Origin of the sequence: Coraliomargarita parva (assembly GCF_027257905.1) — a bacterium.
GTDB classification, from domain to species: domain Bacteria; phylum Verrucomicrobiota; class Verrucomicrobiia; order Opitutales; family Coraliomargaritaceae; genus Coraliomargarita_A; species Coraliomargarita_A parva.
Window position 1 is genome coordinate 57672 of record NZ_JAPZEI010000005.1, and the last position, 115343, is coordinate 173014.

Genomic DNA, 115343 nt, shown 5'->3' on the forward strand with positions numbered 1-115343 from the left:
CCGAAGCCTGCGGCCTACGGCCCATTGCTGAAATGAACCCAATCTTACTGAAGCCCAGTAGTGATACCGCCTCGCAAATCGTTTTTCGCGGCGTGCCCGGCCTGCACATCGAAGCCGGCAACTACTATAAGACGCTCGGCAATCTCTGGGAGAAAGTCGCCGAAATCATCGACTGGTGGCGCCCCCGCTGTGATGTCCTGCTAATGGAAGGCGCCGGCAGCCCGGTCGAGCTTAACCTGATGGACCGCGATCTCGCCAACTTGCTCCCGATCGAATACACCGACGGTCGTTGGCTCCTCGCCTGCGACATCGAGCGCGGGGGCGTCTTCGCCCAAGGCATCGGGACGGTGCAGCTGATGCCAGAAGCCAGCCGCAAACGCGGGCTGGGGCTGGTCATCAACAAATTCCGCGGCGACCCGAAGCTCTTTGCCGGAGCCGAGGCACATTTTGCAAAACACATCGAAGTGCCCATGCTCGGCACCTTACCGATGCGCTACGATCTCCAGCCCGAAATGGAAGACGGATTTTCGAAACCACCCGAATTCGGTCATCCTGAAGACCCCCTGCTCTGCTGGATCGCGCTGCCCCGGGTATCCAACACCAGCGACGCCCAGCCCTGGACCCTTGACCGGGGCATCCGCATGCAATGGACCCGTAGTGCCGAAGACTTGCGTAAAGCCCGCATCATCGTGCTCCCCGGCTCCAAAAACACGATCGCCGACCTCGTGTGGCTCCGACAGGAAGGCCTCGATCAGGTCATTCTGGAACGCGCCGCAGCCGGCGTACCCGTGATCGGCCTTTGCGGCGGCTATCAAATGCTCGGACAAAGCATCAGCGACCCAGACGGAATCGCCGGCAATGCCGGCAGCATTGAGGGACTCGGGCTACTTCCGCTGCACACCCACTACAATACCGAAAAACGCGTCCAACAGGTTCAGGCCCGTTGGAAGGAAAATGAATGGCAGGCCTACGAGATCCACATGGGTCACACGGAACTGCCGGAGCACTACAGCCCGCTCCTTAGAGCGGACAACCAACCGGAAGGCATCCGGCAGGACAAAATCTGGGGCAGCTACCTGCACGGCCTCTTTGAAGCGCCCGAGGTCCGACGCGCCCTCGCCCGGGCAGCGGGGATTGACCGCCACCAAGCACCCGAGCGCAACTGGCATTCCCACAAAGCCGAGCTCTACGACCAAATGGCGGATTGCCTCGAACACTACCTGCGACTGGAAAACATCTACCGCTACCTCGACAGCTAGGGATGGTTTCGCTGCCAGACAATGGTTACACCTCAGCCACTTCCGGGTTCTTGCGGATCTCGGATAAGGCCTCCCCGACAATTTGCGGGCGCACGGCCTGTGCTTTACCGAGCCTCCGCGAGGCTTCCTTCTCCGCGTTGGAACGTATTATGGCAACGCGGTTCTCACCATCCTGGCACATCGACGCCGTGACCTGCCGGAGGCGGTTCACGACTTTGCGCTCGATTTCCTTGATCATCCCCTGGTCACGAAAAGCCACCTTACGAATGTAAGTCGAACCGAGCGTAAAGCCCCACTGTTGAGAGGTCGGCGAGACCTCCTCGCGCACTTTTCGCGACAAGGCGTCGCGGTCCTCCCAAAGCACATCCAACTCTAGATTTGACAACTGCTTGATCACGGAGGTCGACACATTGGCCGACAGCGAGCGAACAGGCTCAGAATTTTCAAACAGATAAGCCGTCGGATTGCTCACGTAGCACTCATACCAAATACCAACTCCCATGGGCGCACCCTCTTCGGAATTCACAAATTGGTTCCGAAGATAGTACTGATGAATGCTGTTCGATACGGTATACACCTTTCCGAAATAAGGGACGAGCAAGCTGCGCGGGCCAAACTTGGTGAAAGAGGAATTCAAGATACTCAGCCAGTATTATCCTCAACAGCCAACACGAACCGCCCTTAAGAGAGCGAAAACATACAACAGACCAGTCTGCTAATCTCCATTACGGTGATCCCTCAGCCAGGCAATCGTCGCGCCCCAGCTCCCCTCGCCCGGCCCGGCGAGATGAAATTCGCGCACCCGGGCGTCGCGTCGTAAAAGCACATGGACGGTTTCCCGCAGGGTGCCGGTCCCTTTGCCGTGGACGATGCGGATACGGGTAATCCCCTGCTCCAGGCAAAGCCCGATGTAGTCGGGGATCAGTTCTCCCAAATCGGATGGCCTGAAGGTGTGCAGGTCGAGTTCCCCGTTAATCTCAAACTCGACCGGGTCGTTCGGATCGGGATCAGTCATGCTCATGCTCGTGCTCATCATGCTCCGAGCCCTCAGGATAAAAATAAGCCTTCAGCACGGCCAGTTGGGCCTCCGAGAGCTTGGCCCCCGGATGCATCCGCAGGTAGCTGCCGATCGGCATGTGCCCCTCCTTGGTTTCTTCGTAGATCTCCTCCATCAGGTGGGCGTCACCTCGAAAACTCGCCCAATCCGAGAAATTCAACTCTTCGCGGGCTTCGCGCACATGCTCCGCCACCGACCAGGAGACCGGAGCGACATAACTGTACCAAGGCCAGACGGTTTCATTGGAATGGCAGTCATAACAACTGGTACGGAGGATCTCCTTCACCGCATCCGGCCCGTCGAAATCGGCCAACACCGGAGGATTCGAGCGCTCCGCCGGCACCAGCTGGATGGCAATCAAAGCGAGAGCGACTGCAGCAGAGACGAGGAGGAGTATTTTCTTCATAGGTTAGGGAGCACAGATATGGGTCAGTTCGTTTCCAGCAAATGAGCTAGGCCGAATCATCCGTCTGTGGCAGCACAGGCGCCTTTTCGATGGACTTCGTTTCGGGCAACTCATCCATGGACGCACTGTCCAGCTCCTGAAACTTTCGAGCCGTCACCAGCAGGCGACTTTCTACCGAACGAATGGCGTTATTATAATGGCCCACCGACTGGTCGAGGCTCTTGCCCAGCTTGGCAAAATGCCCGGCGACGACTGCGATCCGTTCATAGAGCTCCTTGCCGAGCTCGGCGATCTGCTTGGCCTCACGTGCGATGGCTTCCTGCTGCCAACCGTAGGCAATGGCTTTGAGCAGTGCGATCAGGGTCGTCGGCGTCGCGAGGATCACCTTATTGAGCACACCGAGTTCGATGAGCTGCGGATCCTGCTCGAGCGCGGCGCTGAAAATCGCCTCGTTGGGGATGAAGAGGACGACAAACTCGGGGGCGTTGTCGAACTGGTTCCAGTAGGCCTTTTGCGAGAGGCCTTTGATATGGTCTCGGATATGCCGGGCGTGGGCCTGCATCCGGTTGGTCTGCACCTCGGGATCTTCCGCCTCCAGGGCATCGAGGTAGGCGGCCAGAGGTACCTTCGAATCGACCACCACCTGCCGCTCGTTGGGCAAACGGATCAGCATGTCGGGACGTTGACGCTGCCCCTCGGCCGTTTCGTGCGAGGCCTGTTCGACAAAATCGCAGTAGTTAACCATGCCGGCCATTTCGACGGTGCGCCGCAGCTGCATTTCGCCCCATTGCCCGCGGACCTGAGGCGCACGCAGCGCCTGGACCAGGCTGCCGGTCGTCTTGCTCAGTTGGGTCTGGGACTCGGCCAGCTGCTGGAGTTGCTGCTTCAGGGTCGCATCGGTCTGGGTGCGGCGCTCCTCGATCTGGTTCACCCGCTCGTTGAAGGTCTTGAGCGCGATGCCGATCGGTTCGACCGTCTTATTGATGGCCTGCTGGCGCTTCTCCAAATCCCCTTTCGCGCCTTCCTGGTACTTCTCAAGGGTTGATTTAGCGAGATTCAGGAAATCGGCGTTGTTCTTTGAGAGTGCTTCAGAAGACAGTGCCTTGAAGGCATCCATCAGCTTGGTTTTGGCCTCTTCGAGCAGGGCCAGCTTCTCATTCGCAGCCTGCAACTCGGCCTCACGTCTGGCTTCGATCCGGGCCAAGGCCTCCTTGGTTTCGGTATATGAGGCCTGTAGGCGATCGCGCTCAACCGTGGCTTCATCGAGTGCCGCGCTTGTCCGCTTCAACGAGCCCGCTTGGACCACATAAACCAAAACAGCGCCGAGAAACACACCTACGATCAAGCCAATCAGGATCTCCATATGTGTGTGATTGAGGCATCTTTCCAACAACTGGCAACGGTGAAAGCGGCCTCAGAGCTTGACCTGGCAAGCAGCCTGCTTAATGCAAGTGACTTGCATGAGAAGCATCGAGCCAAAATCGACCCTCAAAGCCCTCGTCTGTGGCTGGTTGTCACTTTGGCTTCTCCTACTGAGTTTTGCCAGTGTCAGTCCGGACCTACATAACTGGCTGCATGGTTCGCCAGGCACGGACTGCAGTAGATGTCATGACACAGCAAGCAATGCCCCCGATGGCACGCCGTCGCACATGTGTGCCGTCACCTTGCTTCAAGCCGGCCTGGAAGTCGTCTTCGAGCCGATCACACTGGAGCCACTCGCGGCAACATTCCTAGCACTTCCCGAGGAAATACAGCTTTCGTTCCTCGACCTCAGAGCGCACGACCAACAAGCCCGTGCACCCCCGATGAAAAGCCTTGTTTAGCTCCTAAAGGAAGCCGGTTCGCCGGCAAACAAGCAACTTTTCATCAAACATGTATTTACACAGAATTTCTCTGGGCGTGTTCGCGTGCGCCCTCACATCCATTCACGCGGAAACCACAGATTCCGAAGCCACCGGACCGATCTACGTACTCGACGAATACGTCGTCTCAGCGGGACCGCTCCTACGCCCGATCGAGGACTTTGCGAGTCCCTTCAGCTCACTCGACAGCGAGGAACTGTCGGAGCGAAACGGCAGCAGTCTCGGCGCCCTTCTCGACGGAGAGCCAGGGGTCAGCGCCAGCGCCTTCGCGGCCGGTGCCAGCCGCCCGATCATCCGAGGGTTTGACGGACCGCGCGTGCGGATTCTCGACTCCGGGGTCGAGTCGGTCGACGTCTCCTCGACCAGCCCGGATCACGGCGTTGCGGCCGAGCCCTTGCTCACGGAGCGGGTGGAAATCATCCGTGGCCCCGCGACACTGCTCTATGGCAGCTCGGCCATTGGCGGCGTGGTCAATGTCGTCGGCCGGGAAATCCCGCGCGAACCGGTCGATGGAGCCAAGGGCGCAGCCGAGTTTCGCTACGACAGCGTATCCGACGGCAGGATCTGGCTCGGCTACACCACCGTGGGTGGTGATAACTGGGCGGTCAGCGTGACCGGCCTGACCCGAGAGGCGGACAACTACGAGATCCCCGGCGATGCCGAAAGTAAGCATGCTCACGAGCATGAAGCGGAGGAAGAAGAACACGAAGCACAAAGCGGCCTGCTCGAAAACAGCTTCGTGGAAACCGACACCTACTCGATCGGCGGCAGCTGGTTCTTCAACAAGGACAACCATTTTGGCATCGCCTACTCCCAATATGACTCCCTCTACGGCGTCCCCGGTCATGAACACCATCACGAGGAGGACAATGATGAGGGCCATGAAGAAGAGGAGCATGGCGTGTCCATCGACCTAAAGCGGAAGCGTTTCGACGCCGAACTGGAGGCACATGAGCCCGGGTTCGGGCTGCAAGCCCTGCGCCTGCGCTTCGCCTATACCGACTACGAACACACCGAACTGGAAGGTGACAAAATCGGCACCGTGTTCCGCAAGGAAGGCTGGGAATTCCGCGCCGAAGGAGCCCACCAAGCCTTCGCCTTTTTCGAGGAAGGCGTTGTCGGCCTGCAGGTCAGCGACAGCGACTTCTCCGCCACCGGCGAGGAAGGCGGTGCCTTCGGTCCCCCTTCGACCACCCGGAACCAGGCGATCTTCATCAGCGAGCATATCCATGGAGATCCCCTGCACTTCGAGTTTGGCGGGCGTTTGGAAAACCAGACCATAAACGCCGACGGCGCGGCCGACGATTACTCCGACGTCGCGCTGAGTTTGGCCGCCAGCACGATCTGGCATTTCAACGAACGTCACTCACTGGCGTTTTCGCTGCAACGCTCACAGCGCCATCCGACGGCAATCGAGCTCTATGCCGACGGGGCCCACTTAGCGACCTCACAATACGAGCTCGGCGACGAAGACCTCGAATTGGAAACCGCCTATGGCGCCGATCTGCGTTACCGCTATAGCTATGAAGACTGGTCCGGCTCGGTGTCGGCGTTCTACACTTACTTCGAGGACTACATCTACGCGGAAAACCTCGGCATCGAGACCGATAGCTTGGACAGCTATCAATTCACTGCGGTCGACGCCAGCTTCTACGGATTCGAAGGCAACTTGGATTACACCTTGTTTTCCAGCGAGCAAAGCCAAGTGGTTCTCGGTATCATGGGTGACTACGTGCGGGCGAGGAACGAAGACGACGACAACAACCTGCCGCGTATACCGCCGCTGCGCCTGGGCACCCGCCTGCGTATCGACTGCGGTCAATGGTCTGGTGGCGTACTCCTTCGCTACAGCTTCAAGCAAGACGACACCGCCCCGGAAGAGGAAGTAAGCGATGGCTACACCGAACTCAGCCTGAACCTGTCGCGGCAGTTCGAGCTGGAGCAAGGCGTTCGGCTGACTTTCTTCGCCCAAGCGGAGAACCTCCTCGACGAAACCATCCGCCCGCACACCTCCTTCCTGAAGGAAAAGGCCCCACTGCCAGGTCGCAACTTCGTACTCGGCGCACGCGTTGAGTTCTAGGACATGCCGTAGGCGGCCTGCTTATAGTGACTCCCGTCAGTGCAGGCGTTTCTGTTCAACGGAAGCGTGTCGCACGGCTAAAGCGGCGCGACTACGATATAAACCCATCACCATATGAGCTTGATCGGACTCCACATCCGATCAGGCTCTGATGGAAACATCGCATGAGCATGAAACAAACCGAGCTGCTGGACATCATCCTCGAACGCCTGAAGGCGAGTGGCGGCCGCATGACCAAGAAGCGCGAATGCGTGCTCGGTGCCCTACTCAGCATGGATCGCCCGGCCAGCGCGGAAGAGATCCGTGAACGCGCCGAGCTGCCCGCCTCGGATCTGGTGACGGTGTATCGCAATCTGGAAACCTTCGAACATCTTGGCGTGCTGCAACGCGTGCCACTGGAAAACGGAACGCAGCTTTTCGAATTAACAGCCCCCGACGAACACTACCATCACCTGATTTGCCGGAAATGCCATAAGACGGAACGCCTCGACATCTGCGTCGGCCACGAAGTCGTCAAGCGGGCCAAAGCCCATGGCTATTCAAAGATCGCCCACGTCATGGAAGTGTACGGCCTCTGCGAGGATTGCGAGAAGAGTTGATAGTTGGTGGTTGAAAGTTGCTCGTTTCCGAACCTTCCGATCCACAAACAACACTCAACGAACACGACCTAGTCGTGCTGGCAGTCGGTTTTACGGCAGAGACGGTAATTGCGCACGTGAGCGCTGGCGAGAAAGAGACCGCCGAACGTATTGATCCACGGAAGCACGCTACCGATACTGTGAACGTGATCCCCGTGCGGGACTTCACCATGGCTGAGGCGTTCAAAAGCCAAAGCCCCGACAAGCAAAGACAACCCGAAGGCACTCAGAGTCACCACCCATTTATCTTTGTGCTTCCGGCAGCCCATGAAGACAGCGAAGCTGGTAGTCGGAATGACACCTGCCAGCATCCAGATATGGAAATCCTCATGCACAAAGAAAGTCGTCGCGATGATCGGCAGGGCGATGATCAGGATCGGCGTCAGCAGACAATGCACCGCACAAATGGCAGCCATACTGATTGCCAGTTGATCGAGCCAGCCGTGGCTTTGGTGATGTGTGTGTGCGTGTTCTTCCATTCGTTTAGTGAAAGTCAGTGTAAATAAATCGGCTTATTTGCAAGTCCCTTTCATTAAATAATCAGAACCGAGCACAAAAAAGCCCTGTCGCAAAGGGATCGCGCCAAGGCTCTTTTGTTACTGATTACGTATGGTTACTGAGACGAAACTGAGTATGCGTCCATCCTAGCAAAAAGCTCCGATGGATTTCCGCCCCGTGCGGGAGAAAAAATACCCCTAGAAGGCAAATTCGCTATTTTCTGGAGCGTCGCCACCAGATGAAAGCGCCGCTGAGAGCCAACAGGCCAGGCGTAAAACCCAGCACGCACCAGAAGCTACGCGAGAGCCACCCGCCGAAAGTGCCGAAGTGCAAGGGCCGGAAGCTATCGTAGACCTGCATCCACATGGATGCCTCACGGATATCCCAGTGCCCGAGGTATTGACCGGATTTCGATTCGAAGGTCACCCGGCTGTTATAGGGACTCCGCAGAAAGCCCTGCCCCGCATATGCACCGTAAAACGTAAGTTGACCCTCTCCCTCCTGCGGGAAGCGAACGTAGTTCAACTCATAGCCCTCGATGTAATCCTGCGACTTCACAAGAAGGGCATCAAAGGAGGCATCAATCCGCACAGACTCCGGCGTGTCCACCGGTTCGTGGACTTCCTCGTGTTTATGGTCATGGGTCAACTCATGGACGACCCCCTGGATGTTCCAAACGGCACCGGTCAGTCCGAGGATAAAGAAGACCGGAGAGGAGAGGATGCCAAAGCGCTTGTGGAGATTCCCCGCCAACATCCGCCAGCTGCTGCGCCACTTGAAAGAAAAGAAATGCTTCCAGAACTTCCGGTAGATCCAGATGCCCGTGACTCCAAGCAAGCAAAGCAGCAGGGCCACCACGCCACAAATCGCCGCCCCCGGAACACCGGCCAGCAAGGCATAATGGAGTTCGAGCATCCAACCCATGAGGTCGGAAGTCGTGGCAGCCGGTTCACTGAGGACTTCACCGGTATAGGGATCCTGATAGACATGCAGCCATTCGTCCGTCCCCCAAGGCACGACATAAACAAAATCGGAACGGTCCGGCTGCTCATAAAAGGCCCATCCGGTAATCTGGTAATCCTGCTCGAACTGCTCGCGGAGCATGGCATAGCGTGCATCCAGACCAAGCTTGGCCGCCTGCGGCTCGACCCGGACGACTTCCGGCATGAGAAGCCCGTTGATCTCGTCTTTAAAGACCAGGATGCTACCGGAAAAAGCGATGATCACCAAGGGCAAGCCGGCCAGCAGGCCTAATACGGAATGAATACGCCAGATGGTCTTAATTTTCATAAAATGGAAGCTCCCCGATGTGGCCACAAAAGCCTTGGTGCAGCTACCAACTACACCAAGGCACCTTTGTTACTGATTACCTTTGATACTGAGTTGAGATTTAAAAGGACCAGTCCAAGCCCACGACCAGGCTGCGCGGGGCTCCATAGAAGGCCTGCGTCCAGTAAAGACTGCTGTAGTATTTCTCGTCGGTGAGGTTATACAGGTTCACCGACGCAGTCAGGTTTTCGGTGATCCGGTATTTGGCCAAGAGGTCGAACACGATGTAGTCCTCCTGCGTCACCTGGAATCCACCTACCTCCGTGGAGGTTTGACTTTGCCAGCGTGCACCGGCGCCCAGGGTCAACTTCGTATTTGGCACCTCATACGTTGCCGCAACACGGACCAGTTGCTTCGGCGTATAGAGATTGGTACGGTCGCCGGCATCATCCTCGATCCGCACATAACTGTAGCTCCCGCTGAGGGTAAGCGCATCGAAAAAGCGGCCGACCAGCTCGAACTCCAGGCCTTCGCTGGTCAATCCGGGAACCGCCTCGTAGTAGGTATCCGTTCCGTTCATACCCGCAGCCTCCGCCACGTTTTCCTGCTCTGTGTGGAAAACGGACAAGGCCGCATAGCCGTCGCCTTCGAGAAAGGTCGACTTCAGGCCCAGTTCATAACTGTTCCCCTCGATCGGATCGAGCAGCTTGTAGTTGATATCCAACTCCGACTGCGGGGTAAAGATCTCCGTGTAACTGGCATAGGCAGTGAAGGACTCTGTCAGATCAAAGAGGACACCCGCATAGGGAATGAGCTCGTTCTCGTATTCAGCACTCTGCGACACCCCGTAGGACTGGCCGTCACGCTCGAAGGTGACCAGCCGGGCCCCCAGGATCAGCTTCAGGCGATCCATCGGATTGAGCCGGGCGGCGGCATAGTAGCCATACTCTTTCTCCTCCCATTCGGCTCCGTTCACCGCAGCCGTGAAGGCAGGCTCGGCGTAATCCCCTCCCCAATCTTCCAACGGAACCGGGATGGGAGTGCCGATGCCCATGCCGTAGTCGGAACGCGCCCAGATGTCGGACTTGGCATAGCTGAATCCGGCCACCAGATCGTGATCACGCTCGAACAGCTCGACGGTGCCGTTGAGCGCCAGGTTGGCGAGGAACTGCTCGTTCTCGAAGGTATAGAAACTCGGATATGCATAAAGGCCCAAGCCCGTACTTGGGTCCGGCGTACCGTACATGTAAAAGAGAGCCGAATCGGACTCCACATCCATATAGGACAGTTCCGCCTTGGCCGACCAGTTCTCACCCAACTGCTGGTCCAACTGCAGGAAGGTCGTGTGGATGGTATTGTCCCAATACGCCCATTCCGCCGAAGTCGTGGTGGAAACATCATAATCCGTCTTGCTGCCATCCGTGTAGATCAGGGGCAAGGCACCCCATAGCGGGCTGTCCACACTGCTATCCTCATAACTATGCCCGAAGCTCAGCAGGGTCCGATCGGTCAGGTCGACTTCAACAATGCCGTATAGGATCAGATTGTCCTCTGCATAGAGATCGAGATAGGAATCCCCCTCCTCCTTGACCGCGACCAGACGACTGCGCACACGGCCATCTTCCGTAATCGGCACACTGATATCCGCCTGCGCGCGCATTTGGTCCCATGATCCGTAACTGAGGCTGAAGGAGCCGGACAATTCAGACTCCGGACGTTTGCGAATCAAATTGATTGTCGCGGAAGGGTTGCCCGTACCGGCCGTCAAGCCGTTGGCCCCGCGCAAGACTTCGACCCGCTCGTAGATCGCGGTGTCGAGACTACCAACGATGTTGCCATAGGCCAGCGGCAACCCAAGCCCGTCAATCTGGAAGTTCGTGATATCAAAGCCCCGCGCGGTGTAATAGGTCCGGTCGGTCTCGACCGATTCCACATTCACCCCCGGCGCATAAAGGAGCGCATCGTTCAGGTCCGTCAGACCAAAGTCCTCCAACTGCTGGCCGGTGAGCACCGAAATCGACTGCGGGGTTTCCTCCGGCGCCAAACCAAGTCGTGTGGCACTGCGACTGGTCCCCTCCAGCTTGTAGGTACTGGCAGCTGCCTCCTCCGCTTCAGCACCGACCAATGTGGTCTCGCTCAAGCTATCGACAGGCTGTGATTCGTCCGCGACCTCTGCACTGAGACCGTGCAGGCAAGAGGCAGCCAAGAGCCCGAGACCCGCCCGGAATAGGGCCGGTCGACCAAAGATAAATGTAAGTGCGTGGTTGTTCATGGCCGCCTAAAATAGCAAAACGGCTGCATTGATTTCTGCCCCATGAAGGAGAAAAAATGCCCCCATCGGACGGCCACACCTCATTCTAGGCCTCCAAACAAGCGGACAAAATAGCACACATAAGTGCCCGTAATCATTCCAGGTGTGGTTTGATCCATGCTTCAAAGCAGCGCAGGGGTAGAACAGTTTCCTCCACGCGCCATGGATGCCTTCGTACTTTCCAGGCTGCAGTTTGCAGCCAATATCACCTTCCACATCCTCTTCCCGACGATCACGATTTCGCTGGGCTGGTTGCTGCTGTTCTTCAAGCTGCGCTACCAGAAGACAAAAGACGGGAAATGGATGGAGCTCTATTTCTTCTTCACGAAGGTCTTCGCCCTGAGTTTCAGCCTCGGGGTGGTGAGCGGGGTGACCATGTCCTTCCAATTCGGAACCAATTGGCCGGGCTACATGAACACAGTGGGCAACATCGCGGGTCCGCTGCTCGCCTATGAGGTGCTGACCGCCTTCTTCCTCGAAGCCACCTTCCTCGGAATCATGCTCTTTGCCTTCCGCAAAGTACCCTCCTGGTTTCACACCCTGGCCACCTTCCTGGTGGCGGGGGGGACGACCCTTTCGGCTTTTTGGATTCTGGCGCTGAACAGCTGGATGCATACGCCCGCCGGATATGAAATGATCGACGGCGTGGCCCACGCGACCAACTGGTGGCAGGTAGTCTGGAATCCGTCGATGCCCTACCGGTTCACCCATACGATTCTCGGCTCGGGCGTGACGGTCGCCTTTCTCTGTGCCGGCTTGCTGGCCTTCCGCTATTTTAAAGGCGACCGGCGACCGGCCGTGATTACCGGCCTAAAGGTCACACTCCTCGCCGCCGCCGTACTCGGGCCGCTGCAGGCGATCATCGGCGACCAACACGGCCTCAATACCCGCGAATACCAGCCTCAAAAGTTGGCCGCAATGGAAGCCCTCTGGGAAACCAGTGGCGATGTGCCCCTCGTATTATTCGCACTTCCAGACGAAGAAGCCCGCGAAAACCACTTTGAGATCGCCGTGCCGAATCTCGGCAGCCTGATCATCACGCACAGCCTCGACGGCGAAGTCCAAGGGCTGAACGACTTTGAGAAACACCCGCCGGTTTCGCCGGTTTTCTGGAGTTTCCGCATCATGGTCGGACTCGGCACCCTGATGATCGCCGTCGCCTTCGTCGGCGCCTTTTTCGTAATCAAGAAGCGCGGGTACCCCGGCTGGTACGTCATGATACTCATCGCCATGACCTTTTCCGGATGGGTGGCCACCATTGCCGGCTGGTATGTCACGGAGATCGGGCGCCAACCCTGGCTGGTGCAAGGCATCCTTCTGGCGAACGACGCAGTCGCCAACCTGCCGCCTTCACATGTCGGACTCACACTGACCGCATACTGCGCGACTTATGTATTCCTCATGTTCGCCTACCTCGGCTCACTTTTCTACCTCTCCAAAATCGAGATGAATACACCACCGAATGAGCCGCGTCCGCAGGAACCAATCGAAGATGACTGGAACAAAGTCGAAGGGGTCGAGGAGTCCCCGGCATCATGAGTGGGGAAATTTTCAGCAACGGGGACTGGCTCCCCTTCGTTTTCGCCTTTCTCATCGGGCTCTCGATGCTGCTCTATGCGGTGCTTGACGGCTACGATCTGGGAGTCGGCTTACTCTCTCGCTTTGTAGAGAGGGATGAGCGCGAAAAGATGATCGCCTCCATCGGGCCCTTCTGGGATGCGAACGAAACCTGGCTGGTGCTGGGGGTCGGGCTCCTTCTGGTGGCCTTTCCCGCCGCCCACGGCGTGATCCTGACTCACCTCTATCTGCCGGCCGCCCTCATGATCATCAGTCTGGTCTATCGCGGGGTCTCCTTCGACTTCCGCAAAAAAGTGGCCCCCGAGAAACAAGGCTTTTGGAACAAGAGTTTCTTTCTCGGCTCGCTCATGATGGCCCTGAGCCAAGGCTACATGCTCGGACGCTACATGATCGGATTCCAGGAAGGCGTGAGCAGCCAACTCTTTGCCATGTCCTTCGGGGTGCTGGTCGTTGCCGGCTACGTGCTGATGGGCGCCTGCTGGCTGATCATGAAGTGCGAGAACGCACTCCAGAAGAAAGCGATCCGCTGGGCCCGGTACGCCATCTGGGTGATGGTACTGGGAGCGATCCTCAGTAGCCTGAGCGCACCCTTCGTCGATACGCGGATCTACGACCGCATGTTCGCCTTCCCGGAAATCACGCTGTTAATCGTCATGCCGCTGATTTCCGTGGTGCTCACACTGCTCATGCACTTCATCCTGGGCATTCTGCCGCTGGAAAAAGACCGTCTGGCCTGGATGCCATTCGCGATTGCGATCTGTATCTTCGTGCTCGGCTTTATCGGTCTGGTTTACAGCTTCTATCCCTACATCATCCCGGGGCACCTGAAGATCGTCGACGCCTCCGCGGCCCCGGAATCCTTGATGGTGATGCTCATCGGAACCGGCATCGTCCTGCCGTTCCTGCTCCTCTACACCGCACTGGCCTATTGGATTTTCAGGGGAAAAGCCTCACATCTGAGCTACGACTAAGACGTAGAACCTCTCAAAAGTCGTCAAAAGACCCTTCGCCGGGTACTAAAACTTTGCACCCGAGTCGCTTCCCCCTTTGATCATGGCTCAATGAGTGATCCCGATCTCGGACCCACCGGCGAAATCTGTTTTGACCTGCCGTCTCCCTACGAGCCGCATCCCTGCGGCTTGCTCCATTTGCCGCGCTTCATTGCCAAGTGCCGCAAGCATCTGGCCGGCGAACTGCCCAAATCCTACCAGAAGAACTTCTGCCGCGGGTTCGACCGCTTCCTTTGCATGCACCTCGGCATTGAGCCGCAGCAAGTCGTGGAGGCAGTGAAGCAGGCGGGCGAGGATGAGATCGAGCTGGACCGCCTCCTCGGTGAATTTTTCCCGGAAGATCTTGGAATCGTGGAGTGGAATCGCGAAGTGACCCACAAGGGACAGACCGAGGCCGGACGTGAATTCCTGGCCGAGTCCCTGACCAATATGGGGCACCCCGAAATGATCGGCAAAGTCGACTCGGTGATGGACATGATCGATTTCGATGAAGGACGCATCCCCGGGTTTTCCGACGAAAGGCGGAAGGCATGGGAAGTCAGCTGCGGAAGCAGCGCTTAATCCGCTGGAGCAGACCTAAAATGGATCCCGCACCAGAAAGAAAACTGACAATCGAGGGCGAGGACTATCAATACGACGGCGTACTCAAGTCCGACTATTTCTCGGTCAACTACCTCTACCGTCGAGGCGAACGAATCTGCGTACTCAAGGTCTCGCGCTTCAATTTCATGGGAGCGTTCCTCTTTCAATGGTTTGCCCGCTGCCTGCACCGGTGGGAATGGGTCGTCTACGAGCGCCTGGAAGGGATTCCCTACATACCGCGCCTGATGGGCCGGCATGGCAACAACGGGCTGATCCATGAATTCATTCCCGGCAGTTCCATGAAGCAATTCATAAACCGCCTGAAACTCGAATACCGCTTCGATCCCCGGCGTGACTTCAAGGACAGCTTCTTCCCACGCCTGCAAGGGATCCTCAAACAGGTCCATGAACGCGATGTGGCCTACATCGACATGGCCAAGCTGGACAATATCATCGTTGATGAGAACGGGGACCCCTGGCTGATCGACTTCCAGATCTCCCTTGCCGTCGCCCGACAAGGCTGGCTCCGCAAGCTTTTCTATCCGGCTTACCGCCACTTCACACGCGAGGACTGTTATCACCTGCTCAAATACAAGCGGCGTTACCGGCCCGACCAGATGACAGAGGCAGAAACCAGACTTGTCACCGACCGCCCCGGGCTTAACAACTTGCATAAGAATTTACTTCGCAGGCCCTATCTCCGCCTGAAGCGCTGCATCTACCCGAAGGGTGCGGCGGGAGTCGCCCGTTGGAGAAAGCCCGCCGCCTAACTACTGATGCCAAACACCGCCCCCGCCGAAAGCTCCAGCCCCGTCCGCAACCCCTGGGCCTGGGTGCCCACCGGCTACTTTGCGGAAGGGATTCCCTACGTGATGATCACCTGGGTGGCGGCCACGATGTTCAAGAACCTGAGCGATAGCGGTACGGTCGATATCTCGCTGACGGAAATCACCTTTTGGATCGGAAACGTGACCCTGGCCTGGTCGCTCAAGCCACTGTGGGCCGCTTTCCTGGAGATGTTCAAATCCAAGAAGTGGATCGCCATCGCGATGGAATTCGTCCTCGTCGGTCTTTTTGCGACCCTCGCATTCTGCCTGCCCCTGCCCGGCGCGTTCACCATTTCGGTCGGGATCCTATGGTTGATGGCCTTCGCCTCGGCGACCCATGACATCTGCATGGACGGCGTGTACATCACCTCGCTCGACAAAAGCTCACAGGCAAAATTTGTGGGTATCCAGGGAATGTTTTGGAATGTCGGGCGTTTCTTTTCATCCACCGCCATCCTGATGGTGGCCGGCATTCTGGGGGACGGAGAGATTTCCTCCTGGTCGATCGCCTGGTGTGTGGCCGCCGCGGTTCTGGCGCTGCTGGCCGGCTACCACCTGATCTTCTTACCCAAAGGTTCGGCCTCGAAGCGCCCCGAAAGTGTCAAAGCGGTCTACACGACCTTTTTTGACGCGTGGGTCGATTTCTTCCGAAAGCCACAAATCTGGGGCATGCTGGCCTTCGTTTTCCTGTTTCGCAGTGGAGAAGGCCTACTTCTCGGCGTCGGCCACCTCTTTCTGCAGGCACCCATTGAAGAAGGGGGCATCGGCCTGACCCTGGTCGAGAAAAGCGTCATCGACGGAGGCTTGAGTATCATCATGGGACTCGCGGGCGGCTTGCTGGGCGGGCTCTTCATTTCCAAATTCGGCCTGAAAAAGACGCTGTTCACCATGGCCATTTGCCTGAATGTGCCGGACCTGACCTATGTGTATATGAGCCAGGTCGCTTCGCCCGAGGCTCCACTCTCGCTCGTCACCATTGCGAGCCTCGTCACCATTGAGAAATTTTTCTACAGCTTCGGGTTCGTCGCCAACATGCTGTACATGATGCAGCAGATCAGCCCGGGCAAGTACCACATGACCCACTACGCCTTCTGCACCGCGATCATGAACCTGGTGCTCTGGCCCACCACCGCAGTCAGCGGCTTCCTCGCCGACCAATTCGGCTACCAGACCTTTTTCATCCTTGTGATGATCGCCACCATACCCTCCTTCCTCGCGGCCTGGTTTGCACCGTTTCCGCAGAGTGTGGAGGACAAAATGATCTCGTAAGCCGTTTAGCTGGAGGGCAATGCTCCGTCATTGCCGCGAACCGGAAGAGTGTGTTCCGAACTACAATTTTGCGAACGCGACACCGCAAGGAGACATAACTGCGCTGCCTTGCCCGGCTGTGACGGAGCACAGCCCTCCAGAAACCTGCCAGTGCGACTACTGGATCCGGCCCAGCTGAGCCCGCACCAAACCGGCAATCTTCTGCATGGCGCCAACCGGGGCCAAGCTTTCGAAAGGCTTCACCGCTTCGGTCGCAGCCACGAGTTGCCCCTCGAAGGTTAGCACCACTTCCTCGAAGATCGGGAAGTCATGCAGGCGCTTCGTAAAGTCGTCCGCCACGGACTTGTCGCCCGCCTTGAACCGGGCCAGCAGGCTTTCACGTTCCTCCGCCGGCAATTTCTCCAGCAAAATGAGCAACGGCAGGGTGAACTTCCCCTTGTCGAGATCGGTGCCGAGCGTCTTGCCGATCATGGATTCCTCGGCATAGAGGTCTACGAGGTCGTCGAAGATCTGGTAAGCGATCCCGAGGTGACGTCCGAAAATACCGGCAGCTTGACTGAATTCCTTGCTGTACCCGGCCACCTGGGCACCGAGCCGGCAGGACACCTCGAAGAGTTCCGCCGTCTTGAGCTGGATCACCCGGTAGTAGAAATCACGGTCGTAGTTCACATCGCCCCGCTGGTAGGTCTGGGCGATCTCGCCCGCGCAGACCCTGGCCGTCGCCTGCGCCACGGAACGGCAGACCTCGTTGGTATCAAACTCCGCGGCGAGCTTGAGCGCATGCGAGAAAAGCACATCGCCGATCAGCACGGCGGCAGCCGGACCATATTTCTTGGCTGCGGTCTCCTGACGGTGGCGTGTGTCCGCCTCGTCGAGAATGTCATCATGCACCAAGGTGGCCAGGTGCACCAATTCGATCACAGCGCCGAGCCGGACCAGTTCGCCTTCCAAATTGGCGGAAGGCCCTGCCCAACCACTGTAAGCCACCAGCATGGGACGCAGGCGTTTGCCGCTGTGACCGAAGACATAACGCACATGGTCCTGGATCTCCGGTTCCAGATCGTGCACCTGCGATTGAAGGAAGAGATCCAGATCGTCCAGATAGGGCTTCACCGGCTCATAGACTTCGGCAAAACCGGCGGCGGCGACCTTGTCGGCCTCGGACTGGGAATGGGTAGGCATGAACTAGTATGAAAGTGGGAAGGAGGGAAAGTGGGAAGGTTAATCGATGAAAGGATTCACGACAAGGATCCCATCGAAATCTTGCCCATGATTCAAATCCTCGGACAACAGCTGCTCGCAGCCCAGCATACGCGCCGCTTCGATAATGGCGGCGTCCCAATACGAAAGCTGCCAGCGGTCCTTTGCGGCAAGCGCGGCTTCCACCAGCTCGATGTTGGTGGCTTGAACCGGATATCGTTTCCAACTCCGGATCAAGGCCACAGCTTCCTCGTGTAATAATGCATCCGGACGCGAGGGGCGCATCGCCTGAACATAAAACTCCTGAAAGACCTGAACCGATAGACCCAGATCATCCGCGGCAAGCAATGCCGTCGATACCGCTTGCTTTTTCGCTTCTGTAGGGTCGGTGCTAATCCGATAGAGCAGAATATTTGTATCAACGAAGCGCATTGCGGTCATGGACTTCGTCACGTGTCAATCGATTCGAGGCCGAAAACTGTCCACGCCGGGCAGCTATCCGCCCCAAGGTTTCCCGCTCTAAACGCTGGAGTCGCTCGGTCTCGGTCTCTTTAGCCGCCACGGTCTCCAACAGATCACGCACCACCGCAGAAACGGAAGTCCCTTGTTCGGCCGCGTAGATCCGCGCCTTGTGATAGACCTCATCCTTCACAGAAACTGTGATGTTTTTCATTTTCACAGAATCGCCGCAAAATGCCCGACTGTCAACGCGCAACCAACAACTTACAACCACTCACTTTTCCCGCAACCACTCTGATAAAACCTCCAGAAAGCCCGCACGGTTCTCCACATGCACATTGTGCCCGGCGCTCGGCACAATCTCCTCCTGGAGATGCGGGAACCAGTGCAGCATCTCATCGGCGTCACTGTCGTCAATAAAGTCCGAGTTGGCGCCACGGATGAGCAGTACCGGCCCGTTGTAGCGATCGGTCGCCAGCAGCGAATTCTGCCGGATATGCGGCAGGCTGGCGTGCAGGGCCTCGACATTGGCCTGCCAGCGAAAGGCACCGGTGGCCTCATCCCGCACCAGATTGGTGAGGAGAAACTGGCGCATTGCCCACTCCGGCACCATCGGTTCCAACAGCTCCTCGGCTTCCTTCCGATTACTCAACTCGCCCACCGGAATCCGTTTCATCGCCCGGAACTCATTATCGTGGTAGGGCGGATAGGGCTTCGCCGCGATATCGACAATGATCAGTTTGGTCACGCGATCCGGATACTCGCAGGCAAAACGCATCACCACCTTGCCCCCGAGGCTGTGGCCCATGAGCACACAGCTTTCGATGTCATTGGCGTCCAGATAGCGCTCCAGATCATCCATCATCTCCGACCAGCGCATGGATTCCGCCTGCGGCGAACTGCCATGGTTTCGCAGGTCCACGGCATGCACATCGTAGCCCTCCTTCAAGGCACGCCCGATCGTGGTCCAATTTCGGGAGGCCCCCAGCAAACCGTGGAGGATCACCAAGACCGGCGCACCGGGATTTTCAAAGCGGAGGGAATGTAAATTTAAAGCCATATGCGATCGATTCGTCTGCAGATCTTCGTGAATTCATCCCAAACTGTAGGCGACTTCTAAAATTTCTCTTTTGATTCGTGTGTATTCGTGTTCATTCGTGGTTTCAAATCTCTAAACCTACCTATGGCCGAAAAGAAACTCACCCCCATGATGCAGCAATGGCACGAAATCCGTGCCAAACTCTCGGACGACACGCTGCTCATGTTCCGGCTGGGGGATTTCTACGAGATTTTCCTGCAGGATGCGGAATGGGGGGCCAAACTTCTCGGCATCACCCTGACCCACCGTCACGGCATGCCGATGGCCGGCATCCCCTACCACGCAGCCGACACCTACATGCAAAAGCTGCTGGACCAGGGGGTAAAGATCGCCATCTGCGACCAGATGGAAACACCCAAGCCGGGCAAGCTGGTGAAGCGCGAACTCACACGTATCATCACCCCCGGCACCCGTCTGGCCGACACCCAGATTGACGCCAACCGCAACCATTACCTGCTGGCTCTGGAGCTCGATAAGAAAGGCCTCAACGCCGCTTGGCTCGACCTGACCACCGGCGAATTCGTCCTCGCCCGGGAAGCGCGTCCGGAAAACCTCTTTGCCGCTTTCGAGGGCATCGACCCGCGCGAAATCATCGTACCGGAAGCCGCCGCCACAGAGTGGAGCAAGAAGACCCATGAGCACGGCTTTAACGAGCTCTACCAACACATCTGTGCCGGACGGGCAGTCACCTCGATCCCGGACTACCATTTCGACCTGAGCTCCGGAGCCCAAAGCGTGATGGACGCACTCGGGGTGCTGAACCTCGAGGGCTTCGGTCTCGACCGCAAGCACCCCGCCCTCGGCGCAGCCGGTGCACTGGTCCACTACGCCACCGAGACACTCTGCGCGAAACCGGAAAACCTGCGCCGTCTCAAGGAATATAGCTCGGAAAAGACCCTCCTGCTCGACCCCGCCACCCTGCGCAACTTGGAAATTTTCAAATCCGCGGCCAACACTCGGCAGGGATCGCTGATCGCGGCGATGGACGAAACCGTCACCGCCGCCGGTGCCCGCCTGCTGGAGCGCTGGCTCTGTGCCCCCGAGCTGGACGTCGAAGAAATCCAGCGCCGGCAGAACTGCGTCGGCGAGTTTGTCACCGCCCCGGGACTTTCCACCGAACTACAGACGCTCCTCAAAGGAATCCGGGACATTGAACGCATCCTCGGTCGTCTGCAGAACCGCATGCGCAACCCGCGCGAGCTTGGCGGGGTGCGCGACACGCTGAATGCGCTGCCCGCCATCGCGGCCACCCTGTTGGAGTTTCCCGACACCCCCGTCGCCGCCATCGCCGAGCGCATCTACGACTTCGGGCCGCTCTGCGATACCCTCGACCGCGGTTTGGCCGACGAGTTGCCGGGCAAGATCGACGATGGTGGCACCATCCGCGACGGATTTGACGAAGAGCTGGACCACTTTCGCAGCCTGACCCGCGACAGCCAGAAATGGCTCAGCGAGTTCGAACTGGCCGAGCAGGAACGCACCGGCATCAAGAACCTGCGCATCCGATACAATGGAGCGTTTGGATACTTCATCGAAGTGACCAAGAGCAATCTGGCACTAGTCCCGGAGGACTATATCCGAAAACAAACGATGAAGAACGCTGAACGCTTTACCACAGAAGTGCTTAAGGAACGCGAACGCGAGATCCTGCACGCGGAGGAAAACGCGATCGGCCGCGAAGAGACCCTCTTCAACCGTTTGATTTCCGAGATCCTCGAATACGCCGATAATTTGAAGATCACGGCCGAGGCTTTGGCCGAAATCGACGTCTTCATCGGCTGGGCCGTGCTCGCCCGCGAATGGGACTATTGCAAGCCCGAGCTCGACCATTCCGACCAGCTGCTGATCGATCAGGGCCGTCACCCGGTCGTCGAGCAAATGATGCGGAACGAACGGCTCGGCCTCGCCGGCACCCACGCCTTTGTGCCCAACGACTGTCGGCTCTCCAGTTCCGGCAAGGGTGAAGCCGCCCCGCAGATCGCACTCATCACCGGTCCCAACATGGCGGGTAAGTCGACTTATATCCGGCAGGTCGCACTCATCGTCCTAATGGCCCAGTCCGGTGCCTGGGTACCCGCGCGCAGCTGCCGGCTCGGGTTGGTGGACCGTATTTTCTCGCGCGTCGGCGCGTCCGACGAGCTCGCCCGCGGCAATTCGACCTTCATGGTCGAGATGAACGAGACCGCCAACATCCTCAACAACGCCACCCCTCGCAGCCTTGTCATCCTCGATGAAATCGGCCGCGGCACCAGCACCTATGACGGGCTCTCCATCGCTTGGGCCGTGATCGAGCACCTGCACCCGAAGGACGCTTCCGGCGCCCGCACCCTCTTCGCCACCCACTACCACGAGCTCACCCAACTGGCCAAGACACTCAACCGCCTCGAAAACTACTCTGTCGCGGTCAAGGAGTGGAACGACGAGATCATCTTTGTCCGCCAAGTGATCAAGGGCGCCGCCGACCGCTCCTACGGGATCCAGGTCGCCCGCCTCGCCGGCCTGCCGAGCACCGTCATCGACCGCGCCAAGACCATCCTCGAACGCCTTGAAGCCGACGACTCTTCCCACAATCTCCTGCGCAAGCGCATGAAAAAGGAAAAGTCCGGTGATGACACCCGCGATGAGGACGAACAGCTGGCACTTTTCTAGTTCAGACCTGCGGCACGCCCCCCATAGGCCTAATTTGTTTCCCTCGCTTGCCCTTCGGTTTCACTTCTACAAGTATTGATTCACTCACAAGCCGCCTAATGTCAGGCATTCTTGTTGCTTATCAGCAAGCCCACCTGATCCAACTCTATATAACCGATACCTATCGTGTCCGAAACACCTGCTGCACTGAAATCCGAAGCGAAATCCGCAACCGAGCTGAACCGCGGCTTTGAGAAAATCGATGCCGATGTCAGCTACCTCATGAACGAGCTCAAACGCGTGATGGAGGACTCGGGCCACGCAGACATGACCGATTATTTGCCATGGACCGGCACCAAGCTCGCCCAACGGGAGCAATTCAATAGCCGCATGGTGCAGGCCTACTCGATCGCCTTCCAATTGTTGAGCATGGTGGAGGAAAACACCGCCAACCAGATTCGCCGTATTCATGAGCACGAAGGCGACCTCCACAAATGGCGCGGCCTGTGGGGAAGCCACCTGAAGGAGCTCAAGGATGAGGGTCTGACAGAAGAGGAAATCGCCAACGCGTTGAACGAGGTGTATGTGGAGCCAGTCTTAACTGCGCACCCGACAGAATCGAAGCGCATCACGGTGCTGGAACTGCACCGCGAGCTCTATGTGAAACTCGTGATGCGGGAAAACTCGATGTGGACTCCCAGCGAGATCGAGGACATCCGCCGCAGTATCCGCACCATACTCGACCGCTTGTGGCGCACCGGGGAAATCTACCTGACCAAACCCAGCATTGAAATGGAGCGACAGGGGATTGAACACTACCTGACCTCGATTTTCCCCACCGCAATCCAATCACTGGATCGCAACCTGATCCACGCATGGGAAAGCCTCGGCTTTAACCCCGCCTCTCTGGAAAAGCGCCGTCCGCATATCCGCTTTGGGAGCTGGGTCGGTGGCGACCGTGACGGCCACCCCTTTGTCACTCCCCAAGTCACCGAGGAATCGCTGCTCTCTTACCGCATCAAGGCGCTGAAGCTGCACAAAAAGACATTGATCGAGCTACGCTCCAAGCTAAGCCTCTCGTCCACCCTGCAAACGCCCCCCGAAGAACTCCTGGACGGCATCGCCAAGCAATGGGAAATCATCGGCAGCCGGGCCGCGAAGATCTGTACGCGCAATGAGAACGAACCCTGGCGCCAGTTTGTCAGCTTCATGATCGCGCGGATCCCTGTGACCGAAGGGGTGGATTCCGAAGTCGACCAGCTTTCTACCGATCACTTCATCAGCTACAAGCGCTCCACCGAGTTGCGCCAGGACCTGGAGTTGCTCCGTCGCAGCCTGCTCAAAGTAAACGCGGTTTCCATCGTGGAGGAGGACATCGATCCGGCCATCAACCAAGTGCGCACCTTCGGGTTTCACCTTGCCAGTGTGGATATCCGTCAGAATAGCGCCGTGCATGAGCGAGCGGTCAGCCAGATTTTGGAGTGCCTCTCATTTCCCGAAACCGATTACCACAACTGGGACGAGACAAAGCGCGTGGACTTCCTCAAGTCCCAACTCAACAGCCCGGAACGCCGTCTCCGCCAGAATGCGAAGCTCGGCGAGGACGCACAAAAAGTGATCGGCGCGCTGGCGGTGGTGGCCCGTCACGTGAAACGCTACGGCACCACCGCTCTGGGCGCACTGATTGTCAGCATGACGCGCACGGTCTCCGACCTCATGGCGGTTTACTTACTCTCCCGCGAAGCCGGTCTCCTGCAGGTGGACAAGGATGACAATGTGATCTGCCCCCTACCGGTCGTGCCACTCTTGGAAACGGTGCAGGACCTGGAGAACGGCCCCGGGATACTGGATGAGTTTCTACAGCTCCCGATCACGCGGAATTCGCAACGCTGGATTTCGGACTATTGCAAGCGGCGCGACCTGGTCCAACAAGTGATGATCGGCTACAGCGACAGCAACAAGGACAAGGGGATACTGGCCAGCCAATGGGCCTTGCACAAAGGTCAGGAGAATATTGTCGCAATGGGCCAGCAGCATGGCTTCCGCATCCGCTTTTTCCACGGTCGCGGCGGCACGATTAGCCGTGGGGCCGGTCCAACAGACCGCTTTCTCGAAGCGCTGCCCGAAGGTGCCCTCTCCTACGACCTACGCACCACCGAACAGGGTGAGGTCATCGCCCAGAAATTCGCCAACCTCAGAACCGCGACCTACAACCTCGAGTTGCTGGCAGCCGGCACGCTGCTCTTTTCCCAGCCGCACAAGCAGACAAAATACGACGAAGCAACCGCCACCACTTTGCAGGCACTTTCCGATTACAGCGCAGAGACCTATCAGGCGCTCCAACGCGGCGAGGACTTCATGACCTTCTTCCGTCAAGCCACGCCCATTGATGTACTGGAGGTCAGTCGCATCGGTTCGCGCCCTTCACGTCGGACCGGCGCGCATACGTTGGACGACCTCCGCGCGATTCCCTGGGTCTTCAGTTGGTCCCTCAGCCGCTACTTCCTTCCGGGTTGGTATGGTGTTGGCAGCTCACTGGACAAACTGTGCAAGACCGACGCGGATGCGTATCAGAATCTCAAGGACGGGATTCATAACAATGCCTTCCTGCGCTATGTCTTCACAAACGTGGAAGCCAGCCTGATCAGTGTCGACCGGAAGGTGATGTCCGCCTTCTCCAACTTGGTCGAAGACGATACACTACGCAGCCGTTTCATGGAGCCCATCAATCAGGACATGGAACTCGCCCACAAGCATCTGCAGCATCTGTTCGTGGCCCCAATCGAAGAGCGCCGTCCCAACTTGGTAAATACCACACAACGTCGCAACAAGGCACTGGAGGGACTACATTTCTACCAAATCGAACTGATCAAGGAATGGCGTTCCAATGGAAGCGTCAAGGAGGATGAAACGACACTCAACCGCCTGCTACTGACGGTCAATGCCATCGCCAGCGGGCTGAAGATGACGGGCTGACCCGCGCCACATTTTCAACCGGATATCAATCGCAACAAGCAAACGAAAAAGAGCGCTCTGAAGAGCGCTCTTTCGTGCGAGTAAATCTAAAAAAACTTACTTCATTGCGTCCTTCATTGCTCCGGCTGCGTCTTCAACTGCATCAGCCGCTTTCTCTTCGTCGGACTTGCCGCAGCCTGTGGTAAGGCCGGCGAAAACTACGAAGGAGAGCATAAGGAGTGTGAGTTTTACAAACTTCATAATATGCGGGTTATTCGTGTATGTTGATCCAAGAGATGAATCGTTCGTAATCATAGAAATAACCGCTTAATATACAAGTATTATCGAGCCTGCGCGCACTTCCACACAAAGCGCGAAAACTCCCCCAGATGCGTAAGCACTCACACTTCGAACAGGCAATCGACAAGCTTCGAATTTAAATCGAGCGTTTCAACCTTGAGTAGTTTCATCCCGGGAAGCGGGCATTTGATAAATGCATCCACGTTGCGCAGATCGGTGACAACACGGGTTTGTCGTTGCCCGTGCTCGGTCCAAGTAAAACGGTAAGCGCACTCGTCCTCCTTCAAGCGACGAAGTTTCAGCTCCGCTGACTTATCTTTGGCCGGTGCTTTTCTCTTCACCGTCTTTCGCCTCACCAAGGAAGGCGGAATCGCTTCCGGCACATCGAAGGGATAATCGGCACCGAGCAAGTCATTGATCGCCCGCTCAATTCCGCCCACACGCGCATACGCGGCTTCCCGTTGTATCAGGAGGCCGTTAATGGCGATGAGTTCTTCTCTTGAGACCGACATGTAGGCGTGGGGAACTTCGAACATTGAACTTCGAATAGACATTCGAGGTTCAAGATTGGACGTTCACTGCTCTATGTTCCTAGTCGTCTTTACTTTCGTCTGCGGATTCGGCGGCCGGTACATCGGCTTCGGGTGCCGCCTCTTCTGCGCTCGCTTCAGCCGGAGCCGGACTTTCCGACGCGACGACCTTCTTTTCCGACGGCTTCGGCGCGGGCTTCTTCTTCGGAGCTGCCTTTACGTCAAATTGCGCGACCGGAACGGGAGGCTCGGGAAAAGGGAACACACCCTCTTCACCGACGATGCCTTCAACTTGCTCTTCGAGCTCACTGATGCGGCGGTAGGCCGCCTCGCGCTCTTCGAGAAGCGTGTCAATCTGGACGCGAGCTTCCAGTGCCTGACGGATAGTCTCGGCATCGCCGCGCAGGATGATATCCTGTAGGGTGAGTGGTACGAGTTTCTGGGTTTTCTTAGCCATTTTTCTTAAGTGGGAAGGTATGAAGTTGAGAAAGTCGATTATTGTTTAGTCGGTAAAGAAGTGGACGATCTTCTTGAAGAAGGGACTGGGTTCCGTCTGCACCACTTGATCCGTATATTCTCCGGCCTCTTCGCCGGCATCATTTGATTCGTCGCGTTGTGCACGCAAACGCCTAGCCATATTGTCTTCTGCAGCAAAGACGACATCGCGGTTGATGTCATCGAAAAGCGATTTGACGATATGCTCAGGCGTCGCGGGATTCCGGGCGACACTATAACGCACACCGTCCGCAGGATCTTGACTCAGCCCCAGGTACGCACCGCCGTCGAGTTTGGTGGATTGCGAAGCAAAAGCGCGCAAGCTGGGAGCGTCGCTGTGCGCCAGGGATTCGACAGTCTGATAGCCCAGGCATTCGTATCCAATTCCCAGATACGCAAGATGCTCCGAGACGACAGAATTGGTCCGGCCATTAAAGAGCAGGTCGCGGTGTTCCGCGTTCAAATCGTCACGGTAGGCAACCAGCAAAGCGATATTGTCATCTGGATGGGTACAAAGTTGCGTGATGCAATCGTCCTGTATCGCATCGTTCTTTGCGAGCTCCCGGCAGGCCGGCGAATCGTCGGAGCTGGCGATGTGCCTTGCGATCGTCGGATCAATACATGTGTTGGCCGCGAGTCGCCGCCGAACCTTCGACGCACTGTCCTGCGCAAGCATGCGCTGAATACTGGCGGGAAGATCGGCCTGGCCCGCGAGGAAAACGCGATCACGCGTGTCATCCGACTCGGCAAGCCACAACATTTGCGGCCCGGTCAACTCACGCCCGGCGAGTGCCAGTTTGCGAATCTCACTATCCGGCGCCAGACAGAGCGTTTCGAGCAATGCGGACTCCAAAGCCTTATTCCGGCGGAACAACAGTTGCTGGTTTTGAACTTGATCGCGTTCGGCCCAGAGATGCAGTAGCTCGTCATCCTGCGACCACGAGCAGATGATCGCGGCACGTACCATCGGATCCTCATCCCGCCCCAGCTGTACGGCAATATCGAGGTCGAGTGTCTTACGGGCCGCCAAGGCGCAACGCACGCAGACCTGATCATCGGCGGACAGGACAAACTGCAGCGGTATCGGCAAGGACGGGTTAGCGGCCAATTCGGCCCTCACGTAGTCATTTTCGTCCTCCACCAGAATTTGGCACTCCTTGGGCGTCAGGTTCGGATTACCGGCCAAAGCCAAACGCACAGAGGCATCAAGATGCTTTGCGAGGCGATTCAGGGTCTGCTGCGAAGCACGCGGATTGGTCGCAAGCCCCCGAGCGATGTTGATGTGCGACGGATCCGCTTCCTGGGCAATACGCTCGGCGAGATCGGACGGGATCAGTGGATAGCAGACAAGAAACTCGACGTACTTCGGTTGATCCAGGTAAAGGTCGTAGAGGTCCCTTAGGATACGCGTATGCAAGGGCGGTTTGCGGTTCGCCTTAACCGTGGCCTGCACACCGTCGCGGTCGATCGCATCCACCAGGTCCTGGTAATTGCTTATCTGGCCCATTCAATCTCCTCCGGTGTAATGAAGACTTCACGTGGGGTGGAGCCGTTTTGCGGCCCGATGTGCATACGATCCTCAAGTTCCTCGATGAGCAGAGCCGCCCGATTGTAGCCGATCCGCAGGCGACGCTGCAGGAAGCTCGTGCTGGCCTTTTGTGTTTCAGCGACAATCACGAGTGCTTTCCGGAGCAGCATTTCATCATCGTCTCCTTCGAAGTCGCCGAGATTGATCTGTGTGCCGCTTCGGTCACCCTCCATTGCATCGACACCGTTCAGGTTGACACGGTGCTCAGCCTTACGCTGACCGGCCACAAATTCGACCACATCGATAATTTCCTGGTCCTGCACAAACGGGCTCTGAATACGCATAAGACGCGCAATTCCCGGAGGATTGAACAGGAAGTCGCCGGCCCCGAGCAGGCTCTCCGCACCCTTGCAGTCCAAAATGGTCCGGGAGTCAATCTGCGACGAAACTTGGAATGCGATCCGAGTCGGATAATTGGCCTTAATGATTCCGGTGATCACATTCACACTCGGACGCTGCGTCGCGATAATGGTATGAATACCAACCGCCCTGGAAAGCTGGGCGATCCGGGCCAAAGCCGCTTCCGCCTCGCCCTTGGAGGTCATCATGAGGTCAGCCAACTCATCGATGATCACGACTTGGAAAGGCATTTTCTTAAAGCCTTCCGCTTCGGCCTTCTTGTTGTACCCCGCGATGTTCCGGACCTGCTTGTCAGCCAGCACCTGATAGCGCCGCTCCATTTCGGCCACCACCCATTTCAACACACTGACCGCCGGCTTGGGCTCGGTCACGACGGAGTGGATCAAGTGCGGAATCTCCTTGAAGAGGCCGAATTCGACCCGCTTCGGATCGATCAACACCAGCTCGAGTTCATCCGGACGGAATTTGTAGAGCAGGCTCAGGATCAAGGTGCTCATACAGACCGACTTGCCGCTGCCCGTCGCACCGGCGATCAACAGGTGTGGGGCCTTGGCGAGATCGGCAACGATGATCTTACCTTGGATGTCCATGCCCATAATGAGCGGGATCTCGTGCTCGGTCTCATGCCAGGCGCGGGATTCCAGCATGGCCCGGATCAGGACCGGGACGGAATTCGTATTGCCCACTTCGATACCGACGAATGGTTCACCCGGGATCGGCGCCTGAATGCGGATGTTCGTGTTGGCCATGGCCAACGCGATGTTCTTCTGAAGCGCGGCAATCGCTTCGACCCGCACCCCCATGCCTGGCTGCACGCGGAACTGCGTCACCCGCGGCCCGACAACCGCATCATACACGTAGGCATCGACAGCAAAGCTATCGAGCGTCTCCTGGAGCGCGTTCTTCTGCGCTTCAAGCGCCTCCGGAGTCATGAGGACCGCCTTTGAACGGTCGACCGGATTCAAAAGCGTGATCGACGGACGCTGGTAAAGCTCGATGTCCGGGTTATCGACCGGTTCCGGCTCCGGTTCGACGATCTCGGCCGGCGCATTGAGGTCTTCTTCAAAGGCAACAGCGCTTTCATCAGCTTCAACAGCAACACCGTTGAGTTGCGCGCGGGCGCTGCTGAGCATGCGATGGTAGCGTTGCTGGCTCTCGTCCTCGTATTGCTTGAAGTAGGCAACGCGCTCTTCGCGGTTCTGGAGCATTTTCTCAAGCTGCGCCCTCCATTCAGCGAGTTGCTCCTGCTCCAGAGCGAGGGCTTCCTCTTCCCGACGCGCATCCTCCACAAAGGCGTCGGGCAGGCTCTCCTCGAAATCCTCTTCTTCTGCGAGGTCTTCGACTACCACCTCCTCATCATACTCTTCATCCTCGTCCTGAGTCGCCCCCAAAGTCTCCTCAACCGTATTCAGAAAACGCTTGAGTCCGGCCTTCATACGGCCGAGGGAGTTCTTCTTCTTCAATGAATCGAGTGACATGCAGGGTCTTTAGCCAAGTCTTTAAGCAGCAAAAACCCGCAACGCTGAATAAGCTGGGCGAAGGGGCAAGGCTGTATTCGCGGGATTTTTTAATACCCGGACGACAACCAGTGTCAGGGACCCGCGACCACGGTGAGTAAACACGTTGTCCCGGTATCTGCAGAAGATAAAATTCAGGGGTGAACCACTCCCAGCCCGAAGCCTGACTCATAAGCTCACGCCCGCTTCCGGACCGGAGCCGGATCCAAAAAGCCGGAGGGCTCGAAGTCGCGGGGATCGTTCTCGGCCAGCCATTCCTCGATCACCTGGATAAACTGTCCGCCGAATTGACGCAGCTTCTGCTGCCCCACCCCCGGGATCGCGAGAAATTCGGAGTCCGTGCGCGGGTAGCGGCGGGCCATTTGACGCAACGCGACATCGCCGAAGATAACGTAGGGCGGCACACCACGGCCATCGGCCAGTTCCTTGCGCATCCCGCGCAGCACCTCGAAGAGCCCCTCGTCGCACTCGATTCCGGTGGCCTTGCTTCTGGAGCGCGCGGCCGGTGAAGCCACCGCAGCCGTTTCAATCCGCTTCATCCGGATGGCAGTCCGTTCTTTCAGCGCCTTGAGGGCTTGAGTCGTCAGTTCCACCGTCTGGTAGCCGTCGTCGGAGAGCGAGAGGTAACCCGCCTGGATGAGTTGCTTGCCGAGCACCCGCCAGTAATCCGCCGGATGCTCCATTCCGATGCCGTGCGTGGTCAGCTTGTCGTGCCCCTTATCCAGCACCTTGGCGTTCTCAGAGCCACGCAACACATCGACCGCGTGGTTCAGGCCCATCGGGTAGCCCGCCTTGTTGATCCTGAAGATGCAACTCAGCAGCTTTTGACACTCGATGGTGACATCTGCCTCTTCGGAGTCATCCAGACAGTTATCGCAGCTACCGCAGTTCGCTTCGGCCGAGCGCTCCCCGAAATAGCGGAGCAAGGCGCTGCGCCGGCAATTGGCGAATTCGGCAAAATCGGCCATCTGACGGAGCTGCTGGCGGGCGATTCGCGCGGCCTGCTCGTCTTCCATCTGGTCGATAAAGTGTTGATATTTAACGATATCTCCGGCGGAGAAGAGCAGCAGACATTCCGAAGGGAGCCCATCACGTCCGGCCCGGCCGGTTTCCTGGTAATAGCTCTCAATGTTCTTGGGCAGGTCAGCGTGGAGCACGTAGCGCACGTTCGGCTTGTTGATCCCCATCCCAAAGGCGATGGTCGCGCAGATCACCTGCACATCGTCCCGGATGAAGGCCTCCTGATTATAGGCCCGGTCCGCCTGCGAGAGACCGGCATGGTAGGGTAAGGCCTTGTGTCCCGCTTCCTGCAAAGCGGCCGCGTAGTCCTCCACCGCCTTCCGGGACTGGCAATAGACAATGCCCGATACATTCCGGTTGCGGCTTACATAGTCGAGCACTTGGCGTCTTGGTCGTTGCTTGGGCAGCACCCGGTAGGTCAGGTTCGGCCGGTTGAAACTGGCCACGTAGCGGGCCGGCTCCTTCAAGTGGAGCTGCTCCATGATGTCCTTTTGGACGCGGTCGGTCGCCGTCGCGGTCAGGGCGATGACCGGAATCTCCGGCAAATGCTCACGGATGGTCGCCAGTTGACGGTATTCCGGACGAAAATCGTGCCCCCACTCGCTGATGCAGTGCGCCTCGTCGATGGCCAGGGCGGCAACCTTCCAGCGCTTCACCTTCTCCATAAAATCCGGAAGGAACAGGCGCTCCGGAGCCAGATAAAGCAGCTTGTATTCACCCCGTTCCAGCCCTTCGAGGCGGGCACGTGCCTCCCCCGCCCGCACCGAGGAATTCAAAAAAGTCGCCGCCACGCCGGAGGCCTGCAACTGGTCGACCTGATCCTTCATCAAGGCAATCAGGGGCGAGACCACAAGAGTCAGCCCCTCCCGCTGGAGTGCCGGCAGCTGGTAGCAGAGACTCTTCCCGCCCCCCGTCGGCAGTATCGCCAGCACATCCTGTCCGTCCAGCGACGACTCAATGATTTCCGACTGCAGGGGACGGAAAACATCGTAGCCGAAAACGGCTTTGAGGGACTGAAGTAACTGGGTCTGCGGCACCATTTCGTGGACCTTGCAAAATAATGAACGTTTGAGCAATAACGAATCGACAAAACTTATTCACCATGGCAAAAACTTGCCATCTCAGCTCAGGCTTCCACCCTTTTCTTTCCATGGCTTGGCGTATCGACGAATATGTAGAATACGGCGAAATCGACAACCGCACGCGTGGGCGCGTGACCGGACAGATTTGGTTCCGCGGGCTCGACGGCCCGGTGCGGCTGGAGCTCGAGGGGAACCCCTGGCGGGATCTGGCCGGCCAACGCCTGCGTTTCCGGAACCCAAAGCCGAAGCCCATGCCCGAAGACAAGCGGTCTTTTGCGCGCGAACAGATCGGCGTGGTCGGCGATATCACCGCTTCGCGCAAGGTCAAGGTCCTCGAATTTCCGCTCGAAGAACTCGGCCAGTATTACAAGACCGGCAAGCCAATGCCCTATCACTGGGGCAATAGCCTCTATCTGGAATGGCACAGCGAGCGCAACGGCCGCGTCGTCATCGAAAGCGCCGAATACGAGCTTGAGGTCGAACCGGAAGCAACTTGGCAAATGTCCGAAGCCGAGGAAATCACGCAGCACGAAGCCAATGCGCAGGCCATGACCGGTTTCATGGACCGCCTCCTTGAAGCTGCCGGGCAAGCGGAAGCCGATGCCGACGAAGATGCCCCGCAAAGCCGGGCCGAAGCGGAGGCCGATGCCGAAGCCGCCCGCATGGACCTATTGAACGAACGGATCTGCGCACGCCTCGAACGGGAACCGGAGGCCGACGCCGAGCGTTACGAGGCAATCATGGAAGAAGAGCGTGAGCGCCTGCGCAAGGAGCGCGGCGAACCGGAGCCCGAACCACTCTCTCCAGAGGAAGAGGCCGAGCGCGAGCAATGGATCGACGCAATGAACGCCGCCGCGGCCGAAGCGTTCGAAGCCGACGACTGCCCGGTCACGGATGACCGGCACCCGCTGGTCGAGCACTGCCACGATTTCAGCCTGCAGCTCCGCAGCGATATTGAATTTGCCGGTTGGCTCCCGGAACACGCACAGGAGGAACACCCGCTCCACGAATTGACCTACGGTATCTCGTTCGCTGCCGCCAAACTGGCCGGGGCGCTCGACATCCATGATGAGTGGCCGCCGGATCCGCTTTTTGCCGGGAACTCGCTGGTTCGCCTGAAAAAGGCCCGCAACTGCCTGAACGATGCCCACGCCGGCCTCGAAGCGGCTGAAGCCGAAGGCATCTGCGATCCCGTTTGGCTACGCCGCACCCGGCAAGAGCTTGAGAGATTACAGGCCTCGGTCGGGAAGTTGATCGATGAAATTCGCGAAGTGTTGCGGGATGCGGAATCGGAATGATTCAGCGATAGCCCCACACTTCGAGATTCGGCACGCGCCCGAAATGCTCCTGATTCGCGGTGACCACCGGACATCCATGCGCCAGTGCGGTCGCGGCAATCCAGAGATCGTTGCCGCCAATCAAAAGTCCATTGGCCTGTAGAAAGCGATAGGCCTGTCCGTATTCCCAATCCACCCTCTCGTCCCAAGAGAGAATTTGAAAGGGTTGGATAAACTGCCGCCAGTTCTCCCGATTCGACAGCGACATCCCCGAAGCCAATTCCCCCGCAATGGTATGTGTCAGGTAAAGTTTCCAATCTCGATGCGCCCGCAGAAAAGTCATCGCCGGCCCGGGCTCTCGATGACGCTCCCGCTCAAAGTCGATGAGAAAACTGGTCTCTAGAATTACCGATTGCTCCATTTGTCTTCAGGAATGCGATCTTCGGCGACAGCCCGTTCAATCCGCTCGAGTTCTTCCTCTGTAAAATAGCGCGGAGTCTGGCTTTGTTCCAAAAGCTCGCCCGCCGTGATTGTCTCTTCATCCCAACGAGCTCGCAGAATCACCCGGCTGAAAGAATCACCACTCCCCCTCCGATGCGCCTTAAGTCGATTATAGGCACTGACACTGACCGAGATCGTTTTCGAAGCCATAATACACAGACCATACACAGACTGTGTATAAAATCAAGCAAAGGGGTCCCTCGCAGCTTGAATGGTGAACATATTTACACTTAACCAAGTCTTTCTTTTTGAACTCACACTTCCATGGCCCTCCGCTATCTCTTCATCGACTTCGACAGCTTCTTCGCCTCGGTGGAACAACAGTTCCATCCCGAGTTGCGCGGCCGTCCCATTGGCATCGTGCCCTCCCTCAACGTGGACAGCACCTGCTGCATAGCTGCAAGCTACGAAGCCAAGCAGTACGGGGTCAAAACCGGAACCGGGGTCCGCGAGGCCCGCTACCTCTGTCCCGGCATCACTTTCATCCAGGCCGGGCACAGCGACTACGTCCGGACGCATGAAAAGATCCACGAGTTGATCCATGAAATCATTTATGTCGATGCGGTGCTTTCGATCGACGAAATGTACGGGCGACTTCCACCACAGTGGCAGGCCCCGGACAAAGCGCGGGCCAAGGCGCTGGAGATCAAGGCCGCCCTCGCCCACCGGATCGGGCCCTACGTCCGGGCCTCCATCGGTCTGGCCCCCAACCGCTTTCTCGCCAAGCTGGCCAGTAAGATGGAAAAGCCCAACGGCTTGGTGTTGCTCGATTTCGAAGACCTGCCCGAAGCCCTCTACAGCCTGCGCCTGGAGGACATCACCGGGATCGGCCGCAATATCGAACGCCGTCTGCGGACTGCCCGCATCACGGATCTGCCCAGCCTCTGTGCGGCCAGCCGGCGCAAACTGCACAAGATCTGGGGTTCGGTCGAAGGCGACCGCATGTGGTACGCGCTCCACGGATTCGACTTGCCGGCAATCGAAACTCAGACCCGCACCATCGGTCACTCCCATGTGCTGCCTCCCCGCCTCCGAACTGTCCACGGCGCCCATGCCACCCTCCACCGCATGCTGCAAAAGGCCTGCCGGCGGCTGCGTGCGGGCAACTACTTCGCGGGACATCTCCTGATCCAGGTAAAATTCGGTTTCGAACTGCGCTGGAAACAGGGCGTCCACTGTTTTCCGACGCAGGACAATGTCACTCTCGGGAGACTTTTGAACCGGCTCTGGCTGAAACATCCCACTGAGGCCGAGGCGCCGACCAAAGTCGCCATCACCCTCTCCGATCTGGAGCCAGCCAGTTGCCACACCCCTTCCCTATTCGACGCAGAGAACCAGACGCGGCGCATCCAATTGCAAAAAGCGATGGACCAAGTGAACAAGCGATTCGGCAGCCGGATGATCTACTACGCCGACGCCCATGAAGCGCAGCGCTGTGCGGAAGCGGCTCCCATGCGTATCTCCTTCACCCATATACCCGACCTTGAGCTGGAAGATGACGGGGAATAATCCCCGGCAAGATCTCAGTGTCCATGCCCGTGCTCGCCGATGCCGTAGGCCCAGCGGGTCCCGGACCAGAGAACGTCGCCTTCCAAGGTTTCAATCCGGAGATCGAGACGATGGTGCTTGTAGGGATTCATAGAAACTGAGCCGGGGCCGAACACTTCATGCTGCGGGTCCCATTCCAGCAAATCGTCCCCCGCGTCTCCCTCGACCCGAAAGCGGAGTGACCGGTCCAGCGGATCGAGCCAACGGAACGCCAAGCGGTCGCCCGCCCAGCCCAATTCCAAGCGGTGCAGGGAACCTGCCAGCGGGATGGCATACACCGCCCCTTGCAGTTCGCCACGCTCCACTTCATGCGCGAGATGCTCGCGCCAATGATACTGGGCAAAAGGATACAGCGCGGCCGCGATCACCAGCAATACGCCCAGCACAATCAAGACCATGCGGCGCTTGGGGTGCGCCGCTTCAATCAGGACAGGTTCATCCGAAAAACCGCTCATAAAAGACCAAAAACAGAATCCCAAAGATTTGCCGAATCCGAGTCCTTGGCAATGCTAGGCCGGTATAAAAATCAGCACCAGCTTCAGTGAAGAAAGGTAATACTCAGGCAGGCAGCGTATTCCCCCTTGATCCTCACTGAGGGCCTGCGCCAAGTTAAAGCGGCTTCATCATGGAACTACACAGCATACAAACCGGCTACTTCAAACTCGACGGAGGCGCGATGTTCGGCGTCGTGCCCAAAAGCATCTGGAGCCGCAGCAACCCGGCCGACGCCAATAACCTCATTCGACTCTGCATGCGCAGCCTGTTGATCCGGAACGGAGCGAAATTGATTCTGGTGGATACCGGCATCGGTACCAAGCAGGACGCCAAGTTCCTCAGCTACTACCATCTACACGGGGAAGACAGTCTCGACCGCAGCCTCTCCAAAGCCGGATACCAACGGAATGAGATCACCGATGTTTTCCAGACCCACCTCCACCTCGATCATTGCGGCGGCACCACCGAATGGTCGGATTCCGGGGGGACGCGGGCCCGACCGAGCTTTCCCAATGCACGGATCTGGAGCAATCAAGCGCACTGGGAATGGGCCACCCAACCGAACGCACGCGAGCGCGCCTCTTTCCGCAAGGAAAACCTGCAGCCCATTGAAGCCAGCGGACAGCTCAGCTTCGTCGAGCGCAAGGGCGACATCAGCCGGGATGTGTTCGGGCAAATCGATGTCCTTTTCGTGGACGGCCACACCGAAAGTCAGATGCTCCCCCTGCTCCACTACAAGGGACACAAGATACTCTTCGCCGCCGACCTGTTACCCACCGTCGGCCACATCGCCCTCCCCTACGTCATGGGCTACGACACGCGACCACTCCTGACCATGGAAGAACGCGAGCGGATCTTCAGGCAATGCGCGGACGAGGGCATCATTCTTTTCCTGGAGCACGACCCCCTGCACGAATGCTGCACCTTGCAGCACACCGAAAAGGGTGTCCGGGTGAAAGACTGTTTCCGCCTCTGCGAGCTTTAGTATCCGGGCCTTCCATACAGGGTCTTCACCGAAGACCGGGAAAGCACCATCAGCGTAAAGACGCCCAGCACGGTTCCAAACGGGGCAAAGGCGCAAGCCACACAGGCGAGGACGAAGGAGAACATGTATTTGCGCCGGTGCCGGATAAATCGACCGGAAAGTATCAAAGAGATGGATACCGCTTGCCCCGCAAGGAAGAAAGCCAGCCCCATCAGGAAAAAGAACCACCCGAACAATTCCGGCGGAGCGGACGGATCGCCGCCCATCGCCTGGTTCGCCTCAATCACACCGGTCAGGATCATGAGCCCGACGGACATATGGATCAGCGGGAAGCAGGCGAAGAACACCCCGATCCCGCCCATGATATAATGCGCGATGGACAGGGCATTGAGATGGGAGTCGTCTTCACTCATCGACACTACATCGCATCCAGGTCGACGAGAATCTCACGCGGGCTGGACCCGTTTTCCGGGCCGACAATACCACGGTCTTCCAGTTCCTCCATCAGGCGGGCGGCCCGGTTGTAACCGATGCGCAGGCGGCGCTGCAGCATAGAGGTGGAAGCGCGTTTCGTCGAACGCAGCACATCGATGGCCTCCGGCAGAAGCTCGTCGCCGTCGTCCTCCCCGGTGCCCGCGGTCGGGCCATCGTCCCCCCCCGCATCGATTTGCTTCTGCACCTCTTCGGCGAAGACCGGCGGTTCGTTCTTTTCCTGAAGGAACTCCACGATCCCGTTGATTTCCTCATCCGAAACAAAGGCGCCCTGGGCACGCACCAAATTGGAGGTTCCCGGCGGAATGAAGAGCATGTCCCCCTTCCCGATCAGGGCTTCGGCGCCACCACCATCGAGAATGGTACGACTGTCCACCTTGGACGCGACCTTGAAGGAGATACGGCTGGGCAGGTTGGCCTTGATCACACCGGTGATGACGTTGACCGACGGACGCTGCGTCGCGAGAATCAAATGGATGCCGGCGGCACGGGCCAACTGGGCGAGACGCGCGATGCCGGTTTCAATATCAGCCGGCGCCACCATCATCAAGTCAGCCAACTCGTCGATGATACAGACAATATAAGGCAGCTTTTTCTTGGGAATTTCAAAAGCGTCGTCATCGCGCGGCACCTCGATCGATTGGGCCGCGGCGCGTTCTTCGGGGCTCATTTCGGCATCCATGGCCTCGGCCTTGGCCTGCTCTTCCTTGTCCTTGCTGATCTTGGCGTTGAAGCCGGCAATATTGCGAACATTGGCCTTGGCGAAGATCTGGTAGCGCTGCTCCATTTCGGCCAGCAACCACTTCAAAGCACCGGGGACCTTCTTCGGTTCAGTCACAACCGGGATCAACATGTGCGGCAGCGCATTATACATCTGCATTTCCACCACCTTCGGGTCGACCATGATAAAGCGTAGGTCTTCGGGTCCCGAATGGTAGAGCAAGGAGGCAATAATGGCATTGATACAGACGGTCTTACCGGAACCGGTAGAACCCGCGATCAGGACGTGCGGCATCTTGGTCAGATCCGTCACCATCGGCTTCCCTGTTACATCCTTACCAAGGACAATGGGGATCTCGGCCTTCGCTTCCGCCCAGGCACGGGATTCCACGATGTCACGCATGCACACGGCTTGCGCGATCTTGTTCGGCACCTCGATTCCGACTGTGCCCTTCCCCGGTACCGGAGCCAGAATACGCACCGACATCGCTTTCAGTCCCAGCGCGATGTTCTTGTCCAGATTGACGATTTTCTCAACCCGGACCCCCGGAGCAGGTTTGACCTCATAGCGCGTGATGACCGGTCCCGTATGGATTTCACCGGGGATCACCTTCACTCCAAATTCATCCAAGGTACGCACCAGCGCTTCCATGGTGGCCGCATGATCTTCCGGGGAAAGATTGGAAGCATCCGGTGCTTCATTCAGCAAATTGATGGGAGGAAACACATAATCGCCGCGCCGTTCGGGGATGGTCGCCTTAGCCTTTTCCGTTTTTTCACCGGATATGATCTTAATCGTATCGATATCAAGCTTCGGCTTCTTGGGTGCCGGCTCGGGTTCGGGCTCCGGCGGTTCCGGAATCCGTGTGGTGATCGGCGCATTCGTCGCCTTGCGCTTGCGCTCGGCCTTAAGATTGGGCGGCGGCGCCACCGGCGCGCTGAGCAAGCCGCGACGACGGCCATCCTGTTCTTCCACCATTTCGTCGTCATCGCCCGCCTCCGGAGCATCCGCCGGCTCCTTCTTCGACTTCCCGGTTTTATTTTTGCGGGCCTCCGCTTTGGCCGCCTTAGCCTCCGCTTTGGCTTCGGCTTTCGCCTTGATGCGCTCCTGCTTGGTCAAGCGCTTCGCTTCCGCGGCAGCCGCCTTTTGCTTCTTGCGGTCCTCCTTCGAGGCGGAACGCCCCTCAAGGAATTTGCGGTAAGCGGTTTGAATGTAATCCAAGCCGCGTCCCAAATTGTCACTGAAGACAATAATCGAACCGATCACCATCCCCATCATCAAGACGAGAAAAGTGCCAAAGGGCCCGATATAGGGCATGAGTAAAAAGCGCGCGATGAATTCACCGAAAACACCGCCGACCCCCTGCGAGAGTTGCTGTTCAAAGATCCCGCCTTCCATCCGCATGGTGCCGGTTTCTTCAAACATGGCGGCCAGGCCGGCGCCACAGAGCAAGCAAGCCAACACGGAAACACCGGTAATGAAACGGCGGCGATGATCCTGCTGGAGCAAAAAGCGCACACCGATCCACATTAGATAGATCGGCATGAGCCAGGTCGCCACACCGATCACATGGAAAGACCAGAAACTGAATTCCGCTCCGAGTACACCAACCAGGTTTTCCACCGGCTCGGTCGTGTACTGACGTGACTGAGCCAGCTCGAAGTCCCAAACCGCCACAAAACACATCACTGCAGCCGTAAAGAACAGCAATGCCCAGATCGGTCGCGATTGGGCTTTGCGAGGCTGTGCAACCAGTTTTTTAGTCGTCGATGTTTTCTTGGCTTTCCTAGGCATGTAGTCTGCCTCACAGACTAGCTTGTAACCTTTAGGAAAAACAAGTTTTCATTCGATCTAGCCAAAACCCCAGAAAACGCTCAAAAAGACCGCATGGAATTGTTGGAATTCACTCCTATTTACATGGAACGCGTTTGGGGCGGCCGCGGCCTCGAAGCAAAACTGGGGCGCCAATTGCCACCCGAAAAGGTCATCGGCGAGAGCTGGGAAATCGTTGACCGTAGCGACGAGCAGTCGGTCGTCGCTTCCGGCACCTACCAGGGAAAGACGATCCGTGAACTGCTCGAGTGCGAGTGCGAAGCGATTCTCGGCCCGGGTCGCGAGTCCAACGCCCCCTTCCCAATTCTCGTGAAATGGCTGGATTGCCAGGACCGTCTCAGCCTGCAGGTGCACCCGCCGGCCGCGATCGCACCTTCCCTCGGCGGCGAGCCTAAAACCGAAAATTGGTATATCGCTGATGCCGAAGAGGATGCATCCCTTATTGTGGGCCTCAAGAAAGGTGTCACCCGCGACCAATTCGAGGCTGCGCTCAAGGCCGAGGAAGCCGAAGCCTGCGTTCATCGCTTCCCGGTCAAGGCGGGCGATTCCATTCTCGTAGAAAGCGGCCGGATGCACGCGATCGACGCCGGAAATCTCATTCTCGAAATCCAGCAGAACTCCGACACAACTTACCGAGTCTATGACTGGGGCCGCGTTGGCCTGGATGGCAAGCCACGACAGCTTCACATCGACGAATCCCTCCAATCCATCGATTTTGATGATTTTGAGCCGGAGCCCCTCAAGATTGTTCCCGGCGAACAAGTACTGGCCGACTGCAAGGAATTCCGAATCCGGAAATTTGAATTGAAGCCGGGTGATACAGCACTGAGCCTTCAAGCAGGCGAAAGCGCCCGTCTCGTATCTATCGTGACAGGGGAAGCGAAGGATCTGGCTTCCGGCAAAGTGCTCGTCAAGGGTGTGAATTACCTGCAGCCCTACTCTGTAAGCCTCGAACTGACGGCAGAAGCCCCGGTGACCATTCTGGTCACTGACCAGTTCTAGCATCTGTCACGCATCGGTGACATAAGGCCGGCAGTGGTTCGATCAAATCCACTGCCGGCTTTTATCATCTGAGCGCCTTCTGTTGCACATAAAGGCTTGATGACAAAGAACTAATAAACGTCCTTGCCGTCAGGAGAAGGCTTCTTTAAACACAGAATCCAGGCACACTGCACCGCAAGACCGAGCAAAGCTCGAATACCAATACTGTCGGCATAATCGGCAGCCATCGAGCAACGCAGCTTCTGACAAAGCTTAACGCTTTGCTTCCAGATAAACCATCAGAATGCTGATATCCGCCGGGTTCACCCCACTAATACGGCTGGCCTGGCCTAATGTCCGCGGTGCAATTCGCTGGAGCTTGTCCGCACTCTCCGCGCGCAAGCCCTTGACGGCTGTGAAATTAAAATCCTGAGGAATCTGAATCTTATCGATGTGCTGAAGCTTCTCAACCGTCTTCACTTCACGCTCCAGGTAGCCCTTGAAAACCACACGATAATACACTTCATCGCGAATCGCTTGGGATTCAGCCTTCAATTCGCCGGGGAAATCATCCTGAGAGCGAGTTCGGCGTAAAATATCACCATAGCTGTCCCCATTTCGTCGCTCCTTCTCCAAACGTGCAATCCAAGCCTCAATCCCTGCCGCCTTCGCCTCAATACGCTGAATACGGTCTGCCGGGACCAGCCCCAGGGACTTCGCGTGATGCATCAGCCTCAATTCTGCGCTGGGATGATTGAAGAGAAGGCGGTGTTCCGCACGGCTCGTGAACATGCGGTAGGGCTCCTGAGTCCCCTTTGTGACCAGATCATCGATCAAGACACCGATATAGCACTCATGACGCTTGAGAACCAATGGTTCCCCTCCCCTCAGCTTCTGAACCGCATTGACACCGGCAACCAGGCCCTGCCCTGCGGCTTCCTCATAGCCGGAGGTTCCGTTAATCTGGCCGGCGAAGAAGAGGTTTTCCACCTTTTTGGACTCCAAAGTCGGGAAAAGCTGGGTCGGCGGCGCAAAATCATATTCGACCGCATAGGCTGGGCGCAGCATATGCACCCGTTCCAGTCCTTGAATACTGCGAAGCATGTCCAACTGGACGTCAAAAGGTAAACTGGTGGAAAGGCCATTGATGTACCATTCGTTCGTATGTCGCCCTTCCGGCTCCAAAAACAGCATGTGACGGTCCTTATCGGCAAAACGCACGAACTTGTCCTCGATACTGGGGCAATACCGGGGACCCGTACCTTGAATCTCACCGGAATACATGGCAGAGCGATGCAAATTGTCGGTCACCAGCTGCTGTGTTTCAGCGGAGGTGTAGGTCATCCAACACGAGACCTGGTCACGCCCCGGATGCCAGCCCAACTTTGTTTGACCGGGATGTTCCACGTGGAACAGTCTTTGAAAGTCCTCCAGGTCCTCCGGCGAATGTTCCACGTGGAACAGATCCGGAAACCCTCGGGTATCATAAAACCCAAACAATGTGGGCACAGAATCCCCGAGTTGCTCATCGAGCGAGCTAAAATCAATACTGGAACCTAGAATACGGGCAGGCGTCCCGGTCTTAAGCCGTTCCAGCTCGATCCCAGCCTCAAGAAAGGAGCCGGAGAGGCCTTTGGCCGAGAAATCGCCCATCCGGCCGCCCTCGTTCTTATTCTGGCCGACATGCATGAGTCCGCGCAAAAAGGTGCCGGTAGTCACAACGACTGTCTTGGCGTAGAAATCCACATCCAAATTGGTTTTCACCCCAATGACACGATCCCCCTCATAGATCAGCCCCTGAACCATGGCCTGAAAGAGATCCAGATGCTCCTGGAGCTCGATGGTGTGCTTCATACGGAACTGGTAGGCCTTCTTGTCGCATTGGGCCCGTGGCGCCTGCACCGCAGGCCCCTTGGAAGCATTCAACAAACGGAACTGGATGGCTGTCGTATCCGTATTAATCGCCATTTCACCACCGAGTGCATCAATTTCCCGCACCATGTGGCCCTTGGCTTGCCCACCGATGGCCGGATTGCAGCTCATCTGGGCAATCGTGTCGAGATTACCGGTCAGGAGCAGGGTAGAGGCCCCGAGCCGCGCAGCCGCCAAAGCGGCCTCGCAACCGGCGTGTCCGGCCCCGCAAACAATCACATCATAAGGCTGATGTGGACCAAATTTCAGACCTCCACTCATTTTCCGATACAGAATTGTTGAAACAAGCTATCCAGCATGCGTTCGTTATCGACTTTGCCGACGACCTTGCCGATCCCGCCAATGGCATCCCTCAAGTCCGCCGCCACCAGTTCCGAAAGCTCGGCGTCTTTCAATTTGTCGGCAGCCAGCTCCAGTGCGCGAACCGACTCCGACAAAGCCGCCGCATGACGCGCATTCACTACGACACCGTCACTCGCAGTCGAGCGGATCAGACCGGTTTGGATCGCAGACAGCCAGTCATCACGAAACGCGGCCAAACCGTCATGGGTCTTAAGTGAAAGCGCACAATGCCTGAACTGGCTCAAGAATCCCGCATGCGGCTGGCCGTCGACAAGATCCATCTTATTGACAAGGACAATGGTATTATCCGGAGTCATTCGATCGATCAGAGCCGGAGGCAGGGCAGGGGAGGGGAGGCTGGCATCGAGCACCAGTAAAAAGAAATCGGCGGTCTCCGCCTGTTCGATCGTATGCCGGATGCCGATCTCCTCGATCGCATCACCCGCATCGTGCAAACCTGCTGTATCCAAAATTTCGATACGCCATGGACCCAGCATCAAAAAGGACGAAATGAAATCGCGTGTCGTGCCCGGAATATCACTGACAATGGCACGTTCCGAGCCGACCAACGCATTTATAAGGCTACTCTTGCCAACGTTCGGCTCACCGACAATCAGTGTCTTGATACCTTCGTGCAGCAGGGCTGAATAGTGCTGGGTCTCAATCAGGTCACTTATCTCGGCAATCAACCGGCGTAGGTCACGTGCCGGCCCCTCCTGGTCCTCGGCAGGTAGATCCTCTTCTGGAAAGTCAATGTACGCTTCGACGTGTGCCATGATGCCCAAAAGCTGATCGGTCAGCTCGCTCATTTTGCGGCCAATCGAACCATGCAGTTGCCGTTGCGCGACTTCGAGACTACGATCCGAGCGTGCCCGGATCAGATCTGAAACGGCTTCCGCCTGACTCAGGTCCATCTTACCATTCAGAAAGGCCGTGCGTGTAAACTCACCGGGCTCAGCCGGCCGGCAGCCACGCTCCAGAAGATCCTCCATGATCTTCTGAACAATCAGCGGATTCCCGTGCGGGGCGATTTCCAGCATCGCCTCGCCGGTAAAGGACTTGCCTTGCTCAAACAGCGTGAAGACGCACTCATCAATTTCTTTTCCATTGATATCGAAGTACTTGGAAAAGTGTGCATAGCGCGGTAGAAGCGGCTTGGCACGTGCGGTCACCGCTTGTGCCAGCACAGGGCAATCCGGCCCGCTGAGGCGGACGAGGGCAATGGCCGACTCACCAGCGGGTGTCGAAAGCGCAACTATGGTATCCGTAGCGGGCATAATAAGAGCCGCTAAATTCACCGTTTCCGGCCCAGCGTCAAGCGTTGAGCCAGAAGGGGCGTCCCGCCGGATCCGTATTCGACTAGAACTTGTAGGACAGCGACTGTCCGAATACGTACGCGGTTTGCCAGCTCTGGCAACCTTGCGCACGCTTCGATTGTGCCATCCCGTAGAGCGACAACTTCATCTGGTCGGTCAACTTGAAGGTCAAGGAAAGCGGAACCAGACGGTTCTCAAATAGATGATCCGTCTCATAATTGTAGAACAGTTCGGTACTTGCCCCAACCGCGACCAGAGGCCCCATGTTTTCAAGTTTGTAGCTCAAGGCAAAACGATGGCGGCTGATCCAATAGTTTTCAGACGACTCTACAGCACGATAGCCCAAGACGTGACGCATGCTGAACTTGAGATCATCGGTCAATTGCCAGTGGGGGCTGACATGCAGCCAGAAGATATGCAAGCGGCCGTATTCGTCACCACAATCGCTACGGATATCCTCCAGTAGATAGGTCGCGCCCACATCAAAATTCGGATGCATCTTGTATTCAACCGTAGGCAGCAACAGCCAGGCACCCAGGAACTTTGCATCATCAAATAGCCGGGTTTGACCGCTCATTGTCACGCGCCAGTCCTCGTCTTCATGGAGGTTCAGACTCACCGTCTGCCAATAGCGTACATCATTATCGAACTCGGCCTTCAGCGAAGGCAGTGCCGCCGAAAAGAGGAGTACCGCAGCCGGTACAAAGGTGCGAAACAGTCTGTAAAACTTGTTCATCATGCTGCGAGACATAAGTGCAGCAACTGACGGCACAAGATTTACTTATCCTGAATTGGATTTGTATAAGCTGCGCTTAACTGGCTTACATGGAGACCTAACCCAAAGGCTTAGGAATCCGACTCATCCTTGCTGTCGCCCGTGAGGGATTCGCCGCCTTTGACATGGACCTTATCGAGGATAAGTTTCGTGATCTGCTCGGCAAGTTCCTTGTTTTCAGCGATTTGCTGTTTGGCAGCTTCACGGCCCTGACCGATCATCTCACCATTGAAGGAGATCCAGGAGCCCTTTTTATCGAGGATCTTATGTTCGACCCCCAGGTCAACCAGCGAGCCAGAGTGAGAAATACCTTCATTGTACATGATGTCGAATTCACATTCAGTGAAGGGTGGGGCGACCTTGTTCTTGACGACCTTGAGACGTGTCCGGTTGCCGACCACCTTGCCAGAGGACTCCTTGATCTGCCCAATCCGACGTATATCCATACGGACCGAAGCAAAGAACTTGAGTGCGCGCCCGCCCGGTTGTGTTTCCGGACTGCCGAACATGACACCAATCTTCTCACGGATCTGGTTGGTGAAAAGGACGACGCATTGGGTCTTGTTGATCGCACCGGTCAAGCGGCGCATGGCCTGGCTCATCATCCGTGCCTGCAGGCCCACAGTCGAATCCCCCATCTGACCGTCCAGCTCGTTCTTGGAGACAAGAGCCGCCACAGAGTCGATCACAATGATGTCGATGGCACCGGAGCGAATCAGGGTTTCCGCAATATTCAGCGCGTCTTCACCGCTCTCGGGCTGTGAAACCATTAGATTCTCGAGATCCACCCCAACCACCTTGGCATAGCGCGGGTCGAGTGCATGTTCCACGTCGATGAAGACTGCATTGCCGCCCTGGCGCTGCGCCTCGGCGATGATGCTCAGACAGAATGTGGTTTTACCGGAACTTTCGGGGCCATAAATCTCGCACACACGGCCACGCGGCAGACCACCGATCCCCAGAGCCAGGTCGATCGCGATCGAACCCGTAGAAATCTTATCGATCTCCATCTTGGTCGCTTCCCCCAAGCGCATCAAGGCACCCGGACCGAACTGCTTATTGATGCCGGAAATGGCAAGTTCGAGGTTCTTGCGATTGGCTTCGGCGGTACGATCCGATTTTTCGATTTGTGCTTTTGTGGCCATAGATAATTGTAATTTAAGTGGAGTGTGTCAGGAGATTGACGCAGTTCCACCACAAGACAAGTTTAAATGCTAATTTGTTCACTATTACTTAAGCGGCAAGCATGAACACCGTCCAATGGCAGCCAGCACCCTCGCATGTCTGAAACCACGATGACGCAAAACAGCGGAAAAGGCCTGCGCTACGCACGCTGGGCGGGCAAGGCGCTCGGTTATATCCTGATTCTCAGCGGTAGCTACAGTCTCGGAAAGACCGGGACAGTCGGATTCGAATGCTTCAAGGGCCTGTATTTTATCTTCTACGGGCTACTGCTGCACCTCCCCTACACGCATTTGCCGGAACGCATCTGGAAAATCGCTTTTGCGGCCCTTGCGATCATTTCCGCAATTTTCGTCTTTGTGATGATTATCTCGGTCATGTTTTCCTATATGGCCGCAGCTGAAAGGGGGGAGCGCTTGGGCGTGCCCGGACTCGAAGGCACTTTGATCTTTCTGGCCCTGCTGCAAGTGCCGGTGGTTCTTTTTCAACACAAACCGGAGCTGATTGACTGAAGTATGCCGAGGAGCTACAAGCACATCATCTGGGACTGGAACGGTACCCTGCTGGACGACACCTGGCTTTGCGTCGAGGTCCTGAATGGGCTTCTACGGCAACGGAACCGCAATCCCTTGTCTGAAAACGACTACCGGGAGAACTTCGGATTTCCGGTGATTCACTTCTACGAATATCTGGGCTTCGATGTGGACGTGGACAGTTTTGACCGGATCAGCCAGGCATTCATCCAAGCGTACGAAGCCCGCTGGCTGACGGAATGCGAGCTACAGAAAGGGGCCGCATCCACACTGGAAACACTGGCAGAGCAGGGCTACAGTCATTCCGTACTGTCAGCCGCCCATCAACGCGCACTGGAGACGGGAATCGCACACTTCGGAATAGGCCGACACTTCAGGGGGCTGGTGGGAACCGACAACATCCACGCCCACGGCAAGGTCGAGCAGGGACGGCGCTGGATCCGCTCTCTGGATTGGCCCGCTCGCGAAGTCGTACTCGTAGGGGATACCCTGCATGACTACGAAGTGGCTCAAGCGATCGGGACGGACTGCATACTCCTCGCCCATGGGCACCACACACCCGAAAGGCTGGCCGGCAGCGGGGCACCAGTCGTACATTCCCTGGAAGAACTCGTAGGCTTCCTCAAGCGGAAGCCTATGCAATAATTCGATGACGAGCGGCGAATTCCGTTGCATTCCTCCGAATAGCCGACTCCCATACGCTCCGGAATCTCCCACTCCCACGGCATGACAGATGCTTACAACTTGGGAAACAAACACACTAACATATAACCAGAACACTCAGCCACGTCTGACGAACCCCAGAAGCGGGAGTTCTCCGTTGCATGAGCCCATTTCAGACAGTCTATGGATATCGCCATTGTTACCGGAGCGGAAACGCCCCTCGGTCTGCGCATTATTGAGCGCCTCATTCAACAGGGCTGCCGTGTACACGGCATCGGCAACAACTTTTCCAAAGTCAGTTACGCCGACCCGAATTTCATCGCGCACGCCATCGACCTGACCGACCTCTCGGCCATTTGCTCGGTCGCCGAACAGATCCTGGAACAGGAGGGCAAACTCAACATCCTGATCCACGCGATTGATGTCACGCCCGGCAGCGATTTCAGCAAACTCGCCATCGGGAACCTGGAAGCGATCCTCAAGATCGGTCTTCTCGGGCCGGTCATGCTGACCCGGATTATGCTTCCCAACCTGCTTCGTTTCCGCGGCCAGCTGATCAACATCATTCCGGCTAACAAGAGCGGACACCACGCCAGTGCGGTCAATGCCCTGATCGAAGGCGGCTTGCGCGACATGAACCAGGCGCTGTTTGACAGCGCCAGGGATGCCGGTCTGCGAGTCTCCAATCTCATACTGCGCCAAAACCCGGAAACCCCGGCCGAGACGGCCAGTCCCGAGCAGGTGGCCCAATCCCGCATCGATCCGGCCAATGTGGTCAAAGTCATCATCAGCCTGCTGGATGAAAACGAAACCAACATCCCCAACGAGATCACACTTTATCCACGCCTGAGCGCCACAGCTGAGCAAGCACTGCCCGCCACCCCGATTGCAATCGACCCTTATAGTACGGTTGTCCTGCCACCGAAGGAGTACCGTCCGCCGGAACCTGAGCCCATTGCCACGAGAAAAGCCGACCGTGTCGAACGCGTCATTCCGTATACCGACGAGGAGATGGAGGACAAGATCGCGGCCGCCATCGAAGATTACGAGGCCCATCCGGAGCGCTATGACGATGAAGTTCCCCAAAGCAGCCCACAAAAAGCAGGCCCGGCAGAGGCAGGCGAAGGAGGGCAGGGGAAGAACAAGCGCCGGCGCCGGCGCCGCGGGCGCAATCGCAACCGTGAGCGTAACGAAGACAATTCATCCGGCGAAAACGCAGAGGCTCCAAGCGAAGCCGCCTCCGGGGACCATGCGCCCCGCAGCGAAGCACCGGCCCAACCCGCCCCCGAAGCGGCTTCAGACAACACAGCTCAGTCCGAAACAGCCGAAGCCGCCCCCGGGAAATCCAAATCCCGTCGACGTCGTGGCGGGCGTAACCGCAATCGCGAAAAGAGCGAGGGCGGCAGCGACAAGCCCAAGGAAACCCCTGAAGCACCTGCATCCAAGCCCTCAAGCGACGGCGCAGCGAAGGAGAAGCCTTCCAAGGCCCCCGCACCGGCAGCGGCCGTCGAAGCACCTACGCCTGTAGTGAAGCCTGCCGTCGAAAAGACCGCCTCCCCTGAAAGCGGGAGCCCGGACAAAGATAAGCCGGTGAAGAAAAAAGCAGCCAAGAAGGCAGCCAAGAAAAAGACTGCGACCAAGAAGGCGGCCAAAAAGGCAGTGAAAAAGAAAGCAGCCAAGAAAAAGGCGGCCAAAAAGGCCGCCAGTAAAGAAGCACCGAGCGAGTAGGGAGAACTTACCACTCGAATCCAACCGCATCCAGGAACGCTTTTGCGATCACTGCGTGGCCGGTTGGCTTCGGATGTACCCGGTCACTGCAGAGCTGTTGGGTGTGGTTGTGCTTGAGCCAGTCGTCGAACGCCGCTTGAACGTCGACGAAGATCAGTCCGTTGCGTTCAGCCACTGCTTTCGCCTTCGCGCCATATTCATCCATCGTCTTTCGCATCGGGTCTTCCAGATTGGTTTCCAGGTAATAGGGCGACATAACGATGACTGTTTTCACACTCGGGAGCGTTTTCTTCACCAGACCTTCCAGCTTGGCTTCATAGTCTTCAATGCTGACCTGATCAGGCATCAGACTGCCAAACTCAAAATGGCGCCACACATCATTGATCCCGATCATGATCGATACGGTATCCGGCTTCTGGGCCATGACATCAGCGTCCCAACGCGCTTCCAGGTCCGTGACCCGGTTACCGCTGATCCCGAAGTTCAGGAACTGAATGGTCAGTTCCGGATAGTGGGCCCGGATCAAAGGCACAATTTGCGAGGTGTAACCGAAGCCCAGATCGACCCCGTTTGTGTCACGATTGCGTCCGCAATCCGTGATCGAATCACCAATAAAGAGATGAGTTGAACCGTTTTCAAATAGCATAGCCGATGAGCTGACCGTGTCGGGAGCAGGAATTCAAGCCGTGATTTATTCAAATCGGCCAATTTCCGCTTTTCAGGCGCGTGCCACCGAATTCCACCACCTTTGCTTCGGACATCTCGTAGACCCAGACCGGACCGAATGATTCACCGGCAGGATTGAAACATTCCACCTTCAGCCGGTTATATTCATTCTCATGCAAGGGCCGGCCCGGTTGGTAGTCCTCGAGGGTATCCAGATGGAGGAAGTCCTTTTGCTCCGGAAAGGTCATGATGAAGCCCTGCACCCAGCTGTCCCCTCGCAGAATCAGACCGGGATAGCCGACATGCAGATCATACAGCTCCCCCCGTACCATAGCCGGCAGGGGCGAGGCCACCTTGCCCTCACAATAACGGGGCCAGTAACGCCCACCGGGCTTCAAGGTGCCATAGACAAAAACGGTATACTCGCTGACAGACATGCAGGTATAGAAATAAAAAGGGGCGCTGCTTTCGCAACGCCCCTGAAATGGAAAATTGAAGTTTTTATCAGGCGAGGGTCTCCAAAGCGACCGCGACACCATGCAGGACGGAGGCGATCCGGACCGCGTCATGGATATTGTCTTCATTCAGGCCACCGGCCTTGACCGCCGCCTCGTGCGCCTTCAGACACATTTCACAACCGGCGAGTGCAGCCGGAGCGATGGAGAAGAGTTCGAACAGGACCTTGCTGGTCGCCACCTGCTGCATGCGCATCATGCGGAGATTGGCCGGACGCTGATTGTAGGCATCACTCGCCATGAGGTGACGAAAACGATAATAGATCGTGTTCATCCCCATGATCGCGGCCGCCGCCTTGGCGTCGGCCAGCACTTCAGCACTCACACCGGCAGCCTTGGCATCTTCGAGGACGGCCGCGGTCAGCTCCGGATGGCGAATGAAATAGGCTGCAGTCAACGCGGTGCCCCAGGTTTGGGCCGCATCGAGCGATTCTTCCGCCGCCAAGACACGCTTGGCGTTGATACGCAGGTCCTTGGCTTCCTCGGGAAGCTGGGCAAGCAGTTCGGTAATCTTCTCCATGAGAGTTATCAGACTTTGATGGTTTCGTCGCCCTTATTCCAGTTGCAAGGGCAAAGCTCGTCGGACTGGATTGCATCCAGAACACGCAGAATCTCCTTCACATTACGGCCGACGCTCAGGTTGTTGCAGGACGCATACTGAACGACACCGTGGGGATCCACGATAAAAGTGGCACGCAGGCAGACATTTTCCTCAGCGTCCAGAATGCCCAGTTCACGGGCCAGTTTCGGAGCCGCAATCAGCGGAAGTTTCAGATCACGAAGATCTTCGTGGTCGTTGCGCCATGCGAGGTGGCAGAATTCATTGTCCGCACTCCCGCCGATGACCACGGTGTCGCGGTCTTCAAACTCGCCGACATTCTTGCTGAATTCCACGATTTCAGTCGGGCAGACGAAAGTGAAATCCTTCGGGTAGAAGAAAAAGACCTTCCACTTGGCTTCGTAGCTTTCGCTGGTGATATCGATAAGATCGTCGTTGGTCAGACCGTTGCAGGCCTTGACTTTGAATTGCGGGAATGAATCGCCGACAGTAATCATTGCTGTGTATTTGGTTTGGTTGAGTTTCGAGTGTAGCGAAAGAGCCGCAGGTTGGACGGGCTCCACCCGCTGTCAAGTCAGCTCGGGCAATTTAGTTACTCGACCGGCCACACACACCGGCCAACCACTGCTTCAGGCAGCTTCCACTTGGCACAGCTTCTCGGCTACCACCAAGGCATCTTCCAGAGGCCAAGTCGCCTTCAGGTTCTGGCACTCGGTCATCGCACCGGAATAGAGCAGGAACACGGCGGTTCCGATACGACGGGCCTGCGACTCGTCGACGATGGTTTTGACCAGATCGATAAAGAACTGAAGCTGCGCCCGCTTGTATTGATCGATCAGGTATGCGAGTTCCTCATCGGCCTCCGCATCAATACAGGCAGCCGTATTCGCAAACTGGCAGGAACGGAAGCCGTTGGTCTCCACCCAGCTACGCATGGAAAGGAAGTACTTGCGCAAGCGCTTGTCGCGCTCCCCGGCCCGGCTTAGGAAATCACTGTGGAAGACATCCATCCGGCGGATTAGGCGCTCCAGCCACGCCTTGCCCAGCGCTGTTTTGGTACTGAAATTCTGGTGAAAAGCAGCCTTGGGCAAGCCACTGGACTGAATCACATCATCAATAGTCACCGCGCCATAACCGCGCTTGTGAAACAGCTCGCCAGCCTTGGCTAAAATGATTTCGCGTGGGGGGTGTACTGCCATTGCACCATGAACAGAGACCCAGGACCCAGCGTCAAGTCGTCAGGCGCCGACAGCCCGAGTTTGAGAAATTTCTAACAGATCAGGCGAAACCGGGGACAAGTTCAGAGTTTACAAAGCCGTCCCCCTGCGCATTCTCCCGCTCTCCACATGAACCGGGTCCATATCAAAACCTACGGTTGCCAGATGAATGAGCGCGACTCCGAAGCCGTTGCCGCCATGTTGCGGGGCAAGGGCTATTCGATCGTGGACAATGAGTTCGATGCGGACGTGATTCTTCTGAACACCTGTAGCGTGCGCGATCAGGCGGAACAGAAGGCGATCGGGAAGGCCGGCCATGTGAGCGCACGGAAAAAAAAGAACCCGAACCTGATCGTCGGGATCATGGGCTGTATGGCGCAGAACCGTGGGGACGAGCTCGTGGACCGACTGCCCGACCTCGACCTCATCATCGGCACCCAGAAATTTCACCGCGTGCCGGATCATCTCGACAACATGATCGCGACCCTGCAGGGCCAGGGGCCTCGTCCGAGCACGGTGATCGACTTGGAAGAAGAAGCCGGTTCCCAGAATACGATCCGCTCGCATGTGAAGGACAGCCGCCAAGTTTCCGCCTTCGTCAGCATCATGCAGGGCTGCAACATGAAATGCTCCTACTGCATCGTGCCGAAAACCCGGGGCGCGGAACGCGCGCGCCCGATGGAATCGATCGTCGAGGAAATCGAGGAGTTGGCCGCCCGAGGCACCAAGGAAGTCACTTTGCTCGGGCAGATCGTTAACCAATACGGGATCCGTGAATTTCCCTTTGTCGACAAGAAGAGCCCCTTTGTGCAACTCTTGGAGAAGGTGAATGCCATCGAGGGCATCGAGCGGATCCGTTTCACCAGTCCGCATCCAGTCGGTTTCAAAGAAGACCTGATTGACTGCTATGCCCGACTGCCCAAGCTCTGCGAATACCTGCATTTCCCGATGCAGAGCGGGAGCGACCGTATTCTCAAGGCGATGCGCCGTCCCTATACGATTGAGCGCTTTCGCCGGATCATCGATCAGCTCCGGGCCGTCCGCCCGGATATTTACATTTCAACCGATGTGATCGTCGGTTTTCCGGGTGAAACCGATGAAGACTTCGAGCTCACCCGTCGCGCCTTCGAGGAAATCGCTTTTGATATGGCTTTCCTTTTCAAGTACAGCGTGCGTCCGGGTACGACGGCCGAACCGCTGGGTGATCCGGTGAGCAAGGAAGTCAAAGAGGAACGGAACCAAGTCCTGCTCGATTTGCTGGGGCAGAGTTCATTGTCGCGGAACCAATCACTCGTGGGGCACATCGAAGAAGTGCTGATCGAGGGCCCTGCCAAACGTGGGGAGGGCATGTACATGGGCCGCACCCGGGGGCATCGCAAAGTCGTCGTTCCGGCCAGCGAGCGTCTGGTTGGCGAACTCGTTCCCGTCCGTATTCTGGAAGCCACTACGACAACCCTGAGCGGCGAACTCGTTCTCGAAGGCATCGAAACAGGCCTTGCAGGCTGAGTCGCGGACCTCAGGCCGTATGACAGTTCGCTTGCTTGGCGTGCTGGTTGCGCACGTAAGCACCGTCCTTGAAACAGCAGAAATAGCTCTCGATCCGCGGATGATTGATCGGCTGCTTGCTCGTATCCAGTTCAAGATTGGACTGCGCCACGTAAGTACTCAACCCGCCACTGTCATGTACCAACACATGGTACCAAGGCTGATTCCGCGACGGCTGTGTCTTGTTGGCCATGTACCATTTCTCACCGGCCATGCACACCGCATCCAGCGAGACAATCACACCACGGTAGCCATAGAGCCTGTGGCGGACCAATGCACCCACCTCGAAATCGGTTGGGACTCCTTCACAATCTGTTAGGCTAATCAACATTTTGATTAACTTTACCTGAATTCAGGGAAAGCTCAAGTATCTGCATCAAATGCTTTAAGAATACTTTCAATGCTATGGAGTTCTTCAGACGGAAAGAAACTGTTAATCCGGTGAATGACCTGTTGAATGATACCGTCAGGACAGGAGGCGCCTCCGGTCAGCAAGATCCTCAGGGGACGATCCGCCGGTTTTAGAAAGCAACGCACGATCTCGCTTTCGATGACCGTATCGGAAGGGTTATACGGAAAAACATAATGACGGATCGAATCCAGCGAGAGGATATTGGCTTCCGACTGGATGTAATGTGCCTTATCCCCAAAGCGTTCCTTACAGACACGGTAGAGCTGGTATGTATTCGAGCTGTTCTTGCCTCCAACTACAAGCGCCGCATCCACAGGCTGCTCGACAGCCTTGCGCAGCGCATCCTGGTTGACCTGTGTAGCATAGCAAAGCGTGTCCCCCTTGCCCTTCGACCAGAGATGGGACTCCACCGCAGCCTCACCGAATTTCTTGGCAATGATAGCACGCAGGTAGTCTATAATCCGCAAGGTCTCGTTGCGGAGTAGGGTGGTTTGATTGACCACAGCCAGTTTTTCCAGATCACGCTCCGGATTAAAATCCTGCGAGCACAACCCGGCAAAGGACTGGTAAAAGAGCCGGGTCTTATCGGAACCGGAAGCAAGAATGACCTCACCGAGCTTTTCCGCGTGTGCCATGTTGCGGATCATCAATGCGGGTCCGCAGCTCGAGCTGTTTGAGAACGTTGCTTTGGTTTCCTCATGCTCCGACTTTCCATGAATCAGCACGGTAAAACCTTCTTCCGCATAGCGACGGGCGGCTTTCCAGACTTTTTCCACCAACATGCAGGTTGCGTCATTCTCCCGGATCGCCAGCCCCCGCTTAATCAGGCGTAACTTGTCTTCATTGGTCGCTCCAAAAGCAGGAATAATCACGATATCGTCTTCCGTGAGCTGATTCCACAGCGTTTCAGGATCGTTGTGATCGGTCGCCACACTCCCGTCCGCGCGTATCGGAAGCCCCTTGTCGGTCTGCAGGTAACGGAGCCCACGTGCCAGCAAATCCTTGTTCACAAATGGGTTATGGATCAATTCACTCAACATGAAGACCCGCTTTCCAGGATGTGAGACAACAGTTTCGTAAGCGCGCTCAATTGCATTTTGCACCCCGAGGCAAAATCCAAAATGACTGGGGATGACATACTGTACCGGTCCGAAATCGAGCAAGGCAGGCTCGCCGGACGTCTTTTCCTTCGTCCGGCGGGCGGCTTTGATCGCCGCACAAAGCGCGCTCTGGTAGAGTGCTTCCGACTGGGCGTCCACATAGACCTCACGATTTCGTTCCCTAGCGGTACGGAAGCGGTAGATGTATTCGTTCTCGCTCAGGTCCAGGTAGGGGACACGGACCAGGTACGGCTCGAGCCGGCACCTCAGTTCCGTCAAACTTTCAGCACAGTCGCTCCGAGCCTCCAACTGGTACCAGCTCTGAAAACAAGCCGTTTCATTGCGGCCATCATCAATCCGGACATACACCGCAACCGGATGGCCACACCACTCAATCCGCGCAAGAAAAAAGCCGTCCTTTCCCTCACGGACACAGGCTTCAAGTTGCCCGCCGGCATTTTTGCGGACGAGTAATCGATTGCGTGAATCGAACTGCAATGTGATCACATCGGCTGGTAGGAGAGTACACATAAAACGTACAAGCTAAGCGTCCGATGGGGCATGGGTCAATCACCTGAGACAGGTGGAAGACTCGATTCTGCGATTGCACAAATCGTTATTGCATTCATGATTACGTTTTCACCTACAAAATATCAGCGATTCCAATGTTTCAGGTCAATTTTAGCGAACAAAGCATGCACGAGCTGAACAAGCTCGATACCCGCTCGCAAATGTTGCTGGTCGAAGTCGTCAGCACTCTGACCCAAGAACAATTGGACCATCCGGACGAAGAGCTGGGCCGTTTCCATCGCCAGGGAAAAACCTACTACCGTGTGCGCGCCGGTGAATTTCGCATCTACTTTGAGCAACAAGGAGATGCGCTCTATGCGCACTACATTCTGCACAAGAATACACTTTCCGATTTCGTCTTTCGTGTGAAGCTGCCGATCACCGAGGAATTCATGGTCGAGCAACACGACTCTTTCTGGAAATACCTGGATTCCCTTCGGCACAAAGATGAAGTCGCCGACTAAACCCAATGCCCGATTCCCCTGAGCACACACCCCCGAAATACGCAGACTCCGGTGAGGCTAGCCGCATCTACCTCCTGCCCAACAGTCTGACCGCGGGTAACCTTTTCTTCGGCTTTCTCGCCATCCTGCGCTGTATTCAGGCCAATTATGCCGAGGTACCGCTCGAAGTCTCCCGCCATTTCACCCAAGCGGTCTGGTTTATTCTCTTTGCCGTGATCTGCGATGCCCTCGATGGCCGCGTAGCACGACTGGGTGGCAAGGAATCCCTCTTCGGCAAAGAGTTCGATTCCATTGCGGATATCATCTCCTTTGGGGTGGCTCCGGCCATGATGATGATCTTCCTCATCCTATCCCCAACCGAGAAGTACCCGTTTTTCCTGCAAATCGGATGGCTGATCGCCTTCATCTACCTCCTCTGCGCCGGGGTACGTCTGGCCCGGTTCAATGTACTGACCCATCCGATGCTCCCACCGGCCGAGCAGCTCAAAGGCACCCATGATTTCCTCGGTCTTCCGGTTCCCGCCGCCGCCGGCATGATCGCATCACTGGTTCTGGTCCTAAACAGTTTTGAACTCCGCGGCCTCTCTATCCTCATGCCGCCATTCATGCTCGCGATCGCGGCACTCATGGTCAGCAACATCCCTTATCCCAGTTTCAAGAACGTCGACTGGCATACCAGTACCCGCTTCAGGACGTTCATCGGCATCGTTCTCGCGCTGAGCGGCATCTTCCTCTTCAAGGAGTTCGCCTTTGCCGTCCTCTTTTTCGTCTACATTGCTTACGGCCCGATCCGACATCTCTACCGCCGTCAACGGGCCCGTCGACACCTCGACCGAAAGGCCGCCAAATGAGATGTGAATTACTTTGGAATAAGTGTGAAGCTTCGGTGAACTACAGAAAACTTTTTCACATTGTTCACGTCCCTGTCACTTTTTCCACTTCGCTTTTCACAATAAAGATTTAACGTAAATAGCTTGAATACAGCAAGTTGATGAGTTTTTCTCCCCATTCACCATACCTACTGTTACGGAGAGATTTAAGTATAAAGAATCAATATATATATAAGGATTGCCAGTAACTCCCAAAAAACCAAAAAACGAATCATGAAGTTCAAGATCAACCAGGATCACTTTAGCAACGGTCTCCAACAAGTGCTCAACGTCGTCGCTACCCGTTCGACCATGCCGATTCTGAGCAACGTGCTGATCGAAGCCGCGGATGGACACATCTCCCTGACCACTACCAATCTCGATCTGGGCATTCGTTGCCGTATCAAAGCCGAAGTGGAGGAATCGGGCGGTATCACACTTCCGGTCCGCAAACTGGCGACGATTATTCGTGAACTTCCACAGAACGAGGTTTTCGTTGAAACCGGTGCAAACAACCAGGCCAAGATCACTTCCGGCGGTTCACTTTTCAAAATGATGGGCATCAGCACGGAAGAGTTCCCGCCACTGCCGACCTTCGAGAACCGCCACGTCTTCGAGTTGGGCCAATCCGACGTCGTCGGCATGCTGAAGAGTGTGTCCTATGCCCAGTCGACCGATGAGAACCGATATATTCTCAACGGTGTCTATTTCAACTTTGCGGATGAGAAGTTGACGCTGGTCGCGACTGATGGCCGCCGTCTCGCGCTGACCGCCCTGGAAACGGAAATCAGCGACGACAATGCAGGCAGTCTGATTCTTCCGGCCAAGACTGTCGCCGAGCTGGAACGTCTCATGGGTAAGGGGGAGAACGTCAAGGTCGCCTTCAACGACCGCCAGGTCGCCTTTGAAATCGCGATCGACGAAAGTGCCGGCGACACCGGGCTGGTTGACCACTTGTACCTTGTTTCGAAAATCGTCGAGGGGAATTACCCGAACTACCGGCAAGTCATTCCCAAGGAGACGGAACACCGCGTCAAAATCGAGCGTGAGCTCATGCTTGAGTGTGTGCACCGTGCCGCATTGGTGACCAGCGACAAGAGCAATTCCGTGAAGCTCAAGGTGAGTAAGAACCTGCTCGAAATTTCCGGTTCCAGTTCCGAGTACGGCGAGTCGCACGAATCCATGGCGATCGCCTACGACGGTCCGGAAGTGCAAGTTGCTTTCAATCCGCAGTTCCTGATGGAGCCCCTGAAGGCACTGGGCAAGGATGAAGTCTTCTTCGAATTCAAGGATGAGCTGAGCCCGGGCCTGTTCAAGACACTGGATAATTTCATCTGTGTCATCATGCCGTTGCGCCTCAACTAACTGCCGGCTTACCAATCGACTCCATATTTTCAACCGGTAGCTCACCACTGCCGGTTTTCTTTTCTCCATGTTTCAGGAAGGTTCAACAATCGAATACACGCTACTGGTCCTACTTAGCCTTTCCATCGCTTTGCCGGCCTTGTCCAGCCGGACCGGTATACCGGTTCTGGGTATCCTGGCCCGTTGGGTGCGTTGGTTCTTCATTGCTGCGTTGTTTACCTTTTTGATCGAGAAGGGGGGGATTTCAAGCCGCCCGCAGTGGGTCCACATGCTTTCGGGACTGGCACTCTGGTTCCTTTTGGAGACCGGCTACAATTGGATTGCGATCAAGGCCCTGAGCCGCAGTGAGCTGCCCCTCTTTCCCAGTTTCGAAATCAATCACGATGGCGATGAGTGGCCGGCCGACAACAGGGCGATCGATTTGAAGGAGTGGTTGCGGAAAAACCGTTTCAAGCGTCTCGGAGCCCTCAAATCCGAACTCTATGAAGGCACCTACCTCCGTGCCTCCGTGTATCAAAGTCCCGACGAGCTGAGCCGTTTGCACATCCTTTTCCTACCCAAGCGCAAAGGCGAGGCGAGTGCGTGTTTCACTCTCACAACGCTGAGCAAAGGAGGCGAACGTATTATCACCGACAATCATTACCTGCCCTACGGCGGGTACTATCCGGAAGCCTGGCATCTATGCCGCAAGCCATTGATCGGTTCCCTGCCTCGTTTGTTGAAACTGCACCATAATCGCTTGCTGCGCAGTAATATCGAGCCGGTTGTGATGGAAGACGACCCGCTGGAGGAGCTGAATGACCAGCAAAGAATCCTTGAGCGTATCAACACCGAAACCGGTTTCCTCATACCTAGGTCCTACCAGGAAGAGGAAGGAAAGATCAGTAGTGAAGGCCGCTATCGTCTCTGGAAGGAAATGTGGTTGCTTGCCTATCTTGGAAAGCCGGTTTGCGTATAAGGTCCCTTCCGGATGCGTTGATTTTCCTGCAGCCTTAGCCGGCGTCGTATTCCTGAATCAGCTGGATCAGCATTTCCCGAAGTGCCCGGCTGCGTTCGACTCGTAGCTCTTCACCACAGGCATGGATCTCCTCGATGAGCTGATCGAGACAGGAGTGCCGGAGGCTCAGGTTGAGGCCCTGTATTTCGGAGCCTGCCCGTTCCATGCGCTCGAGGTCCAGGATTTTGAGTCCCGGCATCAAGGTACGTTCACAGATGTGAAAGAATACCTTCTTGTCGGTGTAACTGCAGTTGTCCGTGTTCATGCACTCGTAGAGCGATTTCTTCAGGGCATGAAGCGTATCGTCGAGGTTGACAGGGGGGAAGGGAGAGGGACTCGTTCTGGGAACCCGTTTGCTGTTTGACTCCTGGCGGTCCTGCACGAATTCGAGGGAGTTGAAATCGAGTATGAAGCGGGAGCCTTGTCCCGGCGTGCTTTCAACCAGTATGGAACCACCCATCAATTCGGTGAGTCGCTTGGATATGCTCAATCCAAGACCGCTTCCGCCCTGTCCCTTCCTGTACTTGTTACCCTTGATCTGCTCGAAGGAGTCAAAAATGGAATCCAGTTTTCCTTGTTCGATGCCTTCACCTGTATCCGAAATAGTGATACGTAGGTGGACCCGGCTTTCATGCCATTTCATACATTCGATCTCAAGCTCGATCATTCCCTTGTCCGTAAACTTGACCGCATTCCCGATCAGGTTGACAAGGACCTGGCGCAGGCGCGCATCGTCAATCATCACATACTCGGGGGTATCGTCGCTGCTGGTGAACTTCAATTCAATGTCACGTCTTGCGACCTGTGGTTCGAACATTTCCAGCACGCTGGAGCACAGTTCGACCAACTGGGTCGGGTGCGGGTACAGCTCCAACTTATTGGCTTCGATCTTGGAGATATCCAACAGATCGTTAATCAATGTGAGAAGGGTTTTCCCGGAATTCAGCACCGAGTTGACATAGCGGCGATGCGAATGGTCAACCAGTTCATCGTTGAGGATCGTGGCAAACCCGATGATCGAATTCATAGGGGTCCGGATTTCATGGCTGATATTGGCGATGAATTCACTTTTCATCCTGTTTGCCGACTGTGCCTGGTCACGGGCCACCAACAGTTCTTCGCTCCTTTCTTCCAACTCACGGGTACGGGCGCGCACGAGGGCACTGAGTTTGTGTTGCTGTACTCTGGAATTATGCAGACGCAAATAGATGAATGCATAGATGAGGATGGCAGCGACTATGCAGCAGATCGCATAGAACCAGACAGTTTCATAGAAGTAAGGCTGTACCTTGAATTGAATCGAGGCGACATGTGTGTACTCGTCCTTTTGGTTGTCTGTTACGACGGCGACTTCAAAAGTGTAGTTGCCGGGTGGCAGGTTTGTATAGGTGGCATCGCGCCGCTGTGTTTCCTTCCAATCGTTATCAAATCCCAGCAAGCGGCGCTTGAACTGTATCCGCTTGCTCGCTTGGAAAAGCGGAGCACTGTAATTGACGTTGAGTTGGCGGAGTCCGGGAGGTAGGAGCAAGCCGCTTATGTTCTTGTTCGGAAAATCCAGCAGTGTCTGGTCGTTCACCGTGATATTTTCGATCAAGACATGCGGATCATAACTGTCCGGCTCGAACTCATCCGGAGCAACGATACAGACCCCCTGATTGAACGGTATCCAGAATTCATCCTCCAGCGTGAGTGCGTGGGAGAGTGCTGTAGCGTTATTTGAAGGCAGGCCATCCGATTTCAGGTAGCTCTTGTAGTCGACGCTGCCCTGCAGGGGATTTCCGTCAAAAGGCTTGGCGTCCAAGCGGTAGAGGCCGGAATTGGTGGACAGCCATAGGGAACCCCGGCCATCATTCCAGACATGAAAGATATTTGTACGTGGAAAGAACCCGGTCAGGTCATAGGCCGTCATACGATCTTTTTCCACACGTAGAATGCCCCCGCTGTACCCTGCCCAAAGAATACCGTCGGAGTCTTCGCTTAGGTGAAAAACGGTAACGTTTTCGAGCTTTGTATCCTTGGTGATGCTGTGGAGTGTGCCGTCCTTGACGTAAGCCAAACCGCCAGAAGCGATGGAATACCACATGCGGTCCCGGCTGTCACGGAAGAGTGAAATTGCCAGGTGGTCAGGCAGGGTCTGATTGGTTTCCGGGGTTTCAAAGCTTTCACCATCAAAGGTACAGGCACCGGAATATGTGGCGAGCCACAGTTTTCCATCCGGTCCTTGGGCAATGCGATAGATCGTGTCGGAGAGCAAGCCGTCTTCTTGCAAGTAGTTCTGCATCTTGTCGTCTTTCCAACGGTATAGGCCTTTGCCGTAGGTCGCAAAGTAGACCTCACCGTTTTCAAGAGCGACGATATCGGTTACATCAATGCCATCAAGCTCGTGATATTCATGAAACACCTGTCCTTTGAAGATACGACTCACGCCTTTATTTGAGCCGATGAAATAGTTGCCTTTCGGGCACTTCAGGATGCAGCGCACAATACCGCCGCGCAGGCCGTTCTTGCCGGTGTAAGTCTTGAACAAGCCTTTCTGGAGGATCTTGAGTCCCTTGTTAAAGGTTGTATACGCGATGCTGCCTTCCGGTGTCTGGGTAATCGACAAGACGTTGTCGTCAATGGGATCATCGAGCGGCTTCAATTTTTCGATTCCGCCTGCATTGTAGCGGTACATCCCGCTTTCCATTCCGATCCAGAGGCTGCCGTTTGTTTCGCTCAAAAGGTCCCGGCATCGTCCCGCATTCTTCAACTCGGGAACCTGGATTAGATTCCATTCCTTGCCATCATAATGCAGGAGGTCATTACTGGCGGTGATAACCCAGAGACCGCCTTCGCCGTCACCTTCCAGACGCTGGGCCCGGTCCAGGGCCGACCCGTAGACGGACATATCGAATTCGGTCCGTATGCCATCTTTAATGCGGAAAACCCCTCCGTCGTAATCGGCGATCCAGAGGTTTCCGTTCGGGGCAAAGACTGCGTCATAGATGCGCAGGCCCTCGATACCTGCCACCGGATATTCGACCAGTTGATCGTCTACGATTTGGTAGAACCGGCTGTCTCCCAGGAGGAGGACATGACCTTCCCAGTTGAGAAAAAGGGTGAAGTCCACCACGTTGCTGAACTCGGCGGTTTCCCAGGTTTTCAAGCTGCCTTCGTTATAGCGAAAGAGGTAGCGAGCATTGGTATCAAAGCCCCAGACAATATTCGATTTGTCGATTTTCAGGTCAAAGACACCTCCCCGGAGCGTGGCGTAATCACGGTGCGAAATCAGGTCGAAATCGTGTCCGTCATAACGGATCAAGCCTTCGAAACTGGCGATCCAGAGATAACCCTCTTTCGAGGTGGCGATAAAATTCAGCTGATCCATGGGCAGTCCCTCTTCCGTGGTGAGGGATTTGACCACGTACTCGCTGAGTGGGATGACCTTCGTATTGGATCCGGACAGTGTGGCGCTGAAGCAGACGAGACTGATGCAGGCAGCCGACAGGATCGTCACGGGTTTTAGGCAGCGATACAGGCACCAGATCGAAAGCTTATGTCTATGATGCGATCTCCGCATGAGATGATTCCGTCTTATCCGCGTGGTAGCTCCACATAAAAAATATTTCCCATCGCATCCGGCCGAGGCAGAGCGCCCACTTCTCCCTGCAGGAGCTTGACCAGTCGTTTGACAATGGAGAGCCCGATACCGTGTGAGGCCGAGCTGGAACCATCGTGTCCATGATCGGAACCGCGTGAAAACTCCTGAAAGAGGCGGTAACGTTCATCTTCCGAGATGACGGGTGCCTGGTCGCGCACCTCAATGCGAAGCGCCTTTGGTCCGCTGGCCGACGGCATAAGGTGTACCTCGACCAGGCTGGACGCTGCGGAATACTTCACCGCGTTGTTAATGATATTATCAAATATTTCTGAGAGTACGCGGCGGCTCACCCCTAAATTGACATCGATGTGCCGGACCAATCGGAGTTGGATCGAGCGTTTTTGGGCCATGACAGTGTTGAGTTGCACGAGTTGACCAAGGACTTCGGCGACGTCGACCGGACCGTCATTGAGAAATGCGGAGCCAGAGTGTTCGGATCTTTCCTCATCCAGTATCTCTTTCACCAGATCCAGCATGCCTTTGGCGGAGGACGCCATCAATTCAAGCAGGGAAAGGCATTCCGCCACGTCGAACTCGCCATGGTTCAAATCGTAGATCAACTCCTGGGCGAGGCCTTCGATCGCACCGGCCGGGTTCTTGATGTCGTGGGCAAGTGTCCGCAGCAACTCGGTTTTCTTATGATAGAGCTTCTCCAGGTTTTTGCGGGCAATGAAGAGGTCGAGGTGGGTGTGCACCCGAGCCAGCAGCTCTTCCTGGTTGACCGGCTTGCGGATGTAATCGACTCCTCCTGCGGACAATCCATTGACCGTATCCACCGTTTCCGATTTTGCGGTAAGGAAGATAATCGGGATGCCGGATGTGGTCTTATCCGCTTTCAGTTGCCGGCAGACAGTGAAACCATCCGATCCGGGCATCATCACATCCAGGAGGATCAAGCCCGGTTGTTCTTCCTTGGCGGCTTGAATCGCTTCCTCCCCATTGGTCGCAAAGAAAAATTTCAAGCCGTCCCGCTTGAGGATCTCGCCGACAATAGCGAGGTTCTGTGGCTGATCATCTACAACCAGGATACGTACATTGTCGGGCTGGCGGGAAAACTCCTTCATTGGTAGTTCAGAGGTAATAGGGGGTGCTTGTAACTTATCCTATTCCCGAATGGAAGCTTTGAAATACCGTCCGCGCTGAAATGGCGGATTGTAAAGCTGACTAAGCATTCGATTGGTATTATAACGACTTTTCCGTTTGATACCGGACTGTGAGCCACAAAAAAGCCTCCCGGATCGGGAGGCTTTTGATAAATAGCTTGTTTGCGCTTAAGCTTCGATTTGCGGGCGATCGGGCTTGGGCCAGTCGATATGGTAGAATTGGCCGCGGGGTTGATCGACGCGTTCGTAGGTATGGGCACCGAAGTAGTCGCGCTGGGCCTGAAGCAGGTTTTGCGGGAGACGTGCGGTGCGGTAGCCGTCGTAGTAGGAGAGGGCCGAGCTGAAGGTCGGGATCGAGACGCCGTATTGGGCGGCCAGAGCGACGACTTTGCGCCAGCTGGCTTGGCAGGCGTCGATTGCGCCCTTGAAATAGGGATCGAGGAGCAAGTTGGCGAGTTCCGGATCGCGGGCATAGGCCTCGGTGATCTTCTGCAGGAAGGCGGCGCGGATGATGCAGCCGCCGCGGAAGATCTGAGCGATCTTGCCGAAGTCCAGCGTCCAGTTGTATTCCTTCTGTGCTTCGCGCATGAGCTGGAAGCCCTGGGCGTAGGAGCAGATCTTCGAGCAGTAGAGCGCCTGACGGATGGCTTCGACCATCTCGGTCTTGTCGCCGGTGAACTCGGGTGCGTCCGGGCCGGTCAGGATCGTCTCGGCGGCGACACGCTCTTCCTTCACTGCAGAGAGGCAGCGGGCGAAGACGGCCTCGGCCACGGTCGGTGCCGGAGTGCCCATGTCGAGTGCGTTGACCGAGGTCCATTTACCGGTGCCTTTCTGGCCGGCGGTGTCCAGGACGATGTCGACAAAGGGCTTGCCGGTGACCGGGTCGGCTTGCTTGAGGATGTCAGCAGTGATCTCGATGAGGAAGGAGTCGAGGTCGCCCTTGTTCCATTCGCCAAAGATATCACCCATCTCGCTCGGGGTGAGGCCGAGCACGTTTTGCATAAGGTCGTAGGCCTCGCAGATCATTTGCATGTCGCCGTATTCGATGCCGTTGTGGACCATCTTGACATAGTGGCCGGCACCGTCGGGACCGATATAGGTAGTGCAGCTGAAACCGCCTTCGACCGGCTTGCCCGGCTCGGCGCCTTCGAGCGGCTTACCGGTGTCCGGATCGACCTTGGCGGCGATCGCTTCCCAGACCGGCTTGAGATATTGCCAGGCTTCTTCGGTACCACCGGGCATGAGGGAGGGACCAAAACGGGCACCTTCTTCACCACCGGAAACACCGGAACCGATGAAGCGCAGGCCTTTGGCGGTCAGTTCCTTCTCGCGGCGGATGGTGTCGTCCCACTTGGCGTTACCGCCGTCAATGATGATGTCACCTTCTTCCATGAGCGGGATGAGGCCTTCAATCACCTTGTCGGTGGCGGCACCGGCCTGGACGAGGATGATCACCTTGCGCGGGCGCTTGAGGGAGGCGACGAAACCTTCGAGGGTTTCACAGCCGACCAGGCCGCCGGGTGTGTCCGGATTGGCGGCAACGAATTCCTCCATCTTGGAGGTCGTGCGGTTGTAAACCGAAATTTTGAAGCCGTGGTCGGCAATGTTGAGAGCCAGGTTCTGGCCCATGACGGCGAGGCCAATAAGGCCGATTTCTGAGACTGCTTCAGACATGATAATGCGATTGGTTGAAGTCGGGTAATGAAATCCAGCGAGGGCAAGCTGACAAGCGTCGAGTCAGGAATGCCCTCGAAGATTATTCATGGGTGATATTAACAAGACTGCGTAAATGTAAAGCGTAGCGGGATTTTCCCGGAGGCTAAAATTGTATAATCTGGAAAATATTTACAAAATTGCGCAAAGATCAGAGCGGTCTGTGAACTTGGGGAATAATCTTGCTGGTCAGCGTGAGCTTGCCGCTGTTGACCCCCTTGCAGGTGAGCATGCGGTCCGTAATATGGCGCAGCTTCTGGACCGGGCCCTGTACAAGGACAACTTCGAGGATAAAGTTACCTTCGAGCAGGATGTGCTGGCTGCTGATGCATTCTTCGATGTGTTCGCGCTCGATATTGGCCAGTTTCTCCAGCAAGCCCGGCTTGGCGGCATCATAGATCAGGGTGATGGTACCCGCCATGACGGCTTCCTCGTTTTCCTGCCGGTTCTCGGTCAGGTGTTGCTCGATCATTTCGGCAATTGCCTGGGAACGGTTGTGAAACCCCCGGCGTTCGATCATGGCATCAAGCTCGGTGGCAAGCTTCGCCGGAAGCGAGATGCTGATCCGCTGTGCTGTGGTTTTTGGTACTTTTTTATCCATCTTCATACGATCCAGCATAGAGGGTTCCAATCGTAATACTTTTTTGGTAAATTTTATTACTTTCTACCGCTTTGAGCGTCGTTGGCATGCTTTCTGCCCTAGCATAAATCGTTCTCATGCCCCGTGCAGGGAGCAGCACCTAGCAACTAACACCCAAATCCAAACGTTATGTTCAAGTTCAAGTCACTTGCCCGTTCTACGAAACGGACCCTCCTCGGTGCGCTGGCCCTTTGTGCCGCCAATGCACTTCCCGCGGAACCCCTCAAGATCGCATACAGCGACTGGCCCGGATGGGTCGCATGGCAGATCGGTATCGATAAAGGCTGGTTTGAGGAAGAAGGCGTCGAAGTTGAATTCTACTGGATGGACTATGTGGCGTCGATGGACGCCTATGTAGCCGGTACGGTGGACGCTGTGACAATGACCAATGGTGACGCGCTTGTCACCGGCGGCACCGGCAAGCCTTCCGTCGGGATCATCATCAACGACTACTCGAACGGGAACGATATGATCGTGGCCGCTCCGGGGATCGAGACGCTGGCCGACCTGAAGGGTAAGAAGATCGGACTGGAAGAAGGCTTCGTCGAGCACCTTCTCCTTCTGAAGGGCGCTGAACTCGCCGGGATCGATCCTTCCGCGTTCATCATTGTCAACACACCGACCAATGAGACTCCGCAAGTGCTCAAGTCCGGTGCAGTCGATGCGATCGGCGCCTGGCAGCCGAACTCCGGCCAAGCCCTCAAGGCGGTTCCGGGTTCCAAGCCGGTCCTGACCACTGCCGACGCACCCGGTATCGTCTATGACCTTCTGTCCGTGGATCCGGAAAGTCTGGAAACACGTCGTGCAGACTGGGAAAAAGTCGTCAAGGTCTGGTATCGCATCGTCAGCTTCATCAAGGATGAGGAAAATATCGACGAAGCGCTGGCCATTCTGGCATCCCGCGTGGAAATTTCTCCTGAAGAATACGAACCCTTTTTCCAAGGCACTTACATCCTGAGTCTGGATGAAGCCCTCAAGATCTGGGAAAAGGGTGATGGCCTGGGGTCTGTTTACGGTTCCAACGTCATCGCCGATGATTTCAACGTGTCACAGGGTGTCTACGAGGAAAACCTCAAGACAGAGCAATACCTCGATCCCAGCCTGACCAAGGAATACGCTGAATCGGTGAAGTAAGTCTTACTTCGCTTTTCCAACGAGTCGAATTTCGCTGAAGGCGGGCCGCTACCCATAGACGGTTCGGTCCGCCTTCTTTTTGCCCGGAAATCAAGATCCACCGCAAATACGAATGCCTTCGAATACAAAAAAGATTAAAGTTCCACGTCCCTGGTTTGCGGTGCGCAAGGAGCTCGGAGCCAAACGCCGGCTCTTGCTGACGGTCTGTTCTTTCATCATGCCGCTGCTGACATGGTCGATCGTCAGTTACACGCCGTTTATCTGGCATCCGGATATCAAGCTGCAGATTTCTGCGGACCGCGAAGGCGTGACCACTGTGTTTACGGCGGGCGACCACCTATCGCGGGAATATTATCCGGGCTTTGTGCAGGATGTGGAAGCGGAGAATGCGGCCCTGCGTCAGGCACGTGAGGCGGGCGAGATTGAAAATGGAGGCTTCCGCACACGTCGGGCCAATACCAAGATACTGCGTCACATGGCCGCGGTTGCGATTTCCAATGGCTGGCTCAGCCGGGCCGAAGCTGAGGACGATTCCAAACTCTATGAGATTTGGAAAGAGGTCGCCGAGGGAAGCTTGAGCGGCAATCAGCCCAAACTCAGCGAAGCCAATCTTGCTGTCATAAAGCGCAATTGGGCGATCATGTCAGCCCGGAGCGAAACCTTTAACGCAAAGCTCTTACCGGAAGAGCCACTCGAAAAGCTCATTCCCCAAGGGCGTCCAGCAAATCCGGTTTACTTGCCGGCTCCACATGAAGTGGTGCTCAAGGGCTGGCAGGATTTCACCCGTGAACCGGATGGCGACAAGCCGTCGATGTTCACGCGTTACAAGCACTCGCTGCGAATCGTCTTTCTCGGCTTCCTCTTTTCCTGTCTTTTCGGTGTGCCGCTCGGCGTGCTTTGCGGGACTTTTGATTTTTTCTCCAAGTTGTTCGAGCCCTTCATTGACTTCTTCCGCTACATGCCGGCACCGGCCTTCAGCACGCTCCTGGTGGCGATTTTCCTCGCCCATGACGCACCCAAGATCGCCCTGGTCTTTGTCGGCACCTTTTTCCAGATGGTGCTGGTGGTCTCCAATACCACGCGGCAGCTCGACGAATCGCTCCTTGAAGCGGCGCAGACACTGGGGGCAAAGAAACTGACCATGATCCGGCGGGTCATTCTCCCGGGTATCACGCCGAACCTTTTCAACGATATGCGGATTCTGCTGGGCTGGTCCTGGACCTGGCTGGTGATTGCCGAGCTCATCGGTGTGAAGAGCGGTTTGACCGAGTTCATTGAAACCCAAGGCCGCTGGCGTAACTTCGATAGTGTATTTCCGGTCATTATTCTGATCGGTGTCACGGGCTTTGTGACCGACCAGATTCTGTCCTCCTTACGTAAGTATTTCTTCCCCTGGACACCGGAGTCCTCCGACAAGAAGCACGGCCCGATCGGGCGTTTCACCTTCTGGATGCTGGACCGTGATGTCTATGTAAAAACCGAACCTAGAAAGGCTTCCAAATGACACAGATCGATTTACCCGATTATCATCTGCAAAGTGAAGCTGTCGCGTCGCGTTTCGCAGCCATCCGTCGGCGGTCGGTCAAGCTGAGCGTGGAAAACCTGAGCAAGACTTTCTCGACCACGAAGGGGGATGTGCACGTCCTCAAGGATGTCAGTTTCAAGGTGCACCGGCGTGAGTTCATCTCCGTCATCGGGCCGTCCGGATGTGGCAAATCGACACTCATCCGGATGCTGGCCGGTCTGGAATACCCGACCGGTGGGCGTTTCCTGCTCGAGGGTAAGGAAGTCAGCGGCCCCGGTGCGGACCGTGGCATGGTATTCCAAGGTTATACGCTTTTCCCTTGGCTGACGGTGAAGAAGAATGTCATGTTCGGTCTCGAAGTGAACGGCCGTTCGGGCTCTTCCGTGGAACAGGAAGCCATGCAATGGATCGAGCTCGTCGGGCTGGGCAAGTTCGCCGAAGCCTACCCGAGCCAGCTATCGGGCGGGATGAAGCAACGCGTGGCCATCGCGCGCGCCCTTGCGAACCAGCCGCAGATTCTCTTCATGGACGAGCCCTTCGGTGCGCTGGATGCCCAGACGCGATCCCAAATGCAGGCCTACCTGCTGCAGATCTGGAAGAACGTGGATGTGACGATCATGTTCGTGACCCACGACCTCGACGAGGCGATTTATCTCTCCGACCGCATCCTCGTCTTGAAGGCGAATCCAGGCGAGATACAGGAGTTCATCGAGGTGCCGGTCCCGCGTCCGCGCAGCCCCGAGCAGTTCATTTCACCGGAATTTCTGGCGGTTAAACAACGTCTGGAGGAACTCATCCACCCGCAAAAGGAAACCACGATGGAGAAGCTGCCGATCGTCCGCATGACGGATGCCGGCGACAATGTCGAGTAGTGCCATGACGGATACAAAGCACAGTCAATGGGAGGCCATGACCTGGCCGGAAATCCTCGAGTGCATCGGGGACGGCTGTGACGCCGCCATCCTCCCGCTCGGCGCGACCGAGCAGCACGGTCCGCATCTCGGCACCGGGATGGACAGTGTGCTGGCGGACAAGCTCTGCCGGGAAGTCGGCGGCAAGACGGGAGTGCCGGTCCTGCCTGTGCTCAGCTACGGTTGTTCCATCGGACATTCGCATCGCTGGCCGGGCACGGTCGCGCTGTCGCCGACGACCATGATCGCGGTGCTCTGTGACATGGGTGACTGGCTCTACCAGGCGGGGATCCGCCGCTTGTTCCTGGTTAATTCACATGTGGGGAATGCGGCATCGGTGCGATGCGCCCTGGATACATTGCGCTGCCGCTATGACGACCTAATGGTGGCCGGCTGGAATACGGGTACACTCACACCGGTGATCGAGGCCGCTTTCACAACCGATGGTGAGGATTGGCATGCCAATGCCGCCGAAACCAGTCTGATGATGGCGGTGGCACCGGAGATGGTCCGCGAGGACAAGCTCGCCGAATCGGATGACCCGGACCGTACGGGCGACTGTGTGTTCAGCCATCCGGTCAACCGCACGAGCACGAACGGGGTGACGGGCAAGCCCAGCGAGGCTTCCGTATTCGGCGGCCAGCGCCTGTTCGAGCATTTGGTCAACGCGCTTGTTTCCCGTGTCGAGCACGGTCTCCGCGAAACCCCGCCCCTGGACGCCTCCTATTTTAAACGTATTTAAAAATCACATACAAAATGAGCAAAGAAATCTACTCCGCTTACAACAAGTCTGCCGGCAACATCTATGATGCCGAGCGCTTCACTGCCGAACAGGTTGCCGAGATCCAAAGGCGTCTCGAAGCCGCGGGCGTCAAATACTGCGCCGGCAATTACGTGGACATCCACGGTGTGCCCAAGGGCAAGGTTGTGCCGATAAGCCATTTCGCGGAATTCGCGGAGGGCTCCGAGCTGTACACCGGCTATGCGCTGGACGGATTGGGCCAACGTCCGAATGACGACGAGATCGCGTCCGTTCCTGACCTCGGCATGATCATTCCGCTGCCCTGGAACCCGGAAGTGGCCTGGATACCGGCCGACAACACGCTGCATGGCAAACCCTACGAAGTGAATGCCCGGGTCGTGTTGCAGAAGGTGCTGAAGGAAGCCGAATCGATGGGCTTCGGGATGAATCTCGGGATCGAGTGTGAGGTCTTCGTTTTGCGGATGACCGAGGACGGGCGTATCGAGATCCCGAACAGCGACGACAATCTGAACAAGAGCTGCTACGACTTCAAACGCTTCATGGACCGCTATGGATGGCTGGACAAGATGGCCACGACGATCGACGATCTCGGCTGGGAATTGTATTCCCTTGACCACGAAGACGCGAACTCGCAGTTCGAGTTCGACTTCAAATATGCGGACGCGCTTACGATGTGCGACCGTTACGTATTCTTCCGCTACATGGCGAAACACTATGCGGCGGAGGAAGGCTTGATCGCGACCTTCATGCCCAAGCCGTTTGCGGACAAGACCGGCAGCGGGGCGCATTTCAACATGTCGCTCTACGACAAGAGCACCGGTCAAAACCTCTTCAAGTGTCCGAAGGCGGAAGACCCGCGCGGCCTGGGACTGACAGAGCTCGGCTACCAGTTCAGTGCCGGTATTCTCAAGCACGGGCCCGCGCTCTGTGCGACCTTTGCACCCACGGTCAACAGTTACAAGCGTCTGGTTCGTCGCGGCTTGATGTCCTACTACTCATGGGCGCCGGTTTTCAATTCCTACGGAAGCAACAACCGCACGAACTCGCTGCGTGTGCCGATGGTCGGTGGCCGTGTCGAGTCACGCAATGCGGATGCGGCCTGCAATCCCTACCTGGCCGCGGCTATGGCCTTGGCGGCTGGCCTTGAAGGTATCAAGGAAAAGCTCAATCCGGGCGAACCGCAGGAAGACAACCTCTACGAACTTTCTCCGGAGCAGCTTGCAGCGCGTGGTATCGGTGAGCTGCCACGCTCGCTGGACGAGGCAGTCGAGGCCTTTGCTTCGGATCCGTTTGTCGGCGAGGTCCTGGGGGAGGAGCTTCGCAAGGAATTCATCACCTACAAGGCGGAGGAATGGCGCCAGTACCACCAGCGTATCAGCCAGTGGGAGATCGATCACTACGCACGCCTGTTTTAACCTATCCCAATCATGAATACGATCTACGAGACAACACTCCATGGAGCCACCATGTGGTCCAAGGTTATCGGCCGGGGCAAGACGCTCCGGATGACGGACTTGGAAGGCAAAGCCAACGTCGGCATGCTGCTTTACAACGCATTGGAAAAGCAGGAGCGCTACAACATGCCGGATACGCTGAAGGGGCAGCATATCTTCTACCTGACTGCGCCGTTCTGTGTGCACTCGGACATGGGACGACTCTTCTGTTCGATCACTGAGGACACGGCGGGTTGGCACGACACGGTTTGCGGATGCTCGGATGCGGCACTCGTCGAAAAGAAATACGGCAGCAAGCCTTACCAGGAGGCGCGCAACGAATGCTACCGCGACGCGAAGCGGGCCTTTCTGATCGAACTGGCCAAATGGGGGCTGGGGAAGCGTGACCTGGTGCCGAACCTGAATTGGTTTTCCAAGGTGGTTTCCGACGAGTCGGGCAAGCTCAGTTATGTGACGGGTGCCACGAAGCCGGGCAGTTACGTCGACCTTCGTTTCGAGCTGGACACACTGGTTGTGCTGAACACCTGCCAGCATCCACTCGACCCGAATCCGGAATACGACCCGGGGCATGTCAAACTCGAGGTCTTCAAGACGGAGGCACCGACGGCGGAGGATCCTTGTTTCCAGTCGCGTCCGGAAAATCTCCGGGCATTCGAGAACACGAAAACCTACAACGATTTGAGATTTTAACCGTAGGAGGGTTGGGGCTGCGACTTACTTACCCGGGTCGTGGCCGCAAGCTCTCCTGCAATAAAGGAACATTCACCATGACAACCGAAAGCAAACTATCCCCAGAAACCGCGGCTTACCGCGAAGTGATTCCCGCAGGTGAGTTCTGGCTCCATGAAATCAAGAAGGGGCAAACCTTGCGAATCCTCGACCTTGAGGGCAACCAGGCGGCCGACACGCTGTTCTACGATGCGCACAATCCGGAAAACCGCTACAGCGCATCCGACACCATTCAACGGCAGGCGGCACTTTACCTGACGTCCGGGACGGAACTGATCTCCACCGAAGGCGACATCCTCCTTCGGATTACGGCCGATACCTGCGGACGCCATGACACCTTGGGCGGGGCTTGTTCACGTGAGAGCAATACCATGCGTTATGCGCATGAGAAGGAGCACATGCACGCCTGCCGCGACAGTTTCATCTGCGGTATCCAGCACTGGGGGCCGGATCTCGGCAAGCGTGACATTACCTGCAACATCAACTTCTTCATGAATGTGCCGGTGACTCCCGAAGGTAAGCTGACCTTCGAGGACGGTATTTCCGCACCCGGACGCTATGTGGAGATGGTGGCCGAGCGGGATGTCATGTGCCTGATCTCGAACTGCCCGCAACTCAACAATCCCTGCAACGCCTACAACCCGACACCCGTCGAAGCGCTCATCTGGGATTAATTTTTAACCACGGATTCACTCGGATAGACACTGATTATTAGCCGCATGTTTCCATCGGTGTTCATCCGTGTCCATCTGTGGTTCCTAAAATAGTTTAAACATGTTTTCCAAAGTCCTTATTGCCAATCGCGGTGAGATTGCATGCCGCATCATCCGCACCCTGGACGCGTTGGGCGTCGCTTCGGTTGCGGTCTATTCGGAGGCCGACCGCGATGCGCCCCATGTCGCCATGGCCGGTGAGAGCTTCTGTCTTGGGGCGGCGCCCGTCAGTGAAAGCTACCTGAAGATCGACAAGATTCTCGAAGTAGCGAAATCCACAGGTGCCCAAGCGGTTCATCCCGGCTATGGTCTTCTCAGTGAGAATGCCGCCTTCGCCGACGCCTGTGAAACAGCTGGCATCGCATTCATCGGACCGACTCCACAACAGATGTTGGACTTTGGCCTGAAGCACGAGGCACGTCGATTGGCCGAGGAAAATCAAGTGCCGCTGCTGCCGGGAAGTCCGCTGTTGAAGGACCTTGAAGAAGCAAAGGTGGTGGCTGCCAGGATCGGTTACCCGGTGATGTTGAAAAGCACCGCTGGCGGCGGTGGTATTGGAATGCAGGTCTGTCCGGATGAGGCGACCTTGGTCAATGCCTACGAGCGGGTCGAGCGCCTGAGCCAAAGCCACTTCGGCCAAGGTGGCATCTTCCTGGAAAAATTCGTGGTGCATGCGCGTCACCTGGAGGTGCAGATTTTCGGAGACGGCCAAGGGAATGTGGTTTCCCTAGGCGTACGCGATTGTTCGACCCAGCGCCGCAACCAGAAAGTCATTGAAGAAACCCCGCCCGCCAATGTACCGGCATCAGTCTTGGAGGAACTGCAAAGCTCCGCGCGTCGTCTGGCCCAAGCGGTGCAATACCGTTCCGCGGGGACCGTCGAATTTATCTACGACAACGACAGCCGTGAGTTCTACTTCCTCGAAGTGAACACCCGTCTACAGGTAGAGCATGGTGTTACGGAGCTCGTCACTGGTGTCGATCTGGTGAGCTGGATGGTGCAGCTTGCGTCGGGTGACATGACTTTGTCCCCGGAGCAAAATGAGGTGCCGCAACAAGGACATGCGATCCAAGCGCGTCTGTATGCGGAAGATCCGAACAAGGACTTTCAACCGTCGAGTGGCTTGCTCACCCGAGTTGTTTTCCCGAGCGAAGTTCGCTGTGACCACTGGGTGAGCTCCGGCACGGAAGTGAGCCCGTATTACGATCCTTTGCTGGCGAAAGTCCAGGTGCACAACACGACCCGCGAACATGCGATCGAGTTGATGACTCAGGCGCTCTCGGAGACCCGGCTGGATGGGATTGAGACGAACCTGCGCTACGTGCGTTCGGTCGTGGCTTCGGATGTCTTTGTTCAAGGGGAGATGGTGACGAAATCCCTCGCCGGCCATAAATACGAGCCGCGCAGTTTTGAGATTTTGCGTTCCGGCACAATGACGACTGTCCAAGACTACCCGGGGCGTATCGGCTATTGGGAAGTGGGCGTGCCGCCATCGGGTCCGATGGATTCGCTCTCCCTTCGCCTGGGGAACCGCCTGTTGGGCAACGCACCTGATGCGGCCGGATTGGAAATTACCGCGACAGGCCCACGTATTCAATTCTACACTACATGCACTGCGGTTCTGACCGGTGCGCACATGGATGCCACGCTAGACGGCGAATCGGTGGATTTCTACAAGCCGTTCGAAATTCCGGCCGGCAGCATTCTGGATATAGGCAAGACACATGGAGCAGGAGTGCGCAGTTACCTGTGTATTCTTGGTGGAATCGACGTACCGCAGTATCTTGGCAGCCGGTCCACCTTTACCTTGGGGCAGTTCGGTGGTCACGGTGGGCGTGCCTTGCGACTGGCGGATGTCTTGCACCTCGGGGACGAACCCGAAGGCATCGAAGCCGAGGCATTGGCTGAAGCGGACCAACCCGAGTTGACACACGCCTGGGAGATTGCCGTTCTTTACGGACCGCATGGTGCGCCCGATTTCTTCACCGAAGGTGATGTCAAAATGTTTTTCACGACCGATTGGGAGGTGCACTACAATTCGGCGCGCACGGGCGTTCGCTTGATTGGCCCGAAGCCTGAGTGGGCCCGATCCGATGGCGGTGAGGCGGGCTTGCACCCCTCGAATTTGCATGACAATGCCTACGCAATCGGCGCGATCGACTTTACCGGCGACATGCCGGTGATTCTGGGTCCGGATGGGCCGAGCTTGGGTGGTTTCGTTTGTCCGGCTACGATCATTGACTGCGAGCTCTGGAAGATGGGGCAGTTGAAGCCGGGTGATACGGTCCGTTTCCGTTGCGTCAGCCGCGAAGAAGCGGAGACCTTGCGCAATCGTTACGAAGAGTACCTGGCTGGTGAAGGGCAGGATGCTACGATCGTGCGTCCGCTTAAGTCGGATGACAGCGCTTATATCCCGGAAGAGGATGAGCTCATCCTGCATGATTCAGGGGAGGGGGCCTCGCGACTGGTGGTCCGGCAGGCCGGTGATGCCTATGTGCTTGCGGAGGTCGGCCCCATGTTGCTCGATTTCAAGTTGCGCTTCCACATCCACGTGCTTTACGAAGCGCTGAAAAAGGAACGGTTCGCCGCGATTGAAGACCTGACGCCCGGCATCCGTTCGCTGCAGGTGCATTTCAATCCAGGGCAAGTCAGCGCAGAATCGATTGCGGCATGGATCGCCGTGGTCAATGCAAAGCTGCCACCGCTGGAGGATATCACCGTACCCTCGCGCATCGTGCATCTGCCGCTTTCATGGGACGACCCTTCGACCCGGGAGGCGATCCAGAAGTATATGCAATCCGTGCGGCCGGATGCGCCCTGGTGTCCGGACAATATCGAGTTCATACGGCGTATCAATGGATTGGATACAATAGACGAAGTGTTCGACGTGGTTTTCAACGCGCGTTATGTGGTGCTGGGCCTGGGCGACGTTTATCTCGGCGCGCCGGTGGCGACCCCGCTCGATCCGAGGCACCGGTTGGTTACTACCAAATACAACCCGGCACGTACTTGGACACCAGAGAATGCGGTCGGCATCGGTGGAGCTTACATGTGCGTCTACGGGATGGAAGGTCCCGGAGGTTACCAGTTTGTCGGACGAACGATCCAGATGTGGAACCGCTACAAATCGACGCCTTCGTTCGAACCGGGCAAGCCCTGGCTGCTGCGTTTCTTCGACCAGATCAAGTTCTATCCGGTTGGCGGCGAAGAGTTGCTGCAGATGCGCCATGATTGCCCGCAGGGCCGGTTCAACCCGAAGATCGAAGAAGGTCACTTCAGCTTGAGCGAATACGAGGCCTTTCTGGCCGCCAATGATACGAGCATCAAGGAGTTCAAGCATAAGCAGCAAGCCGCCTTTGATGCGGAACGGGCCCGCTGGAAAGCCGCCGGTCTTGAAGCCTATGTTGACGAACCGGATGGTGCGGTCGGCGATGTCGAATTCGAGTTGCCGGAAGGCAGTGAGCCGGTGGAAAGCCCGGTGGCCGGCAGTGTCTGGAAAACACTCGTCTCCGAAGAAGGCCGCGAAGTGAAGGCCGGAGAGACACTGGCCGTTCTCGAATCCATGAAGATGGAGATCAATCTCGACGCGCCGGTATCCGGTATTCTCAGCACATGTCTCTGTAAGGAAGGCCAGGGTGTTGCGCCCGGTCAGGTTCTGTTTGCGATCACACCAAAATCATGAATCAAGCATGAGGGTCTTGGTTTCCAGTAGTATCCAACGTAGGCGACTTGCTTTAGCCGGTCGCCCGAATGTGCAATTGGAACCGGGTCTTTCATGCGGTCGCACGGCTAAAGCGGTGCGACTACGATACAATTAACATTCACCGATCTTACCAATGACCTCTACCTGCTCTCTAGATATCGGAACACTCCGTAAAGCCTACTTGTGCGGTGCGCTGAATCCGCGCGAGCTGATGCGTTGCATCCGCACACGAATTGAGGACGTGGCAAATCCCGGAATCTGGATTCATCAACTCAGCGAAGCCGAGTTGGAGCCGTATCTGGAAAAGTTGGAGGGCTCGGATCCGAAAGATCTGCCGCTTTACGGTATTCCCTTCGCGATCAAGGACAATATCGATTTGGCGGGCGTGCCCACGACCGCGGCTTGTCCGGCCTACGCCTACACTCCGGAGGAGTCGGCACCTGTAGTGGAAAACCTCATACAGGCGGGTGCGATTCCCGTCGGTAAAACCAATCTGGACCAGTTTGCCACGGGCTTGGTGGGGGTGCGCTCGCCTTATCCGATCCCGCGCAACCCGATCGCGCCGGATCGCGTGCCGGGAGGATCGAGCAGCGGTTCAGCCGTCTCGCTTTCGGAGGGACTGGTCAGTTTTTCACTCGGCACGGACACCGCGGGATCCGGACGTGTGCCGGCCGCTTTCAACAAGCTCTGGGGACTTAAGCCGAGCTGCGGGCGCTTGAGCACAAACGGCGTGGTGCCTGCCTGCCGCACGCTCGATTGCGTTTCCATCTTTGCCTGGAATGCAGCGGACTGTTCGAGTGTTTTGAAGGCCGCCGAAGGCTACGACGTCTCGGACCCTTACTCGCGTCCGCTGAAGAGCGAATCCTTACCGCAGACGAACAAACTCGGCGTGCCCAGACCGGAGCAGTTGATGTTCTTCGGCGATGCCGGTTATGAGTCTGCCTGGCTGAAGAGGTTGGAAGCATTGAAGGCGAAGGGATGGGAATTGGTCGAAGTCGACTTTGAGCCCTTCCTGAGTGCGGCTCGCTTGCTCTACGAGGGTCCCTGGGTCTCGGAGCGTTACACCGCTCTGGAGGAATTCCTGAAAACAAATGCGGACGACTTCTTTCCGGCCACGCGTACGATCATCGCTGGCGGGGCGGACCATTCGGCACGCGACGCTTTTGCCGCGGCCTATAAGTTGGCGGCGCTGAAACGGGAAAGCGAAGCACGCTGGGAAGGTGTGACGGCCATTGTTACGCCGACGGCCGGCGGTTTTCCGACTTTGGCGGAGATGGATGCGGATCCGATCGGCCCCAATTCGAAGCTCGGTTACTACACCAACTTCATGAACCTGTTCGACCTCTGCGCTGTGGCGACTCCGGCGGGCGAAAGCGAGTCCGGCTTGCCCTTCGGCATCACATGGATCGCGCCGCGTGACCGCGATGCGGCCTTGTTGAAGATCGCCGCAGAGGGACCGGGTGACGGTCCGTTGGGGACAACGGACCCTACCATAGGTACAATCTCGATTCTGCTCTTTGGGGCGCACATGAGTGGTCTGCCTTTAAACTCTCAAGTGATTGAGCTTGGAGGCAAGCTACTCGGCGAGGTGAAGACCGCAGCCAAATACCGCATGGTTTACCTGCCGGAACCCGCGCCCCATCGGCCCGGCATCTACCGGGTGGATTCGGACGGCAGTACGATTGCCGCCGAGGAATGGTGTTTCCCGAAAGCTTCGCTGGGTCAATTTCTTGCAACAATCCACCAGCCGCTTGGGCTCGGCGAGATCGAGTTGGAAGACGGCCGCAAGGTGCACGGCTTCCTCTGTGAGGCGACTGTTGGACAGCAGGCGGAGGATATTTCCGGTTATCGCAGCTGGCGTGGGTTCTTGCAGAACCGCTAATCGCGTGGTCGGCAATGAAGCTCAAGCCAGGCAGTAAGTGCTTCGTCGCTCAATCGACTGTCAGCTAGTGCAAGGATCTGGAGGGCGGCGTCTTCCTCGGTGGCGATTAGTTGATAGCCGTTGATACCGAGAAAAGTATAGGCAGCCATGAATCCGGTTCGCTTATTGCCGTCAATAAAGGGGTGACTTTTAACGATTCCAGAGCAGTAGACTGCAGCAAGTTCGAAGATGCTTGGTGCGGGATCTGCGTAGCTGAAATGCTGTAGCGGTCGATTGATTGAAGTGTCCAGTGCGGATGCATCTCTCAGTCCATCACCACCTCCAAAGCGAGCAATTGAAAGGCTGTGGATCGTGTGGATTGCTTCTGGGCTCAACCAGTTTGGCTCGTTCATTTGGCCAGTTCCCGCATGGTATTGCGATACCTTTGCATGCCTTCTTCCGCCACGCGCATGATTTCATCGAAACCAGGCCGTTCCGGATTGATGTTCAGCGTGTTGTTTGGGGCCTCTGTCAGGTAAAGCTCCGCGCCTTCTTCAACCTTGAGTGCTTGAAGCGCTTCTTTGGGGAGGACGATCCCGTAGGAGTTTCCTATTTTGCGGACTTTGGTTTTGATCGGCATTGTTATAACATTAGTTATACTAGGCCGATTGTCAATCGGACAGGTTGAAAAGGAGACAGGCGTGTCGCTTCCACATCAGTCGTCGAACAACTCGTCGGCAAAGTCATGCATCATTTCGAAGGCACGCTTGGCGGTTCGGGCGTCGTAGCGCGAACCGTCCGAGTCCGCTTCCGGGTTTGTGAAGGAGTGGACCGCGCCGCTGAACATGACCAGTCGCCAGTCGTCGACTTCGCCCGCCTTCATGGCGTTGATGAAGGTATCGACGTCTTCCTTCGGCACGTAGGGGTCATCGGCCCCGTGGAGCACGAGTACCGGAATCTCGATGTCCTCCGAATCGCTGAGCGTGGGCGACATCAGGTCGCCATGGAAGGAAACCACCCCGAGGATATCGTCGTTGCCGCTGCGGGCGAGTTCGAGAACGGTGCCTCCGCCAAAGCAAAAGCCGATGGCGAGGATGCGGTCTTCATCGATGGGGCCGTTTTCGGCCAGTTCCTGGAAGACTTCAACGGCCTTATTGGCCCGCGCCCGCATCAGCTCACGGTCGGTCCTTATGGTGCCGGCGGCTGCGCCCGCTTCCTTGGCATTGGACGGGCGTACAGTCACACCGTACATATCGGCCACAAAAATGGCGTAGTCGTCACCAGCCAGCATGCGGGCTTTTTCAAAGGCGTTTTCCGAGGGTCCCATCCAGTTCGGAACCATGAGAATCCCGGGTAGCTCGGCTGCTTCCGCGGCCTCGAGATTGTAGATCAGGGTGCCTTCGAATTGGACGCCGTCCTGCTCGTAGGGAACGGATTGTTGGAGCATGGCGGCTGAGGCATGTCCAGCCGCGAGAAGGGTGAGTGAGGTCAGTAGTGCTTTCATGGCACATAGGGAGTTTTGTGCCGGCTGAAAGTCAAATGACAGTCCCGTTAATTGGGGGGGGGGGGGAGCCGTTTGGCTCAGTGAGGCCAGTCGATATCTTCTTCTGTCTCAGCGAAGGCGTCGTCCTGGGGCTCGTAGCCCAGTAATTCGCGGGCGTCCGAGATGTCCAGGTGCTTGAATTGATTGTCACTGATGCCGTGAAAGACCGCGAACAAGAGGTCTTCGTTTTCAATACAGAGCTGAATCAATTGGTTCAAATCGCGGGGTGAGACCCAGAAATCGAGTCCGCCCTGTGGGTGTCGCGACCGGATTGTTTTGCGGGAGAGAAACATGCCGATGCGGATCGCGATGCAGGAGAGGCCATGGACTTCGGCCGTGTAACGACCGAGGGCTTCGGCAAAACATTTGCTCACGCCGTAGAGGTCACCCGGGCAGACGGGTTCGTGTGTTTTTACTTGTTCCTCGGCGGGGTAGGCGGAAACCGCATGGATACTGGAGGCGAGAATGACCCGGCGGCAGCCGGCGCTTCGTGCGGCCTGTACGACGTTATAGGCGCCGATAATGTTGTCGCGATGCAGGGTTTCCCATTCGGCAAAAGGCGATGATTCGGCTGCCAGATGGACGATGGTGTCGACCCCGTCAAAGAGGCCGGTCAAGGCCTCCAGGTCTTCCAGCCGGGCCTCCACGATCGTGCCGCAGCCCTCGAGCCGGGCTGTTTGCTCGGCAGAGTGGCCCGGGCGAAGCATTAATTTCAAGGCGTACTGGTCCTTGGCGGCCTGTGCGAAGCGCGTACCGATTCTGCCCCCGGCACCGGTGACAAGGACAGAGCGGGGGCCGTCAGTCCGTGGCCGGCCCTTCCAGCTCTCGGGGTAGTGCTTTGCGAGCATGCTGAAAGCTACTCAAGAACCGTAAGTTTGCCAAGTGAAAGTAACGATAGAGGTGGTGGATGCCTAGGGTAGCGTAGCTGCATCCTCGCAGCGCACGCAGGGGTATACGGTCAAGAACCATCTTGCGGCGTGAGGACACGCCTGCGCTACCTTTCGAATATGTCTAGACCGCACAAAAAAGCCGCCCGGTTTCCCGGACGGCTGAAATTTGACCTGAAGCGGACGCGACGGCGCGCGTCCCTCCATTAGTAGACGTTGGTTGCTTCTTCGCTGATGACCGGATCGGCGAGGAAGTCGGCGCTGAAGTTCAGGACGGCGCGGCCGGGCCCGATATTGGCTCCTTCGGCGGTAATGGACAGGTTGATATCCTTGCCCGGTTCCAGCGTGGTGCGCGGGAAGGTGACGGTCTGGCCGTTGATCACGCCCTGGGCGTCGCCGGCTACGGCGGTCGGCTTGATCGTGTCGGTAAACTTGACCGTTACGGTGCCGCTGACTGGCTCGAAGTCGCCTTGGTTACGGACGCGGATCGTGTAAGTCGTGGATTCCTTCACCCGGATCGGGTCCTTGCTGTCGGTGATCGAGATGGTGACCCCGGGAACCGCTAGCCAGTTGGTGGTGACGGTATCCGAAGCTTCGAGGCCATTCGCGGTCAGCACCTTGACGGTGTTGGTGAACTCACCCTTCTGGGTGGCGGCGACTTCCGTGGTGATGAGCTGGCTGGCTCCGGCCGGAAGGGTCGGGATCATCCAGCCGATGGCACCGTTGCTGACGCGGCCGCGGCCCGGATCGGAGACGGAGGCGCCCTTGGGCAGCAGGTCGGTGATGCGGACGTTCTTCAGGTCGGTATCACCGGTGTTTTCAATGGTGATTTCAAATTTCTCAGGCTTGAAGACATAGGCTTCTTCCGGTCCCGACTTACGCACACGGATGCCGGACTGGACAACCGAGATCGGGGAGCCGGCTTCCGGGCTGGACCCGGCGGCACCATTGCCATCCGGACCGCTGCCGTCGTAGGTGGCCACGGCACGGTTGCGGAACTCGCCCTGTTTGACCGCCTTGGCGCTGTATTCCACGGTCTTGGTCTCGCCGGGTGACAGATTTCCGATTTCCTGACGCAGGCTGGTGGTGGCTTCAAAGGCATCCGGCAGCGTATCCGTGACGACGACATTGGTGGCTTCGGCGGAACCGTTGTTAGTGACAGTGACGGTCCAAGTGGCGATTTCGCCCAGCTCGATGCTGGCCGGGCCTTTCTTGGTGACGGCGAGTTTCGGCTGGCCGGCGAAGAAATCGAGGCAGAACTCGTTGTCCACACTGATGGTGGAGCAGATGTTGTGGTCGCCTTCCGTGGTCGGCTTGACAGTGACGTCGATATTCTGGCTCTGCCCTTTCTTCATGGATGGGAAGGTCCACCTGACGGAATTGCCGGTGAGCGAGGCGACCGGGTCTGCCGAAGTGAATTGAATGCCGGTCGGCATCGTTTCGGTCACACGGACTGTGCCGACATCCTCAAGAGCATCGATTTGAATGCGGTATTTCACCTCACCGCCGACCTGACCTGCCTGCAGCACGGACTTGGTGACCTTGATCTGGTTGTTCCGGAAAATGACATTGCTGCTACTGGGCTTGGCGGATACGGCTGTGGCCACTTTGGGCGTGGACGGCTTGGCTGCAGTCCAGATTGTCGTTTTGGTGGGTGTGCTTGGGGCCGTGTAGCCGCGATCCACTTGAGTCGGGGCAGCCGTCTGGCAGCCGGTGAAAGCCAGAGCAAAGATGCCCAGGCACAGGCCAAAGAGGGAGGACGTGCGTTTCATAAATGGGCACGCTAACGCGAAAGTGCAGGATGTAAAGGTTGGGATACTCGTGAAGGATGGAATCGGTCGGAGGGTCCATCCTCTGATTGCAGGCCTAGAAGATGGTGGCCGGTGTAAAACTGTCCTCAAAATCACTTGAATAGCCTTTTCTCTTCTCGGCATTGAGGATCAACTTGTACGCTTTTTCCCATTTTGACTTGGATGCCTTGATCACTCGGACCTTTCCCTCCTGGTCTCGTAATACCAGTAGGTAGCCTTCGTATTTGGCTCCAAATGCAGAACCGTTTGAGGGATTTGCGTCGTATGTGTTTGTGAACGGAGTGCCATTCCAGTAGCTACGGCTGCCGGCAGGCAGATCGATGGTAAAGTTTTCGCGGTAAAGGATGTGCATTTCTCGATTCTTTATGACACTTTCGCCGATAAAGACCAATGTGCCGCGCACTTTTTGAAAAGATAGTTCAACTTCTTCGTTATCGAAAGTTATAGCTGGTTCATATACCACCTCCCGATCGTCAGGGTCTCCCGATTTATTGAAATCGTCATCCCTGGAGCTTTTGACGAAGGCCTTTATTTTGGAGTCCGGCATTAACGGAGCATCCTTTTTGGCCGCTTCCCGCGCTTGATGCCACGATTTGAAATACTTGCAGTCTGCCTCACTGAAATGTGTTAAGGCGACATCCTGGTAGAAGGTTCCATTCTCGAGTTCAATATCGACGGACTCTCCGGGCTTATAATCAACGACCTTTGCAGTGATAGTCCGACCATCATTATTGGTCATGGTCCGAAATGGTTCGGCCGATGCATTTGCCTTGAAAAGAAACGCAATGCAGATCGAAAAAAGTAAGCGGAAATATTTAGACGGACCGCAAGATCGTAACCATCCAATCATGAATAAATGTCATAATTTTGAATTGGTTATTAAACAAGTTGAAAATACTTCCGTTAAGAACGTTTGCTTGAATGTCATGTTTTGCTTCCGGATGCTATTTCGTTTCAGGCTTAGGCAAGGTGCTGACTGTGCGGGATTTGCAAGCAGAGACTGTGATTGAGGGTGGCATCCTTGAGTACGAGGGAAACCGGTAATTCCACACATGGTAGGACAGGTTCGTCGTATCCGTAGCTAGAATACAATTAGCTCGTATCGCCTGGGCCGTGGGGCAGAACTTGACGGGTATCACGCGGGGGAGCGAGTCGGGGTACCTCGGGATTCAGATCGGCAAGGCCTGGCGGATAAAGACCTTCCCGTGGACCTGGGAGAACTACAGATTGAGCGGGGTGTCGTCGAGGAGATCACGAGCCGTGTCCCGGTCGTGGTGTAAGCCTCAGCTGTCCTTGGCCAACTTGATGATGGTATAGCGCGACTCGAAGTTGAGCGTCCGGTCTGCCGTCGTAATTGCGAGCAGGATCTGCTGGTTGTTGTGCGGAAGGATACGGCAGACGATCTTGTTGGGGGGCTTGTCCTTTTTCTCGCTGTAGGCATTGCCGCGCAAGACCCCGCCATTTTTGCCCAGTTCTGCCACGGTGACATCCAGCGGCAGGACAATCTTTCCGAAATCATTTTTGGAATTCATGATCGGAACCTCGATCGAGTAGGTGCCGACCAGGTTGCCGGATTCTGGCGTCAGACGACTGACGGAAAGGTAAATCGGTGCGATCCCGACACGGCTTTTCGAGTCTTCAATATTGAAGGCAAGTTCATCCCATTCAGGGAGTTGCTTGGTTTCGGCAAGTTGCTTGCCAGCTCCTGCGGCGAGCGAGCAGAGGGTCGCCAGGACCAGCAGATAGAAGGGCGTGCGCATATCGGACCTATGATGAATTTTGCAGATGAGTCAAATCCCGTGTCGGGCTTACCCATCTGCAGGCCTTATGCCAAAATCGGCTCGAGTTTGGGTGCCTTCGGGTCCGGCTTGGCATCCTTCCCGGCGACAATCGGATAGCTGTACTCCTCCCCACTGAAGTTGCGCATGATGATGGCATCTTTCGTGACTTCCTTCACGTAGTCCGGATTGATCGGGACCTTGCCTCCACCGCCGGGTGCGTCGATGACAAACTGCGGAATCGCATAACCGGTGGTATGGCCACGGAGCGAACGGATGATTTCGATGCCTTCCCGGGGGTCCGTGCGCAGGTGGGCGCTACCGGTGATCAGGTCGCACTGATACAGGTAGTAGGGACGTACCCGCATCATCAGCAGGCGGTGGATGAGCGACTTCATGACCTCGGCATTGTTGTTCACTCCTTTGAGCAGGACGGACTGGTTGCCGATCGGCACACCGGCGTAGGACAGGCGCTCACAGGCATCCCGCAAGGTCTGTGTGCACTCGTTCGGGTGGTTGACGTGGATGCTCAGCCAGATCGGACCGTGCTTCTTGAAGATTTCACAGAGTTCCGGAGTAATGCGCTGGGGGAGGAAGACTGGAATGCGGGAGCCGATCCGGATGAATTCGACATGGGGGATCTTCCGAAGCTCGCCCAACAGATAATCCAGTTTCTTGTCAGAGAGGAGCAACGGGTCGCCGCCGCTGAGCAGGACGTCGCGGATCTCCGGTGTGTTCCGGATATATTCAAGGCCGCTTTCAAATTCAGGATGGAAATTGTAGTCCTGGGCGTTGGACACCAGTCGGCTGCGCGTGCAGTAGCGGCAGTAGGAGGCGCAACGGTCGGTCACGAGAAAGAGCACGCGGTCCGGGTAGCGGTGCACGATGCCCTCCACCGGCTTGGTGTTTTCCTCGCCGACCGGGTCCAGCAGCTCTTCCGAAGCGGTGTGCATCTCGCCCGCGCGGGGGATGACTTGACGGCGGACCGGGTCGTTCGGGTCCTCGCGGTCGATCAGGTTGAAGAAATAGGGCGTGATCGCCATCGCCAGCTTCTTGTTGGCAAACAGGCAACCGGCTTTCTCCTCGGGACTCAGTTCCAGATACTGCTCCAACTGCTCCAGCTTGGTAATGCGGTTCTTCAGCTGCCATTTCCAGTCGTTCCAGTCTGTAGCCGGCACATGAGACCAGAGGCCTTGACCGGATTGCCAGTTATCTAGGGCGTCGGAAGGATACATAAATGAGAGGGTTCGCGTGTGTTTTGTACGTCTGTTGTGATTCCCGCTTGATTGAGGAGCTATTTGACGTATTCATATACGTAAATAAGTCAATGGCAGCAACCGAAACAAATCAGGATTTAAATTTAGACGAGCGGGCGAAGCAGCTCTGGGCGCTCGGAGATCCGGTGCGTTTGCAGATCTTGAAGATTCTTCCGGATGAGCCGACCTGTGCGACTGCCTGTAATGTTTCGACGATCGCGGAACGCATCGGCCTGTCTCAGCCGGCGACCTCGCACCATTTAAGGGTGCTGCGCCAAGCCGGGCTGATTACCAACAAGAAGATGTGCCGGGACATGATCTACTGGGTGCGGCGGGACAGCCTGAACGCCATCGCGCACACGATCCAGTCCCTCTGAATGACCTTCCTTCGTTAGGAAGTCGCTAATGGGCAGGGACTTGAGTTAAACGAGATCCAGCCAGACGATGAGCAGAAACTGGCAGGTGATCGCGACGCCCAGCAGGGTGTAGCTAAAAAGCATGAAGGAGTCCGAGGCCATGCGACGCTCGGGAAGCTTCCGGGAAGTCTCAGCCGGAGGCGGGGGCGGGGACTTTTTTTCCGGACCACCCAATACGGCCGAACGGGATTTTTGATCCCGCAGTTGGGCGATCCGGTCGGTTAGGTTGGTCATCTCTGGCATACGTTAAATCAGGCAAAGACTGAGCTAACTGGCAAGTACTGAAGTTTTTGCAATCTTGTTAATGATTTTAATTAGATGGGCTTATGTAGCCGTTAAGACGGCAAATCCAGTGTTGACGCTCTCCAGCCCTGTCTCCATCTAGGTGCCTTTTTCGTTCCTGCTCCGTGTCGAAAATGCCTACTCACCTGTTCTTCGTGAACCGCCTACTACCAATATTACTCATACTAATAGGGACCAGTTCCGCAGCGCTAGCTGCGGGGGATGGCGTGAGCCCGTCTCCTTACGAACTGACCGAGATTTTCGGGCTTCCCGTGACCAATGCCATTCTGACCACCTGGGTGATTTCCCTGGTGTTTATCTTGGCGGTACGCCTGTGGGTGGGTAAGCCGAAGTTGATTCCGAACAAGGGGCAGGCAGTGATTGAAAGCCTGGTCGACGGGCTGCGTGGTCTTCTGGAACCGATCGTCGGCAAAAAGGCCTTTCCCATGGCCTTCCCTCTGTTGATCGGTCTCTTTATTTATATCCTGATCCATAACTGGAGCGGATTGATTCCGGGTGTGGGTGTGTTCGGTTTTGTGGAACACGGGCACTTGACCTATTGGATGCGTCCGGCGAATTCCGACCTGAACTCCACCTTCGGGATGGCGATGGTCGCAATGATTGCTTGGTTATTCATCAGCTTGAAGGTGGCCGGACCGAAATTCTTTATCTGGGAGCTGTTCGGGAACAAGGCGGACAAGAAGGAGACACCAAAAGCGATCTACCTGATGCTGATGCCGATTTTCCTACTGGTAGGTGTGATCGAGATCGTGTCTATCTGCTTCCGTCCGGTTTCACTCTCCTTCCGTTTGTACGGTAACGTCTTCGGGGGCGAGAACCTGCTGACCAGCATGACCGGACTGGCGCCGTACCTGATTCCGATTCCTTTCTATTTCTACGAAGTCCTCGTCGGTGTCGTCCAGGCCCTGATTTTCACCCTGCTCGTGGCCATCTATATCGGCCTCATGACCAATCACGACGAAGACCACGCCCATTAATCTTCAATCCTTTCCGTGACCGGGACCATGTAGCAAACCGTGGACGGCACCGAAACCCACTAAACTCAAATCAACCTATAAAGATCATGTTTGATATCCTTGCTGAAATCACCGGTAAGATCCACGTGGCTGCCGCTGCTCTTGCAGTGCCGGTCGGCATCGGCCTCATCGGCCTCAAGGCTTGCGAATCCGTAGGCCGCAACCCGGAAGCCGCGACCAAGGTGCTGGTTCAATCCATTATCGCCATGGCTTTCGCCGAAGCCATCGTGTTCTTCGCCATTTTCCTTGGCTAAGACCCGTTGAAATCTTTGCCGGCGGTCCGCGTGGCCGCCGGCACTTTCAAAAAATCTGCCGATCCGACCATCCATGAAGGCCCTACTCACCACTCTGCTTTTTACACTTTCACTGCCTTTCGCAGTCATGGCTGCCGATGACCACAGCGCGGTCACGGATGCCGTACATGAAGTCGAGCACTCCGTTGCCGGTGAACTGGAGCATGCTGAAGAGGTCATGCAGGAAGAGGGCAGCAAGTTGACCATGATCACCGAAAAGTTCGGTGTGGAAGTGCCGACCCTGATTGCCCAGATGGTCAATTTCTGCCTGGTCGCCTTCGTCCTCTACAAGTTTGCGGTCAAGCCGATCGCAGCCACCCTGGACGAGCGTCAGCAAAAGATCGCCGACGGCCTGCAGTATGCCGAGGAAATGAAGACCCAGTTGGCCGAAGCCGAGCGCGAGCGCGCCGAAAAGGTCAAGGAGGCCGCCCAGGAGGCACAGCGCATTCTCAGCGAGGCCCGTGCCCAGTCCAAGGAGTTGATCGAGCAAAAGACCCAGGAAGCCGCGGCTCAAGCCGAGGCGATGATCCGCAAGGCCGGTGAAGCCACCGAACTCGAACGCCAGAAGATGCTTTCCGATGTCCGTCAGGAAGTGGCCCGTCTCGTCGTGGCGACTTCCTCCAAGGTGCTCAGCCGTGAGTTGAGCGATTCCGAAAAGACCACCTACTCCGACGCCGCGGCCAAGGAACTGGCCGGCTCCGCTCAATAAGAAGTCCCGAACGACCCGATGAAACGCGACAAGAAAATCACCGACTTTGCCAAGAAGCTGGTCCAGCTTTCCAAGGATGACGCCGGTGTGGTGACGGAAGAACGGGTGACGGATGTGCTGGCAGGCCTGAAGCAGGTCCAGCCCCGCAACTATCTCGGTATTCTCAAGACCTACCTACGCTATATCCAACGCGAGCTGGCACTCCAGACCGCGGTAGTCGCGACACCCGGCGCACTCAGCCCGGATGCGCTCAAGGCCATCGAATCCAATTTCTCCAAGCTTTACAATCGTCCCATCAGCGCGGTGACCACGACCGATGCCTCCCTCATCGCAGGTGTCCGTGTCCGTGTCGGTGACGATGTCTATGATTCCTCGGTTGCCGGCCGTCTCAAGCGCCTGGCCGAAGCCGTCCACTAAGCCCTTCTACCTTCTAACTTCTCTCTCTTCTTTTACAATGAGCTCAATAGTCGAACAGATCGAAAAGGAAATCGCCCAGTTTGAATCGGGTGCCGTCAAGTCCAACACCGGTAAGATCGTCACCATCGCGGACGGTGTCGCCAAGCTCGAAGGCTTGTCCGGTGTCATGTACAACGAAATGATCGATTTCGGCGACGGCGTCTTCGGCCTGGCCCTCAACCTGGAAGAAGACGAGGTCGGCTGTGTGATCCTGGGTGACTACTCCAAGCTGAAGGAAGGCGACGAAGCGACCACGACCGGCAAGCTGCTCTCCGTTCCCGTCGGCATGGGCCTGCTCGGCCGTGTGGTGGACGCCATTGGCCGTCCGATCGACGGCAAGGGTCCGATCAACTCCGATGAAATTTATCCGGTCGACCGTATCGCTCCCGGCATCATCCCGCGCAAGTCGGTCGACCAGCCGCTGCAAACCGGCATCATGGCGATCGACTCGATGATTCCGATCGGCCGTGGCCAGCGTGAGCTGATCATTGGTGACCGTTCGACCGGCAAGACCACGATTGCGATCGATACGATCATCAACCAGGCCAACATCAACAATCAGCACCGCAAGGAAGACGGCAGCTTCGAGGAAGGTTTCCGTCCGGTTTACTCCATCTACGTCGCGGTGGGCCAAAAGAATTCCAACATCGCCCGTACCATCAACGTCCTTGAGAAGGCCGGTGCGATGGAATACACCATCATCGTGAGCGCTCCGGCCGCCGACAATCCGGCCAACCAGTACATCGCTCCCTTCGCCGGTGCCTCCATGGGTGAGTACTTCATGTTCAACGGCATGGATGCGCTCATCGTGTATGACGACCTTTCCAAGCAAGCGGTGGCTTATCGTCAAATCTCCCTCGTTCTGAAGCGCCCCTCCGGTCGTGAAGCCTATCCGGGTGACGTTTTCTACCTGCATTCCCGCCTCCTCGAGCGTTCTGCCCGTGTGAACGAGAACAACGGTAACGGTTCGCTGACCGCACTGCCGATCATTGAAACCCAGGCCGGTGACGTGTCCGCTTACATTCCGACCAACGTGATCTCGATCACCGACGGCCAGGTCTTCCTCGAAACCGACCTCTTCAACCAGGGGATCCGTCCCGCGATTTCGGTCGGTCTGTCGGTGTCCCGTGTGGGTTCCGCCGCTCAGATCAAGGCGATCAAGAAGGTGGCCGGCAAGGTGAAGCTGCAGCTCGCCCAGTTCCGCGAGCTCGCCGCCTTCGCTCAGTTCGGTTCCGACCTGGACGCCAAGACCAAGGCACAGCTCGACCGCGGTGCCCGTGTGGTGGAACTCTTCAAGCAAACCGCTTTCAATCCGATTCGTGTGGAGGTGCAAACCTCCCTGATCTGGTCGGTGCAAAACGGCTTCTTTGACGCGATCGACGCCAAGCAAGTCGTGACCGCGACACTTAGCCTCCGTGAGTTCCTCGAGACCCGCGGCAGCAAGACCATGGACAAGATCCTTTCCCAGAAAGCACTGACCGAAGAGATCGAAGGCGAACTCAAGAGCTTGCTCGAAGAGTGGAAAGCCGGTTTCAGCGCCTAAGCACTCACTCCTATCTTCTAACTTCCAGCTCTTAGTAAATGGCAAACCTCCGCGATATCCGCCGCCGAATCAAGTCGGTCAAGAACACCCGGCAGATCACGCGTGCGATGCAGCTCGTTTCCTCTTCCAAGATGAAGCGCGCCCAGGACGCCGCCGTGGCCGGTCGCCCCTATGCCCTGCTGCTGGCCGACCTTTTGGACACCGTCGGCGAAAAGTTGGAACTGTCGGGTGCGGCGCTCAATCATCCCTTCTTCGAGAAGCGCGAGGTCAAGACCCGCGGGATACTGATCCTTTCGACGGACAAGGGCTTGTGCGGGCCGCTCAACACCAATCTGTTCCGCAAGGTGGCCGATGAGGTCAAGGGTTCCGCCAAGTTCGTGACGGTGGGTCGTAAGGCCAGCCAGTTCGTCTCCCGCACAAAGCGCGACCTGGTGGCCGACTTCACGGTTTCCGACAAGGCTGCCTTCAGCGAAATCCGTCCGATGCTCAAGTTGTTGATCGATGCCTACCTCCAGGGCGAGATCGACACCATCGAGGTCGCCTATCCGAGTTTTGTCAACGTGCTGGTACAGGAGCCGGTCATCCAGTCCCTGCTTCCGATCATCGACCTGCGCGAGGTGCTGGAGCAGATCAACAAGCGCGTGCCCGGTGAGTCCGACATTCTGGCCGCCCGCAGCGACAAGCGTGAGATGGCTTTTGAGCCCTCTGCTGAAGCCGTCTTGGCCGAGCTGCCCGATCTTTACGTCAAAGTCATCATCCATCAACTCCTCTTGGAAAGTCGTGCGGCCGAATATTCCGCCCGCATGGTGGCGATGAAGGCCGCGACCGACAACGCCTCCAACCTGGTGGACGACCTGACCCTCGACTACAACAAGGCGCGTCAGGCCGCGATTACCCAGGAAATTCTCGAAATTGCCGCCGCCTCCGCAGCAAACTAAACCTTCTCACCTTACTACCTTCAAACTTTCCCACTTTACAATATCATGAGTGCATCAGGTAAAATCGTCCAAGTCATCGGCGCGGTCGTTGACGTCGTCTTCCCGGAAGAGCAAATGCCGGACATTCTCGAAGCGATCCAGGTGGATTACACGGTCAACGGCGAAGCCAAGACCCTGACACTGGAAGTGCAACAGCACCTGGGCAGCGGCCTGGTCCGCGCCGTGGCCATGACCACTACCGACGGTTTGGTCCGCGGCATGCCGGTTCGCGCCACAGGCTCTGCAATTTCGGTTCCGGTGGGTGAGGCGGTTCTCGGCCGTATTTTCAATGTGACCGGTGACACGGTGGACGAAAAGGGTCCGGTCGCCACTGAAGAGCGTCGCGGCATCCACCGCGGTGCGCCGGCCCTGATCGACCAGGCGACCGAAGCCGAAATTCTCGAAACCGGGATCAAGGTGATCGACCTGATCTGCCCCTTCACCAAGGGGGGTAAAGTCGGTGCCTTCGGTGGTGCCGGTGTGGGCAAGACCGTGGTCATCATGGAGCTGATCAACAACATCGCCAAGGCCCACGGTGGTTACTCCGTTTTCGCCGGTGTGGGTGAGCGTTCCCGTGAAGGCAATGACCTTTACCACGAAATGTCCGATGCGGGCGTGATCGACCAGGAAAACATCGCCAACTCCAAGGTGGCCCTGGTCTACGGTCAAATGAACGAGCCCCCCGGTGCCCGTATGCGTGTGGCCTTGTCCGGCCTGACCATGGCGGAATACTTCCGTGATGAGAAGAACCAGGACGTGCTGCTCTTCGTCGACAATATTTTCCGTTTCTCCCAAGCCGGCGCCGAGGTGTCCGCTCTGTTGGGCCGCTCGCCCTCCGCGGTGGGTTACCAACCGACCCTGGCCGCTGAAATGGGTAACCTGCAGGAGCGTATTACTTCCACCAAGAAGGGCTCCATTACCTCCTTCCAGGCGGTGTACGTCCCGGCCGACGACTTGACCGACCCTGCGCCGGCCAACACCTTCGCCCACTTGGACTCCACCATCGTGTTGGAGCGTTCCATCGCTGAGCTTGGTATCTACCCGGCTGTGGATCCGCTCGCCTCCATCTCCAACGCACTCGACCCGGCGATCGTCGGCGAGGAGCACTACAAGGTGGCCCGCGGCGTGCAGAACGTGCTTCAGCGCTACAAGGACCTCCAGGACATCATCGCGATTCTCGGTCTCGACGAACTTTCCCCCGAGGACAAGCAAGTCGTTTACCGTGCCCGTAAGGTGCAGAAGTTCCTCTCGCAGCCGTTCCACGTGGCCGAAGTCTTCACCGGTATCGCCGGCCAATACGTGTCCATTGCGGATACGATCAAGGGCTTCAAGATGATCCTTGAAGGCGAGTGCGACGAGCTGGCTGAAAACGACCTCTACATGAAGGGCTCGATCGACCAGGCCTATGGTGGCGATAAATAGAATTCTGACGCCTGTCCCCTGAATTCTAAACGATAAGTCATGCTCACTCTCGAAATCATCACTCCCGACGCGAAGGTCCTGGAGACCACGGCCGATCAGGTTGTTCTGCCGACTGAATCCGGAGAAACCGGCATTCTGACCAGTCACGTGCCCTTGGTCACGAAACTGGTCGCCGGTGAGGTGAAAGTGCTCAAGGACGGAGCCACGGACTACATCGCGGTCGACGGGGGCTTTGCCAAGGTCCTCGGCAATACGATCTCCGTGCTGACCGAAGCCGCCATCGACGTGAAGGATATCGATCTTTCCGAAGTCGAGTCGGCCCAGTCGCGTGCGGAAGCCGCGCTGCGCGAAGCGGAAGCTGAAGGCATCGACCACGACCAGCTCGAGCGTCTCGAGAAGAACGTGCAGTTCCTGATCGCCCAGAAGCTGGCCAAAGGCCGCCGCTACTAAGCCGGAACTCAAATCAAATTTCCGAAACGCGACCCCGTCACGGAGTCGCGTTTTTTTTTGACCGAGAGAAAGCGGATGAGCTGCGAAGCGGCAGTTGTGGATCAGGTTATGAAGGCAACGGTTCCGTGCTGGCGGCTTCGGCCAGCTTGCGGGCTTGTTTCAGAATGGCGTCCTTCTGGTTGAGCCCTTCGATGAATCGTTGCGGGATACCGCTCAGGCCAACCGTGGCACCCACCAGTGCGCCGGTTAGGATCGCGCGGGCTTGGTTTTGTCCACCACCGTTGACCGCATGCAGCACGGCTTGCTCGAAATCGTTTTCAAAGCGTGCGGCCAAATAGTAAGCGGCGGGCAGTTGATGATAAATCGCGCAGGGCATGCCGTAGACGAGTGAGACTTTCCAGGCCGGTTCGATTCGAATGTTCGGATCGCGAGCCGCCTCGGCCATATAGGATGGGCTGAGCAAGGCATCGGGCGAGGCGAAGCGGCCCGCGCGTGGCGGATCGGGATCGCCCGGGCGCGGGGGCGACAGGTTTTCACCTGTCACCGCATGAAAGGGCAACTCACCGGATTTGACCCGGGCCATCAACTTGTCGGAGATTTCCGGATCGAGCCGGTGGCCTTCGAGGAGAATCCCAAGAACGGCGTTGAAGGCAACCGTCATGGAGAGCACGGTATCGTCGGCTTGTGTCAGGCTGGCATTGGCGGCGACATGCTTGGCCAACTCGGACGGCGATGTGGCATAGCGAATTGCAATGGCAAGGGTTCGCTCAATGGCTTCGGTTGTATCGGCATGACCTGCGGTCTCTCCCCAGGGGCGTCCCTGTTCGACGCGGCGACGCCATGCTTCGCGAATGGACTGACTGGTATAGCCGCCCGGTCCATTGGCCGGAGTGCCATCCAGCTGGGCGAAGAGATCCTCGTCCATACGGCGGCAAAAGTCGTCGGCGTCGTAGCCGCCGGAGTCGATGACGGAGTCGGCTGTCAGGCGTAGAATGTAGCCGGCCTGTGACAGGTCCCCGGCTTTCATCTCGCCGTGGTAGCGCTCAGGCTTTGGGGCGGTATAGTGGTCAATCCAGGTACCGTAGTCCCGGTGAAGTTCGTCCAGATCGTAATACCAGTGTGGTCCGAGTCCCAGGGCGTCGCCGATCAGTGCGCCGACGAAGGCACCCTGGGCGCGGTCGTTGAATGTCTTGTCCATATTGATTAGATGTTGGGTGCCGGGCAGAAGCGCACACCGGCGGTATCGGTCCAGCTGCTGGCTTTCATGAGGGCCGGCAGGTAGCCGACCTCGATCAAGCCGGTGCTATTCTCGGGGCGTGCAATGCCGGGATGGGTATTCCATTGGTTGATCGCGATATGGTGGTGGTAGTTGCCGCGGGCCATGAACACCGCGCCCGGGTAACTGGCCTGGGTGACGCGCAGGTCGAGCTGTTCCAGGTAGTCGCCCGCTTGGCGGATGTCCACAAGCTGCAGGTGCACATGGCCGATCTCCATGGTTGAGAGCGGTTGGGCCTGCTGCGGTTCTTCCGGGTGAAAGGGCAGGTATTCGGTCACCATGCGTACCTGGTCGCCTTCCCATGGCCAGAGCTCCTTGGGGCGGTCCCAGTAGAGTTCGATGCCGTTTCCTTCCGGGTCGGAAAAATAGGCGGCCCAGCTCACTTCGTGATTGGAGACGCCATAGTAGCGTGCGCCTTGATGGATGGCACGGCTGACGACAGCTTTCCATTCGGCGACCTGCTCAAACAGAAAGGCCACATGAAACAATCCGGGAAAACGAGGCGAGTGCGGGACCGCCTGCAGATCTTCGACCAGTGTCACCAAAATCTGGTGCGATGCATTGGATAAGTGCACGACATTGGGCCGGACCAGGTCGTTCGTCGCTTTCAAGCCGAGTGCTTGCGTATAGAAGTCGACAAGCGTTTCGAGTTGGCGCGTGCGCAGGGTGACCCGTTGGATGAGGGCGGCTGACGGCGCGCGATGGCTGTGACGATCGGTCCCTTGGCTGGAGTGTAGTGGTTGCATCATGGCGAAGCCTGCGGCCAGTCCCTGCCAGAATTCTCGGCGAGTCATGTGGCCTCCTGTGTTTGAGTGATTTTTATCTTGGTTGGATTCAGCTCTTGGCGCTGAAAAGTTTGGCATCGAGCGCCCATTTGCCGGCACCGTTGATGGCGATTCCCGCAACGAGTCCGAGGATGAGAAGGAAGTATTCGATTCCTTCACCGGCTTGATTGCCGAACCAGTTCATGAAGAACCCGTTCTGGGCGTGGACCATGAGCATGGCTCCGGTCATGACCGCACCGATGGCGATGGCGGCCGTCCGGGTGAACAAGCCGAGGACCAGCAGGACCGGCGCAAAGAATTCCACCAGGATGACGGAGAAGGCGACGATCCAGGGCAGGTTCATGGTTCCGGTGAGGAAGCCCATGGTGCCCGAGAAACCGTAGCCGCCGAACCAGCCGAGGAGCTTTTGGGCGCCGTGCGGGAAGAGGACGGTGGCGAGACCGAGGCGAAGGCCGAGGTCGGCCAGGTTGGCATTCCGGATGGAAGTACCGGCGAGGATGGAAAGCAGCTTCTTCGAGCTGCTGGAGGATTCATTGGCAGCGGCGGCTGCCAGTGGTGCATTGGATTCGATGGTTGTATTCATAATTCTAGTGATTGCTTGATTGGTAGTGGTTTATTTGAACGACCTCTAATTTACCCCGGCACCTCCGGTTTGGATAATGCCCATTGCTTGACACTGTTATGCGCATTCTGCATAACAGGCGCATGATCGAACAGCTGCGTGCATTTCTTGTGGTCAGCGAGGAAGGCAGTCTGAACAAGGCCGCGCGGCGCTTGAGACTCTCCCAGCCGGCGCTTTCGCGGCAGATGCAGGCCCTCGAGCATGAGGTGGGGCAGACCTTGTTCGAACGTGGACCCTGGGGGATCCGGCTGACGGATTTAGGGCACCAGTTGGTGGAGCGGATGCGGCCGGTGATCCAGGATTACGACGATGCATGGTCGGAGATCCAGTTGTTGGCCCGTGGGCAACACGACATCCTGCGCATCGGTTACCTGGGATCGGCGGCCAACCGCTACCTGACGCCCGCATTAACCAAGTTGCGGGATGCATACCCAAACTTGCGAACGGTCCTTCTGGACCTGACTCCGGCCGAGCAAATGCGTGGTATGCGCTCCGGCAATCTGGACATCGCCTTGATCGGCCAGGAAGGGGAATCCATCGGGGATGAATTTTATTCGACCGTCATCGCGGAGCTGGGCGTTTGCGTGGCTGTGTCGGAAGAGCACCCTTCTGCCAAGCAGACCTCGGTTTCGCTTTCCGCCTTCGCGGAGGACCTGTTTGTCGGAGCGGCCGATGACATGGTGCCGGGGCGTAACCGTTGGACGGATACGCTGTGCCGCAAGGCCGGATTCAAGCCCAGGTATATCGCGCAAGGGACCTCGATCGACGAGGTTTTCACCATTGTGGCAGGCAGTGACGCGGTCGCGGTCATCCCCGAGTATTTCAGTTCGACCCTGCCTCAGGGCATCCGGCTGGTGCATCTGGAGGATGCGTGGGCGGTTTGGCGTTTCCTCGTGCTTCGTCAGCGTGGGAGCTCGAACAAGGTGGCCCGTGAATTCGTGGAGATCCTTAAGGCGCTGTCCGCCTAAGCGGTTTCATTCCGCTGGAAGGCCACCGCCAGTCCCATGAGGGTAAGGTTCTGCACGAACCTGCTTTTGGCGGCCCAGTCCTTGGTCAGATTCGCGATACTGCCGCCGGTGGAAAGGACGACGGGTGCGGCTTCACCCCTCGATTGCAGCTCGTTGGTGACGCGTTGCAGGAGGGCATCGATCATGCCGGAGAAGCCGACGGCGACTCCGAGCTTCATGGCGTGCACGGTGGATTTGCCGATTGCGCCTTCGACCTCGATGAGGTCGTCCGCCTTGAGTTCCGGCAGCAGGGCGGTCTGTTCGTGCAAATAGCGGGTCATGACCTGCAGGCCGGGTGCAATGATCCCGCCTTCGTAACCCTTGCTGGAAACGATGTCGAAAGTGACGGCGGTGCCCATGTCGATGACGATCGCGGGCACACCGTGAAAAGCCTGTGCGGCGATGGCGTTGGCGATCCGATCCTGTCCGATCTCGGAAGGTTTCGGGTAGACCAGGGCGAGGCCTTCACAACTTGCATGTGTAAGGTGAAAGACGCTGAGTCCGAGCCCTGCAAGGCTGGCGACGAGGTTTGAGTTGATGTCGGGGACAACCGAGCAGAAGGAAATGCCTTCGGCTTCGACAGCGAGTGGCTGCAGGAGTTCTGCCAGTTCCGGACTGACGCCGTCCTTCAGCCCGCTTGTCGGGAAGTGGCCGGTATGGTTGACGGACTGACTTTCGACCAAACCATAGTGGATGCTCGTATTGCCGACGTCGATACAGATGAGTTTCATGGCAATGCTGTAGGTGCAGCTATCCGTTATTCATTCGGGCGAATACGGCTTATTTCTTGAGCGTGACGTCGCCGGCCCTCACCGCTTGGGTGGAACCATCGGGCAGTTGCAAGAGAAGGGCGCCGCTTTCGTCGATGCCGGATGCGGTTCCCGTGATCTCGCGGTCTCCCATGATGGCAGTCACCGTCTTCCCGTCCAGTGCGCTGAGGGGGCCCCAAGCTTGGGACAGGGCTTCCTTGGTCTCGCCCTTGATGCAGTTGTTGTAGGCTTTTTCCACGGAATAGAGCACGGCGGCAGCCACAGCGTTCAGGTCCAGCGCCTTACCGTGCACGGCATGCAGACTGGTTGCCGTGCGCCGTATTTCCTCAGGATACTGCATCGGATTGCTGTTCAGATTGATGCCGATGCCGAAAATGATGGTGTTGATCCGGTCTGCATCCATCCGTGCCTCGGTCAGCATGCCCGCGAACTTGCGGCCTTCACAAAACAGGTCGTTGGGCCATTTGATGCGCAAATCAGCGCCCGGTACGAAGGATTGGAGTTTGCGGCAGATATGGATGCCGGCCCAGAGTGTGAAATGCTGCAGTTGCTGGGGCGGAATATTCGGCTCAAAGAGGACGGAGAGATAGAGATTCTCCGCTGAAGCGCTATGCCAGTTACGGCCCAAGCGGCCTCGCCCCTGGGTCTGGCAGCTTGAAACCACGGCAAAGGGGCCCTTGCGACGGTGGGAATACTGGCGTTCGGCTTCGTTGTTCGTGCTGTCGATGACGGGGAAGTAGAGCGCGCCGATGGTGCTGCCCAGCTTGGCCTGATGGTAGCGCAGGAGGGCGGGGTGCAGCACGTCCGGTACTTCGATCAGGCGGTAGCCGCGGTTGCGCACGGCTTCAAAGTCAAAGCCTTTCGATTTCAGCTTTTCCAGTTTGCCCCAGATCGCCGGGCGGGAGACGCCAAGCAGTTCGGAGAGCAAACTTCCGGAGACAAAGCTTTCGCCGGCATCCAGCAGTTCCTTGAGGATGACGTATTCGTCCTCACTGCTGGATTCGAGACGGTATTCGGTATCGATTGTATTCATTGCCAGTCCAGTCCGATATCTTTCCATCGGCTTTGGTGAATGGGGGCGCCGGTTGATATGAAGTCGAGGCCCAGCTCGCTCAGGCGATGCATGGTGTTCAGCGTGATGCCGCCGCTGGCTTCAGTACAGGCGCGGTCGCCGATCAAGGCGACAGCTTCTTTGATTTCTTCGATGGAAAAATTATCCAGCAGGATGATGTCCGCACCGGCTTCCAACACCGGAGGGATTTGATCGAGCGTGTCGACTTCCACCTCGATGGCGAGGTCGTCGTAGCGCTCCCGGGCCAGCGCCACGGTCTCGGTCAGGCGGTTGCCCCCGGTCGCACCGGCCACGGCCAGATGGTTGTCCTTGAGCATGACCCGGTCGAACAGTCCGATCCGGTGGTTGTAGCCGCCGCCGCAGGCAAAGGCATACTTCTGGAGCAGGCGGTAGCCGGGCAGGGTTTTGCGGGTATCCAGCAGGGCCGTTTCACTGTCGGCCAGCGCGTCGACATAGATGCGGGTCTCGGTCGCAATGCCGGAAAGGTGCTGCAGCAGGTTGAGCAGAATCCGTTCGGCTTGCAGCAGGACGGTGGCGGGACCGCTCAGCGTGCCGATGACTTCGCCGGTTTCAATGTCCTTGCCGTCGGGGGTCGCGGCTTCAAAACCGCAGCCTTCGCCATAGGCTTCCAGCACCAGCGGCACCAGCCCCAGCCCGCAGATCACCAGCGGCTCACGTGCGACCAGCTGCGCCTGTCCGGCCTGTTCGTCCGGCATGAGTGCGGTGGTCACGTCGCCGATCCGCCCGGGTTTGGCTTCGAGGCCGGCGCCGGCCAGATCCTCGACCTTCGCCAGGCCGATGATTTGACGCAGATAATCCGTATCCAGATCTTCCCAGCTGAGGCGTTGTTTCAGGACTTCGAGGGGGTATCGCAAGGATTTGGTCATGGATCAGTCGTAGCTCTCCACTTTGCTGACCGTGCCGGTGTTGCGGTCAAAGATGATGCGTTTTTGCAAATTGCTGCTGTTGGTGTTGGCGCCGATGCCGACTCCACCCCCCAGACCGACACCTCTGGTGCCGCCTCCGATCCCAAGGCCGAGGCCGAGGTTGGGTTTGGGGCGGCGGTATTCCCAGACGATTTGTTTGCCCTCCGCGGTTTCAACGGTGCTTTCCCGGCTGGGGGCACCCAATGCCATACGTACCTGTTCTTGGTCGAAGCCCACTGCGACCTCACCGAGGCGGATCAGTTTCCGTTCCTCGGGGGTGTAGGTATTGAACAAGGCCTCGTTCTTGCTGATCCGTGTACTGGAGCTGGTTGCGCAGCCAGCCAGAAAGCCGCCCAGCAGGACGAGCAGGATCATATGGAAGTGACGGTATTGCATAGTTAAAGTTTTTTGATCCAAAAGCTTAGAGAATTCAGGGAGTCTACACTCTGATCGATTTCTCTCCAGCTTAAAGACGCACGGATATGGGGTTCGTGCTTGAAGCATTTTCGTGTCCAAAATGGATCCAGTGGGCGGTAATCTTCAGGTCGACGGGGGTCATTATACTCCCGTTGGACGGCGCAGAAGGCGGCATAGCACGCGCCATAGGCCCGTGCTTTTGCTTCACGGTGCTCGAAAAACGCATGGCCGAGGCCCCGTCCCCGGTATTCCGGCAGGAGGACGGACTCCCCGAAATAATAGATCTCCCCGATTGCGTAATCGGTGCCCTGAAAGGCGACTTGAAACTCCGCATTGGCTTCGCAAAGAGGAAGTCCGGTCGAAACGCCGACCACCTTCCTGCCCTCACGTGCGATGACGATGATGCCGTGGGCCGAGCGGGAGTAGTTCTCCAGGTAATCACGCTCATACTCGGGGGATCCATCGTAGAGATAGGGCCACTCCCGGAAGACGCGGATGCGAAGTTCGGCCAGCGCCTCGCAGTGGTCCAGGATTGCGTGCCCCACGATGGGTTCGACGATGAGTTCAGGCATGGGAAGGTGCTATTTCGGCATTTCCAGTTCGGGCCCGGAGTGGGGTGTGTTATCGGTACCGAGGTTCTTCAGGTTGACCTTCAGTTCGAAGAGGTCGGTCCGGCGATCCAGTCGAGGGGTGACGGAGCCGGCACTGCGGGAGCGGTAAAGGTCTTCCGTGTCGATGTCGGTCACGAGGAGCGTTTCCACGTTTGAGTCGGCGATGGCTTGGATCCCGTCGCGTGCAAATTCGAAGTCGGAGGGAGTGAAGACGGCGGCCTGTCCGTAGTGGATGTCCATGGCTGGCACGCTGGGGAGGTTGCCGATGATGCCGGCGGTGGCCACGAAGATCTGGTTTTCGATGGCCCGGGCCTGTGCGCAGTAGCGCACGCGCAGGTTGCCGTGGCGGTCGTCGGTGCAGTAGGGCACAAAGAGGATCTCGACGCCCTGGTCGGCGAGGTAGCGGCTGGCTTCGGGGAATTCCACATCGTAGCAGATCTGCACCGCGATTTTGGCCTTCGGCGTGGGCAGGATGACGAGCTCGTTGCCACCGCTGATGCCCCAGTAGCGTTGTTCGGCCGGCGTGATATGTAGTTTCGGCTGCGTGACGTAGCGGCCTTCGGGGTCGAAGATCAGGCATTGGTTCTGCAGCTTGTCTCCGGTTTCGATCGGATGACTCCCTGCGATAATATAGAGGCCGTACTTTTTAGCCATGCTCGACATCAGTCCGACGAAAGGATCCGTGAAATCGGTGGCCAGTTTGCGGATGCCTTCAATGGCTGAGAGCGGCTCCAGCACGGACAGGAGTTGGACGCTGAAGAACTCGGGGAAGAGGACAAAGTCCGCCCGGTAGTCGGCCGCGGTTTCGACGAAATACTCCACTTGGTTGGCGAAGTCCGCGAAGCTGTCGATCTTTCGTACTTGGTATTGGACACAGGCGATGCGCACTTTGGAACTGGCTTCATGCTCCTTGTAGTCCGGATTTAACCACTCGATCAGACTCGCGTTGTTATGGCTCATCGGGTCGGTGATGTAGTTGTGCAGTACGCCCCGCAGGACAAAGCCATGGCGCAATTGGAAGCCCAACACGCCGTCTTTCAATTCCCCGTCCTTGACCTTGTTGGCATAGGCTTCGGGCGAGAGGGTGTCGGCGTGTGGGTGATACCCCGCCAGCCGGCCACCTGCGAGAATGCGGCGCAGGTTGAGTTGGCGGCAGAGGCGTCTCCGGGCCTCGTAGAGTGCGGCCCCGATCCCGCGTCCCTGGAAGTCAGGATCCACATAGACATCGGCCCCGTAGAGGGTATCTCCCTGCGGATCATGGTTGTGGAAATAGCCGCCATCGGTGATTCCGGCGTAAGTGTGGGCCCGGTAGGGGTCGCGTCCGCTGGCAATGACCAGCGAGGAAACCGCCCCGACGATCCGGCCGTCAATTTCCGCGACGATCTGGCCTTCAGGAAAGACCTTCAAGTGGTTGCGGAGCTGGCGCTCGCTCCAGACCACATTCTCTTCGGCCATGAGCGGGAAGGCCTTCTTGTTCAGGGCAATGAGCGTGGGCAGATCGTCGACCTCAACTTGGCGCAGATCGATTTGGCAGTTCTTACCCGGATGGCTGAAGGCTTGCATATGGATAGTCTCATGAACTTTAGGTCTAGGTCAAGTGGTGGAAAGAACTCGCCAGAGGCGGCGGGTCGCGGCAAGCCTAGGGCATGTATTTTGAGATTGGCTTTGTCCTCGTGCTGGCATTCGCGCTGGCCTACCTCTTCTGGACGTTGGTGCGTAAGGCTTCGGTCAAGATCCAGGCGCAATTCGAGCAGCTTTCCGAGGCGTATGGCTTGGAGCTGAATATTCCGGCGCCTCAGTTGCTCGGCATGATCCGTCCCGAGCCTTCGGTCTTCGGGAGCCACCGCGGGCGTGAGTTGTCCATTTCCGTGCCGGGCCGCGGCCTGCAAAATACCCGGCAAATCGAAACTGTGCTGAAGGTCGAGTTGCGGGATAAGGCGCTTGCCGCCCAATTCGCTCCCGCCGGTCTGCTCAGTGGGCTGAGCCAGCGGGACAGCAAGGGAAAACCCCGTTGGAAAAGCGGCGATACGGCCTTTGATGCCGCCGTGGATGTGCGCACGGATATGGGTCCGCGTGTCGCCAGTCTTTTAAACGAGGAGCGGCGGGCCTGGATCTTCCGGCAGGTGAAGGAAGCCAAGGCCAACCTGTATTTTGGAGGGGGCGTTCTGAGCTATACCGAACTGGGCTTGATGGCGGACGACGCGCGTCGCGAGCGCTTCGAGTCGGCCATCGCGTTTTTCTGTGACTTGGCGGATACGATTGAAGGGAAATAACGGTCTACGTTTGCCAGAAATTTCTATTTCTTTCTAATAAAGGGACCGCATGGCGCGTTATCCCTTTATGAAGCCTACACTATTCCCCTGCCTGGCTGCCTGTCTGTTGACCGGCGTTGTTTCGGCCCAGACCGCGATCACGGTCTACAATGACAACTTCGGGGTCGTGCGCGACAGCGTGCCGCTCCGGCTCGACCAAGGCATCACCGAGACCAGCTACAGCGGGGTGACTGCCCAGTTGGAGCCCGAATCGGTGGTCTTGCGAGATCCGAGCGGCCAGGTGGCCCTCAGCGTGGTGGAACAGAGCTATCGCGGTGATCCGGTCGACCAGATGAAACTGCTCCAGATGTTCGAGGGGGAGACGATCGATTTCCTCAAAGGCGAGGCTGTGGTAAAGGGAAAGATCGTCCGTGCGCCCGCCCAGGTCATGGCCAAGAACCAGTATGGCAACCAGTACCAGAAGATGCTGGAGCCGATCATTGAAGTCGACGGCAAGCTGCAGACCAGCCTGCCGGGGACGCCGCTCTTTCCCAGTCTTGGGGATGACTCGGTCCTGCAACCGACCCTGTCCTGGAAATTGCACAGTCCGGAGCAAGCGGCTTTGGATGCACAGCTGAGCTACCTGACCTATGGCATGAGCTGGAAGGCGGACTACAACCTGGTTTTGCCGGAGGAGGGTGATGATTTGAGTCTGACCGGCTGGGTTTCGATCGAGAACAATACCGGCAAGACCTTCGAAGAGGCGAAGATCAAGCTCATCGCCGGTGATGTGAACAAGGTCGAGGAGGTGGGGGCGTCTGTCCGCAGCCGGCCGGCTCTGGCCTTTGCGATGGATGTCGCCGAAAAGGCGCCGCAAGTGGCGGAAAAGAAGTTCGACGAGTTCCACATGTATACCTTGCCGTTGCCCACGACGCTGCGTGACCGCGAGACCAAGCAGGTGGAGTTTGTGCGGGCCGAGGGGGTGAAGTCGAAGAAGCTCTACGTGTATGACGGCGCCAATATTCCCAACAACTGGCGTTATTATGGCGGAGTGAACCAGAATCAGAGCTATGGCCAGAATGATAAGCCGGATGTGGCCATTTACCGCGAGTTCAAGAATTCCGAGGAAAACAATCTGGGCGTGCCGCTTCCGGCCGGCCGTACCCGATTTTACCGGATGGACGATGACGGGCAGTTGGAATTTACCGGTGAAAACACCATCGATCACACGCCGAAGAACGAAACCATCCGCGTCTATCTCGGCAATGCCTTCGATTTGGTTGGTGAGCGGACCCGCACCAACTTCTATCGTCATCCCAGCCAAGACCTCATCCGCGAGAGCTTTGAGATCGAAGTCCGCAACCGCAGTGAGGAGCCGGTGACCGTACAGGTGGTCGAGCATCTGTACCGTTGGTCCAACTGGGAGATTCAGAATCCGTCACATCGCTTTGATAAGAAGGATGCCCAGACGATCGAGTTTACGGCTACGGTCGAGCCCGATGGGAGCCAAACCATTACCTACACGGTCGAATACACTTGGTAAGGCGCGAGATCATTCTTTCGAGGCGCTGTCGCCGCAGTCAGGTGGCTATTCATAAAAGACCCGGTCCAGGCAAAGTCCCTGGGCCGGTGCGGTGACGATCCGGTGGGTGCGTTGCCTGGATTCGAGGATTCTGGTGATGTCCTCCGGGGTGAGCCGGCCGCGACCGACCCAGTAGAGCGCACCGGCCAGACTCCGCACCATGCGGTAGAGGTAACCGCTGCCTTCGGTGACCAGCGTGATGTGCCTGCCTTTGCGGCTCAGGTCGAGTCGATGGATGGTTTTTACGGGATTGGGGTCGTTGTCTTTGCCGTGAGTGGCTCCGTAGGCGGTAAAATCGTGTGTGCCGACGAGTCGTTCGGCGGCGTCGAGCATGGCTTCCCAGCGCATGGGGACATCGCGGCAGGCCCATAGGTAGCGTTGTTCCAGCGGATTGGCGCGTCCGAGATAGTAGCGATAGCTGTAGCGTTTGCCCACGGCCGAGTGGCGGGCATGGAAGTCGTCTGGGACCTGAGCGGCCGATTCGATCCGGATGGTCACCGGTAGAATGGAGTGGAGCGCACGCAGTAATTTATCGGGCGGGTGGGGCCAGTCGGCATCGAAATGGAAGCATTGCCCCCGCGCATGCACGCCGGCATCCGTTCGGCCACTGCCCTGGATGAGCACTTGGCGGTCAAAGATGCGGCTGAGAGCGGCTTCGAGGTGGTTTTGCACGCTGCCGCCGGACGGTTGCCGCTGCCAGCCGTCAAAGTCGGTGCCGTCATAAGAGGTGATACATTTCCAACGCACGGATGGACTTATGCCGCCTTTGACGGCGTTGTGAAGTGTGAACTGCACAGTTTCGAGGGGCACATGAGTTCGTGAAAGCGTTGTCTTAAGGCTTGGCATCTGGAGCGAGTCGCCAAGGCTGCCAGCGGAATGGCGATGGAGGGCTCTATGGGGAATGAATGATTTGGAACTTTGGCAGTACGGATTAATCGCACTGGGTGCGCTTTTTGTCGGCATGGGCAAAGGGGGGCTGCCAGGGGTGGGCAATCTCACTGTCGTGCTCATGGCGCTCGCTTTGCCGCCGAAGGCTTCGGTTGGCGTCCTGCTCCCGATCCTGCTCTCGGCCGACATCGTCGCCGTGTTGGTCTACCGCCGTCATGCGCTGTGGCCCTACATCCTGCGTTTGGCCCCTTGGACGGTGGTGGGCATTGTGATCGGCTACTTCGTATTCGGCTGGATTGACGATGCACAGGTACGGGTCCTGATCGGCGGCGTGCTTTTGAGCATGACCGTGATTCATTTCTTGCGGAAATGGCTGCGCCGGCACAGCGAGGAAGAGGACAAGCTGCCGCATCATCCGGTCTTTGTGGCATCGACCGGTATCGTGGGCGGCTTCGCCACCATGGTGGCCAATGCGGCCGGCCCGGTGGCGGCCTTGTATTTCATCGCTTCGGGACTGCCCAAGTATGCCTACATCGGCACCTCCGCATGGTTTTTCCTGCTGGTCAACTGCTTCAAGGTGCCATTCATGATGCACTTGGGCATCATCAACGCGGAATCCTTCCGGATGAGTGCGAGCTTCATGCTCTTTTCGGTGGCGGGTGCCTTTCTTGCACGATACCTCGTGCGCTTTATCAACCAGAAGCTTTTCGAGATTTTGATCTGGGTCTTTATTGTCATTGGCGGCATGAAGCTCATTCTCTAGCGGCGACTCCCATGCCTCGGAAATCCTCACGTAAACTATGGGCCGAATATGTGGCCCGCGGCGGTACCCCCGCCAGCCGCCCGGCGACCGCACCCGTCCTGGCGAAGGCCAGCTTCAGCGGGGTCGTCATGGGGATCGATCCCAGCTTGCGGGGCACCGGCTTTGCGGTCATCGACTACCGATCCAGTCAGGAGATCCGGGTGCTGGAATCGGTGACACTCAAGTTGAAACAGGCCCTCTCGCAGATCGAATGCCTGGGGGCGATCGCCCACCAAGTGGAGGATTTCATCGACCAGCACCAGATCCGTCATGTGGCGATCGAAGAGACGATATACGTGCAGAACTTCCAGACCGCGCAGATTCTGGGCATGGCCCGGGGGGCGGCCATTGCCTGTGCCGCAATGCGGGGACTGCCGGTATATGAGTATGCTCCGCTACGGATCAAGCAGGCGGTGGCCGGCACCGGACGTGCCAGCAAGGAACAAGTGGCCCGCACGCTCCGCCAATTAACCGGCACCGATTTCGGTATGCGTTTTGATGAGTCGGATGCCGCAGCCGTGGCGCTCTGCCATGCCTTTACCTGTCGGCTTCCGGCAGATTGATGCGCTGCTCAATGGCCTGCATCCCTTCTTGGTCGATATGTTTTTTAAATGCGATCGAGGCGGATTGAACCGAGACTGCGACAAGGATGCCGGTCATGAGCAAGCCCAGCACGGCGATCAGGATCGACAAGATTCTGGAGAGGCGCCTTTGCGGCCGGTAATCACCATATCCCACGGTCAGGGCTGTGATGAAGGCCCAATAGAGTGCATCGCCCCGCGACCAGCATTCGATTTTACCCACGATCATCCCAAGGACGCAGATGCACACCGTGAAGGCGAGCAGGAGCGGGGAAATGAGGCAGGTAACGAGAAAGAAGAGATGGAGGAATGTGAAGGTGAAATCCATTAAGATGGCGCTCGATTGCTAATGGCTGCGGCGTTCGTTCTAGCTTCAGGACATGGATATCTGCAATCAGGTCAAGCAGATCACTGCGGCCTGCAATTCAATGATCCGGGATCGACAAGGTAGGTCATTCGGATAAACTCGTATCTACAATGCCCCAGTCTGATGATTCCGATGCAAATCTGGCCAAGCACGGCGTGGAACACCCCTTTGGGAGCCCGACCGACGAAGAGATTCGTCTTCAGGCCCTGAACCATAGCAAGGACCGCTTGCTGTCGATTGTCGGTCACGACTTGCGCACCGCGATCGGCGGGGTGGTCACTTTGGTGAGCCTTCTGGATAAGCGATTGGACCAGGGGGATGTGGAAGACGCCAAGCGTCTTAGCGGCCTGATTCGCCGATCGGCCCACGATGCCGATGATCTCTTAAGGGATCTGGTTGCGTGGACCCGAAGCTCGGGGCAGGAATTGAAATTCCGTATGGAGCGGATTGAGATCACGCAGCTGATCGAAACCGAAATGGAACGTCTCGAAAGCATGGCCGCGCGTAAGAACCAGAAGATCCGGCTGGAAGCCTACGATAGCGGCTTGATTCGTGCCGATCCATACATGTTGCAGGCGATCTTCCGGAACCTGCTCTCCAATGCTTTGAAATATTCGCATCAGGGAGGCGTTGTGACGGTCCGGATCTATCGCCAGCCCGGACTTTGGGAGTTTCAAGTGTGCGACAAGGGGGTCGGCATGAGCCCGGAAGTGCAGGCTTTATTACTCAAGATCGACGACCGTAAAAAGCAGAGCGGTACTTCAGGCGAGGTCGGGTCCGGTTTCGGACTGATGCTCTGTGAGGACTTCGTACAGCGGCACGGGGGCCATCTTACCTGGGAATCGGCTCCGGGGGAGGGAACCACAATTTCCTTCACCATTCCGGAACTGCTGGGCTAGGTCCGGCGGCGGGTGCACAGAAGCTTGACCCGGCGGCGCATCGAATCCCTCCACTCCTCGAAGCGAGTCGACGGGCAGATCTGGCGGATGACTTTTCGGATCTGTCGCCGCGGATCGAGGGACAGGAGGCACTTGCTTGGCAGGCCGCTTCGGTTATAGCTGCCGTCAAACCATTGCGTCATCCACCCGCGGCTCGGCTCGGAGGCAAATATGTAACGCAGTGCCATTGTGAAGGTAAAGGCGGGGGCCATCGGTCGCAGACGTGTTTCTTCCTGGTTGCCACTGTAGAGCAGATCGCCGAGCGAGGTGGCGATGAAGGGATCCGCATCCTTCAGTTTTTCGACGAGGATCGGAGTGATTCCCATGTAGGTGGGCTCCATTTCCGGATGCTCCTGCAACCAGCCGGTCAGGATTGTACTGAATCGCTGGATACCCTCGGCATAGCTTTCGACGCACCAAGCTTTCTGGTCCTGCGCCGGCGCCTTTAAGACAGGCTGGTAGCGGCCGTCGGCATCCTGGCTATACTTGATCGTGGTTCCGTGCGGGCACTGCAGCAGCAGCTCAAACACCGGGCCGATGCCGGCCTTGGTGGAAGGATACATGCAGTAGGGGATCTTACGGTTTTCCGGGTAGGTCTTCCGGCTATAGTGGGTGACTGCAAAATAGTAGGAGGTGATGGCAATGTTGGGCATTGCACTCTGCAGGATGGTGAACATGGCGTCCTGCAGGGTCCCTTTCCAGCCGATATCGACACAGCCGATCCGCCCGCCATCCAGTAATCCCTCCTGCCGGAAATAAGCCAGTACCAGCTCACGCTCCGTAGCAGCCTTGGACTCGATCAGGTGGCGGAAGTCTTCGTTTTTCAGGATGGCGTCCTTGATGGCATGGACTTGTCCGGGTTCCATCTGCTGCTTCGGGCCTTGTGAGCGGAGTTCGCCAGCCAGTTTCGGATCCAGCTGTGATAGCAGTTCTTCCGGTTCGGTTCGCAGGCGTTTGCCCAAGAGCTCGAGGGTCATGACATTGTCCATTTCCTGAAAGCTCAGGCTTAGGTTTTCCTCAGTCAGGCGTAGAAGCGAGGCAAAGTAGGTAGACTGCCGGGAGACATAGAGGTAGCGGACGTCGATCTCCAGCTGCAGTTTGTCCACCAGAATATCGGCGATCAGCTTCATCAGGTAGCCATCCCGGGCGAGGAAATACACACGCCGGATGCCTTCGTGTTGAGCCTTCTGCAGCAGTTCATGGACAAAGCCGAAAAACAAGGGCCCGGTGAATACGGCACCGAGGTGGTAGGAGGGCGGCTGGGTGCCGGCCTGAAGGCGGCATTGCCGGCTGACTCCGGCATGGAGCTGCAGGAACTGGTTTGAGCTTTCGCGGAGATAGGCCTTCTCCAGCGGGTTCAATTCGGCTTCGCGATAGTGGGTGAACGGCACCCCGTACCGCTTGGCCATGAGGCAATCCGAGCGGAAGTTATCTCCGGTGTGATGGAGCTGTTTGGGGGAAAGTTGTTCTTCCTTGAGGGCCAATTCGTAGAGCGAGCCGTCCGCTTTGGTGACCCGCAATTCAGAGGAGAGATAGAGTGGCAGTTCCATCAATCGGGGCTCTATCTTTGTGAGGATTTGCTCGATCACCTGTTTACTCAGGTACATGTCGGACATGAGGATTACCTTCAGCCCCCGGTCGTGTAGCGCCAGGGCCCGCTCGATCTGTGTGGGGATGCCATAGCAGAGCTCCACCTCGACCGACTCCTCCAGAGCCTGTAAGCTCTTCAGGTGCGAGGCTTGAAGCTCGTGGTAGCGCTTTCCCATCGCCCGGTAGATCTCATCGAGTGTGACTTCCGGGTGCGGATGCTTTTCATCCGTCATGGCCAGCTTTTGGGCTTCGATCCGGATGTGGAAGAATTCTTGAACGATCCTGTCTGGAATCTCCGGAATCTGGCCTCGCCTGAGTTCCGCGCGCATCATACTGAACACTCCCCGATCCGTGGCAACGGCACGTGCGATCAGGGTGTCGAAGATGTCAAAGGAGTAGGCCTGCATGCTTGGTTAAAAGGAGAGTCTATCCTGTCGATGGTGCGGGATTCCCGCCTTGGTCCTATTTAAAATGTGCGATCGGAGCTGACATCAAGCAAGACCGGATTTGGCGATGCCTGCGAGCGGTGGCTTGGGTTGCCATGGGCCTGAATCTTTGTCACTTATAAGCCATGTCTCGGAATATTTTCATTACAGGAGTCAGTTCAGGTCTGGGCCATGGCTTGGCTAAGGTGTACTTGGAGATGGGAGCGCAGGTTTGGGGCTGTAGCCGCCGGGCTCCGGCAGGCCTGATTGCGCAAGGCTTACACTTTACCTCGGTGAATCTGGCGGATGCCACTGCGGCGGAGCCCGTGCTCGGGCAGTTTATCGAGGGAGTGACTCATTTTGATCAGGTGATTCTCAATGCCGGAAAGCTTGGGCAGATCCGCGACATGAAAGCGACCCCGCTGGACGACATCCGTGAGACCATGGAGGTCAATGTGTTTGCCAATAAATGGCTTCTGGATCTGTTGTTCGAGCGTGTGCCGGCAATCGCCCAAGTGGTGGCCATCTCATCCGGGGCGTCCCAATCCGGCAGCCGTGGCTGGAATGGCTACAGTCTTTCCAAGGCCGCGCTGAACATGCTGGTCAAGTTGTATGCCGGCGAGCATCCGGAAGCACATTTTACGGCCTTGGCTCCGGGCTTGGTCGATACGGCGATGCAGGATTACCTTACGGCCCAGCCGACGGATGAGCGCTATGAAACGCTGGAGCGGTTGAAGGCAGCCAAAGGCACGGCAGATATGCCGGACGGTGAGACCTGTGCCCGAAAGCTGATCGAGGCCTTTCCGCGATTACGGGAACTGCCGAGCGGCAGTTACGCGGATATCCGCAAATTATAGACTGTTGCGTTTTTAACGTTCCGCGGTCGGAAAGCCGGCGCGCTCGGGGTACTTCTCGATGAACTTGAGAAAGAGGTCTTTGGCGACGGGGCCTGCGGTCGAGCCACCGTGGTAGCTTTGATCCTCCTTGGTGCCTTGGACCATGACGGCGACCGCGATTTGCGGATTCTCAATCGGGGCAAAGCCGACGAACCAGGCGAGGTTGACCTCTTTCCCGTGGGCCCTGAAGTCCGCGGTCCCGGTTTTTCCGCCGATGCGGAATCCGTCGATCTTAACCAGACGCCCGGTTCCGTCAGGGCCCACGACCCGTTCCATGCCTTCCCAAAGCATTTTCTTCTGCAGCGGCGTAAGGCCGATGGGCTCGCCTCCGTGATTGACCTGCATGGCTTCTTCGCGTGAGAGCGCCAGCATGGTCGGCTTGGTTCGGGTTTCGCTCCGTGCGATGGATGCGATGGCGGTGGCCATCTGGAGGGGTGTGACCAAGAGGAAACCTTGACCGATGGCGGTGTTTGCGGTGTCGCCCGGAACCCATCCGACGCCGATCCGTTCACGCTTCCATTCCTTGGTGGGGACCACCAGGCGGCTCGTTTCAAAGGGAATTTGGATGCCGGTCTTTTCGTCCAAACCGAATCGCTTGGCTTCGGAGCTGAGGACATCGATGCCCATGCGAAGGCCTTCCGCATAGAAGAAAACATTACAGCTCTTTTCGATTGCGGTACTTAGGTCGACGAGTCCGTGCCCATAGCGGGCATTGCAGCGGAAGACCCGGTTGCCCACGCGATAGACTCCCTGGCAATCGTGCTCGGTGTGCTGGTCGATGGTATCGGCACGCATGCCGGCGATGGAGCTGATCAGCTTGAAGGTGGAGCCGGGAGGGTAGGAAAGTTGGTGGGCCCGGTTGAGCCAGCCTCCGGCTTCGTTGATTTCGTCAAAGGTCTCGCGTGGAATGAAGGGACTCAGCCGGTTCAGGTCGTAAGAGGGGTGACTGGCGATGGTGAGGACCTCGCCGGTTTGAATGTCCAGTGCGACCACCGCGCCGGTACGTTCACCCAGTGCGGTTTCGGCCGCCATCTGCAGGTCGATGTCGATACTGGTAATCAGGTCCTGCCCTTGTTTCGGGGGAAGCATCTCGAGACGCGTATCTTGGAAGCCGAGCGGGTCGACCCGCCAGATTTCCATGCCCGTACTGCCGGAGAGCCGGTCATCGAACCAGTGTTCCAAGCCTGTCTTGCCGCGTTTGGTCTTGAAGGTGAAGGTTTTGATCCCGTCGTTCGGTATTTCGTCGGCCTCAGGGTAAACTTCCTGGACATAGCCTAGGGTATGTGCTGCCAGTTTCCCATAGGGGTAATAGCGCGCGGTATCTGTGTGGATTCGGATGGGGGAGTGTGGCGGTACCGGGATCTGCTCGACCAGGCGGGCATATTGATCGGGTGTCAGGTCTTCCACCAGCGGCAAGGGGAGCAGTAGCTGCTCATTGAAGTGCCGCATGATTTTCGTGCGTGTGATGCTGTCGTCACGGCCGGTGACCTGATTGATGAGATCAATATAGTGCTGAATGACAGACTCGCGCGCGACCCACTGCAGCTCGTTGTAGTTGGGGTGTGGCGGGCTGGCCGGGCGTTCCGCTTCGGGCGTGCTCTCGTATTCCTCGCTGAGCCGCTCGCGTTCCGCCCGGATGATGGTGGAATAGGCTTTCCGGAACTCTGGTCGAAGGTCATCCAAATAAACGACGGCCGAATAATGGGGGCGGTTGCCGACGAGCAGGTTTCCATTCCGGTCGTAGATATCACCGCGCGGCCCTGGCATGAGGATACGGCGTTCCGTCTGTTGACGTTCTATGGCCTCGTATTCCTTGCGGGCGACCAATTGACGCCAGCCCAGGCCGATGAGCAGGACGAGGCTCGCCCCCAGAGTGATCCAGAGGAAAAACAGTACGCGCGGGTTTTCCCGGCTTTGCACGTCATACTGATCCATTTACCGCTACGGTTTGCAATTCCTAGACAAAGGGAAGGTCCTCCGGTTCTGGATCCACTCGACAAATTTCAAAAAGCAGGCGTTCCACGTTGAAGAACCAGGGTGCGATGAAGAGCAGAGCGAGGTGGGAAAGCAACGAGGTGGTCAGGAGTTGTATCCAGAAGCCGATAAACGCAAGCTGGTCGCCTGACATTGCCACCGTAATCAGGACAATACAGATAAAGTTAATCGCGTGGGCGAGCAGGATCAAATGGTAGTTATGTTCGGTTCTGAAGCGGACACGGGTCATCAACAGGAAGGTTCCGATACAAAGGAAGCTGATAGTAAAGAGTCCGAAGGGCGTGGGCAGGGCGGCATCCACCCAAAGTCCGGTGAGGGAGGCGCAGATCATGAAATTATTGCGATGCAGATAGAGCGCCGGGATGACGATCATGGGCCCGAGGAGCACCAGGTGGAGCGACCATGCCGCCAGGCTCGAGTTGACCAGTTGTGTCAGGTAGAAGAGGAGCGTGTTCGCTCCACAGAGGATGAGGATGCGCGGGTCAAAGAGCATCGTCTTCCAGTTCCAGGGGGGTGAGCGGGATGAGGATCGCGACCTCGTGGAGGCTGAGCAACCGTGGGTCCAGCTGGACCGCACCGGCTTGAAAGATCCCGGTGATGCCCGGTTCCAGCCATGGCACACTGCCGATGGTCAGGCCCGGAGGAAAGGTGCCGCCGAGCCCCGTGGAGACAAGTCTGAGCGGCACTTGTGAATTGGCGACCAGATCCTGAGGTGCGTCCTGCACTTCGCCGAAGGGCTGTCCGAAGCCGCTTTGGCCGCGGCCTTGGTAGACGACCGGGCGGTCATCGCCTTCGAAGGTGGCGGCCATGCGGAAATTCGGGCTGGTTAGGAGCTCGACGCGGCTGGTGAATGCGTTGACTTCGACGACGCGGCCCACCACGCCGCCGGAAAAGATAACGGCGGCTCCCTCGGGAATGTCGTAATCGCGTCCCTTGCGGATGGTGACCTGCTGCCACCAGGCGTTGAGGTCGCGGCGGATCACACGCGCTACCTCGTAGCGGAACTCCCGTCGGCTGGGCAGATTGAGTACGCCTTCGAGTCGCGTGACTTCCGCTTCGAGGGTCTCGTTGCGCTGTGCCAGCAACTGATAGAATGCCTTCTGACGTGCCAGTTCCTGCCCGGCTTCGATGAGTTCGATCTTGGAGTGGCTGCGTCGTGCCCAAAAGCCTTCCAGGTCGTCCAAGTAGGAGCTGGCCACCCAGGCCGGCGCCTGGAACTCATTGAAGCTGATTCGTAGAAAGGACTTGAAGAAGGTCGGCAGGAGCCACCATGCGAGGAGAAACACGCCGAGCGCGACCAGTGGTTTCCACTTATCGAGGCGTATGCTCG

108 protein-coding genes and 1 pseudogene (2 of these 109 cut by a window edge) are annotated in these 115343 nt (G+C 57.2%); 48 read left to right on the forward strand and 61 right to left on the reverse strand.

Annotated elements, in window-relative coordinates; genetic code table 11:
• A protein-coding gene (locus tag O2597_RS08545; RefSeq protein WP_269523954.1) for a cobyric acid synthase crosses the window boundary here: on the forward strand, positions 1–1259 show its 3' portion. Its footprint begins 229 nt before the window's first position; 1259 of the gene's 1488 nt are visible here — the last part of the coding sequence; its start codon lies beyond the left edge, outside the window; its stop codon occupies positions 1257–1259.
• A gap of 25 nt (positions 1260–1284) precedes the next feature.
• Here O2597_RS08545 and O2597_RS08550 read toward each other — a convergent pair whose 3' ends face one another.
• The 4 genes from O2597_RS08550 to O2597_RS08565 form a co-directional block, all read right to left on the reverse strand.
• Positions 1285–1896: an SPFH domain-containing protein gene (locus O2597_RS08550; RefSeq protein WP_269523956.1), complete on the reverse strand. Its 612-nt coding sequence runs from the start codon at positions 1894–1896 to the stop codon at positions 1285–1287.
• A gap of 78 nt (positions 1897–1974) precedes the next feature.
• Positions 1975–2274, reverse strand: coding sequence for a Smr/MutS family protein (locus tag O2597_RS08555; protein WP_269523958.1), 300 nt, complete (start codon positions 2272–2274; stop codon positions 1975–1977).
• Positions 2267–2722 (reverse strand): heme-binding domain-containing protein, encoded by a 456-nt coding sequence (locus O2597_RS08560; RefSeq protein WP_269523960.1) that lies wholly within the window; start codon positions 2720–2722, stop codon positions 2267–2269. The genes O2597_RS08555 and O2597_RS08560 overlap by 8 nt, the downstream gene beginning before the upstream one ends.
• 46 nt (positions 2723–2768) lie before the next feature.
• Positions 2769–4085, reverse strand: coding sequence for a DNA recombination protein RmuC (locus O2597_RS08565; RefSeq protein ID WP_269523962.1), 1317 nt, complete (start codon positions 4083–4085; stop codon positions 2769–2771).
• A 97-nt stretch (positions 4086–4182) separates the two neighbouring features.
• Here O2597_RS08565 and O2597_RS08570 point away from each other — a divergent pair, with 97 nt between their 5' ends.
• The 3 genes from O2597_RS08570 (at position 4183) to O2597_RS08580 (ending at position 7263) form a co-directional block, all read left to right on the forward strand.
• Complete coding sequence (locus O2597_RS08570) at positions 4183–4545, forward strand: hypothetical protein (RefSeq protein ID WP_269523963.1); 363 nt, start codon at positions 4183–4185, stop codon at positions 4543–4545.
• A gap of 49 nt (positions 4546–4594) precedes the next feature.
• Positions 4595–6664 (forward strand): TonB-dependent receptor, encoded by a 2070-nt coding sequence (locus O2597_RS08575; RefSeq protein ID WP_269523965.1) that lies wholly within the window; start codon positions 4595–4597, stop codon positions 6662–6664.
• 170 nt (positions 6665–6834) lie between these two features.
• Positions 6835–7263 carry a Fur family transcriptional regulator gene (locus tag O2597_RS08580; protein ID WP_269523967.1) on the forward strand — a complete coding sequence of 143 codons (429 nt, stop codon included), beginning with the start codon at positions 6835–6837 and terminating at the stop codon, positions 7261–7263.
• A gap of 68 nt (positions 7264–7331) precedes the next feature.
• Here O2597_RS08580 and O2597_RS08585 read toward each other — a convergent pair whose 3' ends face one another.
• The 3 genes from O2597_RS08585 to O2597_RS08595 form a co-directional block, all read right to left on the reverse strand.
• Positions 7332–7781 (reverse strand): MerC domain-containing protein, encoded by a 450-nt coding sequence (locus tag O2597_RS08585; RefSeq protein ID WP_269523969.1) that lies wholly within the window; start codon positions 7779–7781, stop codon positions 7332–7334.
• Between the two features lie 232 nt (positions 7782–8013).
• Positions 8014–9090, reverse strand: coding sequence for a PepSY-associated TM helix domain-containing protein (locus tag O2597_RS08590; protein ID WP_269523971.1), 1077 nt, complete (start codon positions 9088–9090; stop codon positions 8014–8016).
• A 100-nt stretch (positions 9091–9190) separates the two neighbouring features.
• Positions 9191–11341 (reverse strand): TonB-dependent siderophore receptor, encoded by a 2151-nt coding sequence (locus O2597_RS08595; protein WP_269523973.1) that lies wholly within the window; start codon positions 11339–11341, stop codon positions 9191–9193.
• A 201-nt stretch (positions 11342–11542) separates the two neighbouring features.
• On the opposite strand from O2597_RS08595, the gene O2597_RS08600 reads away from it, so the two are divergent.
• From O2597_RS08600 to O2597_RS08620, 5 genes are all read left to right on the forward strand, one after another.
• Positions 11543–12919 carry a cytochrome ubiquinol oxidase subunit I gene (locus O2597_RS08600; protein ID WP_269523975.1) on the forward strand — a complete coding sequence of 459 codons (1377 nt, stop codon included), beginning with the start codon at positions 11543–11545 and terminating at the stop codon, positions 12917–12919.
• Positions 12916–13929, forward strand: coding sequence for a cytochrome d ubiquinol oxidase subunit II (locus tag O2597_RS08605; RefSeq protein ID WP_269523976.1), 1014 nt, complete (start codon positions 12916–12918; stop codon positions 13927–13929). Before O2597_RS08600 ends, O2597_RS08605 begins: the two co-directional genes overlap by 4 nt.
• A 90-nt stretch (positions 13930–14019) precedes the next feature.
• Positions 14020–14529: a DUF5069 domain-containing protein gene (locus O2597_RS08610; RefSeq protein ID WP_269523978.1), complete on the forward strand. Its 510-nt coding sequence runs from the start codon at positions 14020–14022 to the stop codon at positions 14527–14529.
• A 20-nt stretch (positions 14530–14549) separates the two neighbouring features.
• Positions 14550–15320 (forward strand): protein kinase family protein, encoded by a 771-nt coding sequence (locus O2597_RS08615; protein ID WP_269523980.1) that lies wholly within the window; start codon positions 14550–14552, stop codon positions 15318–15320.
• Between the two features lie 6 nt (positions 15321–15326).
• Positions 15327–16646: an MFS transporter gene (locus O2597_RS08620; protein WP_269523982.1), complete on the forward strand. Its 1320-nt coding sequence runs from the start codon at positions 15327–15329 to the stop codon at positions 16644–16646.
• A 156-nt stretch (positions 16647–16802) separates the two neighbouring features.
• On the opposite strand, the gene O2597_RS08625 is transcribed toward O2597_RS08620, so the two are convergent.
• The 4 genes from O2597_RS08625 to O2597_RS08640 are packed head-to-tail and all read right to left on the reverse strand — an operon-like array spanning position 16803 to position 19365.
• Positions 16803–17828 (reverse strand): polyprenyl synthetase family protein, encoded by a 1026-nt coding sequence (locus O2597_RS08625; RefSeq protein ID WP_269523984.1) that lies wholly within the window; start codon positions 17826–17828, stop codon positions 16803–16805.
• 39 nt (positions 17829–17867) lie between these two features.
• Positions 17868–18278 (reverse strand): PIN domain-containing protein, encoded by a 411-nt coding sequence (locus O2597_RS08630; protein ID WP_269523986.1) that lies wholly within the window; start codon positions 18276–18278, stop codon positions 17868–17870.
• Positions 18265–18519: a DUF6364 family protein gene (locus O2597_RS08635; RefSeq protein ID WP_269523988.1), complete on the reverse strand. Its 255-nt coding sequence runs from the start codon at positions 18517–18519 to the stop codon at positions 18265–18267. The genes O2597_RS08630 and O2597_RS08635 overlap by 14 nt, the downstream gene beginning before the upstream one ends.
• Before the next feature lie 60 nt (positions 18520–18579).
• Positions 18580–19365: an alpha/beta fold hydrolase gene (locus O2597_RS08640; RefSeq protein WP_269523990.1), complete on the reverse strand. Its 786-nt coding sequence runs from the start codon at positions 19363–19365 to the stop codon at positions 18580–18582.
• Positions 19366–19488: 123 nt separating this feature from the next.
• Here O2597_RS08640 and mutS point away from each other — a divergent pair, with 123 nt between their 5' ends.
• Complete coding sequence (gene mutS / locus O2597_RS08645) at positions 19489–22053, forward strand: DNA mismatch repair protein MutS (protein ID WP_269523992.1); 2565 nt, start codon at positions 19489–19491, stop codon at positions 22051–22053.
• A 165-nt stretch (positions 22054–22218) separates the two neighbouring features.
• Positions 22219–25008, forward strand: coding sequence for a phosphoenolpyruvate carboxylase (locus tag O2597_RS08650; RefSeq protein WP_269523994.1), 2790 nt, complete (start codon positions 22219–22221; stop codon positions 25006–25008).
• 96 nt (positions 25009–25104) lie between these two features.
• Here the strand turns inward: O2597_RS08650 and O2597_RS08655 are convergent, their stop codons facing one another.
• From O2597_RS08655 to recQ, 6 genes are all read right to left on the reverse strand, one after another.
• Positions 25105–25302: a hypothetical protein gene (locus O2597_RS08655; protein WP_269523996.1), complete on the reverse strand. Its 198-nt coding sequence runs from the start codon at positions 25300–25302 to the stop codon at positions 25105–25107.
• 86 nt (positions 25303–25388) lie between these two features.
• Positions 25389–25799 (reverse strand): hypothetical protein, encoded by a 411-nt coding sequence (locus tag O2597_RS08660; RefSeq protein WP_269523998.1) that lies wholly within the window; start codon positions 25797–25799, stop codon positions 25389–25391.
• A gap of 79 nt (positions 25800–25878) precedes the next feature.
• A complete protein-coding gene (locus O2597_RS08665; protein WP_269524000.1) occupies positions 25879–26274 on the reverse strand; it encodes a hypothetical protein in 396 nt (131 codons plus the stop codon).
• Between the two features lie 45 nt (positions 26275–26319).
• Entirely contained in the window at positions 26320–27819 is a 1500-nt protein-coding gene (locus O2597_RS08670) for a hypothetical protein (RefSeq protein WP_269524002.1), read from the reverse strand.
• The gene (locus O2597_RS08675; RefSeq protein ID WP_269524004.1) at positions 27807–29738 is read right to left on the reverse strand and encodes a DNA translocase FtsK; all 1932 of its coding nucleotides are present in this window, start codon (positions 29736–29738) and stop codon (positions 27807–27809) included. The genes O2597_RS08670 and O2597_RS08675 overlap by 13 nt, the downstream gene beginning before the upstream one ends.
• Before the next feature lie 215 nt (positions 29739–29953).
• Entirely contained in the window at positions 29954–31837 is a 1884-nt protein-coding gene (recQ, locus tag O2597_RS08680) for a DNA helicase RecQ (RefSeq protein WP_269524006.1), read from the reverse strand.
• A gap of 62 nt (positions 31838–31899) precedes the next feature.
• Between recQ and O2597_RS08685 the strand changes: the two genes are divergently transcribed.
• Positions 31900–33177, forward strand: coding sequence for a hypothetical protein (locus O2597_RS08685; protein WP_269524008.1), 1278 nt, complete (start codon positions 31900–31902; stop codon positions 33175–33177).
• Position 33178: 1 nt separating this feature from the next.
• On the opposite strand, the gene O2597_RS08690 is transcribed toward O2597_RS08685, so the two are convergent.
• Together O2597_RS08690 and O2597_RS08695 are read right to left on the reverse strand one after the other, a co-directional pair.
• On the reverse strand, positions 33179–33577 hold the full coding sequence (locus tag O2597_RS08690; protein ID WP_269524010.1) for a type II toxin-antitoxin system VapC family toxin: 399 nt from the start codon (positions 33575–33577) through the stop codon (positions 33179–33181).
• Positions 33562–33807, reverse strand: coding sequence for an antitoxin VapB family protein (locus O2597_RS08695; protein WP_269524012.1), 246 nt, complete (start codon positions 33805–33807; stop codon positions 33562–33564). Before O2597_RS08695 ends, O2597_RS08690 begins: the two co-directional genes overlap by 16 nt.
• A gap of 114 nt (positions 33808–33921) precedes the next feature.
• On the opposite strand from O2597_RS08695, the gene O2597_RS08700 reads away from it, so the two are divergent.
• Positions 33922–35166 carry a DNA polymerase Y family protein gene (locus O2597_RS08700; protein ID WP_269524014.1) on the forward strand — a complete coding sequence of 415 codons (1245 nt, stop codon included), beginning with the start codon at positions 33922–33924 and terminating at the stop codon, positions 35164–35166.
• 14 nt (positions 35167–35180) lie between these two features.
• Here the strand turns inward: O2597_RS08700 and O2597_RS08705 are convergent, their stop codons facing one another.
• Positions 35181–35660, reverse strand: a complete 480-nt coding sequence (locus tag O2597_RS08705) for a hypothetical protein (RefSeq protein WP_269524016.1) — start codon at positions 35658–35660, stop codon at positions 35181–35183.
• Between the two features lie 170 nt (positions 35661–35830).
• On the opposite strand from O2597_RS08705, the gene O2597_RS08710 reads away from it, so the two are divergent.
• Positions 35831–36685 (forward strand): MBL fold metallo-hydrolase, encoded by an 855-nt coding sequence (locus O2597_RS08710; RefSeq protein WP_269524018.1) that lies wholly within the window; start codon positions 35831–35833, stop codon positions 36683–36685.
• On the opposite strand, the gene O2597_RS08715 is transcribed toward O2597_RS08710, so the two are convergent.
• Both O2597_RS08715 and O2597_RS08720 read right to left on the reverse strand, forming a co-directional pair.
• The gene (locus O2597_RS08715; protein ID WP_269524020.1) at positions 36682–37098 is read right to left on the reverse strand and encodes a hypothetical protein; all 417 of its coding nucleotides are present in this window, start codon (positions 37096–37098) and stop codon (positions 36682–36684) included. The two genes, O2597_RS08710 and O2597_RS08715, sit on opposite strands and share 4 nt — an antisense overlap.
• A gap of 5 nt (positions 37099–37103) precedes the next feature.
• On the reverse strand, positions 37104–39692 hold the full coding sequence (locus O2597_RS08720) for a DNA translocase FtsK (RefSeq protein WP_269524022.1): 2589 nt from the start codon (positions 39690–39692) through the stop codon (positions 37104–37106).
• Between the two features lie 93 nt (positions 39693–39785).
• On the opposite strand from O2597_RS08720, the gene O2597_RS08725 reads away from it, so the two are divergent.
• A complete protein-coding gene (locus tag O2597_RS08725) occupies positions 39786–40733 on the forward strand; it encodes a type I phosphomannose isomerase catalytic subunit (protein WP_269524024.1) in 948 nt (315 codons plus the stop codon).
• A 252-nt stretch (positions 40734–40985) separates the two neighbouring features.
• On the opposite strand, the gene O2597_RS08730 is transcribed toward O2597_RS08725, so the two are convergent.
• From O2597_RS08730 to recA, 4 genes are all read right to left on the reverse strand, one after another.
• Positions 40986–42905 carry a tRNA uridine-5-carboxymethylaminomethyl modification enzyme MnmG/GidA gene (locus tag O2597_RS08730; protein ID WP_269524025.1) on the reverse strand — a complete coding sequence of 640 codons (1920 nt, stop codon included), beginning with the start codon at positions 42903–42905 and terminating at the stop codon, positions 40986–40988.
• Positions 42902–44263 (reverse strand): tRNA uridine-5-carboxymethylaminomethyl(34) synthesis GTPase MnmE, encoded by a 1362-nt coding sequence (gene mnmE / locus O2597_RS08735; RefSeq protein ID WP_269524027.1) that lies wholly within the window; start codon positions 44261–44263, stop codon positions 42902–42904. The genes O2597_RS08730 and mnmE overlap by 4 nt, the downstream gene beginning before the upstream one ends.
• An 82-nt stretch (positions 44264–44345) precedes the next feature.
• Positions 44346–45041: a DUF2490 domain-containing protein gene (locus O2597_RS08740; RefSeq protein ID WP_269524029.1), complete on the reverse strand. Its 696-nt coding sequence runs from the start codon at positions 45039–45041 to the stop codon at positions 44346–44348.
• A 107-nt stretch (positions 45042–45148) separates the two neighbouring features.
• Positions 45149–46222 (reverse strand): recombinase RecA, encoded by a 1074-nt coding sequence (gene recA, locus O2597_RS08745; protein WP_269524031.1) that lies wholly within the window; start codon positions 46220–46222, stop codon positions 45149–45151.
• Positions 46223–46357: 135 nt separating this feature from the next.
• Here recA and O2597_RS08750 point away from each other — a divergent pair, with 135 nt between their 5' ends.
• The 3 genes and pseudogenes from O2597_RS08750 to O2597_RS08760 all read left to right on the forward strand — a co-directional run.
• Positions 46358–46771: a hypothetical protein gene (locus tag O2597_RS08750; protein WP_269524033.1), complete on the forward strand. Its 414-nt coding sequence runs from the start codon at positions 46358–46360 to the stop codon at positions 46769–46771.
• Positions 46772–46774: 3 nt separating this feature from the next.
• A complete protein-coding gene (locus tag O2597_RS08755; RefSeq protein WP_269524035.1) occupies positions 46775–47437 on the forward strand; it encodes an HAD family hydrolase in 663 nt (220 codons plus the stop codon).
• Positions 47438–47638: 201 nt separating this feature from the next.
• Positions 47639–48010 (forward strand): annotated as a pseudogene (locus O2597_RS08760) (SDR family NAD(P)-dependent oxidoreductase); the annotation flags it as partial.
• 1180 nt (positions 48011–49190) lie between these two features.
• Here O2597_RS08760 and O2597_RS08765 read toward each other — a convergent pair.
• From O2597_RS08765 to O2597_RS08785, 5 genes are all read right to left on the reverse strand, one after another.
• A complete protein-coding gene (locus O2597_RS08765) occupies positions 49191–49829 on the reverse strand; it encodes an SGNH/GDSL hydrolase family protein (protein WP_269524037.1) in 639 nt (212 codons plus the stop codon).
• 49 nt (positions 49830–49878) lie between these two features.
• Entirely contained in the window at positions 49879–50286 is a 408-nt protein-coding gene (locus O2597_RS08770; protein WP_269524039.1) for a gamma-glutamylcyclotransferase family protein, read from the reverse strand.
• Between the two features lie 67 nt (positions 50287–50353).
• Positions 50354–50884, reverse strand: a complete 531-nt coding sequence (locus O2597_RS08775; protein ID WP_269524041.1) for a carboxymuconolactone decarboxylase family protein — start codon at positions 50882–50884, stop codon at positions 50354–50356.
• A gap of 8 nt (positions 50885–50892) precedes the next feature.
• On the reverse strand, positions 50893–51420 hold the full coding sequence (locus O2597_RS08780; protein WP_269524043.1) for a peroxiredoxin: 528 nt from the start codon (positions 51418–51420) through the stop codon (positions 50893–50895).
• Positions 51421–51552: 132 nt separating this feature from the next.
• Positions 51553–52122, reverse strand: a complete 570-nt coding sequence (locus tag O2597_RS08785; protein WP_269524045.1) for a TetR/AcrR family transcriptional regulator — start codon at positions 52120–52122, stop codon at positions 51553–51555.
• Between the two features lie 147 nt (positions 52123–52269).
• Here O2597_RS08785 and miaB point away from each other — a divergent pair, with 147 nt between their 5' ends.
• The gene (gene miaB, locus O2597_RS08790; RefSeq protein ID WP_269524047.1) at positions 52270–53646 is read left to right on the forward strand and encodes a tRNA (N6-isopentenyl adenosine(37)-C2)-methylthiotransferase MiaB; all 1377 of its coding nucleotides are present in this window, start codon (positions 52270–52272) and stop codon (positions 53644–53646) included.
• Between the two features lie 10 nt (positions 53647–53656).
• Here the strand turns inward: miaB and hspQ are convergent, their stop codons facing one another.
• Positions 53657–54016 carry a heat shock protein HspQ gene (hspQ, locus tag O2597_RS08795; RefSeq protein WP_269524049.1) on the reverse strand — a complete coding sequence of 120 codons (360 nt, stop codon included), beginning with the start codon at positions 54014–54016 and terminating at the stop codon, positions 53657–53659.
• Between the two features lie 32 nt (positions 54017–54048).
• Entirely contained in the window at positions 54049–55728 is a 1680-nt protein-coding gene (gene ispH, locus O2597_RS08800; RefSeq protein ID WP_269524051.1) for a 4-hydroxy-3-methylbut-2-enyl diphosphate reductase, read from the reverse strand.
• 134 nt (positions 55729–55862) lie between these two features.
• Between ispH and O2597_RS08805 the strand changes: the two genes are divergently transcribed.
• From O2597_RS08805 to O2597_RS08820, 4 genes are all read left to right on the forward strand, one after another.
• Positions 55863–56231, forward strand: coding sequence for a type II toxin-antitoxin system RelE family toxin (locus tag O2597_RS08805; RefSeq protein ID WP_269524053.1), 369 nt, complete (start codon positions 55863–55865; stop codon positions 56229–56231).
• 5 nt (positions 56232–56236) lie between these two features.
• Positions 56237–57082, forward strand: a complete 846-nt coding sequence (pssA, locus tag O2597_RS08810) for a CDP-diacylglycerol--serine O-phosphatidyltransferase (protein WP_269524054.1) — start codon at positions 56237–56239, stop codon at positions 57080–57082.
• 252 nt (positions 57083–57334) lie between these two features.
• On the forward strand, positions 57335–58465 hold the full coding sequence (gene dnaN / locus O2597_RS08815; protein WP_269524056.1) for a DNA polymerase III subunit beta: 1131 nt from the start codon (positions 57335–57337) through the stop codon (positions 58463–58465).
• A gap of 67 nt (positions 58466–58532) precedes the next feature.
• Positions 58533–59423 (forward strand): hypothetical protein, encoded by an 891-nt coding sequence (locus O2597_RS08820; RefSeq protein WP_269524057.1) that lies wholly within the window; start codon positions 58533–58535, stop codon positions 59421–59423.
• 34 nt (positions 59424–59457) lie between these two features.
• On the opposite strand, the gene O2597_RS08825 is transcribed toward O2597_RS08820, so the two are convergent.
• From O2597_RS08825 to nikR, 4 genes are all read right to left on the reverse strand, one after another.
• A complete protein-coding gene (locus tag O2597_RS08825) occupies positions 59458–62958 on the reverse strand; it encodes a sensor histidine kinase (RefSeq protein WP_269524059.1) in 3501 nt (1166 codons plus the stop codon).
• A 77-nt stretch (positions 62959–63035) separates the two neighbouring features.
• The gene (locus O2597_RS08830; protein WP_269524061.1) at positions 63036–64166 is read right to left on the reverse strand and encodes an ATP-binding response regulator; all 1131 of its coding nucleotides are present in this window, start codon (positions 64164–64166) and stop codon (positions 63036–63038) included.
• A gap of 207 nt (positions 64167–64373) precedes the next feature.
• The gene (gene gndA, locus O2597_RS08835; protein WP_269524063.1) at positions 64374–65879 is read right to left on the reverse strand and encodes an NADP-dependent phosphogluconate dehydrogenase; all 1506 of its coding nucleotides are present in this window, start codon (positions 65877–65879) and stop codon (positions 64374–64376) included.
• A 190-nt stretch (positions 65880–66069) separates the two neighbouring features.
• Positions 66070–66519 carry a nickel-responsive transcriptional regulator NikR gene (nikR, locus tag O2597_RS08840; protein ID WP_269524065.1) on the reverse strand — a complete coding sequence of 150 codons (450 nt, stop codon included), beginning with the start codon at positions 66517–66519 and terminating at the stop codon, positions 66070–66072.
• Positions 66520–66687: 168 nt separating this feature from the next.
• Between nikR and O2597_RS08845 the strand changes: the two genes are divergently transcribed.
• The 9 genes from O2597_RS08845 to atzF all read left to right on the forward strand — a co-directional run bounded on the left by O2597_RS08845 (position 66688) and on the right by atzF (position 79372).
• Complete coding sequence (locus O2597_RS08845; protein WP_269524067.1) at positions 66688–67692, forward strand: ABC transporter substrate-binding protein; 1005 nt, start codon at positions 66688–66690, stop codon at positions 67690–67692.
• 112 nt (positions 67693–67804) lie between these two features.
• The gene (locus tag O2597_RS08850) at positions 67805–69196 is read left to right on the forward strand and encodes an ABC transporter permease (RefSeq protein WP_269524069.1); all 1392 of its coding nucleotides are present in this window, start codon (positions 67805–67807) and stop codon (positions 69194–69196) included.
• Positions 69193–70089: an ABC transporter ATP-binding protein gene (locus O2597_RS08855; protein WP_269524071.1), complete on the forward strand. Its 897-nt coding sequence runs from the start codon at positions 69193–69195 to the stop codon at positions 70087–70089. The genes O2597_RS08850 and O2597_RS08855 overlap by 4 nt, the downstream gene beginning before the upstream one ends.
• A gap of 4 nt (positions 70090–70093) precedes the next feature.
• On the forward strand, positions 70094–70870 hold the full coding sequence (locus O2597_RS08860; RefSeq protein ID WP_269524072.1) for a creatininase family protein: 777 nt from the start codon (positions 70094–70096) through the stop codon (positions 70868–70870).
• 14 nt (positions 70871–70884) lie between these two features.
• On the forward strand, positions 70885–72306 hold the full coding sequence (glnT, locus tag O2597_RS08865; RefSeq protein ID WP_269524073.1) for a type III glutamate--ammonia ligase: 1422 nt from the start codon (positions 70885–70887) through the stop codon (positions 72304–72306).
• A gap of 12 nt (positions 72307–72318) precedes the next feature.
• Positions 72319–73035, forward strand: coding sequence for an urea amidolyase associated protein UAAP1 (locus O2597_RS08870; protein WP_269524074.1), 717 nt, complete (start codon positions 72319–72321; stop codon positions 73033–73035).
• Positions 73036–73112: 77 nt separating this feature from the next.
• A complete protein-coding gene (locus O2597_RS08875) occupies positions 73113–73748 on the forward strand; it encodes an urea amidolyase associated protein UAAP2 (protein ID WP_269524076.1) in 636 nt (211 codons plus the stop codon).
• 100 nt (positions 73749–73848) lie between these two features.
• Positions 73849–77469, forward strand: a complete 3621-nt coding sequence (gene uca, locus O2597_RS08880; protein ID WP_269524078.1) for an urea carboxylase — start codon at positions 73849–73851, stop codon at positions 77467–77469.
• 154 nt (positions 77470–77623) lie between these two features.
• Positions 77624–79372 carry an allophanate hydrolase gene (gene atzF, locus O2597_RS08885; RefSeq protein ID WP_269524080.1) on the forward strand — a complete coding sequence of 583 codons (1749 nt, stop codon included), beginning with the start codon at positions 77624–77626 and terminating at the stop codon, positions 79370–79372.
• On the opposite strand, the gene O2597_RS08890 is transcribed toward atzF, so the two are convergent.
• From O2597_RS08890 to O2597_RS08925, 8 genes are all read right to left on the reverse strand, one after another.
• Positions 79369–79764 (reverse strand): type II toxin-antitoxin system death-on-curing family toxin, encoded by a 396-nt coding sequence (locus O2597_RS08890; RefSeq protein WP_269524081.1) that lies wholly within the window; start codon positions 79762–79764, stop codon positions 79369–79371. The genes atzF and O2597_RS08890 overlap by 4 nt on opposite strands.
• Entirely contained in the window at positions 79761–79991 is a 231-nt protein-coding gene (locus tag O2597_RS08895) for an AbrB/MazE/SpoVT family DNA-binding domain-containing protein (RefSeq protein WP_269524082.1), read from the reverse strand. The genes O2597_RS08890 and O2597_RS08895 overlap by 4 nt, the downstream gene beginning before the upstream one ends.
• Before the next feature lie 75 nt (positions 79992–80066).
• On the reverse strand, positions 80067–80855 hold the full coding sequence (locus O2597_RS08900) for a dienelactone hydrolase family protein (RefSeq protein WP_269524083.1): 789 nt from the start codon (positions 80853–80855) through the stop codon (positions 80067–80069).
• Between the two features lie 77 nt (positions 80856–80932).
• Positions 80933–81742 (reverse strand): NAD-dependent epimerase/dehydratase family protein, encoded by an 810-nt coding sequence (locus O2597_RS08905; RefSeq protein WP_269524084.1) that lies wholly within the window; start codon positions 81740–81742, stop codon positions 80933–80935.
• Positions 81743–81987: 245 nt separating this feature from the next.
• The gene (locus tag O2597_RS08910) at positions 81988–83553 is read right to left on the reverse strand and encodes a DUF11 domain-containing protein (RefSeq protein ID WP_269524085.1); all 1566 of its coding nucleotides are present in this window, start codon (positions 83551–83553) and stop codon (positions 81988–81990) included.
• A gap of 94 nt (positions 83554–83647) precedes the next feature.
• Positions 83648–84331, reverse strand: a complete 684-nt coding sequence (locus tag O2597_RS08915; protein WP_269524086.1) for a hypothetical protein — start codon at positions 84329–84331, stop codon at positions 83648–83650.
• 544 nt (positions 84332–84875) lie between these two features.
• Positions 84876–85352, reverse strand: a complete 477-nt coding sequence (locus O2597_RS08920; protein WP_269524087.1) for a hypothetical protein — start codon at positions 85350–85352, stop codon at positions 84876–84878.
• 65 nt (positions 85353–85417) lie between these two features.
• Positions 85418–86605 carry a KamA family radical SAM protein gene (locus tag O2597_RS08925; RefSeq protein WP_269524088.1) on the reverse strand — a complete coding sequence of 396 codons (1188 nt, stop codon included), beginning with the start codon at positions 86603–86605 and terminating at the stop codon, positions 85418–85420.
• A 92-nt stretch (positions 86606–86697) separates the two neighbouring features.
• Here O2597_RS08925 and O2597_RS08930 point away from each other — a divergent pair, with 92 nt between their 5' ends.
• The gene (locus tag O2597_RS08930) at positions 86698–87003 is read left to right on the forward strand and encodes an ArsR/SmtB family transcription factor (protein WP_269524089.1); all 306 of its coding nucleotides are present in this window, start codon (positions 86698–86700) and stop codon (positions 87001–87003) included.
• A 45-nt stretch (positions 87004–87048) separates the two neighbouring features.
• Here O2597_RS08930 and O2597_RS08935 read toward each other — a convergent pair whose 3' ends face one another.
• Positions 87049–87276, reverse strand: a complete 228-nt coding sequence (locus O2597_RS08935) for a hypothetical protein (protein WP_269524090.1) — start codon at positions 87274–87276, stop codon at positions 87049–87051.
• A 182-nt stretch (positions 87277–87458) separates the two neighbouring features.
• Here O2597_RS08935 and O2597_RS08940 point away from each other — a divergent pair, with 182 nt between their 5' ends.
• From O2597_RS08940 to atpC, 8 genes are all read left to right on the forward strand, one after another.
• Positions 87459–88322, forward strand: coding sequence for a F0F1 ATP synthase subunit A (locus tag O2597_RS08940; RefSeq protein ID WP_269524092.1), 864 nt, complete (start codon positions 87459–87461; stop codon positions 88320–88322).
• A gap of 86 nt (positions 88323–88408) precedes the next feature.
• Positions 88409–88615: an ATP synthase F0 subunit C gene (locus O2597_RS08945; RefSeq protein ID WP_269524094.1), complete on the forward strand. Its 207-nt coding sequence runs from the start codon at positions 88409–88411 to the stop codon at positions 88613–88615.
• 73 nt (positions 88616–88688) lie between these two features.
• Complete coding sequence (atpF, locus tag O2597_RS08950; protein WP_269524096.1) at positions 88689–89363, forward strand: F0F1 ATP synthase subunit B; 675 nt, start codon at positions 88689–88691, stop codon at positions 89361–89363.
• Positions 89364–89381: 18 nt separating this feature from the next.
• Positions 89382–89780, forward strand: a complete 399-nt coding sequence (locus O2597_RS08955; RefSeq protein WP_269524098.1) for a F0F1 ATP synthase subunit delta — start codon at positions 89382–89384, stop codon at positions 89778–89780.
• Positions 89781–89817: 37 nt separating this feature from the next.
• Positions 89818–91362, forward strand: a complete 1545-nt coding sequence (gene atpA / locus O2597_RS08960) for a F0F1 ATP synthase subunit alpha (RefSeq protein ID WP_269524100.1) — start codon at positions 89818–89820, stop codon at positions 91360–91362.
• A 38-nt stretch (positions 91363–91400) separates the two neighbouring features.
• Positions 91401–92300 (forward strand): ATP synthase F1 subunit gamma, encoded by a 900-nt coding sequence (atpG, locus tag O2597_RS08965; RefSeq protein ID WP_269524102.1) that lies wholly within the window; start codon positions 91401–91403, stop codon positions 92298–92300.
• Between the two features lie 45 nt (positions 92301–92345).
• Positions 92346–93761 (forward strand): F0F1 ATP synthase subunit beta, encoded by a 1416-nt coding sequence (gene atpD / locus O2597_RS08970; protein ID WP_269524104.1) that lies wholly within the window; start codon positions 92346–92348, stop codon positions 93759–93761.
• Positions 93762–93800: 39 nt separating this feature from the next.
• Positions 93801–94211, forward strand: coding sequence for an ATP synthase F1 subunit epsilon (gene atpC, locus O2597_RS08975; RefSeq protein ID WP_269524106.1), 411 nt, complete (start codon positions 93801–93803; stop codon positions 94209–94211).
• Positions 94212–94317: 106 nt separating this feature from the next.
• Here atpC and O2597_RS08980 read toward each other — a convergent pair whose 3' ends face one another.
• The 3 genes from O2597_RS08980 to O2597_RS08990 are packed head-to-tail and all read right to left on the reverse strand — an operon-like array spanning position 94318 to position 96855.
• Positions 94318–95409 (reverse strand): ADP-ribosylglycohydrolase family protein, encoded by a 1092-nt coding sequence (locus tag O2597_RS08980; RefSeq protein ID WP_269524108.1) that lies wholly within the window; start codon positions 95407–95409, stop codon positions 94318–94320.
• A gap of 5 nt (positions 95410–95414) precedes the next feature.
• On the reverse strand, positions 95415–96281 hold the full coding sequence (locus O2597_RS08985; protein ID WP_269524110.1) for a VOC family protein: 867 nt from the start codon (positions 96279–96281) through the stop codon (positions 95415–95417).
• A 40-nt stretch (positions 96282–96321) separates the two neighbouring features.
• Positions 96322–96855, reverse strand: coding sequence for a DoxX family protein (locus tag O2597_RS08990; protein ID WP_269524112.1), 534 nt, complete (start codon positions 96853–96855; stop codon positions 96322–96324).
• 98 nt (positions 96856–96953) lie between these two features.
• On the opposite strand from O2597_RS08990, the gene O2597_RS08995 reads away from it, so the two are divergent.
• Positions 96954–97862: a LysR family transcriptional regulator gene (locus O2597_RS08995; protein ID WP_269524114.1), complete on the forward strand. Its 909-nt coding sequence runs from the start codon at positions 96954–96956 to the stop codon at positions 97860–97862.
• On the opposite strand, the gene O2597_RS09000 is transcribed toward O2597_RS08995, so the two are convergent.
• Genes O2597_RS09000 through O2597_RS09025 form a run of 6 tightly spaced genes read right to left on the reverse strand, consistent with a single transcriptional unit; the run spans position 97859 to position 103260 of the window.
• Entirely contained in the window at positions 97859–98632 is a 774-nt protein-coding gene (locus O2597_RS09000; protein ID WP_269524116.1) for a type III pantothenate kinase, read from the reverse strand. The two genes, O2597_RS08995 and O2597_RS09000, sit on opposite strands and share 4 nt — an antisense overlap.
• 49 nt (positions 98633–98681) lie before the next feature.
• The gene (locus O2597_RS09005; protein WP_269524118.1) at positions 98682–99704 is read right to left on the reverse strand and encodes a biotin--[acetyl-CoA-carboxylase] ligase; all 1023 of its coding nucleotides are present in this window, start codon (positions 99702–99704) and stop codon (positions 98682–98684) included.
• A complete protein-coding gene (gene nadC / locus O2597_RS09010; RefSeq protein ID WP_269524120.1) occupies positions 99701–100630 on the reverse strand; it encodes a carboxylating nicotinate-nucleotide diphosphorylase in 930 nt (309 codons plus the stop codon). The genes O2597_RS09005 and nadC overlap by 4 nt, the downstream gene beginning before the upstream one ends.
• A 3-nt stretch (positions 100631–100633) precedes the next feature.
• Positions 100634–101065 carry a hypothetical protein gene (locus O2597_RS09015; protein WP_269524122.1) on the reverse strand — a complete coding sequence of 144 codons (432 nt, stop codon included), beginning with the start codon at positions 101063–101065 and terminating at the stop codon, positions 100634–100636.
• A gap of 2 nt (positions 101066–101067) precedes the next feature.
• Positions 101068–101658, reverse strand: coding sequence for a GNAT family N-acetyltransferase (locus O2597_RS09020; protein ID WP_269524124.1), 591 nt, complete (start codon positions 101656–101658; stop codon positions 101068–101070).
• A gap of 9 nt (positions 101659–101667) precedes the next feature.
• Positions 101668–103260: a bifunctional GNAT family N-acetyltransferase/carbon-nitrogen hydrolase family protein gene (locus O2597_RS09025; RefSeq protein ID WP_269524126.1), complete on the reverse strand. Its 1593-nt coding sequence runs from the start codon at positions 103258–103260 to the stop codon at positions 101668–101670.
• 83 nt (positions 103261–103343) lie between these two features.
• Here O2597_RS09025 and O2597_RS09030 point away from each other — a divergent pair, with 83 nt between their 5' ends.
• Positions 103344–103970 carry a hypothetical protein gene (locus O2597_RS09030; RefSeq protein WP_269524128.1) on the forward strand — a complete coding sequence of 209 codons (627 nt, stop codon included), beginning with the start codon at positions 103344–103346 and terminating at the stop codon, positions 103968–103970.
• A 67-nt stretch (positions 103971–104037) separates the two neighbouring features.
• Positions 104038–105492, forward strand: coding sequence for a DUF4139 domain-containing protein (locus O2597_RS09035; RefSeq protein ID WP_269524130.1), 1455 nt, complete (start codon positions 104038–104040; stop codon positions 105490–105492).
• A gap of 45 nt (positions 105493–105537) precedes the next feature.
• Here O2597_RS09035 and truA read toward each other — a convergent pair whose 3' ends face one another.
• Entirely contained in the window at positions 105538–106341 is an 804-nt protein-coding gene (gene truA / locus O2597_RS09040) for a tRNA pseudouridine(38-40) synthase TruA (protein WP_269524132.1), read from the reverse strand.
• Between the two features lie 91 nt (positions 106342–106432).
• On the opposite strand from truA, the gene O2597_RS09045 reads away from it, so the two are divergent.
• Together O2597_RS09045 and O2597_RS09050 are read left to right on the forward strand one after the other, a co-directional pair.
• Positions 106433–107182 carry a sulfite exporter TauE/SafE family protein gene (locus O2597_RS09045; RefSeq protein ID WP_269524134.1) on the forward strand — a complete coding sequence of 250 codons (750 nt, stop codon included), beginning with the start codon at positions 106433–106435 and terminating at the stop codon, positions 107180–107182.
• Between the two features lie 11 nt (positions 107183–107193).
• Positions 107194–107784: a crossover junction endodeoxyribonuclease RuvC gene (locus O2597_RS09050; protein ID WP_269524136.1), complete on the forward strand. Its 591-nt coding sequence runs from the start codon at positions 107194–107196 to the stop codon at positions 107782–107784.
• Here O2597_RS09050 and O2597_RS09055 read toward each other — a convergent pair.
• Positions 107759–108130, reverse strand: a complete 372-nt coding sequence (locus O2597_RS09055) for a potassium channel family protein (RefSeq protein WP_269524137.1) — start codon at positions 108128–108130, stop codon at positions 107759–107761. The genes O2597_RS09050 and O2597_RS09055 overlap by 26 nt on opposite strands.
• A gap of 149 nt (positions 108131–108279) precedes the next feature.
• Between O2597_RS09055 and O2597_RS09060 the strand changes: the two genes are divergently transcribed.
• Complete coding sequence (locus O2597_RS09060; RefSeq protein ID WP_269524139.1) at positions 108280–109068, forward strand: sensor histidine kinase; 789 nt, start codon at positions 108280–108282, stop codon at positions 109066–109068.
• On the opposite strand, the gene O2597_RS09065 is transcribed toward O2597_RS09060, so the two are convergent.
• Positions 109065–111104 (reverse strand): HAD family hydrolase, encoded by a 2040-nt coding sequence (locus O2597_RS09065; RefSeq protein ID WP_269524141.1) that lies wholly within the window; start codon positions 111102–111104, stop codon positions 109065–109067. The genes O2597_RS09060 and O2597_RS09065 overlap by 4 nt on opposite strands.
• A 164-nt stretch (positions 111105–111268) precedes the next feature.
• Between O2597_RS09065 and O2597_RS09070 the strand changes: the two genes are divergently transcribed.
• Positions 111269–111979, forward strand: coding sequence for an SDR family NAD(P)-dependent oxidoreductase (locus O2597_RS09070; protein ID WP_269524143.1), 711 nt, complete (start codon positions 111269–111271; stop codon positions 111977–111979).
• A 12-nt stretch (positions 111980–111991) separates the two neighbouring features.
• Here O2597_RS09070 and O2597_RS09075 read toward each other — a convergent pair whose 3' ends face one another.
• The 3 genes in view from O2597_RS09075 to mreC are tightly spaced (at most 22 nt apart) and all read right to left on the reverse strand, a layout consistent with a single transcriptional unit that may run on beyond the window.
• Positions 111992–113953 carry a peptidoglycan D,D-transpeptidase FtsI family protein gene (locus O2597_RS09075; protein WP_269524145.1) on the reverse strand — a complete coding sequence of 654 codons (1962 nt, stop codon included), beginning with the start codon at positions 113951–113953 and terminating at the stop codon, positions 111992–111994.
• A 22-nt stretch (positions 113954–113975) separates the two neighbouring features.
• Entirely contained in the window at positions 113976–114506 is a 531-nt protein-coding gene (locus O2597_RS09080) for a hypothetical protein (protein WP_269524146.1), read from the reverse strand.
• Positions 114496–115343, reverse strand: the 3' portion of a protein-coding gene (gene mreC / locus O2597_RS09085; protein WP_269524148.1) for a rod shape-determining protein MreC. Its footprint extends 4 nt past the window's final position; the window shows 848 of its 852 coding nt (coding positions 5–852); the start codon falls outside the window, past its right edge — the gene reads right to left on this strand; it ends in the stop codon at positions 114496–114498. The genes O2597_RS09080 and mreC overlap by 11 nt, the downstream gene beginning before the upstream one ends.

Coding starts and splice junctions, on each gene's coding strand:
- O2597_RS08555 (WP_269523958.1), bottom strand. CDS start 2,274: ATGACTGATCCCGATCCGAACGACCCGGTCGAGTTTGAGATTAACGGG.
- O2597_RS08560 (WP_269523960.1), bottom strand. CDS start 2,722: ATGAAGAAAATACTCCTCCTCGTCTCTGCTGCAGTCGCTCTCGCTTTG.
- O2597_RS08565 (WP_269523962.1), bottom strand. CDS start 4,085: ATGGAGATCCTGATTGGCTTGATCGTAGGTGTGTTTCTCGGCGCTGTT.
- O2597_RS08570 (WP_269523963.1), top strand. CDS start 4,183: ATGAGAAGCATCGAGCCAAAATCGACCCTCAAAGCCCTCGTCTGTGGC.
- O2597_RS08575 (WP_269523965.1), top strand. CDS start 4,595: ATGTATTTACACAGAATTTCTCTGGGCGTGTTCGCGTGCGCCCTCACA.
- O2597_RS08580 (WP_269523967.1), top strand. CDS start 6,835: ATGAAACAAACCGAGCTGCTGGACATCATCCTCGAACGCCTGAAGGCG.
- O2597_RS08585 (WP_269523969.1), bottom strand. CDS start 7,781: ATGGAAGAACACGCACACACACATCACCAAAGCCACGGCTGGCTCGAT.
- O2597_RS08590 (WP_269523971.1), bottom strand. CDS start 9,090: ATGAAAATTAAGACCATCTGGCGTATTCATTCCGTATTAGGCCTGCTG.
- O2597_RS08595 (WP_269523973.1), bottom strand. CDS start 11,341: ATGAACAACCACGCACTTACATTTATCTTTGGTCGACCGGCCCTATTC.
- O2597_RS08600 (WP_269523975.1), top strand. CDS start 11,543: ATGGATGCCTTCGTACTTTCCAGGCTGCAGTTTGCAGCCAATATCACC.
- O2597_RS08605 (WP_269523976.1), top strand. CDS start 12,916: ATGAGTGGGGAAATTTTCAGCAACGGGGACTGGCTCCCCTTCGTTTTC.
- O2597_RS08610 (WP_269523978.1), top strand. CDS start 14,020: ATGAGTGATCCCGATCTCGGACCCACCGGCGAAATCTGTTTTGACCTG.
- O2597_RS08615 (WP_269523980.1), top strand. CDS start 14,550: ATGGATCCCGCACCAGAAAGAAAACTGACAATCGAGGGCGAGGACTAT.
- O2597_RS08620 (WP_269523982.1), top strand. CDS start 15,327: ATGCCAAACACCGCCCCCGCCGAAAGCTCCAGCCCCGTCCGCAACCCC.
- O2597_RS08625 (WP_269523984.1), bottom strand. CDS start 17,828: ATGCCTACCCATTCCCAGTCCGAGGCCGACAAGGTCGCCGCCGCCGGT.
- O2597_RS08630 (WP_269523986.1), bottom strand. CDS start 18,278: ATGCGCTTCGTTGATACAAATATTCTGCTCTATCGGATTAGCACCGAC.
- O2597_RS08635 (WP_269523988.1), bottom strand. CDS start 18,519: ATGAAAAACATCACAGTTTCTGTGAAGGATGAGGTCTATCACAAGGCG.
- O2597_RS08640 (WP_269523990.1), bottom strand. CDS start 19,365: ATGGCTTTAAATTTACATTCCCTCCGCTTTGAAAATCCCGGTGCGCCG.
- mutS (WP_269523992.1), top strand. CDS start 19,489: ATGGCCGAAAAGAAACTCACCCCCATGATGCAGCAATGGCACGAAATC.
- O2597_RS08655 (WP_269523996.1), bottom strand. CDS start 25,302: ATGATTACGAACGATTCATCTCTTGGATCAACATACACGAATAACCCG.
- O2597_RS08660 (WP_269523998.1), bottom strand. CDS start 25,799: ATGTCGGTCTCAAGAGAAGAACTCATCGCCATTAACGGCCTCCTGATA.
- O2597_RS08665 (WP_269524000.1), bottom strand. CDS start 26,274: ATGGCTAAGAAAACCCAGAAACTCGTACCACTCACCCTACAGGATATC.
- O2597_RS08670 (WP_269524002.1), bottom strand. CDS start 27,819: ATGGGCCAGATAAGCAATTACCAGGACCTGGTGGATGCGATCGACCGC.
- O2597_RS08675 (WP_269524004.1), bottom strand. CDS start 29,738: ATGTCACTCGATTCATTGAAGAAGAAGAACTCCCTCGGCCGTATGAAG.
- recQ (WP_269524006.1), bottom strand. CDS start 31,837: ATGGTGCCGCAGACCCAGTTACTTCAGTCCCTCAAAGCCGTTTTCGGC.
- O2597_RS08685 (WP_269524008.1), top strand. CDS start 31,900: ATGGCAAAAACTTGCCATCTCAGCTCAGGCTTCCACCCTTTTCTTTCC.
- O2597_RS08690 (WP_269524010.1), bottom strand. CDS start 33,577: ATGGAGCAATCGGTAATTCTAGAGACCAGTTTTCTCATCGACTTTGAG.
- O2597_RS08695 (WP_269524012.1), bottom strand. CDS start 33,807: ATGGCTTCGAAAACGATCTCGGTCAGTGTCAGTGCCTATAATCGACTT.
- O2597_RS08700 (WP_269524014.1), top strand. CDS start 33,922: ATGGCCCTCCGCTATCTCTTCATCGACTTCGACAGCTTCTTCGCCTCG.
- O2597_RS08705 (WP_269524016.1), bottom strand. CDS start 35,660: ATGAGCGGTTTTTCGGATGAACCTGTCCTGATTGAAGCGGCGCACCCC.
- O2597_RS08710 (WP_269524018.1), top strand. CDS start 35,831: ATGGAACTACACAGCATACAAACCGGCTACTTCAAACTCGACGGAGGC.
- O2597_RS08715 (WP_269524020.1), bottom strand. CDS start 37,098: ATGAGTGAAGACGACTCCCATCTCAATGCCCTGTCCATCGCGCATTAT.
- O2597_RS08720 (WP_269524022.1), bottom strand. CDS start 39,692: ATGCCTAGGAAAGCCAAGAAAACATCGACGACTAAAAAACTGGTTGCA.
- O2597_RS08725 (WP_269524024.1), top strand. CDS start 39,786: ATGGAATTGTTGGAATTCACTCCTATTTACATGGAACGCGTTTGGGGC.
- O2597_RS08730 (WP_269524025.1), bottom strand. CDS start 42,905: ATGAGTGGAGGTCTGAAATTTGGTCCACATCAGCCTTATGATGTGATT.
- mnmE (WP_269524027.1), bottom strand. CDS start 44,263: ATGCCCGCTACGGATACCATAGTTGCGCTTTCGACACCCGCTGGTGAG.
- O2597_RS08740 (WP_269524029.1), bottom strand. CDS start 45,041: ATGATGAACAAGTTTTACAGACTGTTTCGCACCTTTGTACCGGCTGCG.
- recA (WP_269524031.1), bottom strand. CDS start 46,222: ATGGCCACAAAAGCACAAATCGAAAAATCGGATCGTACCGCCGAAGCC.
- O2597_RS08750 (WP_269524033.1), top strand. CDS start 46,358: ATGTCTGAAACCACGATGACGCAAAACAGCGGAAAAGGCCTGCGCTAC.
- O2597_RS08755 (WP_269524035.1), top strand. CDS start 46,775: ATGCCGAGGAGCTACAAGCACATCATCTGGGACTGGAACGGTACCCTG.
- O2597_RS08765 (WP_269524037.1), bottom strand. CDS start 49,829: ATGCTATTTGAAAACGGTTCAACTCATCTCTTTATTGGTGATTCGATC.
- O2597_RS08770 (WP_269524039.1), bottom strand. CDS start 50,286: ATGTCTGTCAGCGAGTATACCGTTTTTGTCTATGGCACCTTGAAGCCC.
- O2597_RS08775 (WP_269524041.1), bottom strand. CDS start 50,884: ATGGAGAAGATTACCGAACTGCTTGCCCAGCTTCCCGAGGAAGCCAAG.
- O2597_RS08780 (WP_269524043.1), bottom strand. CDS start 51,420: ATGATTACTGTCGGCGATTCATTCCCGCAATTCAAAGTCAAGGCCTGC.
- O2597_RS08785 (WP_269524045.1), bottom strand. CDS start 52,122: ATGGCAGTACACCCCCCACGCGAAATCATTTTAGCCAAGGCTGGCGAG.
- miaB (WP_269524047.1), top strand. CDS start 52,270: ATGAACCGGGTCCATATCAAAACCTACGGTTGCCAGATGAATGAGCGC.
- hspQ (WP_269524049.1), bottom strand. CDS start 54,016: ATGTTGATTAGCCTAACAGATTGTGAAGGAGTCCCAACCGATTTCGAG.
- ispH (WP_269524051.1), bottom strand. CDS start 55,728: ATGTGTACTCTCCTACCAGCCGATGTGATCACATTGCAGTTCGATTCA.
- O2597_RS08805 (WP_269524053.1), top strand. CDS start 55,863: ATGTTTCAGGTCAATTTTAGCGAACAAAGCATGCACGAGCTGAACAAG.
- pssA (WP_269524054.1), top strand. CDS start 56,237: ATGCCCGATTCCCCTGAGCACACACCCCCGAAATACGCAGACTCCGGT.
- dnaN (WP_269524056.1), top strand. CDS start 57,335: ATGAAGTTCAAGATCAACCAGGATCACTTTAGCAACGGTCTCCAACAA.
- O2597_RS08820 (WP_269524057.1), top strand. CDS start 58,533: ATGTTTCAGGAAGGTTCAACAATCGAATACACGCTACTGGTCCTACTT.
- O2597_RS08830 (WP_269524061.1), bottom strand. CDS start 64,166: ATGAAGGAGTTTTCCCGCCAGCCCGACAATGTACGTATCCTGGTTGTA.
- gndA (WP_269524063.1), bottom strand. CDS start 65,879: ATGTCTGAAGCAGTCTCAGAAATCGGCCTTATTGGCCTCGCCGTCATG.
- nikR (WP_269524065.1), bottom strand. CDS start 66,519: ATGGATAAAAAAGTACCAAAAACCACAGCACAGCGGATCAGCATCTCG.
- O2597_RS08845 (WP_269524067.1), top strand. CDS start 66,688: ATGTTCAAGTTCAAGTCACTTGCCCGTTCTACGAAACGGACCCTCCTC.
- O2597_RS08850 (WP_269524069.1), top strand. CDS start 67,805: ATGCCTTCGAATACAAAAAAGATTAAAGTTCCACGTCCCTGGTTTGCG.
- O2597_RS08855 (WP_269524071.1), top strand. CDS start 69,193: ATGACACAGATCGATTTACCCGATTATCATCTGCAAAGTGAAGCTGTC.
- O2597_RS08860 (WP_269524072.1), top strand. CDS start 70,094: ATGACGGATACAAAGCACAGTCAATGGGAGGCCATGACCTGGCCGGAA.
- glnT (WP_269524073.1), top strand. CDS start 70,885: ATGAGCAAAGAAATCTACTCCGCTTACAACAAGTCTGCCGGCAACATC.
- O2597_RS08870 (WP_269524074.1), top strand. CDS start 72,319: ATGAATACGATCTACGAGACAACACTCCATGGAGCCACCATGTGGTCC.
- O2597_RS08875 (WP_269524076.1), top strand. CDS start 73,113: ATGACAACCGAAAGCAAACTATCCCCAGAAACCGCGGCTTACCGCGAA.
- uca (WP_269524078.1), top strand. CDS start 73,849: ATGTTTTCCAAAGTCCTTATTGCCAATCGCGGTGAGATTGCATGCCGC.
- atzF (WP_269524080.1), top strand. CDS start 77,624: ATGACCTCTACCTGCTCTCTAGATATCGGAACACTCCGTAAAGCCTAC.
- O2597_RS08890 (WP_269524081.1), bottom strand. CDS start 79,764: ATGAACGAGCCAAACTGGTTGAGCCCAGAAGCAATCCACACGATCCAC.
- O2597_RS08895 (WP_269524082.1), bottom strand. CDS start 79,991: ATGCCGATCAAAACCAAAGTCCGCAAAATAGGAAACTCCTACGGGATC.
- O2597_RS08900 (WP_269524083.1), bottom strand. CDS start 80,855: ATGAAAGCACTACTGACCTCACTCACCCTTCTCGCGGCTGGACATGCC.
- O2597_RS08905 (WP_269524084.1), bottom strand. CDS start 81,742: ATGCTCGCAAAGCACTACCCCGAGAGCTGGAAGGGCCGGCCACGGACT.
- O2597_RS08910 (WP_269524085.1), bottom strand. CDS start 83,553: ATGAAACGCACGTCCTCCCTCTTTGGCCTGTGCCTGGGCATCTTTGCT.
- O2597_RS08915 (WP_269524086.1), bottom strand. CDS start 84,331: ATGACCAATAATGATGGTCGGACTATCACTGCAAAGGTCGTTGATTAT.
- O2597_RS08920 (WP_269524087.1), bottom strand. CDS start 85,352: ATGCGCACGCCCTTCTATCTGCTGGTCCTGGCGACCCTCTGCTCGCTC.
- O2597_RS08925 (WP_269524088.1), bottom strand. CDS start 86,605: ATGTATCCTTCCGACGCCCTAGATAACTGGCAATCCGGTCAAGGCCTC.
- O2597_RS08930 (WP_269524089.1), top strand. CDS start 86,698: ATGGCAGCAACCGAAACAAATCAGGATTTAAATTTAGACGAGCGGGCG.
- O2597_RS08935 (WP_269524090.1), bottom strand. CDS start 87,276: ATGACCAACCTAACCGACCGGATCGCCCAACTGCGGGATCAAAAATCC.
- O2597_RS08940 (WP_269524092.1), top strand. CDS start 87,459: ATGCCTACTCACCTGTTCTTCGTGAACCGCCTACTACCAATATTACTC.
- O2597_RS08945 (WP_269524094.1), top strand. CDS start 88,409: ATGTTTGATATCCTTGCTGAAATCACCGGTAAGATCCACGTGGCTGCC.
- atpF (WP_269524096.1), top strand. CDS start 88,689: ATGAAGGCCCTACTCACCACTCTGCTTTTTACACTTTCACTGCCTTTC.
- O2597_RS08955 (WP_269524098.1), top strand. CDS start 89,382: ATGAAACGCGACAAGAAAATCACCGACTTTGCCAAGAAGCTGGTCCAG.
- atpA (WP_269524100.1), top strand. CDS start 89,818: ATGAGCTCAATAGTCGAACAGATCGAAAAGGAAATCGCCCAGTTTGAA.
- atpG (WP_269524102.1), top strand. CDS start 91,401: ATGGCAAACCTCCGCGATATCCGCCGCCGAATCAAGTCGGTCAAGAAC.
- atpD (WP_269524104.1), top strand. CDS start 92,346: ATGAGTGCATCAGGTAAAATCGTCCAAGTCATCGGCGCGGTCGTTGAC.
- atpC (WP_269524106.1), top strand. CDS start 93,801: ATGCTCACTCTCGAAATCATCACTCCCGACGCGAAGGTCCTGGAGACC.
- O2597_RS08980 (WP_269524108.1), bottom strand. CDS start 95,409: ATGGACAAGACATTCAACGACCGCGCCCAGGGTGCCTTCGTCGGCGCA.
- O2597_RS08985 (WP_269524110.1), bottom strand. CDS start 96,281: ATGACTCGCCGAGAATTCTGGCAGGGACTGGCCGCAGGCTTCGCCATG.
- O2597_RS08990 (WP_269524112.1), bottom strand. CDS start 96,855: ATGAATACAACCATCGAATCCAATGCACCACTGGCAGCCGCCGCTGCC.
- O2597_RS08995 (WP_269524114.1), top strand. CDS start 96,954: ATGCGCATTCTGCATAACAGGCGCATGATCGAACAGCTGCGTGCATTT.
- O2597_RS09000 (WP_269524116.1), bottom strand. CDS start 98,632: ATGAAACTCATCTGTATCGACGTCGGCAATACGAGCATCCACTATGGT.
- O2597_RS09005 (WP_269524118.1), bottom strand. CDS start 99,704: ATGAATACAATCGATACCGAATACCGTCTCGAATCCAGCAGTGAGGAC.
- nadC (WP_269524120.1), bottom strand. CDS start 100,630: ATGACCAAATCCTTGCGATACCCCCTCGAAGTCCTGAAACAACGCCTC.
- O2597_RS09015 (WP_269524122.1), bottom strand. CDS start 101,065: ATGCAATACCGTCACTTCCATATGATCCTGCTCGTCCTGCTGGGCGGC.
- O2597_RS09020 (WP_269524124.1), bottom strand. CDS start 101,658: ATGCCTGAACTCATCGTCGAACCCATCGTGGGGCACGCAATCCTGGAC.
- O2597_RS09025 (WP_269524126.1), bottom strand. CDS start 103,260: ATGCAAGCCTTCAGCCATCCGGGTAAGAACTGCCAAATCGATCTGCGC.
- O2597_RS09030 (WP_269524128.1), top strand. CDS start 103,344: ATGTATTTTGAGATTGGCTTTGTCCTCGTGCTGGCATTCGCGCTGGCC.
- O2597_RS09035 (WP_269524130.1), top strand. CDS start 104,038: ATGAAGCCTACACTATTCCCCTGCCTGGCTGCCTGTCTGTTGACCGGC.
- O2597_RS09045 (WP_269524134.1), top strand. CDS start 106,433: ATGAATGATTTGGAACTTTGGCAGTACGGATTAATCGCACTGGGTGCG.
- O2597_RS09050 (WP_269524136.1), top strand. CDS start 107,194: ATGCCTCGGAAATCCTCACGTAAACTATGGGCCGAATATGTGGCCCGC.
- O2597_RS09055 (WP_269524137.1), bottom strand. CDS start 108,130: ATGGATTTCACCTTCACATTCCTCCATCTCTTCTTTCTCGTTACCTGC.
- O2597_RS09060 (WP_269524139.1), top strand. CDS start 108,280: ATGCCCCAGTCTGATGATTCCGATGCAAATCTGGCCAAGCACGGCGTG.
- O2597_RS09065 (WP_269524141.1), bottom strand. CDS start 111,104: ATGCAGGCCTACTCCTTTGACATCTTCGACACCCTGATCGCACGTGCC.
- O2597_RS09070 (WP_269524143.1), top strand. CDS start 111,269: ATGTCTCGGAATATTTTCATTACAGGAGTCAGTTCAGGTCTGGGCCAT.
- O2597_RS09075 (WP_269524145.1), bottom strand. CDS start 113,953: ATGGATCAGTATGACGTGCAAAGCCGGGAAAACCCGCGCGTACTGTTT.
- O2597_RS09080 (WP_269524146.1), bottom strand. CDS start 114,506: ATGCTCTTTGACCCGCGCATCCTCATCCTCTGTGGAGCGAACACGCTC.